Origin of the sequence: Streptomyces sp. CA-135486, assembly GCF_050936555.1 — a bacterium.
GTDB lineage: Bacteria > Actinomycetota > Actinomycetes > Streptomycetales > Streptomycetaceae > Streptomyces.
The window spans coordinates 918315-1027747 of the sequence record NZ_JBNJMM010000001.1 but is presented as its reverse complement, the minus strand read 5'-3'; the positions used below and the strand labels follow the sequence as shown (position 1 = coordinate 1027747).

Here is a 109433-nt window from a genome sequence, read left to right as displayed (position 1 = left end):
GCAGCCGCTCCCCGAGCAGTTTCGCCCCCTGCCTGCCCTCGTCCAGAAGAGGGATGTCCGTCCGGCCGGTGTGCCTTCCGAGCAGCGACCATTCGGTCTGGCCGTGCCGGGCGAGCAGGATGCGCGGTGCCATGTGGGGGCTCCCCTGAGGTTCACATTCGGTGTCGTTCCATCATCGCGCACCTGAACCCGGCGCAACCTGCTGGACGGTCCCGGCGTCCCTCTACAGGTCGGGTACAGGGCGGTTGCCGTCCGGGACCCGCTGGCGGAGCGCTTACTCGTACACCGTACGGTTGACCAGTGGCCAACGGTCGCCTGAACACACATGGGGGAGAACGTTCGGATGCCGTACACCGCGCCTCGCCATCGGCCCCGCTGGTGGACCGAACTGCCGCTGATAGCCGTGGTCTACGCGGCGTACTCGGCCGGCCGACTGCTCGCCCGCGGCGATGTGACGACCGCCGTCGACCACGGCATGGCGATACTCCGGGCCGAGAAGGCACTCTCCCTCAACGCCGAACACCCCCTGAACCGCCTCTTCACCAAGACCCCCGCCCTCGGCATCCCCGCCGACTTCGCGTACGCCTCGCTGCACTATCTCGTCACTCCGGCCATCCTGGTCTGGCTCTTCCGCCGCCGACCCGCCCGGTACCGGGCCGCGCGCACCTGGCTGATGCTCTCCACGCTTCTCGGTCTCGTCGGCTTCACGCTTCTGCCGACCTGCCCGCCACGGCTCCTCGACGCCGGTCAGGGCTTCGTCGACACGATGGCGCAGTTCAGCTCGTACGGCTGGTGGGGCGGCGAGGCGAGCGCGCCGCGCGGCATGGGCTCGATGACCAATCAGTACGCGGCGATGCCGAGTCTGCACGTCGGCTGGGCACTGTGGTGCGGTGTGATGCTGTGGCGGCACGGGCGTACGCCGCTGCTGAAGGTCCTCGGCGTCGCCTACCCGCTGCTCACCACACTCGTGGTGATGGGCACGGCCAACCACTACTTCCTGGACGCGGTCGCGGGCGCCGCGGTCATGTGCGTCGGCGCGCTGCTGACGCGCCCGGCGATGCGCCTCGCCGACCGCGTGCGCGCCCGCTTCGCCTCCGCCCCTTCCGGCTCTTATGGCTCGAAGTCCACGATTGTCAGTGGCGGATGCGAGACTTCCGCGGGTGAGCGAATCCCTGGACAGCGGACCACCTCCGCAGGCGCCGACGACAGCACTACGGCAGCGGCTCGCTGAGCTGCGCGGCCCCGCCGCCCAGCCGCATCCGCTCGACGCCCGCGCGCTCGCCGCCCTGGCCGCCAACCCCGGCTGCAAACGGCGCGCGCTGCTCGACGGCGCCGGGGTCGACAAGGCGGCGCTGGCCTCCGCGCTGGGGTCGCCGGCGGCGTTCGGGCAGTCGCAGTTCGCGTTCATGCGGGGCAATGCCTTCGAGGCGAAGGTCAAGTCCGACGGCGGCAAGGAGCTGCTGCGGCTGCTGGGCGTACCCGACGCCGGCAGCACGGCCGAGGTCCGGCTGCCCGATCTGTCGGCGGCGGGCCCCGAGGGCCGGGCCGCGCGTACGGCGCTGGCGCTGCGGGAGGCCACTGCCGCGGACGCGTGGACGCTGCTCGACCACCCCTTGCTGGCGCTGGAGGTGGCGGGATCGCCCGCCTATCTGGAGCCGGACGCGGTAGTTGTCGCGCCCGACGGACGATGGACGGTTGTCGAGATCAAGTCGTTCCCGATGATCGACGCGTCGGCGGACGCGGCGAAGGTGGGCGCGGCCGCGCGCCAGGCCGCGGTGTACGTACTGGCGCTGGAGCGGGTCGCCGCCCTCATGGAGGGCGCGCAGGTGGCCCACCGGATTCTGCTGGTCTGTCCCAAGGACTTCTCCAATCTGCCGACCGCGTCCGTCGTCGACGTGCGCAAGCAGTTGTCGGTCACCCGGCGGCAGTTGGCCCGGCTGACCCGGATCGAGGACATCGCCGCCGCGCTGCCCGAGGGCACGACCTTCGATCTGGAGCGCCCGGCACACGAACTGACGGCGGCCGTGGAGTCGGTGTCCGCCGCGTACGCACCCGAGTGCCTGGCCGCGTGCGAGCTTGCCTTCCACTGCCGGGACAAGGCCCGTGCGGCGGGCGCGGTGGAGGCGCTGGGCCGCGGGGTGCGCGGCGAGCTGGGCGGTCTGACGACGATCGGCGACGTCCTGGCGGCGGCGCGCGGCGCGGCAGGGGATCCGGACGACCCGGCGGTCGCGGCGCTGCGCCGGGCGGCGGCGCTGCGGGCCGAGGCGCTGGAGGGGGCAGGATGTCGCTGATCTCCACACTCGCCAGACTCGAGGCCGTGGAGTCGGGGCGGGCGACACCGCTCGCGACGGTGCGGCACCGGCATCTGTCCGAACGGCCGCTGGTCTTCGTGCCGCTCACCACGGCGGGCGAGGCGGGCGCGCCGCTGGGTGCCCTGGTCGGCACGGATGCGGACGAGCCCCGGCTGCTGGTGGTGGCCCAGCCACGCGACCGCGATCTGCGCTTTGCGTTCCTGGCCGAGCTGGCCGATGCGGTGCTGCCGCATCTGGAGACGTACGCCGATGATGTCGAGCCCGCGGAGCGCAGTGAGACCGACCCGGAGACCGGCAAGAGGATCAAGGTCGAAGTCGAACTGTGCGTGGACGCACCGCAGTTGATCGTGCCCGGTCGGGCCGGCATCGACTTCGTACGGCTGCTCGGCCGGTCGATGCGGTTTCGCCGTACGGCGGAGCAGGACCCCGATGCGCCCCACCCCGCACCGCCGCGTGTGCCACTGCTGGGCCGCTGGCTGACGCACTACGGCGAGCGGGCCCGGGTGCCCGGGTCATCACTGCTGCTCGCCGCGACCGATCTGCTGAACCGGCACTGGGCGAGTGGCCAGTCGTCGCTGGAGGACCAGCATCTGGGGGCGCTGCTCGCCTGGATCGACGTGCCCGAGGGCGAGTCGGGTGCGGAGGCCGCGCTGCGGGCCGAGCTCGCGCGGGATGCGCGGGGGCAGCTGCTCTGCCCGCCGGCCGGGCCCGCGACCGACCCGGCCTTCGACAACAGGCTGCTGGCCCCGGCGGTGGAGCGGTACGACCGGGCCCGCCAGGCGCTGGGCGCGGCGGAGGACGGGGCCGCGGCGGATGCGCGGCTGGGTGAACTGGCCGCCGCCGAACGGGAGATCCGCCGGCTGCTGCTGACCCAGCTGCGGCCCACCTGGGACGCGGTGTGGCGCAGCCTGGAGCTGGTGCGCGAGCTGCCGGAGGGCTCCCGCGCGGCGGACCGCTGGACGCGGGACCGCTGGTCGTTCACGGCGCACCGCGACCGCATCCTGGCCGGGGAGCCGCCGCAGCCGCGCCGCGACGACGCGGTGACCGCCGCGCAGAAGCTCGCCTCCCGCGAGAGCGCCCAGGCCCAACTGGACGCGCAGGAGGCCCTGGACGACCCGCTCGTCCTTGCCGGGCGCAGGCTCGCGGGCGAGGCGTTCCTGAGCGAGGTGACCGAGGTGGTGATGGCCTGGTCCGACTCGAAGCGCCCGAGCCCCCGCCCGCTGCTCACGGTCCGCACGGACGACCGACCGCATCTGGGCGAGCGGGCGAAGGTGTACCGCACGCTGGACGGCAAGCCGCAGACGGCGGAGTTCGTACGCCACGAATCGCAGGGCACGCTGGTGCTGCGGCTGACGGACCGCATGGGCCGCTCCAAGGATCCGGCGGAAGGCTCCGTGCCGGACAAGGGCGAACGGATCGCCTGGACCCTGTTCGAACACGACCAGCGCGGCGGCCCGAAACTCCCGTCCCCGGAGGAGACCCCGTGGACCCACGGCGGGCCTCCGGGCACCGCCGCGGAACACCCCGACCCCGTGACCCCGGAGGACGTGCTGTGAGCGGGCACGCATTCGACCCGGCCGGCTTCGACCCCGCCGGCTTCGACCCCGCCGGTGAGGCCGCTCGGGCCACCGAGGCGATCCTTGGCGACACATTTCACGGGGCTCACCGCGGCGTCGTCGTGGACTCGCCGCCCGGCGCGGGCAAGTCCACGCTCGTCGTGCACGCCGCACGTGAACTCGCCGCGGCCGGACGGCCGCTGATGGTCATCGCGCAGACCAACGCTCAGGTGGACGACCTCGTCGTGCGGCTCGCCGAGAAGGAGCCCGAACTGCCCGTCGGGCGGCTGCACAGCAATGACCCCGACCCGTACGACAAGGCCCTCGACGAGCTCGACAACGTACGCAAGTCCGCCAAGGCGGGCGACCTCGCGGGCCTGGAGATCGTCCTCTCGACCGCCGCGAAGTGGGCACATGTGCAGGGCGTCGAGCCCTGGCGGCACGCCATCGTCGACGAGGCCTACCAGATGCGCTCCGACGCGCTGCTCGCCGTCGCCGGGCTCTTCGAACGCGCGCTGTTCGTGGGGGACCCCGGGCAGCTCGACCCGTTCTCGATCGTCGGCGCGGACCAGTGGGCCGGGCTGTCGTACGACCCCTCCGCGAGCGCCGTCTCCACCCTGCTGGCCCACAATCCCGAGCTGCCGCAGCACCGGCTGCCCGTCTCCTGGCGGCTCCCGGCATCCGCCGCGCCGCTGGTCTCCGACGCGTTCTACCCGTACACCCGCTTCCGCAGCGGCACGGGCCCGGACGACCGGCGGCTCGCCTTCGGGGTGCCGTCGGACGGATCGGGGCCCGACCGGGTGCTCGACGAGGCGGCGGAGTCGGGCTGGGGCCTGCTGGAACTGCCCGCCCGGCACACGCCCCGTACCGACCCCGAGGCGGTACGGGCCGTGGCGCTGGTGGTACGCCGGCTCCTGGACCGCGGCGGCGCGGCCACCAGCGAGCGGTCCGCGCACCCGGTCCCGGTGACCGCCGACCGCATCGCGGTCGGCACCGCCCACCGCGACCAGGCGGCGGCGGTCCGCGCGGCGCTCGCGGAGCTGGGCGTCACGGATGTCACCGTGGACACGGCGAACCGTCTGCAGGGCCGGGAGTTCGACGTGACGGTCGTCCTCCACCCGCTGTCGGGCCGCCCGGACGCGACGGCGTTCCACCTGGAGACGGGCAGACTGTGCGTGCTGGCGTCCCGCCACCGCCACGCATGCATCGTGGTGTGCCGGGCCGGCGTCGGTGATCTGCTGGACGAACACCCGTCGACGGAGCCGGTCCAGCTGGGCGTCACGGTCAAGTTTCCGGATGGCTGGGAGGCCAATCACGCGGTCCTGGCGCACCTGGCGGAACACCGCGTGAGCTGGTCCCCGTAGGCCCACTTGCGGAGAGTTGGACAATAGAGGGTGGCCCGGAGGCAATGAGCAGGAGGAAGCGCATGTCAGAGCACGAGCGGACCGAGCGAAGGCTGCGGCCCGCACCGCTCCTCTTCGAGCCCTCGGAGGCCGCGGCGGACCCGGAGCACTTCTTCGATCTGGAGTCGATGGACGACCCGCGGGAGCTGCTGGCGCGCGCCACCGAGCTGACCCTCGCCTTCCGCGCGGCGGCCGACCGGGCGCTGGAGTACCAGGCCATCGCGGCGGCCCAGCTCGCCGATCCGCGCCACTTCGACCGGCTGACGCCCGGGGACATCGCCCAGCGGGCGGAGTGGACCGAGGACTATGCCAGAAAGATGATCGAGTTCGGCCGCGACCTGCTCCGGGGCGGATCTCAGCAGTAGCGCGATGCCGGAGCTCGATGCCGGGTTCATCAGTCGCCTGGCATATACCGGGGCGCAAGATACCCCTCCCGGGCACGCCCTGTCCCCGTTTTGGTCAACTCTCAGAAACGGATCTGTCACTCCCAGTAGATATTGCTGCATGAGTGCATGGCTGCGAGACGACTCCCTGCTGACTTCCGGCGCCGGTGACGACGAGCGCCGGGCCGACACCTCCGCCCTCCCGTGGGAGGACGGCCGCCACCAGGTCACCCAGGTCACCGCGCCCGGAGCGAGCTGGCTCGCCTCCGCCGGGGCGTATCCGCGCTCGGTGCTCTCCTTCTGGGAGAACAGCCCCACCGCTCCCGCCGTGCTCCCCTGCGGCTCCGTCTTCGACGTCGTGAACGTGCCCACGGTCTTCGGCCGGCGCATGCTCGACCGGCTCTGGGAGGAGGGGCCCGGCTCCGGCCCCGTCGCCATGCACCACGGCCGGATGCTGCTCTTCGCCGCGCCCGGCACCGCGCACCGTTTGCCGGCGCTGCTCGACTGGGAGGAGTGGGGCGAGGCCGTGCCGCCGCTGCTCTGCCACGGCATCGGGGACGCGATGACCGTACCGCCGCTGACCAGCGTGCCCGGCGCGTCGGGGCCGCGCTGGCTGGTGGCTCCGGACACCCGGCACCCGTGGCTGCCGGGGCCCGAGGTGGTGCTCTGGGCGTGCGTACGGGCGGCCCGCGCGGCGTCGTCACCGAGCGTCCGTATATCGATTTTTCCTCGCGGCGAGCAGGATGCTAAGGTCTACGACGTCAGCAGGCGCCGCTAGCTCAGTTGGTTAGAGCAGCTGACTCTTAATCAGCGGGTCCGGGGTTCGAGTCCCTGGCGGCGCACAGACGGAAAAAGCCCCTCGCGCAAGCGGGGGGCTTTTTCGTGCGCCGACGGGGAAGGCAAGCCGGGCCCGGATCGAAAGCCCGGCCCGCAGGCCGGGAGCCCCGGACCGGAACCCTGGCGCCGCCGAGCCCGGGAACAGCACCAGGAGCGCGCCCGCACCCGGGGGCCGGAGCGCCGCCTACGCCGTCGTGATCTTGACCCCCGCCTACGCCGTCGTGATCTTGACCGTCCACGCGCCCGTCCTCGTACGGTCCACCACCTCCACCCTCGTCCGCTCCCCCGGCGTCCCCGGCATCGTGAACGTCTCGCCGACACCCAGCGGCGCATCCGCCAGCGGCGGATACACCGACTGGTCCCAGCACGCCGCCGTGTCCGGGTGGGTGTCGACCACCTCGACGGGACCGCCGCCCGAGGCCGTCTCCGTCTGCACGCGGTACAGCAGCAGCCCCTCCGTACACGTCGTCTCGTCGTTACCGGTCGCCCCCCGAGCCTCGATCGCGAGCGCCGAGTCCTCGCCCGTCCTGACGACCGCGAGCCGCGTACCGAGGCTTCCGCCCGGGGCCGGCGCGGCCGCCAGCGGCTCCAGGGTGATCAGCTCGGACTTTGTCACGCACCGCACGGCCCGCCCGTCCAGCCAGCCCAGCTTCCACTTGTGCCAGCCGAAGAAGTCCGGGGACAGTCCGAACTGGCTGCCCATCACATCCCAGTCGCCGACATACGTGTCCCAGTCGCCCTTGCCGTCCGTCGGCCGGTGGTAGAGGTCCGGCAGGTCGAAGACATGCCCGGTCTCGTGCGCCAGCACATTGCGGTCCGGCGGATGCTGCTCGAAGACGGTGACGAGCCGTGTGATGTCGGTGCCGTCGGCGGACAGCGGCTCTTCCAGGTTGACGACCTTGGTCGCGTCGGAGTCGACGCCGGGCGCGTCCGGGTCGGCGACCAGGTAGACGATGTCGTAGCGGGAGAAGTCCACCGTCGGATCGGCGGCGGCGATCGCGTCGCTCAGATATGCGCTGCGCTGCCCGGAGTCCCAGTCCCGCCTTATCCCGTACGCCGTCGAGGCCTTCGGCATCGTCACCCACTGGTGCTGCGGATGCGGCCGCAGCGCGAACTTCCCGTAGGAGGCGCGCGCGTAGAAATCACTCGTGGCGGGGAAGTGGTCGGCCGCGATCTCGGCCGGCGCGTTGACCGGCGCATGGTCCGGGAACGAGAGGAAGACCATGACCGCGTCGAGGTCCGTGGACGGGCGCGGATACGCGGTGTCCCAGGTGTCGAGGCCGAGGGAGTGGTGCGCGGAGGTGCGGGACAGCGCGCACGAAGCAGCCGAGGTCTTGGCCACCGCGGGGCCCGCCACCAAGGACGTGGCGGCGAGCGCCATGAGGGAGGTGAGGGCGGCCGCGGCGCTGCGCAGGCGCGCGCGTTCCACTCCCCCGGGTGTTCCCTCGGACGAGTGCTGACCCTCCACGTGGACCTCCGCGACGGAATGGGGGACACCTCAACCACCCTGTTCCGGTTTCGGAGGGTATGCCCTGTTCCGCTGCCCCACCCGGGTGACCGACCCGACACCGACCCGCGACTCGCCGACACTCCGATGGCTCACGGAACGTCACATTCGGTCAGCATGGAATCCCGCCCGGCCCGACCTGTGCAGAAACGATCGACCGAAGGCCGCAAGGGGGCCGTCCCCAGGGCTCGTCGCTGGAACGGCCCACAGGCAGCCTCTATGATCGGCACACTTTCCCCGATTTCTACTTCCCGACCACATCGGTACGACCGTGTACGACACAACCCCACTGCGGGAGCGACGGTGAGCGGAACCTCCGAAGGAACAGGGCCCGCGGGAGTCGCAGTCCCCGGCCGCGCGCGGCCGCCGGTCACGGAGCGTCACACTGCGGGCCGGACCGCCGCCGAACTGCGCGACTACCGCGCCGCGTTCAATGCCGCCCAACTGGCGATGGCGGTCGTGGACCACGACGGCCTCGTCGTCAGCGCGAACGCGGCTCTCGCGGCGCTGCTGGGCACCGAGCCCGCGGAGGTGGCGCAGCAACACGCGGCGGATCTGGTCGACCTCGCGTCGGACCGCCGCACCTGGCACGCGTACCGCGAGGTGCTGCGCGGCCGCCGCTCCCGCTTCCGCTGTACGCGGCGGCTCAAGCACCCGGACGGGCGGACGCTGTGGGCGGAGGTCACCGTCGCGCCGGTGCCCGACAGCCGCAATGTGCTGCTCTCCATCGCGGACATCAGCGACCGGCGCGAGCTGCATGCACGGCTGCGGCACCTCCAGATGCACGACCCGGTGACACGGCTGCCCAACCGTGCGCTGTTCTTCGAGCGGCTGTCGACGGTGCTCGAGTCGTCGGCGTACGAGCGGGGCTCGACCGGGCGGATCGGGCTGTGCTACCTCGATCTCGACGGCTTCAAGGCGGTCAACGACACGCTCGGGCACCGGGTCGGCGACCGGCTGCTCGCGGCGGTGGCCTCGCGGCTCACCGCCTGTGCGGACGGGGACGGCTTCACCCACGGCGGCGGCCATCTGGTGGCGCGGCTCGGCGGTGACGAGTTCGCCATCCTCGTCGAGGACTCCAGCGGCACGGAGCAGCTGGCCGATCTGGCGCGGTCCGTACTGGCCGCACTGCAGCAGCCGTTCGACCTGGTGGGGCAGCGCCTTTCGGTGTCGGCGTCGATCGGCGTGGTGGAACGGGCGGTGGCGGGGACGACCGCCACCGGGCTGATGCAGGCCGCGGACACGACGCTGTACTGGGCGAAGGCGGACGGCAAGGCCCGCTGGACCCTCTTCGACCCCGAGCGCAACGCGCACCGGATGACACGGCAGGCGCTCTCCTCGATGCTGCGGCCGGCCGTGGAGCGCGGGGAGTTCGCGCTGGAGTACCAGCCGCTGGTGGGGATGGCGGACGGGGTGACGCGGGGCGTGGAGGCACTGGTGCGCTGGCACCACCCGCAGTTCGGCACACTGGCGCCGAATCGTTTTATCGGAATTGCCGAAGAGGACGGTTCGATCGTTCAGCTGGGCCAGTGGGTGCTGCGTACTGCGTGCCGCCAGGCCGCGCAGTGGCAGAAGGACCACCCGCAGGCCCTGCCGCTGTTCGTGAGCGTCAATGTGGCAGTACGCCAGGTCTGGGACTCGGACCTGGTGGCGGACGTGGCGGCGATTCTGGCGGAGACGGGACTCGCGCCGCATCTGCTGCAGCTCGAACTGACCGAGTCGGCGGTGATGGGCTCGGCGGGCCGTCCGCTGCAGGCGCTTCAGGCGCTCAGCGACATGGGCGTGCAGATCGCGATCGACGACTTCGGGACGGGTTACTCGAACCTGGCGTATCTGAGCCGGCTTCCGGTATCCGTACTGAAACTCGACGGATCGTTTGTCCGCGGCTTCCAGGACGAGGCGCACCCGAACCCGGCGGACGAGACGATCGTCGAGGCGATGGTCCAACTGGCCCACCGGCTGGGCCTGACGGTCACGGCGGAATGCGTCGAAACGGCGGGCCAGGCGTCGCGGCTGCGGCGGATCGGCTGCGATACGGGGCAGGGGTGGCTGTACTCGCGGGCGGTGGCGCCGGAGCGGATCGCGGAGCTGATCGGGGTCGGCGCGGCGGCGGTCTGAGGGCCCGGGAATTGGAACCGCCCCCGGCCGGAAGGGGCGGCTTCCGGGCGGGGGCGGGGTTAATGGGGGCGACGTGTGCGGGGGGCCGGGTGAGCTGGGGGCCGGGGCTCGGGCCGCCTGCGGCGGGCTTGTTCCCCTACCCGCCCCTTCCCGAACGGGGGCTTCGCCCCAGGACCCTGGACGCCCGCTGGGGGTCGCCCACGCCCGCAGGGCGTAGGGGGAGTGTCCTCAATCGCCGGACGGGCTGGATTTACCAGCCCCGCCGGCGATTGAGGCGCGGGTGTCCGGGGCGCGGGTCCGGGGCGCGGGTCCGGGGCGGAGCCCCGGTTACATCAGCACACGCCCTGGTCGCGCCAGACGCCCCATTCGCCCGTCGTGCCCGGCTCCTCGCCCTGCGTCCACCACTGGGCCTTCCAGGTGTGGCCCTTGTGGGAGGCCAGGCTGCCGCCCGTGTAGACCGCGGTGCTGGACCAGGCCGCCGCCGTGCATCCGGTCTGCGGAGTGCTCGCGGAGGGGGACGGCGTCGGGTTCGAGGGGGACGGCGTGGGGTTCGAGGGCGACGGGTCCGGCGTGGTCGGGGAGCTGCCGACCGCTGTCACGATGTCGTTGAACAGCGTCGTGTTCGCGTCCAGGCCGAGCAGCGAGTACATCATCGCGCCCGCCAGGCCCCTGTCGTGCGCGTAGTCCGCCCGGGCCTGGATCGCGCGCTTGTCGAGGCCGGTGAAGAACTCGCCGTCCTTGTAGAAGTACGAAGCCTTGGCCTCGTCGTCCCAGAACGTCGTCGCCGCGTTGTCGACGATCCCGCCGAGCTCCTTGTAGTTGGCAATGCCTGCCTGCTGGCTGACCGGACGGGCGGTCGACGGGCCGGTCGCGGACTGCGCGAGCCCGTTCTTGGCGCCCGCCGGGACACCCTTCCAGCCGCGGTAGTAGAACTCGTACCCGAGCGTCAGCTTGTTCGCCGGGAAGCCGCCCGCGATGCCGTACGCCGAATTCCCGTCGAGCCAGGAGTCGATCGCGTTGTCGAGCGAGTACTTCTGCGAGCCGGGGGCGATCACATCGGTCGGGTCGGACGCCGGCGAGTACAGCGGCGACTGGTGGTACGTCGGGCCGTCCGCGTCCCAGGCGCCGTGCATGTCGTACGTCATGATGTTCGCGTAGTCGAGATACGCGCCGATCTTGTCGGTCTCGATGTACTTGATCTTGTCCTGACCGGCCGGCAGCGCCGCCGTCAGCAGGTACTTCTTGCCGTCGTGCGCCGTGCTGTACTCGTCGAGCTGCTTGCGGAACTCCGCGAGCAGCAGTGTGAAGTTGGCCTTGTCCTCGGGTCCGTAGTGGTTGCCGAGGTGGCCGCCCTCCGAGCCCGGGTACTCCCAGTCGATGTCGATACCGTCGAAGATCCCGGCCGCGCTGCCCGCGCCGCCGAAGCCGCCCTCGACCGGCAGGTCACCGGCGATGTACTGCTTGATGCAGGAAGCCACGAACTTCTTGCGGCTCGCGTCCGTCAGCGCCGCGTCGTGGAAGTACTTGGAGTACGTCCAGCCGCCCACCGAGATATTGATCTTCAGCTTGGGGTACTTCGCCTTCAGCTCCTTGAACTGGTTGAAGACGCCCACGATCGGCTGGTTCCAGGTGTCGGCCACGCCGTCGACGCTGTCCTCCGCCGTGAAGGACTTCTGGTAGTCGGCGTACGAATCGCCAGCGCCGTCACCGGCGTTGGGGTTGGCGTCGTCGCCCGCCGCCTTGTTCGCCTCGAAACAGGTCAGATCCGTGGGGTGGATGTTCCCGAACGAGTAGTTGAGGACGTCAAGCTTGCCGGCGATGCCCCGGGTGTCCAGGTGCTTGGGGTAGAAGGCGTTGCCGTACACGCTCCACTGGTCGTAGTACGCGATCTTCACCCCGCCGGTGGACGCGGCGGCGTTCGTGACATTGTCGCGGGCGGCCGCGCCGGCGGTGCCGAGGCCGGTGAAACCGGCCAGAGCGCCTGCTGCGAGCGCGGCGGTCGCCAGGGCCGCGAGCAAGGGTCTGCGTGAGCGCACGGTCTTCCTCCGAGGGGCTGTGTAACGGAAGTTGAAGAAGAGAACGAAGCGGGTGGGAGAAAGAGATAGCGATTCGGCCAACGCCGCGTCAATGGTCTGGACAAAAGAAGGACTAGACCAATTTTGACGAGAAACCGCTTGTCAGAGACGCACACCCCCCACGCAAGACCGCTCGCCACCATCGGTGACGAGCGGTTTAAGCCGTGTTTAAGGAGCTGTGGCCGGCCGGTTCAGAAACGAACCGCTCCACCCGGCAAGTCGTATGCGTCCGCGATCAGTTCGTAGCTGCGCAGCCGCGCTTCGCCGCCGTGCGCATTGACCGTGAGCATCAACTCGTCCGCGCCGGTGCGCTTCTGGAGGTCGTCGAGCCCGGTGCGCACCGCGTCCGGCGTGCCGTGAATGACATTGCTCAGCCAGCCGTCCACGAACTCACGCTCGAGGGGGGTGAATTCGTACGCCGCGGCCTCATCGGGCGTGGGGATGAGCCCGGGGCGGCCGGTGCGCAGCCGCACCATCGAGAGCGCGCCCGTCAGCACTTGCCGGCGGGCATCGCGCTCCTCGTCGGCGGCCAGCGCCGAGACGCCTATCAGCGCGTACGGGGCGTCAAGGACCGCGGACGGGCGGAAGGACTCGCGGTAGAGGTCGAGCGCCGGGACGGTGTTGTGCGCCGAGAAGTGGTGGGCGAAGGCGAAGGGCAGCCCGAGCACTCCGGCCAGCCGGGCGCTGAAGCCGGAGGAGCCGAGAAGCCAGATGGGCGGGCGGGCCGAGGGGCCCTGAACCGGGCCGGGGACGGCGTGGATGCGGGCGTAGGGATGCCCGTCGGGGAAGTCGTCGTCCAGGAAGCGGGTCAGCTCGGCGAGCTGCTGCGGAAAGTCGTCCGCGCCCTCTTCCAGCCGCTCCGTCCGCCGCAGGGCCGCGGCGGTCGCGCCGTCCGTGCCCGGCGCGCGGCCGAGGCCCAGGTCGACCCGGCCCGGGGCAAGGGCCTCCAGGGTGCCGAACTGCTCGGCGATGACCAGCGGCGCGTGGTTGGGGAGCATCACACCGCCCGAGCCGAGGCGGATGCGTTCGGTGTGCGCGGCGAGATGGGCGAGGATCACGGCCGGGGACGAGGAGGCGACGCCCGGCATCGAGTGGTGCTCGGCGACCCAGTGGCGGTGGAAACCGCGGCTCTCGGCGAGCCTGGCGATGTCCACGCTGGTGCGCAGTGCGTCGGTGGCGGTGCGGCCGACGCCTACGGTGACCAGGTCCAGTACCGACAGTGGTACGGGTGCGGTTCCGATCGCCGTGCCTCGAATCTCGTCCACGGATGGGCCCTCCTGCGCATGAAGATACGTACAGCCGAAGCTAACAGGAGGGCATCTCCGTTTTATTCCCACGTCGTCGTTCCGGCTTCCGCCCGCCTCGTCACTCCGGCTTCCGGAAGAGCGTGCCGAGCTTCGGGCCGTACACCCACGCCTTGCGCTGCGCCAGCCGCAGCCCTTCCCACACCGTGACCTGGTTCGCCGTGAGGACCGGCTTGCCCACCGACTCCTCCAGCTCCGCCAGGTACGCCGCGGTGTGCAGCGCCGTGTCGGGCAGCAGCACCACCTCCGCGTCCGGATGGTCACCCGAGCGGGCCAGCTCAAGCACCTCGTCCCGGCCCCAGGTGCCGACCTCGGCCGCCGTGACGATTCCGCTCGCCCGGTCCGCGACCACCTCGGCCCCGGAAGCCTTGAGGAAGGCGGTGAACAGCGCCGTGACGTCCTCCGGATAGGTGGCTGCGACCGCCACGCGTCCCGCGCCCAGCGCCCGTACCGCATGGGCGAAGCCGAAGGACGTACTCGACGCGGGCATGCCCGCGGTCAGGGCCAGCGCGCGGATCTGCTCGTGCGCACCCTCCCAGCCGTACACGAAGCTGCCGCTGGTGCACGCCCACACCACCGACTCCGCGCCTTCCAGCCGGAGCTCGTCCACACCCGCGGCGAGCCGCTCGGCCGACCCCATCTCCAGCAGCGCGTCGACGCGGTGGGCGTCCTCGCCGATGTCGGTGTGGACGACGGGCAGTCTGATGTCGCTGTCGAGCAGCACCTCGAACCGGGGGTAGTCGTCCTCGGCGGAGTGCCCGGGGTAGAGAAGTCCGACCGTGGTCATGTCCAGCCTTCCTGTTCTTCGGGCTGAGAGGGATGCGACGGCGAGGCGGGCTCGACGGGAGGCGCTTGGGGCTCGGTGGCCTCCGGCTGCAGCAGCAGCCCCTGATAGGGACCTACCGCGTGCACTCCGATCCGGCGCAGCGCCGACCACATCGTCACCTGGTTCGCGGAGAGCACCGGCATCCTCAGTTCGGCCTCCAGCTGCGGGATCGCGTCGTACGTCGGCAGATTGGTGCAGCTGATGAAGAGCGCGTCCGCCGCGCCCACCACCGCCTGCCGCGCCATGTCCACGACCGACCGGTACGGCACCTTCCAGATGTGCCGGGTCAGCCCCAGAAAAGCGCGACCCGTGACCGTTACCCCAGCTTCCCCCAGATACTCCTCCAATGCCTGGGTGACCGACTCCGTATAGGGCGTGACCAGGGCGATACGCGCGGCGCCCAGCTCGTCGAGTGCTTCGAGCAGGGCGCCGGACGTGGTCAGCGACGGCACTTCACCGGCCGAGCTCATCGCCTCGCACATCGCCCGCTCCCCGGCGAGACCGCCGACGAAACTGCCCGAAGTGCAGGCGTATGCGAGGACCTCCGGCTCGGACACGCTGAGCGCCTGGACCGCCTCGCGCAGCGTCTCGTGCTCGCTCACCAGGCGGGCCAGGTCGAGCGAGACCTCGACGGGCACATAGGGCGTGCGCGTCAGGCGCAGGGAGACATCGTCGGGGACCCATCGCCACAGCTCACGGTCCAGCGCGAAGTCGAACGGGGCGACCACGCCGATACCGCGCTGTGGCTGTGGACCGCCGAGAAAGGAGACATCCATCGCAGGCCCCCTTGATGCGTTGTTGACGACGTTAGGTTCGGGTGCGAGCGTGGTCAATCCGTACATGTGCGACGTTACGAAACGGCTTCCGCTTGATGTCCGAACCCACCCTTCTCGTACTGGCCGCCGACCCTCCTCCCCGCCTCGGTCGGCTTGCCGGGCGGGTCCGCGTCCAGTACGCCGACGAGCGGACGCTCGCCGACCGACTCCCTTACGCAGACGCCCTGTTGGTGTGGGACTTCACCTCGGAAGCGGTACGGGCCGCGTGGCCCGGCGAGGGCCCGCGGCCCCGCTGGGTGCACACTCCGAGCGCCGGGGTCGACCGGCTGCTCTGCCCCGAGCTGATCGCCTCCGACACCGTGGTCACCAACGCCCGTGGAGTCTTCGAGGAGCCGATCGCCGAGTACGTCGCCGGTCTTGTGCTGGCGATGGCGAAGGACCTCCCCGGGACCCTCGAACTGCAGCGTCAGCGGCGCTGGCGGCACCGTGAGGGCCTGCGCGTCGCGGGCACCCGCGCGGCGGTGGTGGGCGCGGGCCCGATCGGCCGGGCGGTGGCCCACACGCTGGAGGCGCTGGGCGTCACCGTCGCCGTCGTGGGCCGCACCGAGCGCTCCGGGATCCATGGCGCGAAGGATCTCGAGCCGCTGCTCGCCCGCGCCGACTGGGTCGTGTGCGCGGCACCCCTCACCGACGACACGCGCGGCATGTTCGACGCCCGGCGCTTCGCGCTGATGCAGCCGTCGGCGTGGTTCATCAATGTGGGGCGTGGGCCGCTGGTGGTCGAGAAAGACCTGGTCTCCGCGCTGAACGGGCGGGTGATCACGGGTGCGGCGCTCGATGTCTTCAGCGCGGAACCGCTCACGCCCGACAGCCCGCTCTGGGACGTTCCGGGGCTGATCGTCTCGCCGCACATGAGCGGCGACACGGTCGGCTGGCGCGACCGGCTGGGCGAGCAGTTCGTCGAACTGTACGAGCTGTGGGAGGCCGGAAAGCCGTTCCCGAACGTGGTCGACAAGAAACGTGGGTACGTCCCCATGCATGACTGCTCCGCTGACTGACCTCACCGCCCTGACCGCACACCAACTGCTGGTCGGCTACGAGAGAGGCGACTTCTCCCCCGTCGAGGCGACCCGCGCGGCGCTGGAGCGGATCGAGATGGCGCAGCCCCTGGTCAACGCCTTCGTCCGGGTCGACGCCGACGCGGCGCTGGCCCAGGCGCGGGCATCCGCCGGGCGCTGGCACCGGGGGGAGCCGCAGGGGCTGCTCGACGGCGTGCCGGTCACCGTCAAGGACCTGCTGCTGCAACGGGGCGGGCCGACCCTGCGCGGCTCCAGGACCGTTCATGCGGAGGGGAGTTGGGACGAGGACGCGCCCTCCGTCGGCCGACTGCGGGCACATGGCGCGGTCTTCCTCGGCAAGACGACGACTCCCGAGTTCGGCTGGAAGGGCGTCACCGACTCCCCGCGGCACGGGGTGACGGGCAACCCGTACGACCCGGCGCGGACGGCCGGCGGCTCCAGCGGCGGCAGTGCAGCGGCGGTGGCGCTCGGCGCGGGCCCGCTCTCGCTCGGCACGGACGGCGGCGGCTCGGTCCGCATCCCCGCGTCCTTCTGCGGGATCTTCGCGCTGAAGCCGACGTACGGGCGCGTGCCGCTGTACCCGTCCAGCCCCTTCGGGACGCTCTCGCACGTGGGTCCGATGACGCGGGACGCCGCGGACGCCGCGCTGCTGCTCGATGTGATCAGCGGCGAGGACTGGCGGGACTGGTCGCATCTGGGCCCGGCGGACGGGGTGCGCGGCACGCTCACCGACGGCGTGAAGGGGCTGCGGATCGCCTACTCGCCGTCCTTCGGCGGGCAGGTGGCGGTGCGCCCGGCGGTCGCGTCGGCGGTACGGCGGGCGGTGGGGGCGCTCGCCGGACTCGGCGCGTACATCGAGGAGTCCGACCCCGATATCGCCGACCCGGTGGAGGCCTTCCACACCCTGTGGTTCAGCGGCGCGGCCCGGCTGCTGCAGCCGCTCGGCGCCCGGCAGCGCGAGGAACTGGACCCCGGGCTGCGCGAGATCGCCGGGCGCGGCGCGCGGTACAGCGCCCTGGAGTATCTGGCGGCCGTGGACGTCCGGATGGCACTGGGCCGGCGGATGGGCCGGTTCCACACCTCCTACGACCTGCTGGTCACACCCACCCTGCCGATCACCGCCTTCGAGGCGGGGGCGGAGGTCCCGGCGGGCTCGGGCCACCGCCGCTGGACCGGGTGGACGCCGTTCACCTACCCGTTCAACATGACGCAGCAGCCCGCCGCGACGGTGCCGTGCGGGGTCGACGAGGACGGGCTGCCGATCGGGGTCCAGCTGATCGGGGCGCGGCACGCGGACGCGCTGGTGCTGCGGGCGGCGCACGCACTGTACGAATCGGGCGCGACGACCATCCCGACGCCCCCGGTCGGGTGACAGCGGCGAGGGGTCCGGGGCGGAGCCCCGGCTCCTACGCCCTGCGGAACGACAGCGTCTCGCCCAACGCGCCCGCCCGCCACAAGTCCTGGCACGCCTCCGCCATCCCGTCCAGCCCATCCACCACCGTGCCCCACACAATCCCCGGCACCCACCCCGTGTCGCCGTTGAGCAGCAAGTTGTTGCGCTCGTAGAACAGGGCGAGGTCGACAACGGTACGGCGGCCGTGGTGCGCCGCCTGCTCCCCGTATCCGTACGACGCCGTGCCCAGCTGCACGTCGGAGAAGGTGAAGTAGCAGAGATCGCCCGGAATGGGGGTCACCGTCGGGTTCTCCAGGGGTGGTTCCTTCTCCGCGAAGGGCGGAAACAGGGCATAGATCTCATTTCGTGCGTACTTGGCGTGGTACACGTCCCCGGCCAGCGGCAACGCGTCCCAGACGGCTGCACAGGTCTGCGGTGCCTTGTCGTCGAGGAGCAGCGCGGTGCACCGCACGCCGCGCTTGTCGAGGGCTACGGTCACATATCGGTCGGCCATTTCGTACGCATACCCCGCTGAGACCCGGGTAGCCGCGCGCCCATGGCTCGTACTGAAGAGACACCATCGATTCGCAGACGCTCCCTGCTGCTCGGCGGCGCGGCGGCCGGGGCGCTCGGGGCCTCGGCCGCGGCGGGCTGCAGCCGCGTGCCGTCCGGCGATGCCCTGGCCCGGTTGAAATCCGCACGCACAGTGCGCCTCGGCATCGCGGGCGAGGTGCCCTACGGATATGTCGACGACCAGGGCGAGTTCACCGGCGAGGCCCCCGAACTGGCCCGAGTGATCTTCAAGCGGCTCGGCATCGACCAGGTCCAGCCGGTCGCCACCGACTTCGCCTCGCTCATACCGGGTCTGAACTCCCAGCAGTTCGACGTCGTCTCGGCCGGGATGTACATCAACAAGGAGCGCTGCGAGCAGGTCATCTTCGCCGACCCCGAGTACCAGATGCTCGACTCCTTCATCGTGCGCAAGGGCAATCCGAAGAATCTGCGCACCTACGAGGACGTGGTGAAGGCGAAGGCGAAGTTCGCCACCGGCACCGGCTATGCGGAGATCGACTACGCGGTCGCCGCCGGCTACCCGGAGAAGGACATCGTCATCCTCCAGGACCAGGTGGCGGGGCTGAACGCCGTCGAGTCGGGCCGCGTCGACGTCTTCGCGGGTACCGCGCTCACCAGCCGCGAGGTGGTCAGGAAGAGCCGGAAGGCCGAGGCGACCGAGCCGTTCGCGGCCGTCGTCGACGGCGAGAAGAAGATCGACGGCGGGGGCTTCGCCTTCCGCCCCACCGACACCGAGCTGCGCGACGCCTTCAACGTCGAGATACACAAGATGAAGAAGAGCGGCGAACTCTTCCGCATTCTGCGGAAGTTCGGCTTCACGGAGAACGAGATGACCACGCTCACAGCCAAGGAGCTGTGCCGATGACAGCCGGACTCTGGCAGAACTGGGTACTCCCGGGCATCTGGATCACCGTTCAACTGCTGCTCTACAGCGCGGCACTGGCCGGATTCGTCGCCTTCGCCGTCGGCATGGCCCGCACCCACCGCTCGCGCGTCGTCCGCTTCCTGGCGGGCGCCTACACCGAGATCTTCCGCGGCACGTCCGCGCTGATCCTGATGTTCTGGCTGTTCTTCGTGCTGCCGCCGCTGCTGGGCTGGCAGCTGGTCCCGATGTGGGCCGCGGTGCTCGCACTGGGCCTCTCCTACGGCGCGTACGGCGCGGAGATCGTGCGCGGCGCACTGGGCTCGGTGGCTCCCGCGCAGCGCGAGGCGGGGGTCGCCCTCAGCTTCACGCCCTGGCAGCGGATGCGGCTGATCCTGCTGCCGCAGGCCGTGCCGGAGATGATCCCGCCGTTCTGCAATCTGCTGGTCGAACTGCTCAAGGGCACGGCGCTGGTGTCGCTGCTCGGAGTGGGCGACGTCTCCTTCGCGGCGTACCTGGTGCGGCTCGCGACCCAGGAGAGCGCGCAGATCTACACCATCAGCCTGGTCATCTACTTCGTGATCGCGTTCGTCATCACGCGCTCCATGAAGGCACTTGAGAAGAAGACCAAGAGCAATATCGGCGTCGAGGCCCTGGGAGGTGGCGCGAAGTGAACTGGGACTGGTCCGCGGTCGCGGACTTCATGCCGCGCTTCTGGGACGGCGTGCTGGTCACGCTGCAGATCCTGGTGCTCGGCTCGCTGATCTCCTTCACGCTCGGCCTGGTCTGGGCGATCGGGTTCCGGGCGCCGACCCGTTTCGTACGGTGGCCGGTCAACGTCGTCACGGAGTTCATACGCACCACGCCCCTGCTGGTGCAGCTGTTCTTCCTGTACTTCGTACTGCCGGAGTGGGGCGTGCAGTTCTCGGCGCTGACCACCGGCACGATCGCGATCGGGCTGCACTACTCGACGTACACCGCCCAGGTCTACCGGGCCGGCATCGAAGCCGTGCCGGCCGGTCAGTGGGAGGCGGCGACGGCGCTGAGCCTGCCCGCCCACCGCACCTGGTTCGCGGTGATCCTGCCGCAGGCGGTCCGGCGCATTACACCGGCGCTCGGCAACTACGTCATCGCGATGCTGAAGGACACACCGCTGGTCGCCGCGATCGGCGTGCTGGAGATGCTGCAGCAGTCCCGGCTGGAGAGCGCCGCGACCTTCCAGTACACCGAGCCGCTGACCGTGATCGGTATCGCCTTCATCCTCATCGCCTATCCGGCTTCCCTTCTTGTACGAGCCCTGGAGCGCCGCCTTGTCCACTGACACCCAGATCCATGACAAGACCCACGAACTGATCCGCTTCGAGAACGTCACCAAGCGCTTCGGCGACAACACCGTCCTCGACGACCTCTGCTTCTCGGTACGCCCGGGCAAGCATGTGACGCTGATCGGCCCGTCCGGTTCCGGCAAGACCACGATCCTGCGGCTACTGATGACCCTGACGTCGCCCGACGAGGGCACGATCCAGGTGAACGGCAACCGGCTGTTTCCGGCCGCCGAGAAGGAGCGCCGCGAGGCGCGCAAGAAGATCGGCATGGTCTTCCAGCAGTTCAATCTGTTCCCCAACATGACCGCTCTGCGGAACATCACCGAGGCCCCGGTGCGGGTTCTCGGCATGTCCAAGGACGAGGCCGAGGAGCGCGCCAAGGAGCTCCTCGATCTGGTGGGGCTCGGCGACCGCTGCGATGCCAGGCCGACCCAGCTGTCGGGCGGCCAGCAGCAGCGGGTGGCGATCGCCCGCGCGCTGGCGATGCGGCCCCAGGTGCTGCTTCTTGACGAGGTCACGTCGGCACTGGACCCTGAACTGGTCGCCGGGGTGCTGGACGTGCTGCGGGACATCGCCCGCTCCACGGACATCACGATGCTGTGCGTCACGCACGAGATGAACTTCGCCCGGGACATCTCCGACGAGGTACTGATGTTCGACTCCGGCAAGGTCATCGAGTCCGGATCTCCGGAAAAAATCTTCTCCGAGCCGGAGCATGAACGTACTCGCGAGTTTCTCAGTGCGGTGCTCTGACCACTCACTCCAACGAATAAGTGTGACCCTGGCATATGCCAGGAGGATGAGCCCCAGCGTATGGCGCTGGGGCTCAGCATCATTCTCGCCAACAGCCACCCCCGAGACGGCTCTTGGCGGCTATCGTGGTACGGAAGCTTGCGGTCACAACCTGGTAGGGGGAAACCGTGGCGCTGAAGCCTGAGCCCACCGCGCCGTTCCATTCGGTGCAGTACGTCTTACGCGTTCTGGAGACGATCTCGAAGCACGCCGGCGGTGTCACCGACGTCCAGGTCGCACGCGAGACAGGGCTGCCGACCGGCCACCTGGCTCCCATGCTGGCGATGCTGCGCCGCGAGGGCTATGTGGAACAGGTCGCGGACGGCGCCTATGTGATCGGCGACTCCCTGATACTGCTCGGCTCGGGAGTCACCCGCCAGCAGGCGCTGGAGGCGAAACTCCAGGAGACGCTCACCGAGCTGCGCGACTCGGTCGGCGCTGCGGTCTATATCAGCCGTTATATCGACGGCGAGGTCAAGATCATGCAGTACGCCGACGGTCCGCGCGCCCCCAAGGTCAACGAGTGGGTGGACTTCCGCTCGGCGGCGCACGCGAGCGCGGTCGGCAAGTGCCTGCTGACGCAGCTCGACGTCAACGGCCGCCGCGACCACCTCTCGCGCCACAAGATAGCCCGCCTCACCTCGCGCACGATCACCAGCGAGAGGCTCCTCTTCTCCAAGCTGGACGCACAGCCGCCGACGGTTCCGGTGCTGGACCTCCAGGAGTACGCGGTGGGCACTGTCTGCGCGGCGGTCCCGCTGACGGCGGGCTCGGCGGTGGGGTGCCTCGCGCTCTCCATGCCGGTCGAGCACGCCCACCGGCTGCGCTCGGCCGCGGACACACTGAACCGCAGGGCCGCGCCCGTGGTGCTGTCGCTGGCGATCTAGCGCGACAGCCGACGAGCCGACGCGGCCCGCCGGCCAGAGCCACGCGAAACGCACGCGGCCGCACCCAGGCGCACGAAAAAGCCCCTCGCGAGAGCGAGGGGCTTTTTCCCGTCTGTGCGCCGCCAGGGACTCGAACCCCGGACCCGCTGATTAAGAGTCAGCTGCTCTAACCAACTGAGCTAGCGGCGCCTGCTGACGTCGTAAATAGTACCTGGTCCCCGGGGGTGCTGCGGCACCCCTCAGCCGCAGCAGCCGTCCCGGTGCATCAGCTCGCTCACCGCCGCCCAGTGCGGTTGGTCGACGACCGCCCGCGGGGCAGGGCGGCTGTACACCGCCTCCAGCGCAGCGCGGTCGTGGACCCGGCCAGCGATCAGGACACGGCTCGTCCTGGCCAGATCGTCGAAGTCCGTGAACGGGTCGCCGTCCACGATCGTCAGGTCCGCCAGCTTGCCCGGCTCCGCCGTGCCCAGGTCCTTCTCGGCGCCGAAGGCCCTCGCCGCGTTCGACGTCGCCGTCAGCAGCGCCTCGGACGGGGAGAAGCCGTACGCCACCAGGGCGCGCAGAGCCAGGTGGAGGTGGAGGCCGACCGGGGTGAGCGGGGTGTCCGTGCCGAGCGCGACGAGACCGCCCGCGGAGCTCACCCTGCGGAGGGTGTCGAACTCGCGGCGCAGCGCGAGGCGTTCGATGTCGGTGGCGGGCCTGCCCGCCCGGTCGCGGATCGCCAGGACGTCCCACGGCGGCATCATCGCCGTCACCCGCGGGTCCTCGACCAGTTCGGGGTTGTCCGCGAGCAGCGTGAACGCGGTGAACGGGGTCTCGATCAGACGGAAGCCGCCGCGCGCGTACGTCTCGATGGTGTCCTGGTGGGTGAGGCCCCCGGCGGTCGCGCCGTGGCCGTACTCCGCCCGTTCCGTCGCCACCAGGTGCGTGGTGAGGTCCTGGCCGGTCTGGATGCCCTGCGAGCACAGGTGCGAGCCGGAGCGTACGCCGAGCCGCTCATGGCCAAAACGCGCGGCCTCCGCCATGATCCAGGCAGGGGCCCGCACGTACGTCTTCACGAAGTCCCAGTCCAGCGCGGCCCCGCGGGCGAGGGAGCGCGCGAGCCCCCGAGGGGTGCGGTGCGCGCGGCCCATGCTGTACGCGACACGGGAACCGTCAAGAAGCTCGCCCGTGGTCAGCAGGCGCGGCCCGTGGAGGCGGCCGGCGGTGATGTCCTCCCGGAGCCTGGCCTGTTCGTGGGAGAAACCGGCCAGCGAGACGGTGGTGGTGATTCCGTACGCGAGGGACACGGCCGTCTGGCGGGCGCCGTAGGTGTACTGCCAGGGGTGGGTGTGCGTGTCCCACAGCCCCGGCAGGACCGTCTGCCCGGAGGCGTCGACGGTCCGTGCCGCGCGGCGGACGGCGTGGCGGGCAGCGCGATGCGGTTCGACGGATGCGATACGGCCGTCCCGGATCAGCACATCCACGTCCTCGCGGGGCGCGGAGCCGGTCCCGTCCCAGAAGCGGCCCGCGTGGACGACCGTGTCGACGGCGGCCGGGCGGCGGTAGCCGAGCGCGACCGGGACCGTGCGCGTCCCGCCGTCCAGGTCCCTGAGCCGCAGCCGGGCGCCCGACAGATACAGCAGCCTGCGCGAGTCTGCCGACCACGTCGGATGGTCGGCCGGTTCCTCACTGAGGAGGCGCGGCTCGCCGTCGGGGGTGCCGTCCGGGCGGACCGGGAGCAGCCAGAGCGCGGACTCGCTGACACAGGCCAGATGGCGGCCGTCCGGGGACCAGACGGGTCCGCTCGCATAGCGGTCGGAGAGCGAGACATGCGGCGCGAGCGCGTGCAGCACCGAGCTCCCGGTCGTGGTGTCGACGACGCGGATGAGGTTGTAGCCCTCGCGGAAGCGGAGGTTGAGCCGGTTGCGGTCGCAGTAGGCGAGGTAGCGGCCGTCCGGCGACCAGCTGGGCCGCCCCGGCAGCCCGCCCCCGCCCAGGGGCGCTGCGAGCGTCCTCTCCTCGCCGCTCGCGAGATCGCGTACGACGAGATTGCCGGCCATGTCGAGGCAGCCGAGGCGGCCGCCGTCCGGGGAGAGCGCGGCATGGACCCGGCCGCCGGGGGCGAGCACCGTTTCCTTGCCGGTCGCCAGGTCGTGGCGGCGGACGGTGTTGAGAGTGCCGTCGCGGTCGTCGACGTACAGCAGTGCCTGTCCGTCAGCCGTCCAGGAGGGCCCCTGGAGGTACGTCGTGGGGGCGGCCTGCACCACCTTGCGCGGCCGTGCGCCGCCCGAAGTGCGGCTGATCCAGAGGGCGTTGAGGGAGACGAAGGCGACGGAGCGGCCGTCCGGGGAGAGCGCGGGGAGGTGGATGCCGAGCACCGGCCGGGCCCCGCGCGGCTCGAAGTCGTACTCCTTGGTGCGGTAGCGCGGGCGGGCGACGGGGAGCGTGGCCGAGAAGCCGATCCGCTCGGCGGGCGTCCCCCGGTGCGGCCGCACGACGGTGAATTGGCCGTCGACCGTGAGCAGCAGCCGCTCGTCGTCGATCCAGCGCGGGGGCGCGCCCGCGATCTCGCCGTCCACGGCGAAGGGCTTCCCGTCCACGACGAGGACGACGTTCTCGTAGCGCGTGGTCGAGCCGACGGCACGCAGCCAGGCCCGCCGCCCGGCCGGGGAGATGGCCGGCGTGAGCAGATTGCCCGGCTCGGTCTCGGAGTGCTCGACGGTGACGGGGCCGCCCGCGGCGGGGACGGCGGCCAGGGTGCGGGCCCTGAGGGTCGTGCCGTCGAGCGCGGCCCGTACGAACAGGATGCGGGCGCCGTCCGGGGACCAGACGGGGTCGTAGTCCTCGAAGGGCGTGGCCGGGGCCTCCTGTCCGGGCAGCCCGGTCAGCCGGGTGAGCTCTTTGCTGCGGACGTCGACGGTCCAGATGCGGTACGGGCTGCCCTTGACGGGGTCGCCGCCGCGCTCGGAGGAGAACACGATGTGGGTGCCGTCCGGCGACCAGGCGGGGGCGCGGTCGTCCCAGGGGCCTTCGGTCAGCTGCCGCAGCCCGGAACCGTCCATGGCCATTGTCCAGATGTGGAACTGGCCGCCCTTGAAGGCGGTCATCGCGACCCGGCGTCCGTCGGGCGAGCAGACCGGGCGGCCGGGCTCCAGGTCGGGTGAGGTGAGCGCGGTGGCCGGTGAGCCGTCCGGCGGAAGTGACCAGAGGATGTTCTGCACCTCGGCGATGAAACGGCCGCCGGGGGCGGGGGTGGCGGCGCCGTTGGTGGCGGCGGTGAAGTGCAGACCCACTTCGGCTGTGGGTGCTGCCACGGCCTGCGCGGCGTCGAGCGTGCCCGCCGCTCCCACCGCTCCGGCCGCCAGCGCGGTCCCGGCGGCACTCTGCAGAAACTGGCGGCGCGGCATGGACGGCACGGCAGGCTCCCTCGTATCGGAAGCCTTGGACCTTCCCAGCGGCCCCTGTACCCACTCGGCCGTTACTCCAACTTGCCCTGAAACAGACGCGTCCCCGTACGAAATCAGTTCAGTAAAGGGGCGGGTGGGGAGTCCGTGTCGGTCACCAGTACCCGGATCCCCGGCAGGTCGAGCCCGTCGAGGAGGGGAAGTCGGGCGCGTTCGGTGACCAGCACCCGCCAGTCGGTATACACCATGTCGCGGGCCGGCTCCGCCCCGCGTCTGGTCGGGTTGATGCCTGCCACGGCGGCCCCGGCCAGGGCCGCCGCGCTGAGCCACAGGGGAAACTCCGGGGTGGGAGTCCCCCCACGCCCTCAGGGCGTAGGGGGAGTGTCGAGCGCACTCCGAGGTGTGGCTCCGCCCCGCGCGGCACGAGGTCCACGAGGAGCGCGGCCCGTGCGGCGGCGCCCGCGGCCACCTGGTGGTGGCTGAGGAGGAGTTCGGACTCCCTCAGCCCCACCCGGTGATCGCCCCACTGGCGCTGTACGAGCTCGGCGACAGTACTCGTCATGGCGCCGCACGGTAACTGACTACCTGTCAGAACTGAACATCCGAGCAGGCATAGAAGGCGTTGCCGGTGTCATGCACGGTCCACACCGCGAGGATGAGATGCCGGCCGGACTTCGACGGCAGCGTCCCGGAGTGGCTGAGCGTGGACGGCGGGCGCTGGCCGTTGTACGGGATGGTCAGGAACGGCTGCGAGTCGAGCGAGGCGCGGGTGAGCTTCTGGCTCGGGTTCCAGCCGTTCTTGGTGATGTAGTACTTGAAGTCGGTCGTCGCATGCATGGCGGTGAACTGCCACCGGAAGGTGTAGTTCTGCCCCGAGGAGACCTTGGTGGTGGGCCAGGTGCCGCCGCGCGGGTCGTCGAGCTGCGCGAAGCGGCTGTTGCCACCGGCGCAGATCGTTCCGTCGGCCGGACCCGCCGCCGGGAAGCCCTTGAGGCCCTCGACGCTCTGGGGTTCGTAGATGATCTCGCCACAGTTGGCGACCGTGCGGTTGGCGCAGAGCTTCTGGCGGCTGATGGGCGAGTCGGTGTAGCCGTGGCTGCTGGCGCTGCCGGTCGCGAGCACGGTGGTGCCCGCCACGACGAGGCCGACCACGGCCGCACTTATTTTCTTGCGCATGCTTCGCTCCAGGAGAACGTGGGGGAGTTCAGGTGAGCCGTGCTGCACGCGTGCGGGGTACACATTCAGGTCTAGACCAAGTCCCAGAGTATTAACGGAACTTGAACATGTCCAGACCAATCACGTACCTTCCACCGGCCCGGAGCGCCCGGTGTAGAAGGCGACCGTGAGGTCCTTCACCAGAGCCTTGCGCTCGTAGTCGTCGAGCTCCACGAGCCCGCACGCGGTCAGCCGCTGCACCGTGTCGCTCACCGCGTCCACCACCGAAGTCAGCACGCTGTCCCGGTGCTTGGCGTCGATCGCCGCGATCCGCCGGCGCTGCATCGCGGCCGCCACCTCCGGCGCGTACTCGATCCCCGTCGGCTGCGCCGAGAACACCTCGATCCCCACCGGCGCGCACTCCGCCGACAGCAGCCGGGTGAGCGCGCCGCCCACCGCCTCCGCGTTGCGCAGGGTGGGCGCGTCTTCGTGGAAGGCGTCGGCCGGCAGCTGCGAGAGCACCCGCGCCATGGAAGCCTCGACCTGCTCGCTCAGATAGTCCTCGTGGTCCTCGACGCCGAGCGCGGCCCGCGCGGTGTCCTTGACCCGCCACACCACGAGCACGACGACGCGCAGCGCCGTGCCGTCCGCGTCGACCGCGGGCATCGGCTCGCTGCGCCAGTGCCGCAGCCGCACGTCGACCCGACGGCGCAGCACCAGCGGACTGACCCAGATCAGTCCCGTACGCCGCACGCTCCCCCGGTAGTCGCCGAAGAGCGTGAGCACCCAGGCGTGTCCGGCCCGGCCGCGGCCGAGCCCCCCGAAGGCGAACAGCGCCAGGACGACGCCCAGCGTGAGCAGACACCACAGCCCGATCCCGATGCCGCCGTACGGATACGAGGTCAGCCCGAACAGCCGCGTCACCGGGCCGGGCACCGCCCCGGCCCCCCACAGCAGCGCGCCGATCCCGCCGAGCGCGCACGCCCCCGCGACCAGCCCGGTCCAGCCGGGCAGCGCGGCCGCGGCCCGCTCGACCAGGTCGGGGTCCACGGGTGGCGCCGGCCGCGACGGGGCGGCGGCCGGACGCAGCGGCGCGGGCCTGCGCCCGATCCTCGGCTGCTCGCCGGTGCCCTGCCGGCGCGCCACGATGGCGGTGGGCAGGGCGATCGGCGGGGAGTCGTCGTCACGGAAGAGGAGATGCACCGGGATCTCGGTGGTCACTTCCTGGGCGATGACCGGGTGGCGCCGCGGGCCGTCGACCGGGGCGCCGCCGTCCGTCTCCGACGGGGTGGGATTCATTTCGATTCACCTCGCGAGGGTGTTCGGGATCGAGCAGCGGGGACGGAGTGGAGGGAGCCGGCACGGAGCGGAGGAGCGGGATGGAGGAGAGGGACCGGACCGGGCAACGGACCCGGGACGCTCAGCCGAAGAGCCGGCGCCAGGTCTCGGGCCCGGGGATCCCGTTCGCCGCGCCGCCGCGCCAGCCCTGGGCCCGCTGGAAGGCCTCGACATTGCGCCGGTCCTTCTCGCCCCAGGCCGGCCCGGGAACCGATGTGTAGTGCTTGCCGTAGCCGCGCTCGACCAGCTGCCGGCCGAGCTGGGTGATGTACGCGTTGGAGCGGCCCGGTCTGAAGTACGCGCGCCCCGGGTAGGTCGGCACCGCCGCACTCGCACCGCCTTGCTCGCCCACGCCCGCCGCGGGGATGTCCTTGCCCTGCCCGGTCACGAGCAGCCGCCAGGTCTCCGGGCCCGGTCGCCCGTCCGCGTCCGTGCCGCGCCAGCCCTGGGCGAGCTGGAAGGCCTCGGTGGCCAGCCGCTCCGCCTCGCCCCACCGCGGCCCCGGCCCCTTGGGGTAGAAGCGCTCGGCGCCGCGCGCGACGAGCATCTCGCCGAGCCTGGTGACGTACGTACTCTCCGCGCCGGGTTCGAAGGCCGTCCGGCCCGGATACGCCTCGGCCGAGGCCGCCCCACCCGGATAACTCCCGACCGGATCACTCCCGACCGGACGGGTCCCGATCGAGGCCGCCCCGTCCGGCTGGGCCTCGGTCGATCCCGTTCCGTCCGGATCGCCCTCGGTCGAGGCCGTCCCGCTCGTGATGGCCGCCCCGGCGAGTCCCTTGTAGCGGTAGGGCAGATAGCGGTCTGCGTTGGTCCAGTAGCCCATGGGTGTGGCCTGCTTACGGGTGTGCGGCTTCACCTGCTCGTATGCGAGGTAGTAGGTGTGGGTGTAATCGGCCCAGCCGCCGAAGATCGTGACGTGCGAACCCTTGGTCGGGTTGTCCGGGTTGTGGAAGAGCAGGATGTCGCCCGGCTGCAGCTCCTCGCGGGTGATCCGGGTGGCGAAGTCCGCGAGGCTTCCGGTCCATTCGTTGCCGGCCAGGTTCCAGGCCATCGAGACATAGCCGGAGCAGTCCTGGCGGTAACCGTCGGACCAGTAGTCCTCCATGCTGTACGGGACCTTGGCACTCAGCCACCGCTTGGCGCGGTTGACGATCTGGGCCCGGGTCGTCGTGCGCAGCGTGGCCGCGGTGGCGGCCGACGCGCCCGACGGCCCGTGCAGCGGCCCGGCGCCGCCCTGCTCGGTGACGCCCTGTTCGGCGCTGGGCCCCGGATCGGCTGCCCCGCGGTCCACACGCACGGGCCCGGCCGCCGGGCCGGTCGTGTGGCCGACCGCGCTCGCCGCGCCCACTCCCCCGCCGCCACCCAGCACCACGCCCGCCGCGGTGAACAGGACAAGCGCCCGGCGGCAGCCGTGCGCGGCGGGGTGCTCTCCCGCGGCCAGGGCCCGGCGGTGCTGGACGCACCCGGCGCAGTCGCAGTCGGCGGCTGGTTCGAACTCCTCGAATACCGGCACGGTCATACGTGGCCCCTCGTCACTGTGCTGACTGTCACCTTCGATCGCATTTTGGCGTAATTACGGTAATAAGAGACGATTCGACAGGCCGGAACGGTCAGATAATGGTCAGGAGCACTCCGCGCGGTCCGGTAGAGTTCTCGAGGTCAGCAGGCGCCGCTAGCTCAGTTGGTTAGAGCAGCTGACTCTTAATCAGCGGGTCCGGGGTTCGAGTCCCTGGCGGCGCACGCAAAACGAAGGCCCCCTCGCCGGTGCGAGGGGGCCTTCGTCGTACATCCGGGCCGCATTCGGTCGTACATACGGTCATTTTCAGCCGCTCATGCACCCGCACGCCCCCTCACGCAAGGGTGCCTCAAATCGTGCATATGACCGGTTAACAGCCCGATCCACCCTTGCGATCACGGCTGGGGTCGTAGAACCTATCCTGAAGCCAATGCCCTCAATGGGGCATCCATTTCGCGTAGTTGGGGGTAGTACCAGGGCATTGTCCCGTTGCGGCACCGCGGGGACGGGGGCCCCTTCACGAACCGAACACGTGACGGGCATGATGCAACCGACGGGTGACTGTTTCGTGTCTGTACGGACGGTGGCCCGCCACTCATGTGTCCACGGCAGCAGGTCGAGGGGACCGCGGTCAGGACGATTAACGACCGACCACATCACACGCACACACCATGCGTGCGGGGGGATGACTCATGACGTCGACGCCAGACGGCGCCCGGCAGCCCAACGACCCTTCCCGGACGACCCAGCTCCGGATACCGGCGAACGTGCGCACGGCAGGCCACCGGCTCCGCCCCAAGAAGGCGCTGCCCCGGTACGACTACGAGCACTACAGCCGTCTCGCCGGCCCCCTCACCCAGCCCGACCCGAGCAAGCCGTACACCGTGCAGTACCGCTCCCTGCTCTCACAGGAGCCGCACCGCGTCCGGGCCGCCCTGCTGCTCGGGGCCGCGCCGCTGGTGTCCCTCGGCCTGTTCGCCTGGCTGATGCAGCCCGAACACTGGACCGAGCGCGACCCGAACCTCAAGAACGACACGCTGCTCATCCTCGACATCGTCATGCTCGTCTCGATCGGCCTGATCGAGCTCTTCCGCACGATGAACGTCCTGTCGAACGCGCACGCCACGCTCGTGGCGCGCGACCCCGTCCCCGTGGTGCCCGAGAGCGGCACCAAGGTCGCCTTCCTCACCTCCTTCGTCCCGGGCAAGGAGCCCCTGGAGATGGTGACGAAGACCCTGGAGGCGGCCGTCAGGATCCGCCACCGCGGGCTGATGCACGTCTGGCTGCTCGACGAGGGCGACGATCCCGCCGTGAAGGAGGTGTGCGAACGGCTCGGCGTCCACCACTTCTCCCGCAAGGGAGTCCCGCACTGGAACCAGGCCAAGGGCGCGCACCGGGCCAAGACGAAGCACGGCAACTACAACGCCTGGCTCCAGGCGCACGGCGGCAACTACGACTTCTTCGCCTCCGTCGACACCGACCATGTGCCGCTGCCCAACTATCTGGAGCGGATGCTCGGTTACTTCCGCGACCCGGACGTGGGCTTCGTCATAGGCCCGCAGGTGTACGGCAACTACGACACCTTCGTCACCAAGGCCGCCGAGTCCCAGCAGTTCCTCTTCCACGCGCTGATCCAGCGCGCGGGCAACCGCTACGGCGCGCCGATGTTCGTCGGCACCTCCAACGCCGTACGGATCAAGGCGATCCAGCAGATCGGCGGTCTCTACGACTCCATAACCGAGGACATGGCGACCGGCTTCGAGATGCACCGGGCCAAGAACCCCGGGACCGGCAACAAGTGGCGCTCGGTCTACACCCCGGACGTACTGGCCGTCGGCGAGGGCCCCTCGGCCTGGACCGACTTCTTCACCCAGCAGCTGCGCTGGTCCAGGGGCACGTACGAGACGATCCTCAAGCAGTACTGGAAGGGCTTCTCCTCACTGCCCCCGGGCAAGCTCTTCAACTACACGATGATGATCATCTTCTACCCGATGTCCGCCCTCAACTGGATTCTGGCGGCGCTGAGCTGTGCACTGTTCCTGGGCATGGGCGCTTCGGGTGTGCAGATCGACCCGGCGATCTGGATGATGCTGTACGGCAATGCCTCGGCCCTCCAGATCGGCCTCTACATCTGGAACCGCCGCCACAATGTGTCGCCGCACGAGCCCGAGGGCTCCGGCGGACTCGCGGGCATGGTGATGTCCGCGCTCTCCGCGCCGATCTACGCACGCTCCCTGATGGACGCCGTACTGCGCCGCAAGAGCAAGTTCGTCGTGACCCCCAAGGGCGACTCGTCCAGCCCGGACACCCTCTTCGGCACCTTCCGGATCCATCTCTTCTTCATCCTCGTCTTCGGCGGGTCGATGGCCGCCTCGTTCTTCAACGGGCACAGCCACCCGGCGATGGTCACCTGGGCCTCGCTGGCGCTGCTGATCACGGCGGCGCCGATCTTCGCCTGGCGGCACGGCATACGCACGGAGAAGAAGAAGCGCAGAAAGCGGTCCGGCGGCGAGCAGCCGCCGGCCGAGCAGGCGCCGGCGCCTGTGCCGCAGCAGCTGCCCAGCGCCACCGCAGAAGAGACCATGCAGATCGCCCTTGGGGGACGTAAGAAATGAGCACGCTGCCCGTCCGGCCGAACTACCGGAAGAACCGCGCCCGTCGGATAGCGATAGGCGCGGCGGTGGTCGTCGCCGTGGCCGGGTTCAACGGCCCCGCCATGTGGCACTTCGGCTCGGAGCAGTACCACGATTACAAGATCAACAAGCCGGAGTACAAGGCCGCGAACGGCCACTGGGACTATCTGACGGTCCCTGACGAGTACAAGATCAACAGCATCCATGCCGCGCTGCTGCACACCGGCAAGGTGCTGCTGGTCGCCGGCTCGGGCAACAACCAGAAGAACTTCGACGCGAAGAAGTTCGAGTCGGTGCTGTGGGATCCGAAGACCAATGAGTTCAAGAAGATCCCCACGCCCAAGGACATGTTCTGCGCCGGGCACACCCAACTGCCCGACGGGAAGCTGCTGATCGCGGGCGGCACCAAGCGGTACGAGAAGCTCCAGGGCGACATCACCAAGGCCGGCGGCCTGATGGTCGTGCACAACGAGGACCCGGACGAGCCCAAGACCCTGCCCGCGGGCACCAAGTTCACCGGCAAGGAGAACGGCAAGACCTTCGTCTCCAAGGACCCGGTCCTGGTGGAGAAGGCGACCAAGGTCTTCGACAAGAAGACCGGCAAGTTCCTGCGCAACGACCCCGGCCTCGGCCGGATCTATGTCGAGGCCGAGGAGTCCGGCAAGGAGTACGAGACCGGCACCGAGGACAACTACCGGGTGCAGGGCCTCACGGGCTCCGACGCCCGCAACGTCTACGGCATCGCGCAGAAGCTCGCGCTCGACAAGAAGGACTTCCAGGGCATCAAGGAGGCCTACGAGTTCGACCCGGTGGCGGAGAAGTACATCACCGTCGACCCGATGAACGAGGCCCGCTGGTACCCGACGCTGACCACCCTCAAGAACGGCAAGGTCCTCGCGCTCTCCGGCCTGGACGAGATCGGCCAGATCGTCCCCGGCAAGGACGAGATCTACGACCCGAAGACCAAGACCTGGAAGTACACCGGGATCATCAGGAAGTTCCCCACCTACCCGGCGATCTTCCTGATGGACAACGGCAAGCTCTTCTACTCCGGCTCCAACGCCGGGTACGGACCCGCCACCGTCGGCCGTGACCCGGGCGTCTGGGATCTGGGGACGAACAAGTTCGACAAGATCCCCGGCCTGAGCGACCCCGACAGGCTGGAGACGTCCGCGACCGTGATGCTGCCGCCCGCCCAGGACCAGCGGTTCATGGTGATCGGCGGCGGCGGGGTCGGCGAGTCCGAGAAGGCCAGCGAGAAGTCCCGTCTGGTGGACCTCAAGCAGGACAACCCCCGCTTCAAGGACGGCGCCTCCCTGGAGAAGGGCACGCGCTACCCGAGCGCGTCGCTGCTGCCGGACGACTCCGTCCTGGTCACCGGCGGCTCCTCGGACTACCGCGGGCGCGGCGGCTCCAATGTCCTCCAGGCGCGTACGTACGACCCGAAGTCGGGCACGTACAAGCGGGTCGCCGACCCGCAGGTGGGGCGCAACTACCACTCGGGTTCGGTACTGCTCCCCGACGGCCGGGTCATGATCTTCGGCTCGGACTCACTCTTCGCGGACGACGCCAACACCAAGCCGGGCGTCTTCGAGCAGCGCATCGAGATCTACACCCCGCCGTATCTCTACCGGGACTCCAAGCCGGTCGTGAGCGGCGGTCCGAAGGCCATCGAGCGCGGGGAATCGGGGTCGTTCAAGGTCAAGACCGAGGGCACGGTGAAGACGGCGAAGCTGATGCGGCCCAGCGCCGTCACCCATGTGACGGACACGGATCAGCGCTCCATCGCGCTGGACATGAAGAAGACGGCGGACGGCATCGAGGTCACGGTGCCGAAGAACCGGGCGCTGGTGCCGTCCGGTTGGTACATGCTGTTCGTGACGGACGACAAGGGCACGCCGTCCGAGGGCGTGTGGGTCGAGGTCCCCTGACCGTTCCCCACCCCGCCCTCCCGCCAGAGCTTCGCCCGGGTGGGGGTGCCCCCGGCGCAGCCAGGGGGAGTACCCCCATCCCGTAACCGGGGCTCCTCCCCCGGCGCCCTGCGGGCGTGGGGAGACCCCTACCCCTCAAACGCCGACGGGGCTTGATGTGCCGGGCCGAACTTGACGTTCGGGCCGGACAGTCAAGCCCGTCCGGCGATTGAGGACAGGCGGCCGAAGGTCGCGTTCGGGGGTCCGGGGCGGAGCCCCGGACCCCCTCACCCCGTGCCTACTTCGACCCGCGCGCCAGGCCGAGCGCGTACTCCGGCCACCACTTTCCCGCCCGCGGCCCCCCACGGCACTCCCCGTCCGACTCGCCCGGCCGCTTGACCCACAGATACGCGTCGACCACCGGGTCACCCGTCTCGGAGGTCGGTGCCTCGCCGAGCGCGCGGCCCGGCGGGTTGCACCAGTTCTCCTTCGGATCGCCACCGGTGTAGGGGCCGTTGCCGTTGCGGCTGGTGTCGACGACGAAGTGCTTGCCGCCGACCTTCGCGGAGAGCTTCTTGCCGAAGTCCTTGCTCGCGGCCGTCGCGAAGAAGTTGGAGACATTGACGGAGAAGCCGTCCGCCTTGTCGACGCCCGCCCGCCGGAGCGGTTCGAAGAGCGCGTCGGGGTGCGACCAGCCGGCATTGCCCGCGTCCACGTACACCTTGGTGTTCGGCTGCTGCTTCAGCCGCTCGACGGCGCCCTTGAGCAGGTCGTACCGCTCCTCGTGGAACTCCTGGGGCGTGCAGGTGTCCACCAGGTGCAGTAGCGCGTCCGGCTCCAGGATCACCGTGGCCCGCCGGTCGCCGATGCCCTTGGCCACCTTGTCGACCCAGGCACGGTAGGAATCGCCGTCGGCGGCACCGCCCTTGGAGAACTGTCCGCAGTCGCGGTGCGGGATGTTGTAGAGCACCAGCAGCGCGTCCCGGTCCGCCTTCGCGGCCGCCTCGGTGAAACCCTTGGCCTCTTCCTGCGGGTTGTCCGGGCCGATCCACTCGCCGACCGGCTGCTCGGCAATCTTCTTGACCAGCTCGGCCTTCTTGTCGTCGCCGTCCTTCAGATAGGCGGCGACCTGCTTGGCGGCGCTCCCGTCGGGGTTGACCCAGTACGGGTCGGACTCCTTGGGCTGCTGACTGACCGCCGGTTTCCCGTCGTTGCCGTCGTCGGAGGAACAGCCTGCCAGCAGCAGCAGCACCGCCGCCCCCGTCACGGCTATGCACAGCCGGGCACGCCCGGTGCGGCTCCCGTACATCCACTCCCCCTTGGGCGCACTGAGTCCGAGCCGCACCCAGAGGGCCGGTCCCGGACAAGACCGGTCGAATCCATCCTGGCACACCCGTCCTGACTCACTCGACCGGATGCCACTCTCTGTTCGGGAACTGAGGGCGACGACTGCGCGACGTCGCGTCATCCTCCCTCTAGGCCGGGCTCGTTGACCGCTCTACAGTGGCGGCATCAGCTTCGATCCCCGGCGCCGCAGCGACCACATCGACCTCCCGTGTCGGCGCCGGACTTCTCCCGCAGCCCGAGGGCGGCCCGCGGTGGAGGACCAGTTCGGCCGGCGGCTTCAGGGGGAGCGGGTCGTCGGCCGGGCCAGGTCGCCGGGCAGGCGATGTCGTTGCACACTCAGTTCCGCACAGCGGTCAGATACGCCGACACGACCACATTCGCGGTGTACGTGCGCGTCGCGCGGTCGAAGGAACCGCCGCAGGTGATCAGCCGCAGCTCCGCCCGGCCGTCCTTGCGCGGGCCGTAGACCTTCTGCGGATCGAAGCGCTCCCGGTCGAAGACCTGGACGTCGTCGATGGTGAACTCGGCGACCGAGCCGTCGGCCCTGGTCACCTTGACCTTCTCGCCGGGACGGGCGGAGCTCAGTCCGAAGAAGACGGCCGGTTTGGTCTCGGTGTCGGCGTGGCCGACCAGCAGTGCCGTGCCCGTCGCCCCCGGCTGCGTACCGCTGCCGAACCAGCCGACCGTGTGCGGCGTCGAGTACGGGGGCGGGTCGACCGCGCCGCTTGCGTCCAGGCCGCGGGGCACGACCGGGGCGGTGATCCCTATCGACGGGATGTCCACCCGCTGCGGCGGTGCGGGCCGCAGCGGATCGTGCGCGGGTGGCAGCGGGACCCCCAGCGGCCGCCCGACCGCCGCCACGTCGCCGGTGGTGGGCGCGGAGGTGCCGCCGGGGCCGTCGGTGATCTCCCGGCCCCAGAACCACAGCCCGAGCAGGAGTACCGCCCAGGCCACTCCCGCGAGCAGCCGGCCGGTCCCCGCCGGGCGATCGGCGGCGGACATGTCAGTCCGTGTCCGTCCGCCGGAGCCGTGAGCTGCGGAAGCCCACGGCGAGTGCTGCCACGCCCGCGAGGACGAGGCCCATCACGGCATGCCCGGTGCCCGGTCCCGCTTCGGCCGGGTCCGCCGCGCCACGGGCGCCATGAGCATCGTGCGCGGCGAGAGCGGCCGCGCCGCCGCCGCCCGCGCGGACCGGCGCGACGGGGGTGCGCAGGTCCGTCGGCTCGTGCGCGGGCGCCTTGGTCGGCAGATTGCGTACGACCTGGGCGCGGCCCGATGCGGCGTGGTCCCGGCCGTCGCAGGTGACGCTGACGTCGTAGGTACCGGGGCCCGCGTTGGACTTCACGGTCGTCTCGGCGAAGAGCTCGGAGCCCTGCCGGCCGGAGAGCTCGGCGTCCGCCACGAAGGCCTGGGACATGACGGCCCCGGTCGTGCCCCTGCAGCCCTGGACGTGGATCTCCACTTCGCCCCCGGGGACCGCCGGGGCGACCGTGGCCCGCACGGATTCGTCGGCGTACGCACCGGTGGCGGTGGGCGCCAGGACGAGTACGGCGGCCGCCCCTGCGGCACGGAGAGCAATCAAAACTGCACGCATCGTAAACCTCCTGATATCCAAAAGATTCACGCTTGCGGGCCGTTTTCGCATCCGCAGAGGCGGCCCGGTCGTCCGTACGGGCCCCTGACATGCCCAAATACGGTGAGCCGAATGAGGTCGGCCGGACGCGGCCGGTCGGACGCGGGTCGATCCGACCCGGCCCGTCGGACCAAGCGGCTCGGACCCGGTCGGTCAGACGCGGTCGACGAGGTCGGCGATCGAGTCGACGACCTTGGACGGGCGGAACGGGTACTTGTCGACGTCCGCGGGCGTCGTCAGCCCCGTGAGCACCAGGAACGTCTCCATTCCCGCCTCGAGCCCCGCCAGCACGTCCGTGTCCATCCGGTCCCCGATCATCGCGCTGGTCTCGGAGTGCGCCCCGATGGCGTTCAGCCCGGTCCGCATCATCAGCGGGTTCGGCTTGCCCGCGAAGTACGGGTCCTTGCCGGTCGCCTTGGTGATCAGTGCCGCCACCGAGCCGGTGGCGGGCAGCGGGCCCTCCGGGCTCGGACCGGTCTCGTCCGGGTTGGTGCCGATGAACCGGGCTCCCGCGTTGATCAGCCGGATGGCCTTGGTGAGTGCCTCGAAGCTGTACGTCCGGGTCTCGCCCAGGACGACATAGTCCGGCTCGTGGTCGGTGAGGACATAGCCGATGTCGTGCAGGGCGGTGGTGAGCCCGGCCTCGCCGATGACGTACGCCGTGCCGCCCGGGCGCTGGTCGTCCAGGAACTGGGCGGTGGCGAGCGCCGAGGTCCAGATGTTCTCCACGGGGACGTCGAGCCCCATCCGGGCCAGCCGGGCGTGCAGGTCGCGTGCGGTGTAGATGGAGTTGTTGGTCAGCACCAGAAAGGGCCTCTCGGCCTCCCGGAGCCTCTTGATGAAGGCGTCGGCGCCCGGGATCGGTACGCCCTCGTGGATGAGGACACCGTCCATGTCGGTGAGCCAGGATTCGATCGGCTTGCGCTCTGCCATGAGGGCGGACTCCTGCCGTACGCGGTGTGCTGGGCGCGCCGCGACAACGCTGTGGCGACGACGACCTCAGCCTAGTCAGGAAGCCGTGACCCTGACCCCGCCGATCACTGTTGACCCTGCGACCGTCCCTGCCTCGGTGACCCCACCGGCTGCGGGTGGGGCGTGAACGATCAGCGGCGCCCCGTGCGCAGCCGCCGGGACGCGAGCAGGAGGGCTGCGCCGCCCAGCAGGACCGCGCCGAAGGCGACGCCGAGGCGGAGGAGGGAGCCGGTGCCGGTGGTGGCGAGCTCTTCGAGGGTGACGGTGGCGCCGGGCCCCTCGTCGTCGAGCACGGCGAAGCGGTAGTCGCCGGACTCCCCGATCCAGTCGCCGTCGTCGCCGTGCCGCTGGACGATCGCGGCGTTCACGGTGACCTGGTTGGGCGGGGTGTCGGCGGCGAGCGCGAGCCGGACGGTGACGGTGACGGACGCGCGGGCGGGGACGACGAAGCCGGGGAAGCGGCCGATACCGCCACTGCGGCCGTCACGGCCGTGGCCGCCGCTGTCGTCGAGTACGCCGACGACCTCGTCCTCCGCGGTGGTCTCCACGGTGGCAGGACGCCAGCGGTCCGCCTGGGTGTCGTAGAACTCCAGGGTGATCCTGGGCTGCGTGAGACCGGGGTCGCGGCCGGTCAAGACGATCACCGGGTAGATGTTGCGGCAGATCTCGCCGGTGGTGTTGGCGAGATCGACGGACCACTCCTCGTAGCCGCCGCCGGGCCGGTGGACGGTGGGGCCGCCGTGAATACGGGTGTCGATCGGGAAGTCGGAGCTGGCGGCCCGGCCGCAGACGGGCTGCCGGTTCCCGGGCGGCGGGGGCAGTGGCGTCGGGGCGGTCGAGCCGGATGCGGCCGCGTCGGGGGCCGGCGCGGCGGTCGCCGGTCCGGCCGCGGGGGCCGTCTTCGCGTTCGCCGGTGCGGCCGCGGGCCTGGCGATGGTGTCCGCGGCGGCACGGGCGGTCACGGTGGCCGCCGTCGCCGCCGGTCCGGTGAGCGCAGCGGGCGCGATCGTGGCTGCGGTGACTCCGACTGCCAGGGCATTGCGGGCGAGGGCATTGCGGCGTCGCATGGGGGACCTTTGCTGCTCGGACGGCTCGGCTGCGTTCTCGAGAAGCTGCCACGCGCGCGCGGCCGTACGCGGCGCCACGCCCGTCCTACTCCCGATCAGCCACGGAACTCCGCCCTATCAGCGTATTTTCAGTGCGCCCGAACAGGGGCGCGAGGACAAGTTGCGCCGCGCCCTCGGCGACGAGGTTCGCCGCGCCGTCGGCGAGATCGACGGGGATGCGGACCCGCTCGCCGACTCCGCGTACGAAGGGTTCGGCGTCCGCGGCGACGACCCGTCCGCCGAGCAGCACCCGGTCGATGTCGAGCAACTCGACGAGATTCGCGGCGCCGATGCCGAGTACGCGGGCGGCACGGTCCATCTCGCCACGGCCGACTGCCGCGAGACAGATCGCCTCGATACAGCCCCGCCTGCCGCAGCTGCACTCGGGCCCGTCGAGCTGAATAACCTGGTGCCCGAACTCACCGGCGCCGGTGCGGGCGCCTCGGTAGAGCACCCCACCGAGCACAAGCCCGGCGCCGAGCCCCGTCCCGAGATGGAGATACGCGAACGAGTCCCCGCTGCCGCGCAGGGCGAGCCCGAGGGCGGCGGCATTGGTGTCCTTGTCGAGCGCGACGGGCAGCCCGAGCCGCGCGGCGAGCGCGTCCCGGAGGGGATATCCGTCCCACTCGGGAAACCCGGTGACGCGATGCGTGACGCCGGAGGAGTGATCGAGGGGCCCGGGCATGGCGACACCGACACCGAGTACGCGCAGGTCACCTGCCGGGAGCGCCTCCAGTTCGGCGGCGACCATCGCGACCACCGCTGCCGCCCCCGCCCCGAGGTCCAGCGGAGCAACCCGGATGCCCACCACCGCCCCCGCCAGGTCCACCAGCATCACCGTCAGCTCGTCCCGGTCCAGGTGCAGCCCCACCGCATGCCCCGCCGACGGCACCAGTCGCAGCGCCGTGCCCGGACGGCCGCCGGTCGAGGCGCGGCGGCCCGCGTCCGCCACCAGGCCCTCCTCCCGCAGCCGCGCCGTGATCTTGCTGACCGCCTGTGGAGTCAGCCCGGTGCGCCCGGCCAGCTCGAGCCGGCTGATGCCGTCCTCCCCCGCCGTACGCAGCAGATCCAGCACCAGCGCAGCGTTGTGGCTGCGCAGAGCCGCGGGATTCGCCCCGGTCACCCTCGTCGCCCTGGTCACCCGGCTCCTCCCCTTCGCCCCGCCATTGCTTCCCTTCACACGCCCATTCTCCCCTTCGCTTGCACTTTGGCAACACCGTTGCTTAAGTGGAGAGCATGACTGGCACCGGCATCCCCCTCCGCGTCGGACTCGTCGGCTACGGCCTCGCGGGCTCCGTCTTCCACGCCCCGCTGATCGCCGCCACCCAGGGCCTCGTCCTCGACACGGTCGTCACCTCGAACCCGGAGCGGCAGGAGCAGGCCCGCGCCGAGTTCCCCGACGTACGCATCGCGGCCACGCCCGACGAGCTCTGGCCCCGCGCCGACGAGCTCGATCTCATCGTGATCGCCTCCCCCAACAAGACTCATGTCCCGATCGCCACCGCCGCACTCAAGGCAGGCCTCCCGGTCGTCGTGGACAAGCCGATCGCGGGCACGGCGGCCGAGGCGCGCGAGCTCGCGGCCCTCGCCGAGGAGCGCGGACTGCTCCTCTCGGTCTTCCAGAACCGCCGCTGGGACAACGACTTCCTCACCGTCCGCCGGCTCATCGCGGACGGCGAGCTCGGCGACGTACTGCGCTTCGAGTCCCGCTTCGAGCGGTGGCGGCCGCAGCTCAAGGGCGGCTGGCGCGAGTCGGGCGACCCGCAGGAGATCGGGGGTCTGCTGTTCGACCTGGGCAGCCATGTCGTCGACCAGGCGCTGGCCCTGTTCGGCCCGGCCGTGCAGGTCTACGCCGAGTCGGACGTACGCCGCCCGGGCGCCGAGGCCGACGACGACACCTTCTTCGCGCTCACCCACGCGAACGGCGTCCGCTCGCACCTGTACGTCAGCGCCGTCACCGCACAACTCGGCCCGCGCTTCCGGGTACTGGGCACCAGCGCCGGATATGTGAAGCACGGACTCGACCCGCAGGAAGCCGCCCTGCGCGACGGCAAGCGCCCGTCCCCCGACAGGACCGACCGGACCGGCGAGAGGTGGGGCACCGAGCCCGAGTCGCTGTGGGGCCGGATCGGCGCCGGGGAGTCCCCGCCGACCGGCGGCGGCCGCCCGGTCGAGACGGTGCCGGGCGACTACCCGGCGTACTACGAGGCGATCGCCGCGGCCCTGCGCGGCAACGGCGAGAACCCGGTCACCGCCCACGAGGCCGCGGCCACGCTCGAAGTCCTGGAGGCGGCCCGCCGGTCCGCCCGCGAGGGAATCACGGTGACGCTGTGAGCGCCCCGGCCGGCCCCGAGATCGCCGAACTCGAAGCGCAGGAAGCCCGTCTGACGCTGCGCCGGTTCACGCACGACGACGCGTGGGCGCTGGGCAGCCTGCTCGTCGAGATGGCCCGCCTGCGCGAGGCTCCCGTCGCGATCGGCATCCACCGCGGGCCGCAGCAGCTCTTCCACTGCGCGCTGCCGGGTTCGAGCGCGGACAACGACGCCTGGATCGACCTCAAGCGCCGGGTCGTCGAGCGCTACGGCGAGAGCTCGCTCCTTGTCGGCAGCCGCTTCCGGGCCAAGGGCAGGACGTTCGAGACGGACTCCCGTCTCGACCCGGACACCTACGCGGCCCACGGCGGCTCGTTCCCGATCAGGATCAAGGCGGTGGGCGTCGTCGGCACCATCACGGTCTCGGGCCTCCCTCAGCTCGACGACCACGCGATGGTGGTCGAGGCGCTGGAAAGGTTCACTGCAGATCGCTGAGCAGGTCCGTCACCCGCCGTAGGGTTCCGACGGGAAGCCATTGGAATCCCAATGTGTGACCCCAAGAGATGAAGGGTGCGTCCCACTGGTCAGGGGGCGGGCCGCACCACTTCACCTACGCACGGCGTACAACGCGCGTCACCGTGGCGCTACGCGTCCTTGAGCTCCTGGCGCTGTCGGCCGAGCCCGTCGACCTCCAGCTCCACCACATCCCCGGCCCGCAGGAACGGCTTCGGCTCGGGCCGGCCCAGCGCCACCCCCGCCGGCGTCCCCGTGTTGATCACATCACCGGGGTACAGCGTCATGAACTGGCTGACGTACCGCACGACTTCGGCCACCGGGAAGATCTGGTCCGCCGTCGTGCCGTTCTGCTTGAGCTCGCCGTTCACCCACAGCTTCAGGCTCAGCGCCTGCGGGTCCGGCACCTCGTCCGCCGTCACCAGCCACGGGCCCAGCGGGTTGAAGGTCTCGCAGTTCTTGCCCTTGTCCCAGGTGCCGCCGCGCTCGATCTGGAACTCCCGCTCCGAGACGTCGTGCGAGACCGCGTACCCCGCGACATACGTCAGCGGATCCTCGTCGTCCGCCACATAGCGGGCCGTACGCCCGATGACCACCGCGAGCTCGACCTCCCAGTCGGTCTTGCGGCTGCGGCGCGGCACCAGCACGGTGTCGTACGGCCCGACCACCGTGTCGGCCGCCTTGAAAAAGACGACCGGCTCGGCCGGCGTATCCGCGCCGGTCTCGGCCGCGTGGTCGTGGTAGTTCAGCCCGATGCACACGACCTTGCCGATACGGGCGAGCGGCGGCCCGGTCCGCAGACCGTCGGCCTCCAGCACGGGCAGCTCGCCGGCGTCCGCCGCGGCCCGTATCCGGGCCAGGGCGGCGGCGTCGGCGAGCAGCTCCCCGTCGATGTCCGCGACAAGGCCGGACAGGTCGCGCAGCGTCGTCCCGTCCTGGTCGAGCAGGGCGGGTCGCTCGGCGCCCGCCGTGCCGACACGCAGCAGCTTCATGGTCTGTCTCCCCTGGTCGAGTGCGAGCCCGGTCGATGGGTAGCGGCCATCGGGAGGTTCGGAGGATTGGCTGATCCTCCAAGACATGGGACCACTCTGCAAGACCCCGTTCACAACCTGGACCGTTACGCGGCAGTAGTGAGCGCTCCCGCGGTCGGCATGTCCCGATACAGGAACGCGCGCTCGACGGCCGTCCAGGTGGTGCTGGTGACGACGTAGAGCGCGGCGGCGAGCGGCACCACGGCCACGGTGAAGAGCGTGGCGAAGGAGAGCAGCGGCATGATCTTCGTCATCGCTCCCATCCCGGGCGTGCCCGCCTGGGGCAGCGGCGCGGCCGCCATCTGCCGCTTCGTACGCCGGTAGTTGAACGTAGCCACGGCCACGACAACCGCGAAGAGCACCGCGTACACCGTCCCCGCCCCGCCGAAGACCCCGCCGTGCGCGAGGGCGTCGGTCCAGCGGTCGCCGAGCGGCGCGGCGAAGAGGGTGTGCGTGAGCAGACCGTTCGGCTCGCCACCGATCCGCGAGCTGGAGAAGAGGTGGTACATCAGAAAGAACGCCGGCAGCTGCAGCAGACTCGGCAGGCAGCCGGACAGCGGCGAGACCTGCTCCTTCGCATGCAGCTCCAGAAGCGCCTTCTGCATGCGCTCGGGGTTCTTGGCGTGCTTCGTGCGCAGCTCGGCGATCTGCGGCGAGAGCCTGGCCTTGGCCTTCTGGCCGCGGGCGGCGGCCCGTGAGAGGGGGTGGACGGCGAGCCGTACGAGTGCGGTGAAGACGACGATCGCGGCGGCGGTGGCTGACGTGTGGAACAGCGGCTGAAGGAGGTCGGCGAGATGCGCGACCAGGCTGGCGAAGATCGACATGGGTGAGCCCTCCGGGGGTCTCGTCGTGCCGGAATGAGGACATGGCGGCATGACGACCCGCGAGGGGTGTGTACGAGAAGTGCGGTTTCCCCTACGCGGCCGTCAGGAGGGCACGGCCGGGCGCTCGGGGCCTGGTCCGCCCCTTCGCATCGGGATCGCGCTGCGGCAGGAACGCGGTGCGCTGCTCACGGTCGCGGATGGCGGTGCGGACCCGGGTGCGCGGCACGGCGGGCGCGCAACGCGCGCTGATGACGGCGCAGAAGACGAGCGCCGACCCGGCCGCGGCGGTGGCTGTCGCGGCGAGCGCGAGGGCGGCGGAGAGGCTGCCGCCGTCGATGATCAGGACTTCGACGAGAAGAAGGAACAGAAGCGCGGCGGGACGCAGCAGCTGCATCGGCCTCAGCCTGTCCATGCCCGCCTCCTCTCCTCACGTCGCCGTTCGACTCAGCAGAGCTTAGCGCGGCCGCATGGAGCTGAGCTTGCCCCATACGACAAGGCGGTACTTCGAGCTGAACTCGGGCGTGCAGGTCGTGAGGGTGAGGTAGTGGCCGGGCTCGCTGTACCCGGCGGAGGGCTTGACGAGGCTGCGCGGTACGGGCGCGATCACCCCCGTATCACGGGGAGAGGTCTGCGCCGGCGAGGCGTCGATCACGTACAGGTACACCCCCTCCCTCGTCTCCACCCGCACCTCGTCCCCGCCCCGCAGCCGGTTGATGTGGCGGAAGGGCTCGCCGTGGGTGTTGCGATGCCCGGCGACGGCGAAGTTCCCGGCCTCGCCGGGCTGCGCGGTCCCGGGGTAGTGGCCGACGTAGCCCTTGTCGAGGACCCCCCTCTTCCCGATCCCCTGCGCGACGGGTGCGACGACGCCGAGGCGGGGGACCCGGAGGATGGCGTAGGCCTGGTCCCAGCGGGGAGCGGAGTTCTGCGCGGCGGACCGGTCGCGGCTCTCGCCAGTCGCGGTGCCGCCCACAGTCGGCTCGGTCTCGGCCGGCTCGGTCTCGGCCCCGGACTCCACCGGGCCGGGCAACCTGGCAGCAGGCACTCCCCACTCCCGCTCCATGGCCTGCACCTTGTGCTCGGCCCCCTCCCGGGCCTGCCGGTTGGTCCACCACAGCTGGTGTACGACGAGGAGCAGCACTACGACGCCGAGGGTGACGGCGATCTCGGCCGCGGCCCACAGCCCATGAGCGAGCCCGGCCCGCCTCCGCGAGCTGCGCCCCTGCACCACGACCCGTATCCCCTGCCGCACGGACGCAAGATAGGGGCTGACCGCCCAACTCACCAGGCACAGGCAACGTACTCAAGAGATCAGGCTCACCCCGCCGAACCGCCGTACAGCAGTACGGTGTCCCCCATGCGCCCCGACACGCCTGCCGATCACCACGCCGAAGCCGAGCGCCTGCTGCGTACCGCTGCGCAGTACCCCGAGGACCACGAGCCGCTGCTCCTCCAAGCCGCGGCCCACCTGGAACTGGCGGGCGACCGCGAACGCGCCTCCACCCTCTACGACCGCCTCCTCTCGGCCGCCCCCGATCACCCCCTGTTGATCAAGGCCCTCCAGGCGGCGAACCTCTGGGAGTACGGCCACGAGGCAGAGGCCCGCGCCCTGATCAACGGCATCCGCACGGCGGCCCCGGCGGACCCCCTGCCGTGGGAGATCATCGCCGAGACGCTGGAGTCCCACGACGAGCTCGAGGCGTCCCACGACTGCTTCACCACGGCCCTGACCCTGCTCCTCCCGGGGGACGAGGACGAGGTCCCGTACGCCACCCGGTCCCTCCTCACGGGCCGCCACCGCGTCCGCCGCCTCCTGGGCCTGCCCCACGACGACCGGGACGCCCTGGCCGACATGGTCCACGCCTCCCACACGACGGACGTCACCCTGGACGAACTCCACGACCCGAAGCGCCTGTGGGCCCTCGGCTCGGACAACCCGGCAGAACTCCAGGCCGAAATCGCCCGCCTGCGCTCCGAACTGGGCTCGTTCCGCTCGGCGTTGTCGCGCCCGTTCCCGGTGGCGGTCCTCCACTGGCCGGAGCCCGAACTGAACGAACTCCTGGCGGCCTACCCGGAGTTGGAATCGGAATACCCGACCCACAGGGCCCACCTGACGGACCTCGAGGCATCGCTGCGGGACCTGTCCTCCACGGGCACGGAGAATCTGGGCATCGTGACGGGGACGGTTCCGTCGTACGAGGCCTTCGCAGCCTCCGAGCAGTCATCGCCGGCGAACGCGGACCTGCTGCCGCAGTACGCAACGACGCTGGCGGCGAGGGGGCGGGCGGTGGCATGGCCGCCGGCGAAGGGGGCGCCTTGCTGGTGCGGGTCGGGGGCGGCGTACAGGGATTGTCACGGCGGGTCGGAGCACGCCTGAGCCCCCGACTGAGGTGACGCTGGCCACGCCGTGCCGTGGCCACGCATGACCACGGCTAACCTCGAATGCATGCCAGAGAACGCCGAGTGGACGGCTCCAGACGGGTCTTGGGCGTCGTCTGCCGCGCGCCGTCGCAATATGCAGGCAATCCGGAGCCGAGACACAAAGCCCGAGCAAGTTATCCGCAGCCTGGTCCATGCGCAGGGACTGCGCTATCGCGTCTGCACGAGGCCACTCCCCGAGCTCCGGCGGACAGCAGATCTAGTATTTCGCCCCACGAAAGTGGCGGTATTTATTGATGGGTGCTACTGGCACGGATGCCCGGAGCACTATGTATCCCCGAAAACTAACCCTGGATATTGGTCCGACAAAGTCCTGCGCAATACAAAGCGAGACCGCGACACCGATAAGAAACTTACGGACGCCGGTTGGCTTGTGCTCCGCTTTTGGGAGCACGAGCCATCAACCTCCTGCGCGGACAAGATCGCCGCTACGGTTATCTCCCGAAGAGCTGCCCTCAAGAATCTCCGACTCGAAGATCACTAGCTCGGAGGGGCCTTCCACGGATCCAGCAACATACCCCTCTTCCAGCACATATTCGTTCAGGAGGTCGGCCCGCCTTTCCGGCCTTAGCACGGCAGCAATGGCTCGCCCAACAGCTTCAGCAACAGGCGGAGGGAACGCGTTGCCGACCTGGCGGTACTGTGCCGTCTTGCCGCCTCTGAACTTCCATTTCCGATCGAATCCCTGAACGATGGCGGCCTGCTCTACGGTGAGCATGGGACCCGCCGGGCGGAACAGATCCCGTTCCGGGTCGCACTGGTCCTCATCATTGGCCACACCGTTTGCGTCGACGCCCATCAAGGCCCAGGCACGCTTCGCGCGACTCGGCCCAAGATCAGCACCCCCATGCTTCCTGGAGCCGCCCACCAGCGTTGGCGCCACGCCCTCGGCGGCCCCACCCTTTGCAGTCAAGGCTTTCTCATGCCACGTATCGAATACGTCTTTTCCGGTCCGCTCTCCATCACGAGCCGGCTTACCATTCTTATTCAGCAACCAATATTTCTTGCAGCGATTGCGCATGGATGATTCAAGTTCATCAACCACAGCTGCAACACCACCTTGCCCCGCAGTCGGCCATGCGAATTCGGAAGCATTGGTCACGTCTTCATGAATTGCAACGAGAATTGCCCGGGGGCGCAGCTGCGGGACACCGAACTGCTTTGCATCCACACGACGCCACACACGCCTCATCTCTGAATTCTTCCTCTCCGTCGACCAGTCAACCTCGATCGACGGAACCCGATAACCCAGGCGGCGAAGTTCATTCACAATATGCCGCCGATACTCGATAAAGACTTGCGGAGGCTCAAGAATACCCCGCACATTCTCGATCATTATGGCCCTAGGCCTGAGCTCTTCAACGATTCTCAGCATGTCCGGGAAGAGGTCACGCTCATCATCGGGGCCGAGCTGCTTCCCCGCCAGCGAAAACGGCGGGCACGGTACACCACCGGCCAGCAGGTCGATTCGCCGACCGCTAGCCTGAATTTCTTTGCATTCCGGAGAGTCGAGGAAATCCCTTACGTCGCCTGGCTTGAGCGCCTCAACCTTCTCCTCGCTCCACCCCGGCCAAGACCTAACGTTCTCCTTGAGGGTCTCGACAGCGTGCCGGTCCCACTCCACAAGGGCCAGATGATCAAACCCGGCATTGTGAAGTCCAAGAGCCTGCCCACCTGCCCCAGCACAGATCTCCACCGAGATGAGCGGCTCGTCGAACTGCGGTCGCTTCCGCCGGGCGGCCATCTGAGACTCCTCGTGGTGTGGCACAAAATAGCTGCACAAGTCTCGCAGAGAGCGCAGCCGATCACACACGAGTCTCGCAGCATGCCGGCGAGCCGTCCGCTGCGGGGTACGCGCGGACGGCAGTGCCACAAGTTTTCTACTGGCTTCGCCCCATGTGCCGCAGCAGGGCCTCTATGTCACCGGGAGCTAGACCGGCAGCAACGGACGGCTCTTCCTCTAGGCCTGACAGCTGCTGCACAGAGGGGTCATCAAGGATCTTGCCCATGAACTCCAGTTTCTGATCCAGCCGCGCCTCAACCACCTCGTCGATCGTGTCGCGGACAGCGAGCACGGTGACGCGAGTCTCGGTGTCCGGGTCAAGTCCTAGCCGGTGGATACGGTCAAGGCTCTGGAGAAAGCGCCCAGCGACGAAGTCGCGGTCGACATACACAGCGTCGTGACAGACCTGGTGCAGGCTGATCCCCTCACCGAGAGTCGCAGGGTTGGAGAGCAGCACCATGCATGCCGGATCCTCCCGAAAACGCCGAAGCTGCTCATCTCTGTCTCCAGTCCCGCCGTACACAACTGCCGGGGCGTACTTCTCCAGGAGTTGCTCAAGAGTCGTCAGGCTGCGGACAAACGTCGTCCACACAAGGGTCTTCCGACCCAGCCGGGCGTTCTCAGCGACGATGGCGGCAGCCTCCTTGTACTTCGGTGACAGTTCATAGTCAGGGAGGTTCTGCATGAGCGCGTAGAGCGAGTGTCCTTCCGGAATCTCAAGCGGCGGCAGCTGGTACGCCAAGGGCTCGTACCGGCTCCCCCCCTGCATCAGCAGCGCCGGGCTGGTAGCGGCCATGAGAAGGCGCAGCGCCGTCTTGCCCAGTGAGCTGAGGTCATCTCGCGTAGCGCGTGTGTCAGGGTCACCCACTAGAGACCCATAGATGTCGGCATGCAGAGGTGGCATATCCACATACCGCATCCGGAGTTCCATCGGAGGAAGACCCAGTTCCAGCTTGGTCGTCCGAGTAAAAAGCGGTTTGAGAGCGACGCTGGCGTAGGCCAAGTCCCCGCCGGCCACTGCGCGAGTGACCGACCGCTGGCCATGGCCTGGCCAGACGAAGCCCAAGAGATTCTCAAGGTCCTTCGAACCATTGGGGGCAGGGGTACCAGTGAGGATCAGCCGCCGCTGAGCCAATGGGCCAAGGGCCATACAGGCGGCACCATAAGTGCCCCGGGCCCCGAGCTTCATCCGATGCGCCTCATCGAGAATGATCATCGACGGCTCGGTCTTGAGCCATGCCGCAAGTGTGGAGAGAGAGCGGTCCAGCCGTTCGTAGTTGACAATGAGGACCTCCGCCCATTCGTCCAGCGATCCATCGAGCACATGCGGACGCAGCCTGTGGCGGAAACAGACGGCCGTCTCGTACTGCCACGACTCGTAGGCCGACTTCGGGCACACAACAAGCAGTCGCTTGACGTGTCCCATCGTCTTCTGTGCCGCGTATACACCAAGAGCCGAGCGGGTCTTGCCAGCTCCAGGAACGCTGAAGTTCGCACCATGCTGGAGTGAGAGCAGCTTGGCTATGTCTCGCCGCTGGAACTCACCAAGGTCCGCGATCCACTCGTCTCCGAGCAAGTGAGGCACATCGTCCGCCAGGACCTCGCTCGTGTGGTCCGGAGTGCTAAGCCTCTTCTCGACAGTCGCGGCGTCGTGGAGGTTGCCTAGGATCAGGCTCCTCAGGTCAGAGGCCCACTCCACGCCCGCGGGATCAGACCAGCCCGCGACCTCGCCCACGCTGGCCAGCAGGTCATCGAGATCAACGGAGGCGGTCAAGGGGCCGAGCTGGCCCCCCGTGCGGAAGCGGCCGACCAGCTGAACGAGCTCCCCCCGGTAGCTCTCAGTGGTCCTGAGGATGACTTTCGTGCGCGTCTCATCAAACCCGAGGGTCAGCGAGACATCGGCTGTTGTACCGATGGTCACGACCTGCCCTCCGCGACGGCCTCAACAAGCCAGGACACACCGTCGCCGGGCTCCCCCGGGATCCGCTTCGCCTGTTGAGCCAGCTTGCTCAAGCTCTCCCGCAGCTGCAGCACAGCGTCGTCAAAGGCCTCTTCGTCCAGACTCCGTGCCGTCCGCGCCTGGACGAGCTCGACTACGCACTGGTCGATGTCGGCGCAGGCATCCGCGAGCCGAGCAGGAGCGAGCTGCTTGCGCTTGCGTACCCGTGCGTCCCGGCCGGCGTCATCAATCGCTTTGTCGAACGCTTCCTTTGCGTCCTCGAACAGCGATCGAGCCGCTGCTTTCTGACCATCAGGTACATCGGTCGCAGAAGAGCCAGCAACGGCCTTCGCCCGCAGAATCTGGTCATTGAGTGCCCGGGCCGCGGCGACACGGGAGGTGGTTCCCGGCACTGCGATGCCGAGACCAGGCACCATAACGGCTTCCGGCGCAGGGTCGTCGTTGCGCCCCGCCTCGCTGAGACTCGCCGGAAGGCTCCTGGCCAGGTAGTCCGCTTTCGCGAAGTGCTCGTCAATATGCCGAACATCCGTCTTCGCGAAATCGAGCAACATGGCGGCGAGCCGCCATTCCTTGATGACCTCGGCCTCATCGGGCTCGACCGTGGACAGCTTCTTGTAGAGTCGCTCAAGCTCCTTGAGCTTCTCCTGATCGTCCTCAAAGTCGACCAACCGCAAGGCGGCAGAGCCGCTCCTGCTCCGCTCGATCAGCTCCCGGATCGTACTGAGGATCCACCGCTCCTGATGGTAGGTCTTCGTCTGGACCCTGAACTCCTTGGCGATCAGTTCAGGAGTCCGGCCCAACGCTGCCTGCTCCTCCATGGCAAGCAAGCGGTTGATGTATGAGTAGTCGCGGCGGTGGTCCTTGCGCAGCTGGAGCGAAAGCTCGACGGCGTTGATGTCCGCCCAAGTGAAGGACGCCGGCAGCACGCCCACCCGCATCGACTGAACACCGCTCTCCCGGAGTGCAGCAGCCCTGGTGTTGCCATTGACGAGCACGCCGTGATGCGTAACCAACCCCGGATCGTTCTGGCCGAACTGCTCCAGACTCTCCTTGAGCTTGTCAAAAGCGGTGTCACGCAGGTTCGGGTTGGCCGGCTCAGCCTGAAGCAAGTACCCGAGATAATCCTGGCTCTCTGCGCTCCACGGATCGCGGTCCAGTACCTGATCCTTCTGCGGATCGTGGCTGCGCTGGGCCCGGATGCGATGGGTGCCGGGGTTGAAGTAGAGGCTTTCGAGCGGGAGATCGATGACCTCCACGTGGATGGCCTGACCGTTCCAGTCAACGGTGACGGTCTCCCTAGTACCGCCCGAGTTCTTCACCTCCTCCAACCTCTTCCTGATGAGCTCACTGAACTGGTCTGCACGCGGCGGCGGCTGAAATTCTCGAAACACGTTGTCCCCGATCCCCTTCACTCTGCTTACTTGTCCTCTCCAGCCACTGCCTGCCGGACAGCCGTCCGGGACGTGACCGGCAGCGTCCGGTAGACGCCCCACAGCTTCTCCAGCGTCCCCCGCGTGCGCTGGTCTGCGTCGATCCAGGTCGCCAAAACCTCCTTCTCCAGGGCAGAGAGACCCGCCACCTTGCCGAGTAGTTCGCCCAGGTCGACCTCGCGCTCTCCAACCGCCCCGCACCGCTTGCATTCAGTGACCATTTGGTGGTCGACGGTGCCGTCGGCGAGTACGATCTTGCGGCGAGCGACATTTAGCTGCGACAGGACGTTACTGTCGTCTTCGTACGGCTCACCCGCTCCGATGCCGCAAGTGCGACAGAGGTAGCTGTCGTTCTGCCAGACCTTGGCGCGCTGGGCAGGGCTCAGGCTGTTCTTATGTCTGGCTACCTTCGCCTGGCCGGGGATCCAGACCTCGGCACCCTTGGTCACATACCGCTGCTCTTCCTGTTTAAGAGCAGGGTCATCGCGGCTCGTGTCGATCCGCCAGCCGTGATCCCTAAGATCCCGCAGTCGCCGGTCGATCTGTGCGACCTCGGGGAATGCCTTGCGCAACTCGGCCTTGGTGAAGGTGTTGCCCTCCCCCACCTCGGACTCCAGCCACAGGGCTGCGCGGATCTTGGTACCGAACTTTCCGTTCTGCCAATGGGGCAGGGTCATGCTTGTTCTCCGATCCTTCAGCCAGCCATGACAACGCGAACATCCACCCGAGCTGCGTCGTGAGTGAGGCAGGATGTGCCGTATGCCGTTTCCCAGTTGTGCGTACTCAGAGTCGCCCTAAGTGAGTCAATTGATGACGCACGACCGAACTGAAGTCCAGCGGAACCGCATGTTGCGCTCAAAGACGTCGACACCTAGGTGCCGCTCCGATTCTGGAAGCGCCTGGCTGCTCCACAACTACTTAGCTGACGAAGGAAGAGGGAACGGAATGGACGCTGGGCAAGTCGGTACCAAGATCAGCCCCGACCTCCCCCCTGGGAGGGATCAGCTCGCCCGTACCCTCAAAGCGCTGTACAAGCGAATCGGTCCACCTTCGCTGGCCGCGGCTGCTCGCCTGTTCCACCAGCAGGGTTACAAGACAAGCCGTGACGCCATATCGCGTTACGTGAACGGCAGGAGAGTCCCGCCCCTCAGCTTCGTGACGCTCATGCATGAGATGGCGGTGACAAGCGCGGGTTCTGAAGCGGCCGTTGGCATAACGAAGGATGAGGTGGTCAGGGCGCACGAGGCTGCCGAGCCGACACTGTGCAGGAGGTGTCCAAGGCTGCGAGGCGACAACAACGCGCTCCGCGAGGAGAACCGTCAGCTGAAGAAGAGCGAAGCCGGCCTTTCAGAAGCGTTGGCCAAGGCTCGGCGGCGAGCAGCATCGCTGCCGGTCCCCCATCACAACAGGGACCGGCAGCGACAGACGAGCGATGTTGCGGGCGCGACGAGAATCGCTCACGTGGCCGCGAAGCTCCGAGACGAGGGAAGAGCTGCCGCAGCTGTGGCCGTGCTGGTCGACACCGTAGGCACCTTGACACCCTTGGAAGGAGCCGCGTCCTTGGCAGTCCTGCGGGCTCAGCAGCAGGCTCAACTCGCAGACACCTTGGTGCACATGTACGGACGTGAGCACTCGGAGAAAGATGTCATCCAAGTCGCGCTTGAGCTCTACGAGCACGGGATGGCGGACGACGCTGTCGCGGTTCTACGCTCGGCCGCCCGGTGATCAGAATCCGAAACCGGGGATAGAGCGTGGACTGAGCCTGAGCCCTGCGTTGCGCGCACCACGAGGCATCCATGCCGGCAAGCATTCGACCACCCGTATGCCCCATTGCCTCACATCAGGCAGCATCTGCCTCATCTGCCTCGAAGTGCATCTGAGCTCGGTCCAAGATCGCGTCTGGGTCGCCTCCCTGGTCAACCAGACAGTGGAGTAGGTCGGTAATAAGGTCAATCACCGACTCCTGAAGGACTGGAAGTCGACTGAGGCTCGCCAGGTCGGGGCCACCGGTCATCTGCCGGTAGCCATCCAGCACAGCTGACGCACGCCGAATACGGTGGCATTGCCCGCCAGGTCCGACGGCAAGTTCACACCAGACCGCCTTACCCGTGGCCGTAAGGATGGTGCCCCAGTCTGCAGCAAGTGCTGCCAGCAGGCGGAGTCCGCGGCCAGACTCATCGCCGCACTCCGGCGCCATCACCGTCGGCACGGCTTCGCTCTTGTCATGGAGTTCCAGGCGGAGGCTGACATCGCCGGGTTCCATGACGAGGGTCGCCGCCGCTCCTGCACCCACATGCTTGATCACGTTGGTCGCGAGCTCCGTAACGGCGAGTTGCACCTCGTCGGCAAGGGCTTTGAATCCCCAGTGAGTGAGCTGCTCTCGCACCGCTCTTCTGAGTACGTGGAGCTCAGCCGGCTCCGCCTCGAAGGGCAGAACGCAGCGGAGCCGGGATCGGTTGGTGGTGACTTCGTTGCCGCACATGGCCGCACTCCCTCCTGCGCCACATCAGCGCTGCGCCTGCCGTGTCCGTACGGCTGCGCTGCGTAGCGATAGGAGTGGAGTATGACACTGAGAAGTCTCGCCATGTAACTTCTCGCGAGAACCGATCGAGTGAATCTGGTGGTTCATCAACTGCACGACTGCATAGCCTTGTTGGTGTTTCGCCAGAGCGCTGGCGCCTACGTAACGGGAAGGTCTCTACCATGTCCGCGAGGGCCACAACCCGGCGCCGCCAGCTCGGTGTGACGATGCGCAAGCTGCGTGCCCGAAAGGGCATGACCTTGGAGGAGGCCGGCCGACTCGTCGGGGTCTCCAAGGCGACGGTGAGCCGGTACGAGACACAGGAAGGGCCCGTGAAGTGGCCGATCGTGGACGCTCTCTGCCGTGAATACGGAGCGAGTGAGGCTGAGCGGAAGGCCGTTGTCGCGCTCGCCAAGGACGCGAAACAGCAGGGGTGGTGGAGCTCCTTCGCCGACTCGATCCCCGAGACTATGAACCTTCTGCTCACCCTCGAAGACGAGGCCGTGCGTGAGGATCACTTCAACTGTCTCTACGTTCCGGGACTACTGCAGACCCGCCGCTACACAGAAGCAGTCCAGCATGCCTCCGAGATGCGGCTGCCTCCCGACGCGATCGAGCGCCTCGTCGACATCCGGATGAAGCGCCAGCAGATCCTCACCCGCCCCAAGCCTCTGCACCTCTGGGCGATCCTCGACGAGTCGGTGATCCGGCGCATGGTCGGCTCGCGCTCTGTGATGAAGGAGCAGCTCAGCCACCTGCTTGAGGCCAACGAGGCCCCGGACATCACGCTTCAGGTGCTGCCCTTCGCCAAAGGTGCACACTCGGCAGCGATGGGCAGCTTCGTGATCCTCGGGGGTGCTGAGCCCAGTCTGGATGTCGTCTACGTTGACATCCACCTCGGTTCGCTCTTCATGGAGAAGGAGGAGGAACTGGACCGATACCGACTTGCGTTCGACTACCTCCGCGCACAAGCGTTGGACATGGCTGGCTCATCAGCCATGATCGAGCGTGTCCGTGAGGAGATGTAATGCAGCGCTGCACCCCTGAGATACCGGCCGAGGCATGGTTCAAGTCCTCGTACAGCGGGGCCAACACCAGCGAGTGCCTCGAGGCAGCCGCCTTGGTCGGCGGTACGGCCGTACGGGACAGCAAGAATCCCCTTGGAGCCCAGATCGCATTCCCCGCCCATGCCTGGACCAATTTTGTTGCGGCGCTGCAGGAGGACCGTGTCAGCTGACCAACCGGTCGCGCATCCCGTACGGGAGTACATATGGAGGTGACGTGCACCAGCCTGAGTGGATCAAGTCCTCGTACAGCGGAGGAAGCGGTACCGAGTGCGTCGAGGTCGCCGCGTCCGACCAGGACGTGGCCGTGCGGGACTCCAAAGTGCCGTCAGGGCCGCAGCTTGCCCTGGGACAGTCCGCCTGGGTGGATTTCGTCGGAGCCCTTCGCGTTGGGCGGCTCGGCTAAGGGCGCCCGTGCGGGTCGTCGGGCGGGCTCTCGTGCTCGTCGTACGCAGCCTGGATCTCCGCAAGGTGGCCGGCTCCCAGCTGCGGTGTGAAGCCCTCCGGGAACAGCAGCATCGTGGGCTGAGGCCACATGTTCTCCAGCCCGTGGATGGCGCACTCCAACGCGACGAGATGCGGGCCGTCGCCGCATGCGCCGCGCAGGTAGTGCCGCCCGTGGGACATGCATGTGTACGAGAACGCCAAGCAGTCGTCAGCGGGACCGGGGGCGTAGAACGACGGGTCGCACACCATGACCGTGACAGGGTCTTGCGGGTGGAGGCGCGGGATGGGACGCGGGTCTTGCCATTGCAGTCGGGGAGGCAGCACACGCACATGCTGCCTGATCTTCACGTACAGGGTCCGGTACTCCTGGTACACCATTCGCCGAAGGCGGCTGCGGGAGAAGGACCACCGCACCTGGACTCCGGGCCGACGCTGCGCCGCCTCTCGCCTCGGCCGCGCGCGGCCGCAGTCACCTCAACCCCGTCATAGCGTGGCCCGACGCGCCTCAGCCCGAGACCGTGGCCGTGCGGCCCGTCCGGTTGCGGGCCCTGTTCCGCCGGATCGCGGAACTTGAGGGGCGCGTCAGCGAACTCGACGACCGCGTCGAGGTGATCACCAACTGTCACTCCCCGATGCCAAGCCGAAAACCTCGGTAGGAATCCTGCGGGCCTGTCACCGGGTGGGTTCAGCGCGGCAGCTTCGCCGTGCGCTCCGGGTAAGCGGCGGCGATGTAGTGCATGGCGGTCTTCTCCGTGATGCCGAACACCCGCATCAGCTTGAGGGGATCAGCGGTCTCGAACGCCTCGTTGAGGTCGGCTTCCTGCACGCTGGACATGGGGAAGTGGGGCGTGGCCACTTACTTGATTTCGTACTGGTCGTGCGGGATGGCGCGGTGCCAGATCTTCTCGAAAGCGGCGGAGTACATGTCCACCACTCCGGGGTCGTCCCGCAGCTCATCGTCCGACCAGTCTCCATCGCCGGAGAAATGGTGTACCCGGATCAGGCGATCGTCGAAGATCCAGAAATCATTTCCCGGCAGTAGCAGTTCCGTCGCTTCCCGGCGGGGCAGCCATTTCACCCGCTCGCCCGCGGTCACGTTGGAGTGGGTGACGTAGTGCTCCCAGCGGATGTATTCGGTCACCGGCTCGGAGACGACCCTCGCGCGGCGGACGCTCACCCCGCGTGTGACGGCGTCGGCGATCTGCTGGTGGAAGGGATGCCACCACGAGGCGCGGTCGTCCCAGTCGACACGGTGTCCCTGTCGCCATGCCTCGAAGCGAGGATTGCTGTAGTAGGTGTCGCGCATCTCCAGATGAACGGCCGACCTCTTGGCTCCAGCCAGTAGGTCAGCGAACGTTGGGACGTTCGACGGCATCATTGCCTCCCTCGGATGTCTTGGGGTGGTGCCATCCCACCGTGTGTACCAGCTCGACCGCCGTGAGACCGGCCTCCTCTCAGAGGTCGCGTATTTGCCACGCCACGTTCTTGCGGGCAGCCTCCGAGGACGACGAGGAGCTTGGCATGAGCTGGCATGTTCGTGCTTCCTGTCAGCGAATCTCGTACTGGTCGTGTGGTACGGCTCGGTCCCATACCGCCTCGAAGGAATCCAGGCACTGCTTGACGATGCCGGGCTCGGTGCACAGTTCGAGCGGCGGTGATGCCCAATCCCCTGCCCGGTGAAGTGGTTGAACAGCACCTTCGCTTCATCGAAGATCCACAGGTCGCAGCCGGGAAGCATCGGATCAACTGCCCGTCGGCGCGGCAGCCAGCGCACCTGCTCGCCGGCGTGCACGTTGACGTGAGTCCCCGCGTGCTCGTATCGGATGTAGTCAGTGACCGGCTCGGACACGATGCGCGCCCGTCGCACCGCGACACCGCGGCCCTGGCCCGGGAGATCAGGTCGACCCAGGGTGCCCAGTAGGCGGATCCGGGGTCTCCGTCTCGCCACCCGGTCTCTTGCTACCGGGTGAAGTCGTCGGCCTCGTCGCCGACTCCGTACACGTCGCGCATTTCCAAGTGGACAGCGGAGTGCTGCACGGCCTCCAGCAGGTCGTTAAAGCGCAGCTCGTTGTGCGCCATCACAGGCCTCCCTCGGCATGGGCACCAGGCGGCGGGGATACGGATCACCGACTCGTGGGCGGGAATCCTTTGTCGTGTCCCAGCGTCGTGTTCTTGACGCACCGGTCTTGTGTCGCGACTCGACCACCGACCGGCCGTCTGGGGGAATTCGTGGACGCCCCGCGCGAGGGACGCCTCGCTTAGGCGAGTCCAGGGTCAGTTCAGAGCGTCGATGGCCTTCACGATCAGCGCCCGTGCCGCCTTCCCGTACACGGCCATGCTCCGCAGCTCCTCGAACGCTTTCAGGTACAGGGCGATCTCACTCGGCTGTGTGATGTTCACCTGCGCCGAAAGCAGCTCCACCGACACGAGGGTGTCGTCGTATATGTGGAACGTCTCCTGTGGCCAGATCCTGCGCTGCCGGGTGACCATCGGGATCACGCCGAGGGACACAGACGGCAGAGCGCCCGCTGTGAGGAGGTAGCCCAGCTGCGCGGCCATCGCGTCCGCGGCGCCGAGTTGGTAGTGCAGAGCGGCTTCCTCAACCAGGAGAACGAAGCGGTGTCCCTGCTCATGAATGACGCGGGAGCGCTCGACTCTGGCAGCCGCCGCCTCGGCCCCGTCGTTGGGAATCTCGCGGAAGTCGGCGATTGTTCTCAGCAACGCGGCTGCGTAGCCCTCGGTCTGCAGGAGGCCGGGGACCAGCGTCGACGAGTAGACGCGGAACAGCTGGGTGTCGTGAAAGAACTCCACCCAGCTGTCCTGGAGTTGCTTTAGCCCGCTGCGCACCTGGTGGCGCCACTCGCTGTACATCGACTCTGCGTTGAGGGACTGGGCGATGAGGTCGTCCGCCTGCTCGGCGTCACCGCACGCACGGCACCACAGGTGTATGTCCTTGGCTGAGGGCGCGGTGCGGGCGTTCTCGATGCGGGACGTCTTCGCGTGGTGCCAGCCACATCGGTCGGCCAGCTCGGAAACCGTCAGCCCAGACGCCTTGCGCAAGTCACGCAACCGCCGCGCAACCGATTCGCGGGCAGCCTGCGCAGACGACGACGGGGAGACGGGCATGAGCTGGCCTATCCGGTTCTTCCTGCTAGTGGATCTCGTACTGGTCGTGTGGGATCGCGCGCGTCCACACGGCCTCGAAGGCCTCGGCACACAGCTTCGCGGCCGCCGGGTCGTCGCCGATCTCTCCGCCCATGGACGAGCCGTCGCCGGCGAAGTGGTTCCAGTGGATCCAGCGTTCGTCGAAGAGCCAGAAGTCATTGCCCGGGAGGGCAATGTCCGAGGCCTGGCGGCGTGGCAGCCACCTCACCTGTTCCCCGGCTGCGACGTTGGTGAAGGTGCCTGAGTGTTCGTAGCGGATGTACTCGCTCACCGGCTCGGACACGATGCGGGCACGACGCACGACGACACCACGGGACACCGTCTCGGACATGAGGTCGAGCCATGGCCGCCACCAGGACGCTCGGTCGGCCGGATCATGGCGAAACCCGTTCTTCCAGGCCGCGAACGGGCCCGCCTCGTAATCGACGGCGTAGGAGTCGCGCATCTCCAGGTGCACGGCGGAGCGCGTGCAGCCGTGGATCAGCTCATCGAATGTCGGAACGCTCGACGGCATCGCACGCCTCCCTGATCATGTGCACCATCCTGGCGGGGATCCGGATCACTGCCTCGTGGTCGGGGATACCTTTCGCATGCCTGGGGATTTCCGTGGCGGCGCACTCCGCCTCGAGCTCGAGGCTCGGCTTCCAGCCCTGGAAGATGAGTTCCTGCTTCTCCTCGTCGACCCACACGGTGGGACTTTGCTTGTCACCGGTGTTGGGGTCGATCCCGATGAACACTAACGCCACGTCAGCCTCCGTCTCTCAGATGTGCAGTTGTGTGCACCACCTTCGTCCGGTCGGGGCATCGGGTCAAAGGCGCGAAGTAGCTACTGTACGGCTCGGATGAGCGTGCATGCACACTTCTGCACACCACTGGAAGGTGGGTGTACGGGATCCCTACGGTCGGGACATCGCCGCTCAATGACTCGACGGGGGACGACCCGTGATGACGATCAAGGTGTACCGCGCGGAATCCCGCACAGGCAGACGGTTCCGCGCTCGCGCAACGGTGACAGTGCCCTCGGGCGACCCCGAGCGGCTCCCGGGTTCCCTCGTCTTCCCGCCGTGCGCCTGCCCCCGTTGCACGGCCGTCCGGTGACCGCGCCCACGGCAGACGCACGTGTGCTGCCCGCGGCCGGAGATCTGAGCTGGGAGCAGTACGCAGGACGCGCCTGCGTCTGGTGCGACCAGCCCCTCACGACCGGCGCACGCAGCGTCGGCACAGCGCGCGGCCGGATCGGCGTCCACGTCCTCGACATCGAGGTGTACGCGGGCCCGTGCTGCCCGTAGCCCCCCGCCTGATGAGCCCCGCCTCGGTCGACGACTTCGGGCTGGGAGCTCCGACCGAGGCGATAACGGGCCCTTGAGGGCCCCGACGTGCACGACGGCGTGAGGGAAGGCCTCGCGCCGAGGACACATCAAGGAGCGTTGCATGACTGCTCTCGCGACAGAACAGGTCATCGGCCGACAGCTCGTCGACGCCGAACTCTTCGAACGGCTCGTCACCTTCCTCGAATTCGAGGAGAACATGGACCGTTCTCAGGCCGAACGCGTGATGGACCAGGCCCTCGCCTTCATCGACATGGCCGGGCACCGCTCCGACGTACCGCTGCCGCCGTCACGAAAGGTCGACCCGGGCTGGCACGCCTTCATCCTGCACAGCCGGGAGTACGCGGAGTTCTGCCACCGCCGGTTCGGAACGTTCCTGCACCACAACCCGCTCAAGGGCCGACGTCCGCGCGACGGCATCGCCATCAAGCGCACGGTCCAGGCCATCGAGGTGATGGGCTACACCGTCGGCCACGACCTGTGGGGCACCGCGGCGGAGTGCAACCCGCCAGCCTGTTGCGGCGACGGCGACGGCTGCTGACCCAGTTCTCTCCGCGCGGCCGTCGGGAGGCGGCCGCGCACCTCCCCCGGAACGGAACTGCCGCTGTGGCCACGCTCCATGTCTCTGCTTGCAGTCGCGTCACGGTCTTCCCCCTCGAAGGGCTGACCGTCGCGTACACGACGCAGTCGAGCGACTCCCGGGGCCTGGGGGATGTCGCGGTGGTCGGAGTCGTCGCACCGGACAGCGCGACCGGCGATCACCTGTGGTGGCTGGCTGCGAGCATGTACAACAACCAGCCCACCGGCCAGGCACAGGCCCGGTGGATCCTCACGCAATGCACCCGAGCCCGTGTCGCCAAGGCCCCCAGCCATCGCGATCTGCCCGACGCCAAGTGGACTGCTGCCCTGACCCGTGAGTTTCGTCTCGACAGCCTCTTCGCCAATCACGACATCCTGCGCACCGGTCGTCTCGCCATCGAGTGACGGCTCGCCCCCCGGCTGTAGCCGACGAGGCCGAGGGTTGATGTTCCCGCTGCTTCGGGGAACGCTGGCCGCTTGCGATCCGAGGAGTGACAGCGTTGGCCGAGAGTCCGGGTACCGATCCGGCATGCATGGCTTGTGGGCTCATCGCCGGTACTGAGTTCTTGCCCGGTGGGGCGATCCTGCGGACCGGCACGTGGGTTGTTGAGCACTGCGTGGGGCCGCTGGGCCTTGGGACGCTGGTGGTCAAGCCGATCAGGCACGTGATCCATGTGGCCGACCTGACGGCAGAGGAATCCAGCGAGCTCGGCCCGCTGCTGCGGAAGGTCAGTTCTGCGGTCACTGCGACGATGGAGCCGGAGCAGGTCTACGTCTGTCTCTGGTCCCATGCGGGCGCGGTGCCGGGGCACATTCACTTCGTGGTGCAACCCGCGTGCAAGGACGATCTTGCGCGGTACGACGCTTACGGGCCTGCGCTGCAGATGGCCATGTTTGATGCCGGGCAGCTGCCGGATGGGGCGGCCGTGGCCGAGGTGTGTGCTCGCCTGCGGACGGTTCTTGCTGAGGGGTGAGGGCTGAGGCGTTCCGGACGAGTGGGCGGGCGCCGATACAGGTACGGCCCCGCGGAACGGCTGCCGTGCCCCGTGGGTCGTGACTCTCCGCCGGTCGCCCGAATGGCCGACCCCGAGCGCGTAGTCCGCCCGGGCCGCCTAGCGTCGCCGTAAGGAGCCCGCCGGCTACCCGCGCCGGCGACGAGACGGTTGAGAGGCGTTCCCATGGCGGTTGTCGAGTCGTTGCAGTGGGCCGGTGTCACCCCTGAGCAGTACGACGCTGTGCGCACCCGGGTTCGCTGGGAGGAGGAGGCTCCCGACGGGGCGGCCATGCATGCGGCCTGGTTCGAAAGCGATGGCCTTCATGTGATCGACATCTGGGATACCGACGAACAATTCCAGCGCTTCATCGCCGACAAGATCATGCCCGCGGTCCAGGCAGTCGGCATCGCGGGGCAGCCGCAGGTCAAGACCACCCCACTGCACCGGCGCTTCGTGGCCCCCGGCGTCACTGGCGCTGCCTGACGCTTCGCCTCCCGCCCCCTACCGCACCGCGATGGTGCTCGGGGCGCCGCGCTTCGAGGCCCGGCGGGGGTCGGAACCTGTCCTGAGGTCGAAGCCCTCGCCGACCCGATCTCACGCTCCGCACGCAGCCCGCCACGCTTTCATCACAACTAGGCATCGGTCCATCACAATTGACACCCGATCACCTAAGCGGAATGTCATGCTCCACTTATCGGATCGGACACATCAGCCTTGGGGGGCACATGTCAGTGAGAGATACGGAAAGGCGCTTTGCCTGGGCTGCCGGTGCCGTGGCGATGGCCCTGGGGGTCGTGGGATGTGGGGGCGGCAGCGAGAGCGCGAAGCCCGCCGCCACGACGTCCAGCCCCGCCGCGACGACGGCCGCACCCACACCTTCTGTCGAGCCGGCACTCGATCTCGTCGACGACCAGGAGAGCGCCGACGCCGGGAAGGCGATCGAGGTGAAGGTGCTGGGCAACGACAGCGTCACACTCAAGGACGGTACGAAGAGGAACGTCGAAGTCACCCTGGCCGCAGGTGAGTTCACCGTCGCCGTGGACAGCCCGCCGGTGCACGGCGCCGCGAAGGTCGACGGCGCCACCATCGTGTACACCTCCAGCCCGGGGTACGGGGGCGACGACGAGTTCACCTACCGCGTGGACGTGGCCGGGCAGCAGCTGACCGGGACCGCCGTCGTGCGGATCACCGTGGCCGAGCCGACGCCCACTCCCACGCCGAAGCCCACCAAGCCGAAGGTTTCGTACGCCAACTGCGATGCCGTACGGGCCGCCGGAGCCGCGCCCCTCAACGCGGGCGATCCCGGCTACGGGCCGCATCTCGACCGGGACGGAGACGGTGTCGGCTGCGAGACCTCGTCCGGTGGGGGCAGTGGGTCGACCGGCGGCGGGAGCGGTTCCGGCGGCGGCGGGTCGACCGGCGGCGGGGGCGGCGGGAGTACGTACTACGCCAACTGTGCTGCCGTACGCGCCGCCGGAGCCGCGCCCATTCACGCCGGGGAACCCGGCTACGGGCGGCACCTCGACCGCGACGGAGACGGCGTCGGCTGCGAGTGAGTGAACGAGTGACGGCCGAGCGGGCCAGTGATGAGTGAGTGAACCGCCGCATTCCCGGTAGCCGACGCCTCGGGGGGGGTTGAGGACGAGCGGCTACCGGGAATGGGCATCGCCGCGACGGCCGGGATGGGCCGGTGCCGTCGCAGGTCTATTGGAGAGTCCTGAATCAACGATGGAATGATGAATTCAGGATTGGTTGCCTGAGAAAGATGAAGAGACGGTTAAATTCTCGGATCAGACCGTCTTCTTGATGAGCTTTCCGTCCGCCGCGATCACGAACCACTCGCCGTCCAGGCCCTGCCCGTTCACGTCCCCCGGCGTCGCGTCGCCCACGTAGTAGTACAGCGGCCAGTCCCCGTACGTCGCCTGTTCCGCGCCCTCGCCGAGCTTCGTCTCCTTCAGCAGCGCGGCCTTCGCGCCCGTGCCCGCCTTCACGTCCTCCGCCGAGGTGAGCGCCGGCCACACCGCGATGCAGTCGGCGTCGCACTTGCTCGCACCGGGCTTGTCCTTGGTGAATCCGTACAGCGTACGGCCGGAATCGTCGACCAGGATGCGGCCGAGTGCCGAGTCGGCGACCTTGACGGAGGCGGACGCGGCGGGCTTCTGTGCGGGCTCGGCCGCGTCGTCCGAGTCGCCGTCCGACGAGCCCCCGCAGGCGGTCAGCGTGAGCAGTGCCAGCGCTGCGGTCGCAGCCGCGGCGAGCATGGTGGATCGGTTCCTGCGCATGGTGGTCCCCCGGTTTGTTTGTTTCTGGGTACACCCGGTTGTACGGCGGCAACTGACCGGCGGTTCAAACGAATTCCAGAATCTTTCGTTGAACGTGGCGAGCTGACGGGCCGTACTCCATCGCGACCGGCCTATTGAAGGAGCCGGTTCCAACGGGAGGACGAAACTAATGCAGAAGCGTTATCTTGCTGTTACCGCAGCCGCAATTGTGCTTGGTGTTGCGGGTGTTACTCCGGCAGTCGCGCACGGTGGACACAGCGAGCACGGCGGGCAGGGCTCGGGCAGCGGCGCGAGTACCTTCACCAAGCCCTCCAGCGGGCACGCCCTCGCCTTCGCCGCGCATCTCTCCGGCGCCAACGAGGTGCCCGTCGCCGGCGGACCCGCCGTCAACGACCCCGACGGCAAGGCCCTCGCCCTCGTCAAGGTGAAGGGCGACCGCGTCACCTTCGCCCTTCAGTGGAAGGGCTTCACGCCGAGCCTCGGGCACATCCACGAGGGCGTCACCGGGAAGAACGGCGCGGTCAAGGTCCCGCTGTTCGGCACCGCGATGCCCGACTCCGTGAGCGCGGCGGCCGGGCAGGTGGCCATCACCGACGCCAAGCTGGCCGAGAGCATCCGTAACAACCCCTCCGGCTTCTACGTCAATCTGCACAGCGCCGAGTTCCCGGGCGGAGCCGTACGGGGGCAGCTCAAGCCGCTCCACCAGAACGTCAACCCGCTCGACATCATCAAGGGCGGCAAACTGAGGGCGCTGTCCAACGGCGACCAGGAGGTCCCGAAGAACGACACCTCCAAGGTGGGCGACCCGGACGGGCACGCGATCACGTTTCTGCAGCCGAAGGGCACGAGCGTCGGCTACTCGCTCGCCTGGATCAACATCAAGGCCCCCACCAACGGTCATATCCACAAGGGCCGGTTCGGCAAGAACGGCGACATCGTCTTCAACTTCTTCAACCGGCCCGTGCCGGACGGGATCTTCGCCGTCTCCGGGAAGATCAACGGTCAGAACCCGGACGTCGTCAAGCGCGTCCGCGCCAACCCGGGCAACTACTACTCCAACATCCACACCTCCGAGTTCCCCGACGGCGCGGTGCGGGGGCAGCTCTTTCACTGAGACGCCTGAGACGTCATAGGCTCGGACCTGTCCGAGTCAATGGCAGTGGGAGGCGGCGGCGATGGCCAGGGTTCCGGCGGCAGCGGTGGCGGCGAGTGGGCTCGTCGGTGGGTACGGGATCGCCCGGTGGACCAAGAAGCGTCCGCTCGGTGGTGTGGCCCTCGCGGCGGCCGGAGCCGTCGCCGCGCGTCAGTGGCACCAGGCCGCGGGCGGCAGGGCCGCGGCCGGCCTGAGCGCCGCCTACGTCGCGGCCTTCGCCGGGTCGCACCCGCTGGCCAGGAAAGTAGGCGCCTGGCCCGCGGTGTTCGCCGTGGCGGGAGGGGTGGCCATAGCCTCGTGGGCCGTCACCCGCCGGGCTGCGATATAGCTGCGGGCCAGGGCCCGTCCTTCGGATCAGCCAAACACGATCCGGAAGACGGGTCCTTGGCGCATGAACACTTCGGTCCCGCCGTACGTACTCCTACACACCTCCCCCAGGTGGCTGGGCGTGTGACCGTACGGCAGGGTCCGGTCACGCGCCCAGTCCGTGTGCCACGGTGTAGATCAGCAGACCGGCCATTGCGCCGACCACCGTGCCGTTGATCCGGATGAACTGCAGGTCCCGGCCGATGTGCGCCTCGATCTTGCGTGAGGTGTGCTCGGCGTCCCAGCTCGCGACGGTCTCCGAGATCAGCGAGGTGATCTCGGTGCGGTAGGTCGTCACCACGTAGACCGCGGCGTCCTCGACCCAGCCCTCCAGCTTCGACTGGAGCCGGCCGTCCGTCGCCAGCCGCGCGCCGAGCGAGAGCAGGGATGCGCGGGCGCGCAGCCGGAGTTCACTGCGGTCGTCCTCGGCGGCGGAGATGATCATGGATCGTACGGAGGACCAGGCGCTGGCGATCACATCCTGGACCTCGCCGCGGGACAGCAGGTCCGACTTCATACGCTCCACCCGGGCGCGGGTGTCCGTGTCCGACTGAAGGTCCGCGGCGAAATCGGCCAGGAATCGGTCGATCGCGCCGCGCGCGGGGTGGCCGGGCATGTCGCGCATCTCTTTAACGAAGCGGAGCAGTTCCCTGTAAACGCGCTCGCCTACCTTGCGGTCGACGAAGCGTGGGGTCCAGCCCGGTGCGCCGCCCTCGACGGCGTCCATCACCGAGTCGGAGTGGAGGACGAGCCAGTCGTGTGCGCGGGCACAGATGAGGTCGACGGCGCGGTGGTGGGCGCCGTCGGCGACGACTTTCTCCAGCGTCTTGCCGATGCCGGGGGCGATCTCCGCGTTGTCGGCACGACGGGTGATGGCCTCGCCGACAACTGCCTGGACGTCGGAGTCACGGAGCACAGTGAGCGCGCCGCGCAGGGCTGTGGAGAGCTCGGCGGTGACACGGTCGGCGTGGGCGGGCTCGGCGAGCCAGGCGCCGAGACGGCTGCCGATGCCGAGGGCGTGCAGACGGGCGCGTACAACGTCCTCGGAGAGGAAGTTCTCCCCTACGAAGGAGCCCAGCGAGGCGCCGAGCTGGTCCTTCTTGTTCGGGATGATCGCGGTGTGCGGGATGGGGATGCCGAGGGGGTACCGGAAGAGGGCGGTGACGGCGAACCAGTCGGCCAGGGCGCCGACCATGCCGGCCTCGGCGGCGGCGGCGACGTAGCCGGTCCAGGGGCCGGCGCCGGAGTTCCTCGCCCACGTGGCGAGGACGAAGATGAGCGCCACGAGGAGGAGCAGGCCGGTGGCGGTGAGCTTCATCTGGCGTACGCCGCGCTGCTTTTCGGCGTCCGCGTCGGTGTAGGCGAAGGAGGGAAGGGGCGCGATACGGCGCGGCTCGGCCTGCTGCCCACGGCCGCCCCGCGCCCGGTCGGCGTCACCTCCGGGCCGGTCGGCCCCGGCGGCGTCATCTCCGGCCGAGCCTCGCCGGCCGGCCCCGGCCGCGGCACTTTCCGGCAGGGCGGGCCGGCCGACCCGGCCCCCGTCGGCTCGTGGCAGCCCTGGCCGACTGGCCGGACCCGCATCGCCTTTCGCCAAGCCTGGCTGCCTGGCTCGACCGGCCCCGGCCGGCCGTCGCTGCTTGTCCGGCCGGCGGCGTCGTTCTGTCTGGCTCGGCTGGTCTGGGTGGCCCGCCTCGGGCGGCTGGCCCCGCTCGCCCTGCTGATCTGCCGGGCCGGGCTGGCCAGAGCGACCGGGCTCGTCCGCCTGGCTTCGCCGGTCTGCCTGGTCAAGCTGGTCCGGGTGGCCCGCCTCGGGCGGCTGGCTCCGCTGGTTCTGCTGGTCCGGCTCACCGTGCTGGTCGGGCCGGTCCGGCCGGCCCGACTTGCCGGCCCGGGGGTGGACCGGCTGCGTCCCGGCCGACTTCCCCGGCCGCTCCTGCCGACGGTGCTCCGCCAGAGCCGGATCGCCCAGCTCTCCCGGCCGGTCCCGCTGGTCCGGCTCGTCCGCCTGGCCCCGCCCATCCCGCTGCTCCGGTTGCTCCGGCTCGCCCCGCCGGTCTATCTGGCCCGACTGCTCCGGCTCGCCCGCCTGGCCTCCGCCCGGCCGGTGCGCCTGCCCCGGCCGCGTCGGCCCGCCCGCCCCGACCGGCGGGTCTGACTCGCGGGCCCGGCCGGGACGACTCGGCCCGCCCGCCCGGCCCCGGCCCCGGTCGTCCGGTCGGCTCGGCTCGGCCGGCTGTTCCGTTCCTGAACCTTCCATACCGCTCCACCCGTCAGCGCGCGCCCCGTACGCATTGTCCTTACCTCAGGTACTCCTGGGGCGCTCATCGAGTTCCCCGCGACATGTCCCATCATGTGCTCATGAACATGCGCCGCGGCTACGCGAGCACCATGCGCCGCGGGTATGCGACCCTCGCCGCCCTCATCAGTCTGGTCGTGCTCCTCTGCGGCGCGATATACCTCGGCGTCGGGGCCGCCCACGGCCGAACCGCCGCGCGGACGGCGCCCAAGGCGGTCGTCGGCTGGGTCGGAACCTGGGCCGCCGCGCCCGTCGAGGCCAGGGCGGAGGGAGGCCGCTCCGACCGGTCCGTACGCAATGTCGTGCACACCAGCATCGGCGGGAGTGCCGCCCGGGTCACGCTCTCCAATCTCCTCGGTCGGCACCCCCTCACCGTCGCCCATGTCTCGCTCGCCCTCCGCGCGGGCAACGGCCCCGCCGCTGTGCCGGGGACCCTGCGCGTGGTGACGTTCCAGGGCGCCGACGCGGTCACCATCGCGGCCGGGGCGCAGTCCGTGAGCGACCCGGTCGCCATGGACGTCCCGTACGACCGCGATCTCCTCGTCACCGTCCACACGCCCGCCGGCCGCGGGCTCGTCACCGTCCACCCCCGGGCGCGGCAGACCTCGTACGTCGCGGACGGCGACCGTACGCGGGACCTCAGCGGCGACGCGTACACCTCCAGGACCCGCGTCTGGCAGTACCTCACCGCCGTCGATGTGCTGACCGGCGACGCCCGGGGCGCGGTCGTCGCCGTCGGGGACTCGATCACCGACGGGGTCACCTCCACGGCCGACGCCAACCGCCGCTGGCCGGACGTCCTCGCCGACCGGCTCAACCGTCGCGGCGCGGCCCACTACGGCGTGCTCAACGAGGGCATCAGCGGCAACCGTCTCCTCCACGACGGCCGCGGCCCCAGCACGATCGCCCGCTTCGACCGCGATGTGCTCGCGCGGCCCGGGGCGAGGACGGTGATCCTCGCGATCGGCATCAACGACCTGCTGCACGGCCCCGGGACCCCGTCCGCCTCCCACGTCACGACAGGGCTCGCCCAGCTCGCCCGCCGGGCACACGCACACGGCCTGCGGATCATCGGCGCCACACTGCTGCCGTGCGGCGGGCACCACCGCTGTACGCCCGCGGTCGACGCCGTACGCGGCCAGGTCAACGCCGCCATCCGTACGAGCCGGGTCTTCGACGCGGTCGTCGACTTCGACCGCGCGCTGCGCGATCCGTACGCACCCGCCCGGCTGCGCCCGGCGTACGACAGCGGGGACCATCTCCACCCCAGCGACGCCGGATACGCGCGCATGGGCCGGGCGGTGGACCCGGCGCGGCTGTGACGGCGGGCGCTCGCCCCGCCAACCTCCTCGCGGCGCCGGGACAGTCGGCGGCCGAAGGGGCGATCGCTGGGGCAGCCGTCCCCGGGCAGTGGCTCAGCCGAGCTCCTTGCGGTCGCCCTTCTCCAGCTTGGACCGCTGCTCCGCCTTGAGCCGCTGCTTCTCGGCCCGGGTGCGCTTGCGCTCCACGCCCACCCCGCCCATCAGCGCAAAGCCCGTGATCTTCACGCGCGGCGCTGTCGGGTCGGGGGCGGAGTCGACGCTGCCGTGTTCGCCGAAGCCGCCCATGAAACCGATGCCGCTGACCTCGACGTTCAGGCCGGGCGGTACAACGATCTGGACCCCGCCCATGAGGGCGAAGCAGCGGATCACCGTCTCGCGGTCCTCGAACCGGGCCTCACGCAGATCGAGTTCACCGCCGCCCATCAGCGTGAAGGAGGTGAACCTCCGGGCCACCGTCCAGGTGCCCTTGCGGCCGAAGCCGCCCCAGAAGGCGAACGCGCCCCTGGAGGTGGCCGGTCCGCCCACGCGCTGCGCCCAGGCGCCGGAGCCGGTGGCGAGGGCCGGAGCCGCCGCTGCCGTGCCCGCCGGGAGATCGCTGACCAGCGGCTCCAACTCGCCGTGCGTACGCGCCGTGTAGGCCGCTTCCAGACGCTGCCCGAACTCCTCCATGTCGAGCCGCCCCTCCGCCACCGCGTCTCGCAGCCGCTCGGCAACCCGCTCGCGCTCGGCGTCGGAAGCACGCATCTCAGGGAGTTCGCTCGTCATGAGCGGCAGCCTAGTCAAGGGTGCGCCGCGCTCACAGACCCGATCCGGCACGCGATCACAGCCCCGAGCGTTCGGCGTACATCTTCGCGATCACGGCCTCGATGTCCGGCTCCCGCACCGACAGATCCACCAGCGGGTACTTGTCGGCGACCGCGGCCACCACCGGGGCCGCCGACTGGGCCGCCGGGAACGCCAGCCACTGGCGTGGACCTTCGGTCTTCACCGTACGGGCCAGATCCAGCACGATCGGCGGCATCTCCCGCTCCAGGTCCACCACCAGGGTCCGCTCGCTCTCCCCCACCTCGTGGAGTCCGGCGAGCGCCCCGTCGTACATCAGCCGCCCGTGGTCGATGACCATCACACGCTTGCACAGCTGCTCGATGTCGGTGAGATCGTGCGTGGTGAGCAGCACGGTCGTGCCCCGCTCGGCGTTCAGGTCGCGCAGGAACTCCCGGACCTTCGCCTTGGAGATCACATCGAGGCCGATCGTCGGCTCGTCGAGATAGAGCACCTCGGGGTCGTGCAGCAGGGCTGCGGCGATGTCCCCGCGCATCCGCTGCCCGAGCGAGAGCTGACGCACCGGTACGTCCAACAGCTCGGCCAGGTCGAGGAGTTCGACACAGCGGTCGAGATTTTCGCGGAATCGCCGGTCCGGGATCCGGTACATGCGATGCACCAGCCGGTACGAGTCCTTCAGCGGCAGGTCCCACCACAGGGTCGTACGCTGCCCGAAGACCACGCCGATCCGCTGCGCAAGACGCGTGCGCTCCCGGGACGGGTCGATGCCCGCGACCCGCAGCCGTCCGCCGCTCGGGGTGAGGATGCCGGTGAGCATCTTGATGGTGGTGGACTTCCCGGCGCCGTTGGGGCCGATGTAGCCGACCATCTCGCCGCGCGGGACGCGGAAGCTGATCCCGTCGACGGCCCGCACCTGGTGCTTCTCGCGGCGCAGCCGGCCCGCCTTGCGCCGTACCTCGAAGACCTTCTCCACTCCGTCGAGCTCAATGAAGTCCGTCATGCTCAGCTCCCTGTGCTCCGGTACGAACGAAGGGCCACCCGCCAGGCCAGTGCGGCCGACGCGCAGCACAGCCCGGCGACGAGAGGCGCCAGAAACCCCAGCCAGTCGGGCAGGCCGGCGGGGGCGGGGCGCCCGAGGACGTACAGCGCGGGCAGCCAGTTGACGAAAGCCAGCGGTACGACATAGACGACCCCGCGCACCAGGTCCTGGGCGAAAATCGTCGGCGGGTACTGCAGCAGCGTATTGCCGCCGTAGGTAAAGGAGTTGGTGACCTCCGACGCGTCCTGCGCCCAGAACTGGAAGGACGCGCCCGCCACCATCACCGCCGAGAAGATCAGCGCGCCGCAGACCACCATCAGCGGCATCATCGCCACCTTCACGGCCGTCCACTCCACCTCGAGGATCACCAGCGACCAGATCAGCACCAGCAGCCCCTGGCTGATCCGTCCGAGGCGGCGCAGCGCGAACCGGTCCGCCGCCACCTGCGCCAGCACCGGCACCGGCCGTACGAGCAGCGTGTCGAGCGTCCCGTCCCGCACCCGCCTCCCCAGCCTGTTGACCTGTCCCATCGCCAGGTCCGCGAGCCCGAAGGCGGTGCTGGTGGTGCCGTAGAGGAAGGCCACCTCGGCGAAGGAGAAGCCGCCCAGGCCGTCCACCTGGCTGAACATCAGGACGATGACCACAAAGTCGAAGATCGTCGCGGTGAAGTTGGAGAAGAGGGTCATCGCGAAGGAGAAGCGGTACGTCATCGTGGAGCGCACCCACATCGCCGCGATCATCCGGTACGTACGCCAGGACTCACCCACCCTGCACCACCACCCTCCGGGTGGCCACGGACTGCACCAGCCGCCCCGCGCTCAGCAGGACGACCGCCCAGGCGAGCTGGAACGCGTACGCCTGCACCAGCCCCCAGCCCGTGCGCTTCTCCAGGAAGACATCCGCCGGGACCTGGAGCATCGACGCCCAGGGCAGCGCCCGCGCGACCTCGCCCAGCGCCCCCGGGAAGACGGTCAGCGGCAGCAGCATCCCGGAGAAGAACAAGCCCGCGAGCCACGCGATCTGGGCCGTGCCTGCGCCGTCCATCAGCCAGAACGCGCTCAGCGCCACCAGGTACCAGACCGCGAAGCTGACGGCCACGCCCAGGGCCACCGACAGGAGGAAGGCCGGCCAGGTGAGCGGCCTGGACGGCAGCGCGAGGTCGAAGGAGAGCGCGCCGACGACCATCGGCAGCGCGCCGCGCCCGAGCAGATGAAAAGCCGCCCGCCCCAAGTTGGCGGAGAACCACCACAGTTGGAGGTCGACCGGCCGGTAGAGATCGATGGCGATGTCGCCCGTCTTGATCCGCTCGATCAGCTCTTCCTCGAAGCCGCCGCCCATCAGTCCGGCGGTGGCCAGCAGCGCCTGGCCGATCCACACATAGGCGAGCGCCTCGGGCATGTCGTACCCACCCAGGTGGGGCCGCTCGTCCCAGAGGGCTATATAGGTGTACGCCAGGATGAAGCCGAAGACGGTGTTGGTGAACACCCCCGCCGCCGTGGCCATCCGGTACGTCGCATGGCGCCGGAAGCCACCCGCCGCAACGGCCGCGTACAGCCGCACCTCGACCCCCTCCGCCTGCAGGCACCAAAGCGCACGACCCTAGCCCACGGCCACGCGCCGCCGCGACAGCTTTTACCGGCCGGGGCCCGGGGGTGGCCGCCGGAAAGACGCAGCACGGCCGGGGTCCGGCTCCGAGGGATATCCCGACGAAAAGGGCAGTATGGGCGTATGAGCGACGAGCCACAGCAGCAGGGCTGGACACCCAGGGACGCGACCGTCGCAGATCCCGTCGGACGGGAGCCGGCACCGGGTACCAAGGGCGGGCAGCCCGGCCCCGGGCGCACCGGCTGGCGTCGCTTCGTCCCCACCTGGCGCATGGTGCTCAGCGCGGTCCTGCTCGTCGCACTGCTGCTGATCGGCCTCTTCCTGGCGGGCTACATGCTCGTCGACATCCCGCCCGCCAACGCCGCGGCCACCGCCCAGTCCAATGTCTATCTCTACAAGGACGGCACCCAGATCGCCCGCGACGGCGAGGTCAACCGCGAGAGTGTGACGCTCGCGCAAGTCCCCCTGACGGTGCAGCGGACCGTACTGGCCGCCGAGGACCGGGACTTCTACTCCGAACGGGCCGTCGACCCCAAGGCGATGATCCGCGCCGCCTGGAACACCCTGACCGGCAAGGGCAAACAGTCCGGCTCCACCATCACCCAGCAGTACGTCAAGAACTACTACCTGGGCCAGGAGCAGACGATCTCGCGGAAGTGGAAGGAGTTCTTCATCGCGATCAAGCTGGGCCGCGAGGAGAGCAAGAGCGGCATCCTGGAGGGCTACCTCAACACCAGCTACTTCGGGCGCAACGCGTACGGCATCCAGGCCGCCGCCCAGGCGTACTACGGCATGGACATCGAGGACATCGACACCGCGAAGGGCGCCTATCTCGCCTCGCTGGTCAACGCCCCGAGCGCGTACGACGTCGCGACGCACCCGGAGAACCGGGCAGCCGCCCTCGGCCGCTGGAACTACACGCTCGACGGCATGGTCAAGAAGCACTGGCTCAGCCCCGCCGACCGCGCGGCCATGAAGTTCCCCGTGCCGGGGACCGCGAAGCCCGCGACCGGGCTTTCCGGCCAGCGCGGCTATATCGTCCAGGCCGTCGAGGACTACCTCACCAACAACAAGATCATCGACGAGAACACACTGGCCACCGGCGGCTACCGGATCACCACCACGCTGGAGCGCAAGAAGCAGGACGCCTTCACCAACGCGGTGAAGGACCAGGTGATGTCCAAGCTGGACAAGGACCGCAAGGCGGACCGCAATGTCCGCGTCGGCGGCGCGTCCATCGACCCGGCCACCGGCAAGGTCGTCGCCATGTACGGCGGGGTCGACTACACCAAGCAGTACGTCAACAACGCCACCCGCCACGACTACCAAGTCGGCTCCACCTTCAAGCCGTTCGTCTTCACCGCCGCCGTCGAGAACGCTTCGACCACTCAGGACGGCCGGCCCATCACCCCCAACACGGTCTACGACGGCACCAACAGGCGTACGGTCGAAGGCTGGAGCGGCAAGCCGTACGCCCCCGCGAACGAGGACGACATCTCGTACGGCCCGATCACCGTCCGCACCGCCACCGACAAGTCCGTCAACGCGGTGTACGCGCAGATGGCCATGGACGTCGGCCCGGCCAAGGTCAAGCAGACCGCGATCGACCTCGGGATCCCGGCGAACACGCCGGATCTCACCGCCTCCCCCTCCATTGCCCTGGGTCCCGCCACGGCGAGCGTCCTCGACCTGACGGAGGCGTACGCGACCCTCGCCAACCACGGCGCGCACGGCACGTACACCCTCGTCGAGAAGGTCACCAAGAACGGCACGGACATCCGGCTGCCCACGGAGGACGGCACACAGGCCGTCACCCGGGAGGCCGCCGACACGACGACGTCGATCCTGCAGAGCGTGGTCGACGGCGGCACGGGCACCGCCGCCCAGTCGGCGGGCCGCCCGGCCGCCGGCAAGACGGGCACGGCGGAGGAGGACAAGGCCGCCTGGTTCGCGGGCTATACGCCGAATCTGGCGACGGTGGTCGCGGTGATGGGCCAGGACCCGGACACGGGCGTGCAGAAGCCGCTGTACGGGGCGATGGGACTGCCGCGGATCAACGGCGGCGGGGCGCCGGCGATGATCTGGGGCCAGTTCACGGGCGCCGCGCTGGAGGGCACCCCGATCAAGGAGTTCGACCTGCTACTGCAGCCGGGCGCGGAGGAGGAGCAGCCGCCGGTGGAGCCGGAGCCGCCGACCGAGTCCGCGCAGGAGCCGAGCACCCCGGGCCCGACCGAGGGCGCGGACCAGGGGCAGGACCAGGGCCAGACGCAGGGCCAGGACCAGGGGCAGGACCAAGGACAGACGCAGGGCCAGGACCAGGGGCAGGACCAAGGACAGATCACCGGCGGGACGACGGGCGGCGCGGACGACGACGGCAGGACGACGGGCGGCACCACCGACGGAGGAGACGCGACGGGCGGTACGAGCGACGGAGGGCCGACGACCGGCGGCGGCACGGGTGACGGCGCCACGGGCAGCAAGCCCACGCCCAGCCGCTCGGTCCGACATCAGTGACCGTCGGCGGCCGTCGGCGATCGGCGGCTGTGGGCGACCGTCAGTGCCCCGAGGTCGCCTTCAGCCCGACCACCGCCACCAGCAGCAGACAGACGAAGAAGATCCGAGCGGCAGTCGCGGGCTCGTTCAGCGCGACCATGCCGACGACCGCGGCACCGGCCGCACCGACGCCGACCCACACGCCGTACGCGGTGCCGATCGGCAGAGTCTTGGCGGCGTACGACAGCAGCATCATGCTGGCGACGATCCCGAGGCCGGTGAACATGCTCGGCCACAGCCTGGTGAACCCGTCGGTGAACTTCATCCCGATCGACCAGCCCACCTCGAGCAGACCGGCGACAAGAAGCAGAACCCAGGCCATGACGGCACCTCCGAGCGAGAACGCGGAATCAACAGGTGCGTCGTCTTTGCGGGCAACCCGGTACGGCGCGTCTCGTCGGGATCGCTCAAAGATAGCAAAGGGCATGTAAAGGGGCGTTCAAGGGGCATACGAAAAGGCTGGTGACATCCGCCACCAGCCCTCTCACCCGCGGTTCCTACAGATACAGCCCGGTGGAGTCCTCGGAGCCCTGGAAACGGTCGGCGGCGACCGCGTGCAGATCGCGCTCCCTCATCAGTACGTACGCCACACCCCGCACCTCGACCTCGGCGCGGTCCTCGGGGTCGTACAGCACCCGGTCCCCCGGCTCCACGGTCCGCACGTTCTGCCCGACCGCGACCACCTCGGCCCAGGCCAGCCGCCGGCCGACCGCCGCGGTCGCCGGAATGACGATCCCGCCGCTGGAACGCCGCTCGCCCTCCGGGATGTCGGTCCTCACCAGCACGCGGTCGTGCAGCATCCGGATGGGGAGCTTGTCGTGGGTGGGGCTGTGCTCATTGCTGTTGGGGCTCACGTGTCGAACCTACCTGCCCCGGAGCGTTTCGTACGCCCGAGGGTCACGCCCGGCGCCGCTTCATGGAGAACGCGAGCAGCCCGACCAGACCCACGGCCACCACCGCCACCGGCAGCACCCGCTCCAGCCGCGGGGCGCCGTCCTCCTTGACGAACTGCGCCCTGACGTCGGAAACCGTGCGGTTCACCGCGACGTACGCGCGGCCCGCCGTCTGGTCCACGGTCGAGGCGATCCTGGCCTTGGCATCGCCGATGACGGTCTTCGGGTGCATGCGCACCCCGATCTCGTCGAGCATCTCGGCAAGCTGCTCGCGCCTGCGGACGATGTCCGCCTCGATCTGCGCAGGGGTCCTGGCATCCGACACCGCGCTGCCTCCGTGGTCGTGTGGGGTCATCCTTCCTCGACAGTCTGTCAGCTCGGCCGCCCCCGCACCCCACGGCACCCCTATTACGCTCGACGGCGTACACCCGCACGTCCCCCCGAGCACGTTCTTCGAGGAGAACCATGAGCGAGCGACTCCAGCCCGGCGACACCGCCCCTGCCTTCACCCTGCCCGACGCGGACGGCAAGGAGGTCTCGCTCGCGGACCACAAGGGCCGGAAGGTCATCATCTACTTCTACCCGGCGGCACTGACCCCCGGCTGCACCAAGCAGGCCTGCGACTTCACGGACAACCTGGAGCTGCTGGCGGGCGCGGGCTACGACGTCATCGGCGTCTCCCCGGACAAGCCGGAGAAGCTGGCGAAGTTCCGCGACAAGGAGAGCCTGAAGGTCACGCTGGTCGGCGACCCGTCCAAGGAGACGCTGGAGGCGTACGGCGCCTTCGGCGAGAAGAAGCTGTACGGGAAGACGGTGACGGGTGTGATCCGCTCGACGGTCGTGGTCGACGAGGAGGGAAAGGTGGAGCGGGCGCTGTACAACGTGAAGGCGACGGGGCATGTCGCCAAGATCATCAAGGACCTGGGCATCTGAGCACGGCGACCTCCGGAATGGCCCGTACTGCGCGAGCGGTACGGGCCATTCCGCATTTCGGGCGTGACCATCCGATAACCGGTTCGTTACTCAGTGCGAGGCTGCGAACACGGCTGCGAACACGCAGCCGGATGCGGAGGGGAACCATGCGGGTGAGTCCGTACACACTCGAGCGCCTGACTGAGGCGGCCAGTTCGTCGCGGACGCTGTCCGAGGCGCTGACGAAGCTGGGGGTGGATCCTAACAGCTCCACCAGGCGCTATGTCCGTGACCGCATGAGCAAGGCAGGGGTGGATACCTCGCACTTCGAGCGCGAAGGCGCGCGGTGGACGAGGGACGTCCTGGAGCCGGTGGTCGCGGCCTCGACGAGCATGTGCGAGGTGCTGCGGCGGCTCGGGCTCGAGGTAGTGGGCGGGTACCACACCCACATCAGCCGCCGGGTCAAGACGCTGGGCATCGACACGTCGCATTTCACCCCACCGAGTCGGGCCGGGGAATCGAGGTCGCGCCGGACCCCTCGGGCACTGCTCGTGGAACAGGTCCCCGGAAGCGCCCGCCGCATTCCGAGCGAGCGGCTGAGACCGGCCATGACGGCACTCGGGGTTGCGGAACGCTGCGCGCTCTGCGGCACGGAGCCGCTCTGGCGTGGTCGCCCTCTGCCGCTGGAGGTAGATCATGTCGACGGCGACTGGCGGAACAACCGTCCGGAGAACCTGCGCTTTCTCTGCCCCAATTGCCACTCGGCAACGGACACTTATCGCGGCAGGGGCAAGGCGCGTCGGGCCACGGCTTCACACAGCACGAAGAGCTGACGATGAGCCAGACGCGTCGGTACACAAGGGACCTTCTGACCGAGGCGGCCGAGCAGTGCGCCGACATCGAAGAAGTGATCGCCTTTCTGGGCACACAGCCGTACGGAAACCTACGACGACACCTGCGCAAGCGCTTCGAACACTTCGGCATCGACATCTCACACTTTTCACCACCCCGGCGCGGTCACCACGGTGTCAAGGCACTGCCGAGCGCCGGCGAACTGAAGCAGGCAGTCGCCCAGTCGACTTCCATAGCGGGTGCCCTGCGCGTCCTGGAGCGCCCAGACAACACCAGAGTCCGCAGGCTCTTCCATCAGTTGATCGCGGAGTCCGGAATCGACACATCGCACTTCCTCGGACAGGCCCACCAGCGGGGCAAGCCCAGCCCGGCGGCCAAGCCGCCGGGAGAAGTGCTGGTGAAGCACCAGCACGGCCGTCGCACGAAGACCGCACTGCTGCGTCGGGCTCTGCGCGAGATCGGCGTTCCGGAAAGATGCGACGAATGCGGGACAGGCCCTGAGTGGTTCGGGAAGCCCATGACGCTCGAGGTCGACCACCTCAATGGCGACTGGAGCGACGACCGGCGCCAGAATCTTCGGCTGCTGTGCCCCAATTGCCACGCAATCACCGATACCTGGTGCCGGGGAGGGAAACGTCGCGGCAGTCAGTGAGAACAGCAGAACGCACGCGCCACAGCTACCGGCATCCCGCTACGATGGCTCGCGACCGGCGGCCGTTGCTGAATTGGCATAAGCGCGACACTTAGGATGTCGTGGGAGAAATCCCATGTGGGTTCGAGTCCCACCGGCCGCACCCCCGCGGGAGGGCCGCTCACAAAGATGAGCGGCCCTCCCGCATGCTCACGCTCTGGCGTCAGCCCAAGAGCTCCCGCACCACCGGGACCAGCGCCCGGAACGCCTTGCCCCGGTGGCTGATCGCGTTCTTCTCCGCCGGGGTCAGCTGCGCGCACGTCACGTCGTACCCCTCCGGCTGCAGGATCGGGTCGTAGCCGAAGCCGTTCGTGCCCACCGGCTCATGGCGAAGAGTGCCGAGCAGGCGGCCCTCGACGACTCGCTCCGTACCGTCCGGGAGGGCGAGGGCGGCAGCGCAGGCGAAGTGGGCGCCCCGGTGGGCGTCGTCGATGTCGGAGAGCTGGGCAAGCAGCAGATTCAGGTTGGCGGTGTCGTCTCCGTGGCCGCCCGCCCAGCGGGCGGAGAAGATGCCGGGCGCGCCGCCGAGGACGTCGACGCAGAGGCCGGAGTCGTCGGCGACGGCCGGCAGGCCGGTGGCCCGAGCCAGGGCGTGCGCCTTCAGCAGGGCGTTCTCGGCGAAGGTGACGCCGGTTTCCCTGACGTCGGGGATGTCGGGGTAGGCATCCGCGCCGACGAGGTCGTGGCTGAGGCCGGCGTCGGCGAGGATGGCCCTGAGTTCGGTGATTTTCCCGGCGTTGCGGGTGGCGAGGATCAGACGGGTCATGCCCCCGATTATCGGGGGGCTAGCCGGGCGTGCAGACCTTGCCGATCTCGGCCGCCGCATCGGTGACGGGCTTGATGTCCGGGGTGTTGTCGCCGTTTTCGATCGACTTGCGGACATTGTCGACGCCGGTGTTGAGGTCGTCGACGGCCTTGCTCAGGTCGGCGTTGTCGGTCTTGTCGCTGAGGTTCTTCAGTTCCGTGTCGATGTCGTTGAGCGCTTCGCGGGCCTGCGTCGGGTCGTCGGCGGCGCTGGAGACCGCCTGCTGGAGCTTGTCGACGCTGGTGGCGATCGCGTCGGCGGTCTCGACGCAGTCGAGAGCCTTGTCGATGGCGCTGCAGCCGGCCGCGACGGGTACGAGCAGTGCGGCGGTGGCGAGCGTGAGTGCTATGCGGCGGCGCGCAGGCATGGAACGGTCCTCCCCGGATACGGACGGGCGCACGGTTCGGCCCGTGCGCCCGTGAATCCTACGACGCCCGATGGGGCGTTCTTGGTTGCTTCTTTACCCTTCGAGTGTGCGATCAAGGGCATCGCGCTGGAGCGTGGCGAGGTCGGCGCAGCCGCCGGTCGCCAGGTCGAGCAGCGCGTTGAGCTCCTTGCGGTCGAAGGGCTCGGCCTCGGCGGTGCCCTGGACCTCGACGAAGCGGCCGTCGCCGGTGCAGACGACGTTCATGTCGGTCTCGGCCCGCACGTCCTCCTCGTAACAGAGGTCGAGCAGCGGGGTGCCGTCGACGATGCCGACGGAGACGGCGGCGACGGTCCCGGTGAGCGGCTTGCGGCCGGCCCTGACGAGCTTCTTGGTCTGGGCCCAGGCAACGGCGTCGGCGAGGGCGACATACGCGCCGGTGATCGCCGCGGTACGGGTGCCGCCGTCGGCCTGGAGGACGTCGCAGTCCAGGACGATGGTGTTCTCGCCGAGAGCCTTGTAGTCGATGACGGCGCGCAGCGAGCGGCCGATGAGGCGTGAGATCTCGTGCGTACGTCCGCCGATCTTGCCGCGTACGGACTCGCGGTCGCCGCGGGTGTTGGTGGAGCGCGGAAGCATCGAGTACTCCGCGGTGACCCAGCCTTCGCCGCTGCCCTTGCGCCAGCGCGGGACGCCTTCGGTGACGGAGGCGGTGCAGAAGACCTTGGTGTCGCCGAAGGCGATGAGGACGGAGCCCTCGGCGTGCTTGCTCCATCCGCGTTCGATGGTGATGGGGCGGAGCTGTTCGGGGGTGCGGCCGTCGATTCGAGACATGGCGTCGAGCCTAGCGGCTGTGCGAGAGGGCCCCGCTCCGGGCGGAGCGGGGCCCTCTTGGCGCGGGCTCAGCGTCCAGAGACCGGGACCCGGACCGAGACCGGGGCTTGGGCCGGGGGCGGAGCCGGGGCTTGGACTCGGGCCGATTCCGAGGCCGGGGTCGGGACCGGGTTCGGGGCCGAATCCGGGGCCCGACCCGGGGCTTGGGCTGACGCCGAGTCCTGCGCCGAGGTCACATCATGTCTTCGATGTCCGCCGCGATCGGGTCGGCGTCCGTGCCGATGACAACCTGGATCGCGTTGCCCATCTTCACCACGCCATGCGCGCCCGCGGCCTTCAGCGCGGCCTCGTCGACCTTGCTCGCGTCCACGACTTCGGTGCGGAGGCGGGTGATGCAGCCCTCGATCTCCTCGATGTTGTCGATCCCGCCGAGCCCGGCGACGATCTTCTCAGCCTTGCTGGCCATGTCTGTCTCCCTGCGTTCCAAGAGCGGCCCCGCAGGGCGCTCAGCGCTGCCTCGGCCCACCAGTCGGCCTGTTTTGTCACGGTAACGCACGGTTGGACCATCTTCACGAGCGAGTAACCATCTCATCCCGAATGATGACGATCACCGGTGCCCTGTCCTGCGACCGGGCCCACGGGCCTTACCGCGACTGGTCTACACCAGTCTGCAGCACCTGCCAAACGAGGCACGTCCCGGGAGGACGGATGAGCTCCGACAGCGCTGCCGCACCCCCGCAGAAGCGGTGGACATCAGTCGCCTTCCAAGGCCTGCAGAAAATGGGCCGCAGCCTGCAGCTGCCGATCGCCGTCCTCCCCGCGGCCGGCATTCTCAACCGGCTCGGCCAGCCCGATGTCTTCGGCGCGGACGGCCTCGGCTGGGACGATGTCGCCAAGGTGATGGCCGGCGCGGGCGGCGCGCTGCTGGACGGCAACCTCGGCCTGCCGCTGCTGTTCTGCGTGGGCGTCGCGATCGGCATGGCCAAGAAGTCCGACGGCTCGACGGCGCTCGCGGCCGTGGTGGGGTTTCTCGTCTACTACAACGTCCTGCGCCAGTTTCCCGAGGACTGCGTGGGCGGGGCGAAGGCGGCAGCGCTGGGCTGCCAGGCACCCGACGGATCGGTCGCGGCGTTCACGTACCAGAATCCGGGCGTCTTCGGCGGCATCGTCATCGGCCTGCTGACCGCCTACTTCTGGCAGCGTTTCCACCGCACCAAGCTGGTGGACTGGCTGGGGTTCTTCAACGGCCGCCGGCTCGTCCCGATCATCATGTCCTTCGTCGCGATCGCGGTCGCGGTCCTCTCCCTGTGGGTCTGGCCGCCCCTTGGCAACGCTCTGGAGAATTTCAGCGACTGGCTGGTGGGTCTGGGCGCCTGGGGTTCGGGCCTCTTCGGCCTCACGAACCGGGCGCTGCTGGTGATCGGCCTGCATCAGTTCCTGAACGTGCCGATCTTCTTCCAGTTCGGCAGCTACACCAAGCCGGACGGCACGGTCGTGCACGGCGACATCACCATGTTCCTGGCGGGCGACCCGAACGCGGGCCAGTTCACCACGGGCTTCTTCCCGATCATGATGTTCGCGCTGCCGGCCGCGGCGCTGGCCATCACCCACTGCGCCAAGCCGCACCGCCGTAAGGAGATCGGGGGCCTGATGCTCTCGGTCGCGCTGACGTCGTTCGTCACCGGTATCACCGAGCCGATCGAGTACTCGTTCCTGTTCGTGGCGCCGCTGCTGTATGCGATCCATGCCGTGCTGACCGGTGTCTCGATGGCGGTGAGCTGGGGTCTCGGCGTCCATGACGGCTTCAGCTTCTCGGCCGGCCTGATCGACTACGTCATCAACTGGGGCCTGGCGACGAAGCCTTGGCTGATCATTCCGATCGGGCTCGGCTTTGCGGTGATGTACTACGCGATCTTCCGGTTCGCGATCACGAAGTTCAACATCCCGACGCCGGGGCGCGAACCGGAGGAGGTCGAGGAGGAAGTACAGCGGGACGTCACCAAGTAATCCTGCACGGAATCCCGCCGCTGGATCCCCCGAAAATCCCAAGCGGAATCTCAAGCGGAATCCCGCGCAGGTGGGCCCCGCAGCCCTCCCGTAATGCCTCATAAGGCCCTTGGACCTGTCGTCCGAGGGCCTTATGTCGTGTATTTCGCACTATGACCCAGGCCACAGAAATCGCCGGTTCCTTATCCCGCCCTCACGTGCTAAAACAGGTCTACACCACTCAGTGGTGTAGACCACGCGGTCGTCGCCGCGTTCCCCTTTGAGACGCCGCCCTCCCCGTGATATGGCCCCTTGGCGGCGCCTTGCCCATTGGAGGAAGTTGATGTCCACGGCTAGCGCCGCCCCCGAGGCGGACAAGAAGAAGATGGGCGCCGGCGTGATGGCTGTCATGCAGCGCATCGGCCGCAGCCTCATGCTGCCGGTCGCGGTGCTGCCCGCCGCCGCGCTCCTGGTGCGTTTCGGCCAGCCCGACATGCTTGCCAGGGACTCGTTCCCGACGTTCATCACCAAGATCGCCGGGTACATGGCGGCCGGCGGCGACGCGATCCTCGCCAACATGGCGCTGCTGTTCGCCGTCGGTATCGCGATCGGTTTCGCCAAGAAGTCGGACGGCTCGACCGCACTCGCGGCCGTCACCGGCTATCTGGTCTTCAAGAACGTGCTGGCCACGTTCACCGACCCGAACCTGGACAAGGTCGCCAAGGTCGTCGACGGCAAGATCGTCATGACCGAGGCCCCCGTGGACGCCAAGGTCCTCGGCGGCGTGGTGATGGGCATAGTCGTCGCCCTGCTGTACCAGAAGTTCTACCGGACCAAGCTGCCGGCCTGGGCGGGCTTCTTCGGCGGCCGCCGTCTCGTCCCGATCCTCTCCGCCTTCGCGGGCCTGCTCATCGGCATCATCTTCGGCCTGATCTGGCCGGTCCTCGGCACGGGTCTGCACAACTTCGGTGAGTGGCTGGTCGGCTCCGGCGCGGCGGGCGCGGGCATCTTCGGTATCGCCAACCGTGCGCTGATCCCGATCGGCATGCACCACCTGCTGAACTCGTTCCCGTGGTTCCAGGCCGGTACGTACGAGGGCAAGAACGGCGACATCGGCCGCTTCCTCGCCGGTGACCCGACCGCCGGACAGTTCATGACCGGCTTCTTCCCGATCATGATGTTCGCGCTCCCGGCGGCCTGTCTCGCGATCGTCCACTGTGCCCGCCCGGAGCGCCGCAAGGTCATCGGCGGCATGATGTTCTCGCTCGCGCTCACCTCGTTCGTCACCGGCGTGACCGAGCCGATCGAGTTCACCTTCATGTTCATCGCGCCGGTGCTGTACGCGATCCACGCGGTGCTGACCGGTGTCTCCATGGCGCTGACCTGGGCGCTGGGCATGAAGGACGGCTTCGGCTTCTCGGCCGGTGCGGTGGACTTCTTCCTCAACCTGGGCATCGCGTCCAACCCGTGGGGCCTGGCGCTGGTCGGGCTCTGTTTCGCGGCGGTCTACTACGTGGTCTTCCGCTTCGCGATCGTCAAGTTCAACATTCCGACGCCGGGCCGCGAGACCGACGAGGAGCTTGCGGAGCTGCAGAAGGCGGAGGCCAAGTAGGCCTCGCGCATCCCCTCCGAAGCCCTGCCTCTCGTACGAGAGGCAGGGCTTCGGCTGTTGAGACCTTGGAACAGACCTAGACCTCGTAGACCGCGCCCGCGAGCGCGATCTGGGTCGGACCGTCGTAGACCAGGCGGGCGTCCGCCAGGTTCTGCTCGGGGTCCGTCCACGGCGGGATGTGGGTCAGTACGAGCCGGCCGACGTTCGCGCGCTGCGCGTGGGCGCCGGCCTCGCGGCCGTTGAGGTGGAGGCCGGGGACGTCCTCCTTGCCGTACGTGAAGGACGCCTCGCACAGGAAGAGATCGGCGCCGTCGGCGAGTTCGTGCAGCGGCTCGCAGACGCCGGTGTCGCCGGAGTACGTCAGGGTCTTGCCGCCGTGCTCCACGCGGATGCCGTACGCCTCGACGGGGTGGCTCACCTTCTCCGTACGGACGGCGAACGGGCCGATCTCGAAGCTGCCGGACTTCAGCGTGTGGAAATCGAAGACCTCGCTCATGGAGGAGGCGGAAGGGGTGTCCGCGTAGGCGGTGGTCAGGCGCTGCTCGGTGCCTTCCGGGCCGTAGACCGGGAGGGCTCCGCAGCGGCCGCCCTCGTGGCGGTAGTAGCGGGCCACGAAGTACGCGCACATGTCAATGCAGTGGTCCGCGTGGAGATGACTGAGAAAGATGGCATCGAGGTCGTAGAGACCGACGTGGCGCTGCAGCTCGCCGAGGGCGCCATTGCCCATGTCGAGAAGCAGCCGGAAGCCGTCGGCCTCTACGAGGTAGCTCGAGCAGGCCGATTCCGCGGACGGAAACGACCCCGAGCAGCCGACGACGGTGAGCTTCATGGAGCCTGAACCTCCGTTGACGGGGAGGGCTGGGGGAGGGTCGTGCGGTTTGTCGAGCGTAAGGCGCAAAAGGTCGGGTCGCTTCCCCGGGGCGGGCCGTTGTGGGGGAACTCACCTGCTCTGTCACCGGTTCGGGCGTTCGTGGTGAGGGGGCCGGGGGCGGGGGCGCGCCGGTACGGTCTGGGGTATGGACACGTCATGGTGGCTCGCTGTGTGCGCGGTGGTGGTGATCGCGCTTGTCGCCGCGGTGGTGGACGGCCGCGGCCGCGGCACGCGCCGCCCACGCGGCCGGACGCGCCCCCCGGGCCGCCCCACGGGCCCCGGGCGGGCCCCTAAGCGGCGGCCGCGGCCGGGCGAGATCTGGTGGGCGGACGTGCCCTATGAGGACGGTCCGGGCTCGAAGGACAGGCCGTGCCTGGTGCTTACGGTACGCGGCCGGACGGCGCAGGTCGCGAAGATCACGAGCAGATACCACGAGGAACGGCCGGGCGTGATCTCACTGCCACCGGGGACGGTGGGGGATGCGCGGGGCAGGCCGAGCTTTCTGGAGACGGATGAGCTGCGGGACGTGGCGGTGTGGGAGTTCCGGCGGCGGGTGGGGAGGGTGGACCCGACGGTCTGGGACCAGGTCCGCCACCTGTCCCCCTGAGCGCAGGCTTTCCCCCCTCGCCCCGCGCTTCCCGCTGACGGGGGCAGGCCCCGGGCCCCTGGATGGCGCCCGCTTCGCCGCGCACGGGAGCGGCTTACGGGAGCGGCCTACGGACAGGAGCCCGAGGGCCGCAGGAGGGCCGGGCGGGAAAGCCCCACCCGGCTACGCCCAGAGCTGGCCCTGCAGCGTTTCGATCGCCGCCTCCGTCGTCGGTGCCGTGTAGACCCCCGTCGACAGGTACTTCCATCCGCCGTCCGCGACCACGAACACGATGTCCGCCGGCTCGCCCGCCGCCACCGCCTTCTTGCCGACGCCGATCGCCGCGTGGAGCGCCGCTCCCGTCGAGACGCCCGCGAAGATGCCCTCCTGCTGGAGGAGTTCGCGGGTGCGGGTCACCGCGTCCGCCGAGCCGACCGAGAAGCGGGTGGTGAGGACCGAGGCGTCGTACAGCTCGGGGACGAAGCCCTCGTCCAGGTTCCGCAGGCCGTAGACCAGGTCGTCGTAGCGCGGCTCCGCCGCCACGATGCGGATGCCGGGGACGTGCTCACGCAGGAAGCGGCCGACGCCCATCAGCGTGCCCGTCGTGCCGAGGCCCGCCACGAAGTGGGTGATCGACGGGAGGTCCGCGAGGATCTCGGGGCCGGTCGTGGCGTAGTGCGCGCCCGCGTTGTCCGGGTTGCCGTACTGGTAGAGCATCACCCACGACGGGTTCTCGGCCGCCAGTTCCTTCGCGACGCGGACCGCCGTGTTGGAACCGCCCGCCGCCGGGCTGGAAATGATCTCCGCGCCCCACATCGCCAGAAGCTGGCGGCGCTCCTCGCTCGTGTTCTCCGGCATCACGCACACAATGCGGTAGCCCTTGAGCTTCGCCGCCATGGCAAGGGAGATTCCGGTGTTGCCCGACGTCGGCTCGAGGATCGTGCAGCCCGGCGTCAGACGGCCGTCCTTCTCCGCCTGCTCGATCATGTGGAGCGCCGGGCGGTCCTTGATCGAGCCCGTCGGGTTGCGGTCCTCGAGCTTGGCCCAGATGCGGACCTCCTCCGAGGGCGACAGCCGCGGCAGTCGGACCAGCGGAGTGTTGCCGACCGCCGCGAGCGGGGAGTCGTAACGCATCAGCGCATGCCACCGGCGACCGCAGGAAGGATGGTCACGCTGTCGCCGTCGGCGAGCTTGGTGGAGATGCCGTCGAGGAAGCGGACGTCCTCGTCGTTCAGGTAGACGTTGACGAAGCGGCGCAGCTGGTCGCCGTCGACGATGCGCTCCCGGATGCCGTTGTGCCGGGTCTCGAGGTCGGCGAAGAGCTCGGCGAGAGTGTCCCCGCTCCCCTCGACAGCCTTCGAGCCGTCGGTGTAGGTGCGGAGGATGGTCGGGATGCGGACCTCGATGGCCATGACATGGGCTCCTGTCGGGAGTGTGGCGGGGGTTGCGTAGGTGCGCGCGGCTCAGGCCCCCCGCGCAGGGGGTGGTGCGGTCGATGCGCTCAGAGCGCAGCGCGGGCCGTACACATCGCGCTGGCGAGACGGCACAGGTCGACGTGCAGCCGCGCCACGAGCAGCACGGTGCTCGGCGTCCTGTCGCTCACGTCATGGGGAACCATGCGGTCATCGTAACGATTCCCCGTCCGGGTTCCGGAATGTGATCTCGCATGATGGACATAACCGGCCCAGCATGTGGGCAGTCAGTACGCCGTGACGACCTTGACCTCCTCCTCGGTGACCTCGCCCTCCACAATGCGGAACGAGCGGAACTGGAAGGGGCCCGCCTCGTCGGCGTCGGCGGTGGAGACCAGGACGTAGTGCGCGCCGGGCTCATTGGCGTAGGAGATGTCCGTACGGGAGGGGTACGCCTCGGTCGCGGTGTGCGAGTGGTAGATGATCACCGGCTCTTCGTCGCGGTCGTCCAGCTCCCGGTAGAGCTTCAGCAGATCCGCCGAGTCGAACTCGTAGAACGTGGGCGAACGGGCGGCGTTCAGCATGGGGATGAAGCGTTCGGGGCGGCCGCTGCCCTCGGGGCCCGCGACCATGCCGCAGGCCTCGTCGGGGTGGTCGGCGCGGGCGTGCGCGACGATCTGGTCGTACAGGGCCTCGGTGATGGTCAGCATGAGCGACAGGATAGACAGGAGGGCAGGCCCGTACCGAAGAGCGGTACGGGCCTGCCCGGATGCTGGACCGGGGGTCCTGCGTCAGCGCTTGTTGAAGGCCGCACCCTCGGGGTTGCGGGACTTCAGCACCAGGTAGGTGACGCCGAGGATCAGGGCCCACAGCGGCGCACAGTACAGCGAGATCCGTGCGTCCTTGTCGACGCCCATCATCACGATGACCATGCCGATGAAGAGCAGGGCGAACCAGCTGGACCACGGCGCGCCGGGCGCCTTGAACGTGGACTGCGGCAGCCCACCGCGGTCCGCCTTGGCGCGGTAGCGGATCTGGCAGACCAGGATCATGATCCAGGCCCACATGCCGGAGATGGTGGCGAAGGAGACGACATAGTCGAAGGCCTTGCCCGGGGCGACGTAGTTGATCCACACGCCGACCAGCATCAGCGCGGCGGAGACCGTGGTGCCGATGAGCGGGGTGCCGCTCTTCGTCAGCTTGGTGAAGAACTTCGGGCCCTGCCCGTTGAGCGCCAGGTCGCGCAGCATGCGGCCGGTGGAGTACATACCGGAGTTGCAGGACGACAGGGCGGCGGTCAGAACGACGAAGTTCACGATCGCGGCGCCGACGCCGAGGCCCATCTTCTCGAAGGCCGCGACGAACGGGCTGACGCCCGGCTGGAACTCGGCCCACGGGACGACCGAGAGGATCATGATCAGCGCGCCGATGTAGAAGACGGCGATGCGCCACGGCACGGTGTTGATGGCCTTGGGCAGCGTCTTCTCCGGGTCCTTGGACTCGCCGGCGGTGACGCCGACCAGCTCGACCGCGAGGAAGGCGAACATCACGATCTGCAGCGTCATCAGCGTGCCGCCGATGCCCTCGGGGAAGAAGCCGCGGTCGTTCCAGAGGTTGGACACGGTCGCGGTGTCGGCGGCGTCGGAGAAGCCGATGGTGAGGATGCCGGCGCAGATCAGGATCATGCCGACGATGGCCGTCACCTTGACCATCGAGAACCAGAACTCCAGCTCGCCGAAGAGCTTCACGGAGATCAGGTTCGCGGCGTACAGAATGACCGTGAAGATCAGCGCGTACGCCCATTGCGGGAAGCCGTCATGGGTCCAGAAGGACATGTACTGCGCGGCCGCGGTGACCTCGGTGATGCCGGTGACGACCCAGAAGAGCCAGTACGTCCAGCCGGTGACGAAGCCCGCGAAGGGGCCGACGAACTCGCGCGCGTACTCGGAGAAGGACCCCGAGACCGGGCGGTACATCAGCAGCTCGCCCAGCGCCCGCATGATGAAGAAGATGACCAGGCCCGCGATGGCGTAGGCCAGGATGAGGCTGGGTCCGGCCTTGGAGATGGCCTTGCCCGCGCCGAGGAACAGGCCGGTGCCGATGGCACCGCCGATCGCGATCATCTGGATCTGACGGGCACCCAGTCCCCGCTGGTAGCCCTCGTCCGCGCCTGCTGCGGACCCCTGGGCCTCATTGCCGTCGTATTGCTTGTCGACCTGCAGTGAGGTCATGGTGATGCGCCCTTTCTCCATGCTGATCCGCGTCCGCTGCGAGTGCCGCGCGACTGCGGATCAGGTCCTGATCCCCCCGGATGTGGATGGAGTGCCACCGGCGGTCAGCCGGTCCAAGCGCCCCCGGCGACATGGGTGGCGTCCCCGGGCGGTCGTGAAGATTTATCACGGTTGCAGCAGCGATGAGCCCAGGCGCTGTGGCGCACACCACAGAAAGAACCGGACAAAATTCCATCGGCATGGCAAAGCATGCCGATGCGGTGACGCGATCGTTATCCGGATTTGAGTGTCCGTTGAGCGAACAACAGAAGGACGACTCGGGGCATCCAGCGGGACGACTCAGGACATCAGGGTCTCGACGAGCGTCTCCTGGAGCGCGCCGAGCCAGAGATACGCCATCACCATCGGCTTGCGCGGATCGGAGTCCGGCAGCCGGTACAGATCGTCGTTCTCGTCCTCGTCGGTGACCTCGAGCCGGGTGCCGATGGTCAGCCTCAGGTCATTGAGCGCGCCGAGCCAGTGCAGACAGTCGTCGGCGGTCAGCTTGAGCACGGCGCCCCCCTCGCCGACCGCGGTGAGGGAGTCGAGGGTGCGTACGAGACACAGCGCGTCGTCGCGCTTGCGGGAACGCAGGTCCTTCTCGGTGAACCGCCTGAACTCCGCGGAGGCGGCACGCAGTTCCTCGTCCGCCTCGTCGGCGTCGGGACCTGCGTACGCCTCCGGGAAGAGCCGGGCCAGCGCCGGGTCGGCGGGCGGCTCGCTCGGGCCCTCGGCGAAGAGCGCGTTCAGCGGATCCTCCCCCTCGACCGGCTCGTCGCCCGGCCCGATCAGCTCAAGCAGCTGCACGGCCAGCGAGCGCAGGATGGAGATCTCGACCTCGTCGAGCGCGACAGCGGCGCCGCCGCCGGGGATCGGCTCGAAGTGCCCCGACATCAGCCGCGGTCCTGGGAGAGGGTCGCCCACAGGCCGTAACCGTGCATGGCCTGCACGTCACGCTCCATCTCCTCGCGGGTGCCGCTGGAGACGACGGCGCGTCCCTTGTGATGAACGTCGAGCATCAGCTTGTGCGCCTTGTCCTTGGGGTAGCCGAAATAGGCCTGGAAGACATAGGTGACGTAGCTCATCAGGTTGACGGGGTCGTTATGGACGAGCGTCACCCACGGCACGTCGGGCTCGGGTACGGCGAAGGTTTCCTCGGCCGACTCAGTGCGTTCGATCTCTGTGGGAGCAACACTCACCTGGTCCATGCTGCCACCCGACAGGGCTCATCGCACAAACGACCCGCACATCTCGTCAGTTTGACGAAATGTGCGCTAGCATCGTTGCCATGAACACAGCGGACCTTGGCCTGCCGGTGGATGTCCCCTCGACAGCGCTCTTCACGGACCAGTACGAGCTCACGATGCTCCAGGCGGCACTGCGGGCCGGGACGGCACACCGCCGATCCGTCTTCGAGGTCTTCACCCGCCGGCTGCCCGAGGGGCGGCGGTACGGCGTCGTGGCGGGCACGGGCCGGGTCCTGGACGCCGTCGAGAACTTCCGCTTCGACGCGGGTGTGCTGGGCTTTCTGCGCGCGCAGAAGATCGTCGACGAACCGACGCTGGAGTGGCTCGCGTCGTACCGCTTCAGCGGCGACATCTGGGGCTACCCGGAGGGCGAGGTGTACTTCCCGGGCTCGCCGGTCCTGCGGGTCGAGGGGACCTTCGCCGAGTGCGTGCTGCTGGAGACCGTGGCCCTCTCGATCCTGAACCACGACTCGGCGATCGCGGCGGCGGCATCCCGGATGCACACGGCCGCGGCCGGGCGCCGGCTGATCGAGATGGGCGCACGGCGTACGCACGAGCTCGCCGCGGTCGCCTCGGCCCGTGCGGCGTACGTCGGCGGCTTCGACTCCACCTCCGACCTGGCGGCCGGCTTCCGTTACGCCATCCCGACGGTGGGCACCAGCGCACACGCGTTCACGCTGCTGCACGACAGCGAGCGCGACGCCTTCCAGGCGCAGGTGGACTCGCTCGGGCGGGGGACGACCCTGCTGGTCGACACGTACGACGTGGCCGAGGCGGTGCGCGCGGCGGTGGAGATCGCGGGTCCCGAGCTCGGCGCGGTACGGATCGACTCCGGGGATCTGCTGCTGGTCGCGCACAGGGTGCGGCAGCAGCTGGACGCGCTGGGCGCGCGCAACACCAAGATCGTCGTCACCTCGGACCTGGACGAGTACGCGATCGCCTCGCTGGCCGCGGCGCCGGTCGACGCGTACGGCGTGGGCACGCAGTTGGTCACCGGCAGCGGGCACCCCACCTGCTCGATGGTCTACAAGCTCGTGGCCCGCGCCGAGTCCGCCGACCCCAGGGCGCCGCTGCACGCCGTGGCGAAGAAGTCGCTGGGCGGGAAGAGCTCGGTGGGCGGCCGCAAGTGGGCCGCGCGCCGGCTGGACGCGGACGGCGTCGCCGAGGCGGAGGTGATCGGTGCCGACGCGGTGCCGGCCGAGCTCGCGGACCGGCAGCTGCTGGTGGAGCTGATCAAGGGCGGCCAGATCGTCGCGCGCGAGCCGCTGGACGCGGCGCGCGAGCGGCACATCGCCGCGCGGGCGGGGCTGCCGCTGTCGGCGATGCAGCTCTCCAAAGGAGAACCCGTGCTGCCCACGGAGTACGTGTGAGCGCCGCGGGAAGCCCTCTCCCGTAGGGCGGGCCGAGTCTCTAGGCTCAATACGTTCGCTCGCCGGTCTCCCCCACCGATCCCCACCGAAGGACACCTGTCATGCACCGCGCATTGATCGTCGTGGACGTTCAGAACGACTTCTGCGAGGGCGGCAGCCTCGCGGTGACGGGGGCGGCCGATGTCGCCGCCGCCATCACGGACCTGATCGGCCAGGCCGCGCCGGCGGGTTACCGCCATGTGGTGGCCACCCGCGACCACCACATCGAGCCCGGCGACCACTTCTCGGACCACCCGGACTATGTGAACAGCTGGCCGCCGCACTGTGTGGCGGGCACGGAGGGCGTCGGCTTCCATCCGAACTTCGCCCCGGCGGTGGCGTCGGGGGCGATCGACACGGTCTTCGACAAGGGCGCGTACGCGGCGGCGTACAGCGGCTTCGAGGGCACCGACGAGAACGGCACGACGCTGGCGCAGTGGCTGCGGGCGCGCCAGGTCACGGAGGTCGACGTGGTCGGCATAGCGACGGACCACTGCGTACGGGCGACGGCGCTGGACGCGGCGCGGGAGGGCTTTCGCACGCAGGTGCTGCTGGACCTCACCGCGGGCGTGGCGGAGGCGACGACGGAGCGGGCACTGGAGGAGCTGCGGGGAGCGGGCGTGGAACTGTCCGGCAAGCCGGTGGTGTGACCCGCGGGGCCCCCGGAACCCCCGCACACGACCTCCGGCCGCGTGTCCTCAGTCCCCGGACGGGCTGAAATTCAGCCCGTTGGGGTTCCCCCGGACGAAGTCTGGGGATGGAAGCGCCGGGTCCGGGGCGGAGCACCAGTTCGGGAAGGGTCGTGGTGGGGAGCAGACCCGCGCACCCCGCCCCCGCGCAGCCTGAGTGCCCCGCGCCGGGCTCATCAGCGTCCGTATCGGGTGCCACAGCTCGTCGTGGTCCTCCGGCGACGTACGCCACAGCAGGCCGTCCGGATGGTGCAGTACCGCCGTGATCTCGTCCGGCGTCGGCGGCTCCGCGTTGCCCCGCAGATACACCGCCCGCAGGCCCAGGTTCCGCAGCCGCGTCAGCGCCCTCGCGCGGTTCACCGCGTGCACCAGGAAGCGCACCGTGCTGCCGTCACCCACCGGGCTGGGCAGGCTCAGAGCGACTACCACGCTGCCGTTCGGCAGCTTGCAAAAACCTCCGCCGGGCATGCTGAACCACTCCCCCGTGAGATGGCGTGTCAATAAGGGTCTGCAAGACGCACCTAAACACGATCGGCCGCCGCCCGCTAGAGGGCGACGGCCGACAATGCTCTGACCTGCGGTTATACGAATTACTTGGTCGATGGACCGACCTTGACCGTGATCGTCTGGCCGCTCAGCGGCTCCCGCACGACCGTGATCTTGGTGTTGGTGTCAGTAACCTTCACACCCGCGGTCGGGTTCTCGGCGAACCAGTAGACGCCCTTGCGGTCGTCGAAGACCGGGTTCCCCGCCTGCGGCTTGATCCGCAGCGCCACGTCCGCCTTGTGCAGCGTGATGCCGTCCGTCGGCCGGAGGCTGAACGGCGAGTCGAAGCTCTGGATCTTGTTCCGCAGCACCGTGCCGTCCGCCCACTTCAGGGCCTTCGGGTGGGCGTCCACCGGGAGCACCAGGCCCTGGCCCGGGTGCTGGCTGGTGTTGTTGTCCTTCTGGGAGGTGTCCCAGTACCAGATCATCAGGCCGTTCTGGTACGGGTAGTGCTCGACCCAGGCGTCCTTGGGCGCCTTGAAGCCGAAGTTGTACGGACCGACCTTGAGGGTCGTGTCGTACGACACGTACTGACGGTTCTCGGCCAGGTAGTACTGCTCGTACTCCTTGGTGAAGGACTCACCGATGCGCGAGAAGCCCTTCGCGGTCCAGCCCGCGTCGTCGCCCTCGGCGTTGTCGGTGAACAGCGGCTTGCCGTCCGCCACCACGCTCAGCGCGTCGGCCGCGAAGCCCTTGCCGCCCGCGCCGCCGTCCGTCTGGTAGCGGAAGCGGACGTCGACCTTCTTGCCCGCGTAGGCGTCCAGCGAGTACGCCAGCTTCTTGTACGCGCCCGAAGCACCGGTCAGCGCCGGCTTGTCGGACGAGTCGCGGGTGATCGGCTTGCCGTCGGCCGTGCCGTCCACCGGCGTCCAGTTGGCGCCGCCGTCCGTCGACACCTCGGCGTAGAGGTAGTCGTAGTCGGCCTCGATGTCCCACCAGCCCGAAAGCTCGAGGGACGCCTTGGACTTGCCGGTGAGGTCGACCGAGCGGGTGAGGGTGTTCTTGAGGTTGTCACCCATGTCGCTCCACCACTGCTTGGAGCCCTCGGCGGGCTTCACGACAGTCGTGGTGACGGCCTTCTTCGGCAGCTCGACAACAAGCGCCTGCGGCTTCTTGGTGTTGTACTCCGCCACACCCAGCGTGTGGGTGGACTTCGTCGCCGCCTTGGCCTTGGTGTAGTTGAGCCAGCCCAGCTGCAGCTTGTCCCAGGCGTTCATGTCGCCCGGCAGGTCGCCGATGGAGTCCTTGCCGGTGCCGAGCCAGGAGCCGGCCGACATCAGGGTCCAGAAGCCGGTGGAGTTCTCGCCGCCGCCCGAGGTGTCGTAGTGGTCGGGCAGACCGAGGTCGTGACCGTACTCGTGGGCGAAGACACCGAGGCCGCCGTTCTCGGGCTGCATGGTGTAGTCGCCGACCCAGATGCCGGTGGTGCCGATCTGGGTACCGCCGGCCTTGTTGTTCGCCGGGCCGGTCTTGCCGGCGTCGGTGCCGTACGCGTACCAGCGGTGCGCCCACAGGGCGTTGGTGCCCTCGACGCCGCCGCCCGCCGACTCGTCCTCGCCCGCGTGGACGATCTGGAAGTGGTCGATGTAGCCGTCGGGCTCGTTGAAGTTGCCGTCGCCGTCGAAGTCGTAGCGGTCCCAGAGGTCGTACTTGGACAGGTCCGCCTTGATCTGCGCGTCCGTACGGCCCTTGGCCTTCTGGTCCGCGGCCCAGGCGGTGACGCCGTCCTTGACCGTGTCCCAGACGTTGGCGCAGTTGGTGTCGCCGCAGTAGTTGGAGCCGTAACGGCCCTCGTTGTAGTCGACCTTGACCCAGTCTGCGACCTCGCCGTCGACCGAGTAACGGCCCGAGGAGGTCTTCTCGTAGAAGGTCTTCAGGGAGTGCTTCGGCTGCCCCTTCTTGTCCTTGCCGGTACCGAAGTAGAGGTCCTGGAAGTGCTGCCGGTTGTAGTCCGCCTGCCAGGCCGTGGAGTTGTCGACCTTGCGGTCCGGCTGGGCGATCTTGTTGTGCAGCGGGCCCGGAGTGCCGCCGTACTTCTTGACGGGGGGCTTCGGCCCGTCCGGGCCGTCCGGGTCGAACATCGTGGTGTCGTCGACCTTGTCGCCGAACTCCACCAGGATCGTGAAGATCTTGTCCGTCTTCTCCCGGCCGAGCTCGACGTATTTCTTGTCGCCGAGCTTCACGACCTTGGACGCGCCGCGCTGCTGCACGGTCGCGTCGCCGGCTATGACCTGCTCCAGCGCGGCTTCGCGCTGCTGGTCCTGCTGCTTGCTGAACGGGCCGTCGAGGTCGTGCTCGACCTGGCCCTTGTGCGGCGCCGGGTCATGGCGCTCGATCCCCGCCGGGCTCGACGACCTCTGGTTGTCGGCCTGGGCGCTACTGAACGCCGAGGCCGACGCGGTGGTCGCGGCCAGGGCCACGAGCACCGCGGACGCTCTGATCGTCCGTCGCTTGGTGGTCACTTGATGTTGTCCTCCCCCGCGGCCCGTCGCAGCGGACCGGATGTGGGGTCGTCCGCGCGCGGTGTCGCGTCACAAGTGACGACATTCGACCGGAGTCACGGGAGAAAAGACAGACCTTGACTTGCGCAAGCCAACTGCACTATGCGTAAGCACAGTTCCGCTATCCGGACGTCGGACGAATCGGGCAACGGGCGCACCCAATGAGACACTTGCCCGAACGAATGACTCAATGCGCCCCCCATGCACCGGCACCGTGGGTTAGGTCACGCTTACTGCTGGTTCCTCCCGGGCATCCACCGTCGTAGAGTCATTTGTCAGTGCGACCGAGTTGAGAGACACCCCCCGACAATGTCCCGAGGACGGATACCGTCATGCCGCGTCCCACTGCCGCACAGCTCGCCTACGGTTCGGCGACCGTCGTCTTCTCGACACTCGCCCTGCTGCTGCTCACCCGTACCAGCCACGTCCTGGGAGTCGCCGCCATAGGAGCTGCCTCAATGGCGATCGGACTGGTGGTCGCCGCCGCGCTGCCGATGGGCAGGACGCGGGGACCACGGAAGGCGAAGGCGACGCGAACGGTCCGTACGAACCATTCGGCCGCCTCCGCCATGTCGACCACGGCCGCCTCCGCAGACGGTCTCACCACCCGGGTGACCGCCGCCGCCGCCCGTGCGCGCACCGGGGCCGAGGCCCTGGCCGCCCAGCACTCGCTACGCCGCTGACACCACCACCGTCTTGCCCGCCTTGTCGTGCAGACCCTGCTTGTACGGCTTGTCGCTCAGGATCGTCAGGATGATGACGAGCCACCAGAGACAGAAGCAGCACACCCACGCCGGCACCCAGAGCACCACGGCGCGCATCAGCGCGGAGGGCGTGTCGGGCACGCTGCCGTCATTGAGCATCGCGACCCGGATCTTCATCAGGTGCTTGCCGACGGTCTGCCCGTTCCTCTTGGTCATGACGGTGTCGTAGCCGACATACACGGCCAGGGAGATCAGCGACCAGAGCCACTGCCTGCCGGTGTTCACCTGCTTGGTGATCTCGTCCCAGGTGTCGCCGTTGTCCGTCATGTCCCAGCCGCCGACGAGCAGCGAGATCACGAACAGCGGCACGAAGATGATGAGCGCGTCGACGACGCGGGCGGTGAAGCGCCTGCCGAAGTCCGCGAGCGGCGGCATACCGGCGAGCGGGTCCACGTTGCCGTACCCGCCGCCGAAGCCGCCCGGTTCGTACGGAGGGGGCTGGCCGCGACCACCGTCGTAGGGGCCTGAGCCGCCGTAGGGGGAGCCGGGCGGCGGGCCCTGGCCGGGTGGCGGGCCCTGTGGCGGCGGGGGCTCCTGGGGACCGCCCGCCGGCGGCGTCGGTTCCTGCGGCTTCTTGAGGAAAGGGTCGTCCTCGGGCGGCTCGCCGGGCGGCGGCTGGTGGTTGCTCATGGGGGCAGTGCATCCCGCCCAGGGGCCCCCCGCAACGGCTCGCGCGCCGTTCGGGGGAACCTTGCCGGACTTCCTCGCCCGGCTCCTTGCCCGACTTCCCTGCGGACCTCCGTGGGGTCAGCTCGTCACGAAGGTGTGGGCCGTCTTGTCGTGCCAGCACTGCCGCCACGGGCGGTCGAACAGGCACCACAGCACATTGAGCACACCGACCACGAGCGCGCCGAGCACTCCGTAGACCAGCCAGCGGCGCAGCGCCGCCCCGAACGACGGCGGCTCGTGGGACTCGATGTCCCAGACCCTGATGCCGCAGAGCTTCTTGCCGAGGGTGCGGCCCCACTTCGCGGTCGGCAACGCCTCGTACAGCACGCCGAGGACCAGCAGGGCGCCCAGGACGATGCCGAGCTGACCGGCGGTGGTGGAGTCGACGAGCCAGACGGTGACCGTCTCGCCCGACTGCTTCGCCGCCTCGATCTTGTCGTCGATATGGGCGCGCGCCTGCGATACCACCGGTACGGCGACGGCGCCGACGAGCGCACCGAGCAGCAAGGTGTCGATCAGCCGGGCGGCGAGGCGCTTGCCGAGGGACGCGGGGCGGGCCGCCGCCTGGGCCTGGGCGGCCTGCAGGAAGGGGTCGTTGACCGGCGGCTTCCAGGGCGCGACCGGCTGCTCGCCCTCGGGGCCGGTCCTGGCGAGCTGGTGGACCTGCTGCGCCCAGGAGGCCGAGCCGCCGCCGGGGCCGTTGGTGACGGGTGCCTGGGACTGCGCGGGCGCCTCGGGCTGCGGCTGGGCGGGTGCCTGGGGCTGCGGGCCGCGCTGGGCCGGAGTCTGCGGCGGGGTGGGCGCGGTCGGTGCGGCTGGTGCGCCCGGCGTCATGGAGCGGACCGACAGCAGGCCTTCGGCCTGCCCGGCGGCGCCGGTGGGCAGACCACGGCGCATGGCGCGGATCGCGACGGTGCTGTCGACGGGCGGCTGCGGCTGGGGCCGGCGGGCGGACGGCTCGCCCGTTGGCGCTGCCGCCGAGGGGTCCGCGGCGCCCGAACCGGGGGCGGAGGTCGCGCCCTTGCCGGGGCGCAGCGGACGGATGCCGACCGTGCCGTCGACCGGCGGCTCGCCCCCGGCGGACGGAGCGAGGGAGCGGACGCCGGGCAGGGCGCCGCCGGTCGGGTCGGCGGGCGCACCAGAAGCACCAGGGGTGCCCAAGTCGCCCTGGGTGCGCGGGTCCGGGCCGCTGCCCGTGCCTCCCGTACCGCTCGCGCCGCCCCAGGAGACGCGGCTGTCGCGCTCGCCGCCGAAGCCGGTCTGCCGCGAGGTGTCGGCCTGCCAGGCGGTGGCGGGCTCCGGTCGGGACGGCTCGTCGGTCGGCTCCTCGTCGAGGAAGACCGGACCGGTCTCCTCCACGGGAGACGGAGCCGGGGCGGGTACCGGGCCCTGGCTCGCGCCCGACGCGGATGCCGCCGATCCGGGTGCCGCGGGCATCGCCTCGCCCGTCTTCGGCGCGGGGCGGCTCGTTCCGGGCACCCACGCGGCACCGTTCCAGTACCGGACATATCCAGGAATGGAAGGGTCCGGGTAGTAGCCGGGCGTAGGACTGCCGTCGCCTGTGGCCGGGGTTGGGGCGCTCATCACCGTGGTCCCGTATCTCCTCGAGAGCCGCAATTCAAGGCACCACATCTATCAGACGCTCGCGCACCCCCGGGCCGGTCCTGCCGTAACGACCACTTTCCGGTATCGGGCGACACGACGGAAAGTTGCTCGCGAAAGTCGCGTCATAGCGGCCGGGCAACGCGCTCTCTCCTGGTACGGCCCGCTCACAAGGCCTCGTACCGGAAGGAAGGAGCACTGTCATGCACACCGTCGTGGAGCGCGAGCTGGAGCTCAAACTGGTGCTGTCGCCCGAGCTCAGCATCCCTGTCCCCGCTCGACTGGCCTACCGCACGGACGACCCGTATGCCGTGCACATCACCTTTCACATCGGCTCCGACCACCCCGTCTCATGGACCTTCGCCCGCGAGCTGCTGGTCGAAGGGGTGTTCAGGCCCGGCGGCCACGGAGACGTCCGGATCTGGCCGACCAAGATCGACGGCCGCAGCGTGCTGCTGATGGCCCTCTGCTCCCCCGACGGCGAGGCGCTGCTCGAGGCGCCGGCGGAATTGGTGTCCGCCTGGCTGGAGCGGACTCTGCGGGTGGTGCCCCCGGGCTCCGAGTCCGAGCAGCTCGGCATCGACAACGGCCTCGCCGAGTTGCTCGCGCCCACTCCGGCCGACGATCTGCGGCTGCGGGACCCGTGCCTCCCGGACGAGTCCAAGGACGGCGATGCCTGAGCGGTGACGGATGCCTGGTCGGTGACCGATCCAGTCGATGACGGATCCAGTGGATGACGGATCTAATCGGTCACGTACGTATGGGTGATGAACTCCAGGGAGTGGCCGTCGGGGTCGTCTATGTACACCCCGCGGCCCCCGTAGTGGTGATTGATCTGCTGTGACTCGGCATGCATCGGATCGGCCCAGTACGGGAGTTCGCGGTCGGTGATCCGGCCGAAGATCTCGTCGAACTCCTCCTCGGAGACGAGGAAGGCCAGGTGCTGCGGGGTGATGGCGCCCCCGGCGTCGAGGTAGTCGAGGGTGACGCCGCCTGCCAGCGGCAGGCTGGCGAACGGGCCGAATGGCCTGGGCTCCGGCTCCCCGATCAGCTCGGCGAGAAAGCGTGCGCCGGCGAACCGGTCGCGGCTGTGGACGATGGTGTGATCAAGCTGTGCTGGCACGGCTCCTCCTTCATCTGCACCTTCACGGTATTGCGGGGAGTCCTGCCCGGACCATCGGGAATTCGCCTTAGGCCTGCGGCCCCAGAAGAGGCCACGACCTCAGAAGAGTTTGCCGGGGTTGAGCAGGCCCAACGGATCGAAGGCGTGCTTGATGGCCCGTTGCATCTCCACGCCCACCGGGCCGAGTTCGCGCGCCAGCCACTCCTTCTTCAGTACGCCGACGCCGTGTTCGCCGGTGATGGTGCCGCCGAGTTCGAGGCCGAGCGCCATGATCTCGTCGAAGGACTCGCGGGCGCGGCGGGACTCGTCCTCATCGGCCTGGTCGAAGCAGACGACGGGGTGGGTGTTGCCGTCGCCCGCATGGGCACAGACGCCGATCGTGAGGTCGTACTTGCCGGCGATGGCGGCCGTGCCCTCGATCATCGCGCCGAGTCGGGAGCGCGGCACACAGACGTCGTCGATCATCGTGGCCGTCTTCACGGTCTCCAGGGCGGTGAGCGACAACCGCCGTGCCTGGAGGAGGAGTTCGGACTCGGCGACGGTGTCGGCGGGGACGACTTGGGTGGCGCCCGCCGCGCTGCACAGCTCGCCGACGGCGGCCAGGTCGGCGGCCGGGTCCGGGGTGTCGAATGCGGCGAGCAGCAGCGCCTCGGTGCTGTCGGGCAGGCCCATGTTCGCCATGGCGTTGACGGCCCGTACCGTCGTACGGTCCATGAGCTCCAGGAGCGAAGGCGTATGGCCGCGTTCCATGATCGCGCAGACCGCCTCGCAGGCGGCGGCCGCGGAGTCGAACTCGGCCGCGAGCACGAGCTGCGCGGGTGGCCGCGGCCGGAGCGCGAGGACGGCCTTGACAACGATGCCGAGGCTGCCTTCGGAGCCGACGAAGAGCCTCGTCAGGTCGTATCCGGCGACGCCCTTGGCGGTGCGGCGGCCCGTGCTGAGCAGCCGGCCGTCGGCGAGGACGACCTCCAGGCCCAGCACATACTCGGCGGTCACCCCGTACTTGACGCAGCACAGCCCGCCGGAGGCGGTGCCGATGTTGCCGCCGATGGTGCACATCTCCCAGCTGGAGGGGTCCGGCGGGTAGTACAGACCGTGTTCGCCCACCGCCCGGGACAGCACGGCGTTGACGACGCCCGGCTCCACGACGGCGATCCGGTCGACCGGGCTGATCTCCAGGATCCTGTCCATCTTCGTCAGGGACAGCACGATGCAGCCGTCGGAGGCGTTGGCCGCCCCGGACAGGCCGGTACGGGCGCCCTGCGGGACGACGGGAACGCGCAGCTCGGTCGCGGTGCGCATGACGTGCTGGACCTGCTCGACGGTGCGTGGCAGCACGACGACCGCGGGGGTGCCCGCGGCGCAGAAGCTCGCCATGTCGTTGGCGTACGAGGCCGTGATGTCCGGGTCGGTGATCAGGGCCTCGGCGGGCAGCCCGGCACGCAGCCGGTCCAGAAGATCGTCCATGACACCAGCCTCGCACCGGGGGCCATCGGTGTGAACCCGTCTGCCTTCCGCTGCGCAGGGCCGAGTGCTTTCTTCGTACTGGCTGCTTACTGACGCACAGTGAGCGCCATGAACAGCGAACAGGTGAAGAACGTCACGATCGGCACGCTGGTCGGCGCGACGCTGGTCGTCGGGGTGATCACACTCGCCCCGGGTTGGGGTGATGACGGACCGCCGCCCGCGCCGGGAGCGCTGGGGCGGGCGGCGGAGGCGGTGGCCGGCGGGGCGCCGGCCTCGCTCGCCGATCTGACCGCCCTCATCTACGACCGCGAGCGGTGGGTGAGGGCGCACCCGAAGGACGACGAGTCGTGGGCGGTGCTCGGCTCCGCGTATGTGGAGCAGGGTTCCCGGCTGGTGGACGCGGACTACTACCCGAAGGCGGAGAGCGCGCTGCTGCGCTCGCTGACGGTGCTGCCGGGCGGGAAGGGCAACGTCGGGGCGCTGGTGGGGCTCGCGTCGCTGGCCAACGCCCGGCACGACTACGCCCGGGCCCGTGCCCTGGGCGAGAGCGCGAGGAAGCAGCAGCCGCAGCGGTGGAGCGCGTATCCGGCGCTGATCGACGCGTACAACGGGCTCGGTGACTACAAGGCCGCCGGCAAGGCGCTGGACAAGCTCATGGAGCTGCACCCGGGCGGACAGACGCTGGGCCGGGCGGCCGAGATCTACCGCGACCGCGGCTGGCGCGAGGACGCCGCGGCGCTGGCGTACGACGCGGTGGGCGGCGCGCAGGCGCCCGAGGAGAAGGCGACCGCGCGCCACCGGCTCGGCGATCTGGCGTGGGAGCGGGGCGAACCGATGGAGGCGCTGGAGCAGTACGACCTGGCGCTGAAGCTGGTGCCGGACCACCATCCTTCACTGGTGTCGCGGGGTCGGGCGCTGGCCGCGCTGGGGCGTACGGACGAGGCCTTCCGCGACTACGAGTCGGCGCTGGGGATGGTGAAGTTGCCCGAATACGCCCTGGCGGCGGGCGAGTTGTACGAGTCGCTGGGGCTGGACGGGGATGCGGAGACGCTGTACGACCATGTGCGCGACCGGGCCGAGAGGTCCGACAGGTCCGACGGGACGGACACGGACGGGGTCGATGACGACATCGTGCTCGGCCGTTTCGAGGCGGACCACGGCGATCCGGCCGCGGCCGTGCATCGGCTGCAGGCCGAGTGGGACCGGGGGCACCGGAGCATGTCAGCGGCGGACGCCCTGGGGTGGGCGCTGTACCGGGCGGACAGGCCGAAGGAGGCGTTGCCGTATGCGAAGAAGGCGACGGAGCAGGGGCTGCGCAGCGCGCTGTTCACGTACCACCGCGCCGAGATCGAACGCGCGCTCAAAATGACCGGCCCGGCCCGCAGGCACTTGGAGGAGGCGCTGCGGATCAACCCGTACTTCTCGCCACTGCTGGCACCGGAGGCACGGGACGCGCTGGACGTGCTGGGGGAACCGCCTCCGGGCGGCCCCAAGGATGTGACGGGGACGGAAGGGGACGAGGATGCGGCGGACGAGGTCCCGCCGGAGGCCCAGCAGTCACCGCCGGTCACGACGGAGGCGCCGGAGGCCTCACCGTCCACCACGGCCGAGGAGAGCCCGCCGCAGGCCACACCGTCCACCACGGCCGGGAAGAGCCCGCCGCAGGCCACACCGTCCAGCACCGCCGGGGAGAGCCCGTCGCAGGCCACACCGTCCACCACGGCCGGGAAGAGCCCGCCGCGGGCCTCTCGGTCCGCCACGGCCGAGGTGAAGCCGACACCGTGAAGGGGGCCCGGGTGACGGAACCCGGTGCCCGGCCGACTGCGGCGCTCAGACCGCCGCCGTGCCGATCAGCCCGTTCCGTGTCACTCGTGCCGCCAGTTCCGTCTCCGTCAGCGACTCCGAGCCCTCGGGGCGGCGCGGCAGCACCATGTAGCGGGTCTCCGAGGTGGAGTCCCACACCGTGATCTCCACATCGGGCGGCAGCCGCAGCCCGAACTCCTCCAGTACCGCCCGCGGTTCGCGGACCACACGCGAGCGGTACGCCTCGCTCTTGTACCAGCTCGGGGACGGGCCGAGCAGCCGGAGCGGGTAGCACGAGCAGAGCGTGCACACGATGACGTTGTGCGTGTGCCCGGTGTTCTCGACGACGCGCAGGCGCTGCGTGCGGACTCCGCCCGCCTTGAAGCCGAGTTCGCCGACGGCCGCCGTGCCGTCCGCCAGCAGCCGGGCGCGGAAGGCCGGATCGGTCCAGGCCCGGGCGATCACCCGGGCCCCGTTCGCCGGGGACGCACCGCTCAGGAACGCGTCGATCGCCTCGTCGAGCGCCGCGCCCGCGACGACACCGCGCTCCTCCAGGAGGGTCTCCAGACGGCGTACGCGGCGGGAGATCAAGGCGTCCGAGTGGGTTCCGGTCACGGCTGGTCGTCCTCCAGGTAGCTCTCGAACAGATCCAGTACGACGTGGTGGTCACCGTCGCCCCACAGCTCCCGGGCCGCGAACCGTACGGCGTAGACCTGCTCGACGGGGGCGTCGTCGCGCCCCTGCGAGCGGACGTCGGCGAGCGGCACCCGGCCCTCGGGCTCGACGACGGTGCCGTGCTTGCCGCGGGCGTACCGCGGCAGCCGGGTGTGGTGCGGTGGATCGTGATGCACGGTCCGCACCCCGGCGCCGGGAGCGAAACGGTCAGTCATCGAGCTCGCCCGCCTCGATGACGCCCTTGCTCTCCAGGAGAGTGACGATGGCGTGGAACCAGCGCTCGTAGTACGAGGCCGCCAAGTACTCGGCGGGCGCCATCGATTCGATGGCGTCGCGGAACTCGTCGAGGTTGAAGACCTTCCCGACGATGAGCGCGCGGTTGAGGGCGAACACCCGGGCTTCCCAGTCCGCGTGGAAGGGCTCGGTGTCGTCGGTGGTGTCGATGGGCCCGAAGCCCTGCATCCCGCCTACGTCGTTGATCCTGGCCATGCGTCCAGCCTAGGCGGTGCGGGGGCCTGTTCCTTCAGAAACCGGGGCAGGCCCCAACCCCGTATGCGGCCTTCGGCCGCATGACCTCAACGCCGGAAGGGCTGCAGTTCAGCCCCGCCGGCGTGTGAGGCGCTCGGGGCCCCCACGCCCGCAGGGCGTAGGGGGCGGGTCCGGGGGCCGAGCCCCCGTTTACAGATTGCCGCTTTACAGATTGCCGCGCTTCTCCTGCTCGCGCTCGATCGCCTCGAAGAGCGCCTTGAAGTTGCCCTTTCCGAAGCCCATCGAGCCGTGCCGCTCGATCATCTCGAAGAAGACCGTCGGCCTGTCCTGCACCGGCTTGGTGAAGATCTGCAGCAGATAGCCGTCCTCGTCGCGGTCGACCAGGATCTTCAGCTCGCGCAGCGTCTCGACCGGCACCCGCGTCTCGCCCGCCCACTCGCCGAGCGTGTCGTAGTACGAGTCGGGCGTGTCCAGGAACTTGACTCCCGCCGCCCGCATGCTTCGTACGGTCGCGACGATGTCGTTGGTGGCGAGCGCGATGTGCTGGACACCGGCCCCGCCGTAGAACTCCAGATACTCGTCGATCTGCGACTTCTTCTTCGCGATCGCCGGCTCGTTGATCGGGAACTTCACCTTCAGCGTGCCGTCGGCGACGACCTTCGACATCAGGGCGGAGTACTCGGTGGCGATGTCGTCGCCCACGAACTCCTTCATGTTGGTGAAGCCCATGACCTTGTTGTAGAAGGCCACCCACTCGTTCATCCTGCCGAGCTCGACATTGCCCACGCAGTGGTCGATGGCCTGGAAGGTGCGCTTGGCCGGCGGCTCGACGATCGGGTCGGCGGCGACGAAGCCCGGCAGATACGGGCCGTCGTAGCCGGAGCGGTCGACCAGCGTGTGCCGGGTCTTGCCGTACGTCGCGATCGCGGCCAGTACGACCGTGCCGTGCTCGTCCTTGATCTCGTACGGCTCGGTGAGGCCGGTGGCGCCGTGCTCGGTGGCGTACGCGTACGCCGCCCGCGCGTCCGGCACCTCGATGGCCAGGTCGACGACGCCGTCCCCGTGCTCGGCGACATGGTCGGCGAGGAAGCGGCCCCGGTCGGTGGACTGCTTGATGACGGAGGTGAAGACGAAGCGCGCGGCGCCGTTGGTCAGCACGTAACTCGCGGTCTCCCGGCTGCCGTTCTCCGGTCCGGAGTACGCGACGAGCTTCATGCCGAAGGCCGTGGAGTAGTAGTGCGCGGCCTGCTTGGCGTTGCCCACGGCGAAGACGACCGCGTCCATTCCCTTCACCGGGAAGGGGTCTGCCTTGCGCGCGGTGGCGGGGGTGTGATCGATGGTCTCAGTCATAACGGCAGGCTCCCCCCGATCCACAAGGTGCGCAATACTTTCTGTTTCCTCTGGTCAATCTGCACAGCCAAGGAGCACGATGGTGGGGCTATCTGTACATGATGACCACCAGGATGACCTTCAGGGAGACCGTCATGGCGATCGATCATCTGGACGGCCGGCTCATCGTCCTGCTGGCCCGCGAGCCCCGCATCGGGGTGCTGGAGGCCTCCCGCCGGCTCGGCGTGGCCCGCGGCACCGCGCAGGCCCGGCTGGAACGGCTTCAGTCCAATGGAGTGATCCGCGGGTTCGGCCCCGACGTGGACCCGGCCGCGCTGGGCTATCCCGTCACGGCCTTCGCCACGCTGGAGATCAAGCAGGGACAAGGCTCGGATGTACGGGCCCATTTGGCGACCGTCCCCGAGGTGCTTGAGCTGCACACCACCACGGGCCACGGCGACATGCTCTGCCGGCTGGTCGCCCGTTCCAACGCGGATCTCCAGCGGGTGATCGACCGTGTTGTCGGTTTTGATGGCATCGTCCGCGCCTCCACGGCGATCGTCATGGAGAATCCGGTGCCCTTGCGGATCATTCCACTGGTGGAGCAGGCTGCGGAGGACCACGGCGTCTGAGGTGACTCGGTGTGAGCTTCTGGGACTTTCTCGGCAATCAGCACCAGCAATTACTCACCGACGCCTTCCAGCACGCCAGCGCCGTCTTCCAGTGCATGGTCATCGCGACGCTGCTGGGCATCCTGATCGGCGTGGTCAGCTACCGCAGCGACTGGGCCGGGAATCTGGCCATCACCAGCACCGCCACGATCCTCACCGTCCCCTCCCTCGCCCTGATCGGTCTGCTGATCCCGATGGTGGGCCTGGGGGTCCCGCCCACGGTGATCTCCCTGACGCTGTACGGGCTGCTGCCCATCGTCCGTAACTCCATCGTGGGACTGCGCGGAGTGGACCCCTCCCTCGTGGACGCGGCCAAGGGCATCGGGATGTCCCGGTCGGCCCGCCTCTTCCGGGTCGAACTGCCGCTCGCCTGGCCGCCGATCCTGACCGGGATCCGGGTCTCCACCCAGATGCTGATGGGCATCGCCGCGATCGCCGCGTACGCCTCCGGGCCCGGGCTCGGCAATGAGATCTTCCGCGGTATCGCATCGCTGGGCAGCGCCAACGCGATCAACCAGGTCCTGGCCGGCACGGTCGGGATCGTCATCCTCGCCCTGCTCTTCGACGCCGTGTATGTACTGATCGGACGGCTGACCATCTCGAGGGGAATCCGTGTCTGAGACAGCCGCGTCGGGGACCTCCGCTTTTGGGACCTCCCCTTCTGGGACAGCCGCCTCGGGCGCGCCCCCTTCGGGGGCCTCCGCTTCGGGCGCCTCCATCAAGCTGGAGGACCTCACCAAGCGCTATCCCGGCAGTCCGAGCCCCGCCGTGGACAACGTCTCGATGGAGATCATGCCGGGCGAGACGGTGATCCTCGTGGGCCCTTCCGGCTGCGGGAAGTCGACCACACTGAAGATGATCAACCGGCTGATCGAGCCGACGTCCGGGCGCATCCGGATCAACGACGAGGACGTCACCGACATGGACCCGGTGAAGCTGCGCCGGAAGATCGGTTACGCGATCCAGTCGTCCGGGCTCTTCCCGCACATGACGGTCGCGGAGAACATCGCCCTCGTACCGAAAATGGTCGGCTGGCCGAAGTCGAAGGTGAGGGACCGGGTCGAGGAGATGCTCGATCTGGTGGGGCTCGACCCGCGGGAGTTCCACGGGCGCTATCCGCGGCAGCTGTCGGGCGGTCAGCAGCAACGGGTGGGCGTCGCACGGGCGCTGGCCGCGGATCCCCCCGTACTGCTGATGGACGAGCCGTTCGGGGCGGTCGATCCGATCACGCGTGACCATCTGCAGGACGAACTGATCAGACTTCAGCGCGAGTTGCACAAGACGATCGTCTTCGTCACTCATGACTTCGACGAAGCGATCAAGCTCGGGGACCGGATCGCGGTACTGCGGGAGCGCTCGCACATCGCGCAGTTCGACACCCCGGAGGCGATCCTCGCCAATCCGGCGGACGACTTCGTCTCCGGTTTCGTGGGCGCGGGCGCGGCGCTGAAGCGGCTCAATCTCACGCGGGTACGGGAGGTCGAGATCATGGACTTCCCGACGGTGACCGTGGACGACCCGCTCGAGTCGGTCCTCAACAAGCTGGGCGAGGGCCGGCACAACGAGATCCTGATGCTGGACCGGCGGGGGCGCCCGTACAAATGGCTGCGGCGCGTGGATCTGCTGCGTGCCAAGGGGTCGCCGGCCAGGGCCGGGCAGCTGGTGCAGGCCACGGTCACCAGGGACGCGACGCTGCACGACGCACTGGAGGCGGTGCTCACCGACGCCAGCGGGCGGGTCGCGGTGACCGGCCGGCGCGGCGAGTACATCGGCGTCGTCGACATGGAGACGCTGATGAACTCCGTACAGGAGATGCTGGAGGCCGACCGGCTCGCCGCCGCCGAGCATCAGCACGATCTGGAGGAACTGCGCCACCACCGGACAGAGGTGGAGCTGGAGGGTGGTGCGGACGGATGAGCGACGCCGCACAGCAGGCCGCCAAGGAGTCCGCGCAGGAGGCCGCGCAGGACGAGCTCGGCCCGCCGGGAGAGACCGCGGAGGAACCACCTCCACCGCCACCCGCGCCGCCCCGGTTCACCTGGCAGAAGCTGGTCGTCATGCCGGCCGTGCTCACCGTCGTACTGCTCGTGACCTGGCTGTGGATCTCCCACGCCGACCTCGACGCGATCGCCGAGAACTCCCTGTCGGGCGGCAATGTCCAGCTGCGGGTGCGGCAGCACATCCAACTCACCGCCATCTCCACCTTCTGGGTGCTGATCATCGCGATCCCGCTGGGCATCGCGCTCACCCGGCGCCGCCTGCGCCGGGCGGCTCCCGTGGTCACCGGCGTCGCCAACATCGGCCAGGCGACCCCGGCGATCGGCCTGCTGGCGCTGCTGGTGATCTGGCTGGGCATCGGCCCGTCCACCGCGATCACCGGCATGGTGATCTACGCGGTGCTGCCGGTGCTCTCCAACACGGTGGCGGGCCTGAAGGCGATCGATCCGGAGCTGGTGGAGGCCTCGCGCGGCATCGGCATGTCGGCGACGGGGACGCTGCGGAAGGTCGAACTGCCCCTCGCCGTACCGCTGATCCTGGCGGGCGTGCGCACGGCCCTGGTCCTCAATGTCGGCACGGCGACGCTGGCCACGTTCGGCGGCGGCGGGGGCCTTGGCGACCTGATCACCTCGGGCATCCAGACCCAGCGGATGCCGGTACTGATCCTGGGCTCGGTGCTCACGGTGGTGCTGGCGCTGCTGGTGGACTGGCTGGCCTCGCTGGCCGAGCTGGCGCTGACGCCGCGCGGACTGGAGGCGTGATGCGCTGCGTACGTACGGGTGCGAGGCGTACAGGTGCGAGCCGTACGGCTGCCAGGCGTACGGCTGTGAGCGGGGCCTCGGTCCTGGCACTGACGCTGACGCTGCTGACCGGCTGCGGCCTCAAGAGCGGTTCACCGATGGTGGACGACGTGGCACCGGGCTCGGTCGGCAAGGGCCGGCCGCTCAAGGGGGCGTCGCTGACGGTCGCTTCGAAGAACTTCAGCGAGAACATCATCCTGGGCCAGATGATCGGCCTGCTCTTCAAGGCGGCGGGCGCGGAGGTGCTCGACCGTACGAATCTGCCCGGCTCGATCAGCGCGCGCCAGGCGATCGTGGGCGGCGACGCGGACGCGATGTACGACTACACCGGAACCGGCTGGATCACCTATCTGGGCAACCAGAAGCCGATCGTGAACCCGCAGGCACAGTGGCGGGCGGTGCACGACGCGGATCTGAAGAACGGCGTCACCTGGCTGCCGCAGTCCACGCTCAACAACACCTACACGCTGGTCATCAGCAAGCAGAACAACGCGAAGTACCACCTCAAGACGTTGTCGGACGTCGCGGCACTGGCGAAGAAGGAGCCGTCGGCGGTGACGCTCTGTCTGGAGAACGAGTTCGCGTCGCGCGAGGACGGGCTGCCGGGCATGGCGGAGGCGTACGGCATGAGGATTCCGGCCGGGAACATCAAGAAGATGGACGCCGGGATCATCTACACGCAGGTGTTGAAGTCCAACTCGTGTCTGCTGGGCGAGGCGTACACCACCGACGGCCGGATCAGGGCGATGGATCTGGACACGATGGCGGA

The 109433-nt window shown here is 69.2% G+C and carries 113 protein-coding genes, 4 tRNA genes, 3 pseudogenes and 1 riboswitch (2 of these 121 cut by a window edge); of the genes and pseudogenes, 54 read left to right on the top strand and 66 right to left on the bottom strand.

Features of this window, described 5'->3' with window-relative positions; translation table 11 throughout:
- Positions 1-133: the beginning of a histidine phosphatase family protein gene (locus tag ACQEVG_RS04745; RefSeq protein ID WP_432977448.1), read on the bottom strand. The gene continues 464 nt to the left of window position 1, outside the view; the window shows 133 of its 597 coding nt (coding positions 1-133); it begins with the start codon at positions 131-133; its stop codon lies off the left edge, out of view.
- A 192-nt stretch (positions 134-325) separates the two neighbouring features.
- Here ACQEVG_RS04745 and ACQEVG_RS04740 point away from each other — a divergent pair, with 192 nt between their 5' ends.
- The 7 genes from ACQEVG_RS04740 (at position 326) to ACQEVG_RS04710 (ending at position 6496) form a co-directional block, all read left to right on the top strand.
- The gene (locus tag ACQEVG_RS04740; protein ID WP_432977445.1) at positions 326-1231 is read left to right on the top strand and encodes a phosphatase PAP2 family protein; all 906 of its coding nucleotides are present in this window, start codon (positions 326-328) and stop codon (positions 1229-1231) included.
- The gene (locus ACQEVG_RS04735) at positions 1161-2291 is read left to right on the top strand and encodes a hypothetical protein (protein ID WP_432977442.1); all 1131 of its coding nucleotides are present in this window, start codon (positions 1161-1163) and stop codon (positions 2289-2291) included. Before ACQEVG_RS04740 ends, ACQEVG_RS04735 begins: the two co-directional genes overlap by 71 nt.
- Positions 2282-3868, top strand: coding sequence for a hypothetical protein (locus ACQEVG_RS04730; RefSeq protein ID WP_432977439.1), 1587 nt, complete (start codon positions 2282-2284; stop codon positions 3866-3868). The genes ACQEVG_RS04735 and ACQEVG_RS04730 overlap by 10 nt, the downstream gene beginning before the upstream one ends.
- Positions 3865-5232 carry an AAA domain-containing protein gene (locus ACQEVG_RS04725; RefSeq protein WP_432977436.1) on the top strand — a complete coding sequence of 456 codons (1368 nt, stop codon included), beginning with the start codon at positions 3865-3867 and terminating at the stop codon, positions 5230-5232. Before ACQEVG_RS04730 ends, ACQEVG_RS04725 begins: the two co-directional genes overlap by 4 nt.
- Positions 5233-5294: 62 nt before the next feature.
- Entirely contained in the window at positions 5295-5636 is a 342-nt protein-coding gene (locus ACQEVG_RS04720; protein ID WP_432977433.1) for a hypothetical protein, read from the top strand.
- Between the two features lie 139 nt (positions 5637-5775).
- Entirely contained in the window at positions 5776-6432 is a 657-nt protein-coding gene (locus ACQEVG_RS04715) for a bifunctional DNA primase/polymerase (RefSeq protein ID WP_432977430.1), read from the top strand.
- A tRNA-Lys gene (locus ACQEVG_RS04710) sits at positions 6423-6496 on the top strand. The genes ACQEVG_RS04715 and ACQEVG_RS04710 overlap by 10 nt, the downstream gene beginning before the upstream one ends.
- Before the next feature lie 206 nt (positions 6497-6702).
- On the opposite strand, the gene ACQEVG_RS04705 is transcribed toward ACQEVG_RS04710, so the two are convergent.
- Positions 6703-7872, bottom strand: a complete 1170-nt coding sequence (locus ACQEVG_RS04705; RefSeq protein ID WP_432985067.1) for a M6 family metalloprotease domain-containing protein — start codon at positions 7870-7872, stop codon at positions 6703-6705.
- A gap of 429 nt (positions 7873-8301) precedes the next feature.
- Here ACQEVG_RS04705 and ACQEVG_RS04700 point away from each other — a divergent pair, with 429 nt between their 5' ends.
- Complete coding sequence (locus ACQEVG_RS04700; protein WP_432977427.1) at positions 8302-10116, top strand: putative bifunctional diguanylate cyclase/phosphodiesterase; 1815 nt, start codon at positions 8302-8304, stop codon at positions 10114-10116.
- Between the two features lie 332 nt (positions 10117-10448).
- Here the strand turns inward: ACQEVG_RS04700 and ACQEVG_RS04695 are convergent, their stop codons facing one another.
- The 4 genes from ACQEVG_RS04695 to ACQEVG_RS04680 form a co-directional block, all read right to left on the bottom strand.
- A complete protein-coding gene (locus tag ACQEVG_RS04695) occupies positions 10449-12152 on the bottom strand; it encodes a glycosyl hydrolase family 18 protein (RefSeq protein ID WP_432977424.1) in 1704 nt (567 codons plus the stop codon).
- Between the two features lie 230 nt (positions 12153-12382).
- A complete protein-coding gene (locus ACQEVG_RS04690) occupies positions 12383-13456 on the bottom strand; it encodes an LLM class flavin-dependent oxidoreductase (protein ID WP_432977421.1) in 1074 nt (357 codons plus the stop codon).
- Positions 13457-13556: 100 nt separating this feature from the next.
- A complete protein-coding gene (locus ACQEVG_RS04685) occupies positions 13557-14282 on the bottom strand; it encodes a maleate cis-trans isomerase family protein (protein WP_432977418.1) in 726 nt (241 codons plus the stop codon).
- Positions 14279-15097 carry a maleate cis-trans isomerase family protein gene (locus ACQEVG_RS04680; protein WP_432977415.1) on the bottom strand — a complete coding sequence of 273 codons (819 nt, stop codon included), beginning with the start codon at positions 15095-15097 and terminating at the stop codon, positions 14279-14281. The genes ACQEVG_RS04685 and ACQEVG_RS04680 overlap by 4 nt, the downstream gene beginning before the upstream one ends.
- 95 nt (positions 15098-15192) lie before the next feature.
- Here ACQEVG_RS04680 and ACQEVG_RS04675 point away from each other — a divergent pair, with 95 nt between their 5' ends.
- Entirely contained in the window at positions 15193-16155 is a 963-nt protein-coding gene (locus tag ACQEVG_RS04675; protein WP_432977412.1) for a D-2-hydroxyacid dehydrogenase, read from the top strand.
- Positions 16136-17548, top strand: a complete 1413-nt coding sequence (locus tag ACQEVG_RS04670; protein WP_432977409.1) for an amidase — start codon at positions 16136-16138, stop codon at positions 17546-17548. Before ACQEVG_RS04675 ends, ACQEVG_RS04670 begins: the two co-directional genes overlap by 20 nt.
- A gap of 34 nt (positions 17549-17582) precedes the next feature.
- Here the strand turns inward: ACQEVG_RS04670 and ACQEVG_RS04665 are convergent, their stop codons facing one another.
- Positions 17583-18083: a DUF3830 family protein gene (locus tag ACQEVG_RS04665; RefSeq protein ID WP_432977406.1), complete on the bottom strand. Its 501-nt coding sequence runs from the start codon at positions 18081-18083 to the stop codon at positions 17583-17585.
- Positions 18084-18125: 42 nt separating this feature from the next.
- Here ACQEVG_RS04665 and ehuB point away from each other — a divergent pair, with 42 nt between their 5' ends.
- From ehuB to ACQEVG_RS04640, 5 genes are all read left to right on the top strand, one after another.
- Positions 18126-19007 carry an ectoine/hydroxyectoine ABC transporter substrate-binding protein EhuB gene (gene ehuB, locus ACQEVG_RS04660; protein WP_432977403.1) on the top strand — a complete coding sequence of 294 codons (882 nt, stop codon included), beginning with the start codon at positions 18126-18128 and terminating at the stop codon, positions 19005-19007.
- On the top strand, positions 19004-19678 hold the full coding sequence (gene ehuC / locus ACQEVG_RS04655; RefSeq protein ID WP_432977400.1) for an ectoine/hydroxyectoine ABC transporter permease subunit EhuC: 675 nt from the start codon (positions 19004-19006) through the stop codon (positions 19676-19678). Before ehuB ends, ehuC begins: the two co-directional genes overlap by 4 nt.
- Positions 19675-20325 carry an ectoine/hydroxyectoine ABC transporter permease subunit EhuD gene (gene ehuD / locus ACQEVG_RS04650; RefSeq protein WP_432977397.1) on the top strand — a complete coding sequence of 217 codons (651 nt, stop codon included), beginning with the start codon at positions 19675-19677 and terminating at the stop codon, positions 20323-20325. The genes ehuC and ehuD overlap by 4 nt, the downstream gene beginning before the upstream one ends.
- Entirely contained in the window at positions 20315-21082 is a 768-nt protein-coding gene (gene ehuA, locus ACQEVG_RS04645) for an ectoine/hydroxyectoine ABC transporter ATP-binding protein EhuA (protein WP_432977394.1), read from the top strand. The genes ehuD and ehuA overlap by 11 nt, the downstream gene beginning before the upstream one ends.
- Positions 21083-21249: 167 nt before the next feature.
- Complete coding sequence (locus tag ACQEVG_RS04640) at positions 21250-22008, top strand: IclR family transcriptional regulator (protein WP_432977391.1); 759 nt, start codon at positions 21250-21252, stop codon at positions 22006-22008.
- A 115-nt stretch (positions 22009-22123) separates the two neighbouring features.
- On the opposite strand, the gene ACQEVG_RS04635 is transcribed toward ACQEVG_RS04640, so the two are convergent.
- The 6 genes and pseudogenes from ACQEVG_RS04635 to ACQEVG_RS04610 form a co-directional block, all read right to left on the bottom strand.
- Positions 22124-22197, bottom strand: a tRNA-Lys gene (locus tag ACQEVG_RS04635).
- 50 nt (positions 22198-22247) lie between these two features.
- Entirely contained in the window at positions 22248-25397 is a 3150-nt protein-coding gene (locus tag ACQEVG_RS04630) for an amidohydrolase family protein (protein WP_432985064.1), read from the bottom strand.
- 137 nt (positions 25398-25534) lie between these two features.
- Positions 25535-25956: pseudogene (locus ACQEVG_RS04625) on the bottom strand (acyl-CoA synthetase); the annotation flags it as partial.
- Between the two features lie 26 nt (positions 25957-25982).
- Positions 25983-26570 carry a lytic polysaccharide monooxygenase auxiliary activity family 9 protein gene (locus ACQEVG_RS04620; protein WP_432977388.1) on the bottom strand — a complete coding sequence of 196 codons (588 nt, stop codon included), beginning with the start codon at positions 26568-26570 and terminating at the stop codon, positions 25983-25985.
- Positions 26571-26690: 120 nt separating this feature from the next.
- Positions 26691-27848, bottom strand: a complete 1158-nt coding sequence (locus ACQEVG_RS04615; RefSeq protein WP_432977385.1) for an SPFH domain-containing protein — start codon at positions 27846-27848, stop codon at positions 26691-26693.
- Between the two features lie 121 nt (positions 27849-27969).
- On the bottom strand, positions 27970-29409 hold the full coding sequence (locus ACQEVG_RS04610; RefSeq protein WP_432977382.1) for a peptidoglycan-binding protein: 1440 nt from the start codon (positions 29407-29409) through the stop codon (positions 27970-27972).
- 147 nt (positions 29410-29556) lie between these two features.
- Here ACQEVG_RS04610 and ACQEVG_RS04605 point away from each other — a divergent pair.
- The 3 genes from ACQEVG_RS04605 to ACQEVG_RS04595 all read left to right on the top strand — a co-directional run bounded on the left by ACQEVG_RS04605 (position 29557) and on the right by ACQEVG_RS04595 (position 33970).
- Positions 29557-29630 (top strand) — tRNA-Lys (locus ACQEVG_RS04605).
- A 468-nt stretch (positions 29631-30098) separates the two neighbouring features.
- On the top strand, positions 30099-32021 hold the full coding sequence (locus tag ACQEVG_RS04600) for a glycosyltransferase family 2 protein (protein WP_432977379.1): 1923 nt from the start codon (positions 30099-30101) through the stop codon (positions 32019-32021).
- On the top strand, positions 32018-33970 hold the full coding sequence (locus ACQEVG_RS04595; protein ID WP_432977376.1) for a galactose oxidase-like domain-containing protein: 1953 nt from the start codon (positions 32018-32020) through the stop codon (positions 33968-33970). Before ACQEVG_RS04600 ends, ACQEVG_RS04595 begins: the two co-directional genes overlap by 4 nt.
- A gap of 277 nt (positions 33971-34247) precedes the next feature.
- Here ACQEVG_RS04595 and ACQEVG_RS04590 read toward each other — a convergent pair whose 3' ends face one another.
- The 6 genes from ACQEVG_RS04590 to ACQEVG_RS04565 form a co-directional block, all read right to left on the bottom strand.
- A complete protein-coding gene (locus tag ACQEVG_RS04590; RefSeq protein ID WP_432977373.1) occupies positions 34248-35258 on the bottom strand; it encodes a glycoside hydrolase family 6 protein in 1011 nt (336 codons plus the stop codon).
- A gap of 374 nt (positions 35259-35632) precedes the next feature.
- Positions 35633-36298 (bottom strand): class F sortase, encoded by a 666-nt coding sequence (locus ACQEVG_RS04585; RefSeq protein WP_432977370.1) that lies wholly within the window; start codon positions 36296-36298, stop codon positions 35633-35635.
- Position 36299: 1 nt separating this feature from the next.
- Complete coding sequence (locus ACQEVG_RS04580) at positions 36300-36890, bottom strand: hypothetical protein (RefSeq protein WP_432977367.1); 591 nt, start codon at positions 36888-36890, stop codon at positions 36300-36302.
- A 192-nt stretch (positions 36891-37082) separates the two neighbouring features.
- A complete protein-coding gene (locus ACQEVG_RS04575; RefSeq protein WP_432977364.1) occupies positions 37083-37862 on the bottom strand; it encodes an HAD-IIA family hydrolase in 780 nt (259 codons plus the stop codon).
- A gap of 170 nt (positions 37863-38032) precedes the next feature.
- A complete protein-coding gene (locus ACQEVG_RS04570; RefSeq protein WP_432977361.1) occupies positions 38033-38968 on the bottom strand; it encodes a hypothetical protein in 936 nt (311 codons plus the stop codon).
- Between the two features lie 85 nt (positions 38969-39053).
- Complete coding sequence (locus tag ACQEVG_RS04565) at positions 39054-40148, bottom strand: ROK family transcriptional regulator (protein ID WP_432977358.1); 1095 nt, start codon at positions 40146-40148, stop codon at positions 39054-39056.
- Positions 40149-40243: 95 nt separating this feature from the next.
- On the opposite strand from ACQEVG_RS04565, the gene ACQEVG_RS04560 reads away from it, so the two are divergent.
- Complete coding sequence (locus ACQEVG_RS04560) at positions 40244-41341, top strand: Gfo/Idh/MocA family oxidoreductase (RefSeq protein ID WP_432985061.1); 1098 nt, start codon at positions 40244-40246, stop codon at positions 41339-41341.
- Positions 41338-41814, top strand: coding sequence for a heme-degrading domain-containing protein (locus ACQEVG_RS04555; RefSeq protein ID WP_432977355.1), 477 nt, complete (start codon positions 41338-41340; stop codon positions 41812-41814). Before ACQEVG_RS04560 ends, ACQEVG_RS04555 begins: the two co-directional genes overlap by 4 nt.
- A 149-nt stretch (positions 41815-41963) precedes the next feature.
- Here the strand turns inward: ACQEVG_RS04555 and ACQEVG_RS04550 are convergent, their stop codons facing one another.
- The 4 genes from ACQEVG_RS04550 to ACQEVG_RS04535 form a co-directional block, all read right to left on the bottom strand.
- Positions 41964-42824, bottom strand: a complete 861-nt coding sequence (locus ACQEVG_RS04550; protein ID WP_432977352.1) for a fumarylacetoacetate hydrolase family protein — start codon at positions 42822-42824, stop codon at positions 41964-41966.
- Positions 42825-42949: 125 nt separating this feature from the next.
- On the bottom strand, positions 42950-43687 hold the full coding sequence (locus ACQEVG_RS04545; RefSeq protein ID WP_432977349.1) for a YidC/Oxa1 family membrane protein insertase: 738 nt from the start codon (positions 43685-43687) through the stop codon (positions 42950-42952).
- Positions 43688-43778: 91 nt separating this feature from the next.
- Entirely contained in the window at positions 43779-44099 is a 321-nt protein-coding gene (locus tag ACQEVG_RS04540) for a DUF6412 domain-containing protein (protein WP_360872601.1), read from the bottom strand.
- Between the two features lie 42 nt (positions 44100-44141).
- Complete coding sequence (locus ACQEVG_RS04535) at positions 44142-44936, bottom strand: class E sortase (protein ID WP_432977345.1); 795 nt, start codon at positions 44934-44936, stop codon at positions 44142-44144.
- A gap of 105 nt (positions 44937-45041) precedes the next feature.
- Here ACQEVG_RS04535 and ACQEVG_RS04530 point away from each other — a divergent pair, with 105 nt between their 5' ends.
- Both ACQEVG_RS04530 and ACQEVG_RS04525 read left to right on the top strand, forming a co-directional pair.
- Positions 45042-46061 carry an SEC-C metal-binding domain-containing protein gene (locus tag ACQEVG_RS04530; RefSeq protein WP_432977342.1) on the top strand — a complete coding sequence of 340 codons (1020 nt, stop codon included), beginning with the start codon at positions 45042-45044 and terminating at the stop codon, positions 46059-46061.
- A gap of 69 nt (positions 46062-46130) precedes the next feature.
- Entirely contained in the window at positions 46131-46607 is a 477-nt protein-coding gene (locus ACQEVG_RS04525) for a very short patch repair endonuclease (protein WP_432977339.1), read from the top strand.
- On the opposite strand, the gene ACQEVG_RS04520 is transcribed toward ACQEVG_RS04525, so the two are convergent.
- The 4 genes from ACQEVG_RS04520 to ACQEVG_RS04505 form a co-directional block, all read right to left on the bottom strand.
- The gene (locus tag ACQEVG_RS04520; RefSeq protein ID WP_432977336.1) at positions 46524-47867 is read right to left on the bottom strand and encodes a DNA cytosine methyltransferase; all 1344 of its coding nucleotides are present in this window, start codon (positions 47865-47867) and stop codon (positions 46524-46526) included. The two genes, ACQEVG_RS04525 and ACQEVG_RS04520, sit on opposite strands and share 84 nt — an antisense overlap.
- Positions 47868-48003: 136 nt before the next feature.
- On the bottom strand, positions 48004-49821 hold the full coding sequence (locus ACQEVG_RS04515) for a DEAD/DEAH box helicase (RefSeq protein ID WP_432985058.1): 1818 nt from the start codon (positions 49819-49821) through the stop codon (positions 48004-48006).
- A gap of 2 nt (positions 49822-49823) precedes the next feature.
- A complete protein-coding gene (locus tag ACQEVG_RS04510; protein WP_432977333.1) occupies positions 49824-51278 on the bottom strand; it encodes a ParB N-terminal domain-containing protein in 1455 nt (484 codons plus the stop codon).
- Positions 51279-51283: 5 nt separating this feature from the next.
- Entirely contained in the window at positions 51284-51973 is a 690-nt protein-coding gene (locus tag ACQEVG_RS04505; protein WP_432977330.1) for a hypothetical protein, read from the bottom strand.
- 268 nt (positions 51974-52241) lie between these two features.
- On the opposite strand from ACQEVG_RS04505, the gene ACQEVG_RS04500 reads away from it, so the two are divergent.
- Entirely contained in the window at positions 52242-53021 is a 780-nt protein-coding gene (locus ACQEVG_RS04500; protein WP_432977323.1) for a hypothetical protein, read from the top strand.
- 115 nt (positions 53022-53136) lie between these two features.
- On the opposite strand, the gene ACQEVG_RS04495 is transcribed toward ACQEVG_RS04500, so the two are convergent.
- Positions 53137-53778, bottom strand: coding sequence for an ATP-binding protein (locus ACQEVG_RS04495; protein ID WP_432977320.1), 642 nt, complete (start codon positions 53776-53778; stop codon positions 53137-53139).
- 221 nt (positions 53779-53999) lie between these two features.
- Here ACQEVG_RS04495 and ACQEVG_RS04490 point away from each other — a divergent pair, with 221 nt between their 5' ends.
- From ACQEVG_RS04490 to ACQEVG_RS04480, 3 genes are read left to right on the top strand one after another with little or no spacing between them, the layout of a single operon-like run.
- Positions 54000-54845, top strand: coding sequence for a helix-turn-helix domain-containing protein (locus tag ACQEVG_RS04490; protein WP_432977317.1), 846 nt, complete (start codon positions 54000-54002; stop codon positions 54843-54845).
- Positions 54845-55054 carry a DUF397 domain-containing protein gene (locus ACQEVG_RS04485; protein WP_432977314.1) on the top strand — a complete coding sequence of 70 codons (210 nt, stop codon included), beginning with the start codon at positions 54845-54847 and terminating at the stop codon, positions 55052-55054. The genes ACQEVG_RS04490 and ACQEVG_RS04485 overlap by 1 nt, the downstream gene beginning before the upstream one ends.
- Before the next feature lie 44 nt (positions 55055-55098).
- Complete coding sequence (locus tag ACQEVG_RS04480; protein WP_432977311.1) at positions 55099-55287, top strand: DUF397 domain-containing protein; 189 nt, start codon at positions 55099-55101, stop codon at positions 55285-55287.
- On the opposite strand, the gene ACQEVG_RS04475 is transcribed toward ACQEVG_RS04480, so the two are convergent.
- The 7 genes and pseudogenes from ACQEVG_RS04475 to ACQEVG_RS04445 all read right to left on the bottom strand — a co-directional run bounded on the left by ACQEVG_RS04475 (position 55284) and on the right by ACQEVG_RS04445 (position 59239).
- The gene (locus tag ACQEVG_RS04475) at positions 55284-55508 is read right to left on the bottom strand and encodes a hypothetical protein (protein ID WP_432977308.1); all 225 of its coding nucleotides are present in this window, start codon (positions 55506-55508) and stop codon (positions 55284-55286) included. The genes ACQEVG_RS04480 and ACQEVG_RS04475 overlap by 4 nt on opposite strands.
- Positions 55509-56013: 505 nt before the next feature.
- Positions 56014-56184 carry a hypothetical protein gene (locus ACQEVG_RS04470; RefSeq protein WP_432977305.1) on the bottom strand — a complete coding sequence of 57 codons (171 nt, stop codon included), beginning with the start codon at positions 56182-56184 and terminating at the stop codon, positions 56014-56016.
- Entirely contained in the window at positions 56185-56703 is a 519-nt protein-coding gene (locus ACQEVG_RS04465) for a DUF6879 family protein (protein WP_432977302.1), read from the bottom strand.
- Between the two features lie 172 nt (positions 56704-56875).
- A pseudogene (locus ACQEVG_RS04460) lies at positions 56876-57407 on the bottom strand (DUF6879 family protein).
- Between the two features lie 195 nt (positions 57408-57602).
- The gene (locus ACQEVG_RS04455; protein WP_432977299.1) at positions 57603-58454 is read right to left on the bottom strand and encodes a helix-turn-helix domain-containing protein; all 852 of its coding nucleotides are present in this window, start codon (positions 58452-58454) and stop codon (positions 57603-57605) included.
- Positions 58455-58479: 25 nt separating this feature from the next.
- A complete protein-coding gene (locus tag ACQEVG_RS04450) occupies positions 58480-59007 on the bottom strand; it encodes a DUF6879 family protein (RefSeq protein WP_432977296.1) in 528 nt (175 codons plus the stop codon).
- A complete protein-coding gene (locus ACQEVG_RS04445; protein ID WP_432977293.1) occupies positions 58979-59239 on the bottom strand; it encodes a hypothetical protein in 261 nt (86 codons plus the stop codon). Before ACQEVG_RS04445 ends, ACQEVG_RS04450 begins: the two co-directional genes overlap by 29 nt.
- A 318-nt stretch (positions 59240-59557) precedes the next feature.
- Here ACQEVG_RS04445 and ACQEVG_RS04440 point away from each other — a divergent pair, with 318 nt between their 5' ends.
- The 6 genes from ACQEVG_RS04440 (at position 59558) to ACQEVG_RS04415 (ending at position 62951) form a co-directional block, all read left to right on the top strand.
- The gene (locus ACQEVG_RS04440) at positions 59558-59782 is read left to right on the top strand and encodes a hypothetical protein (protein WP_432977290.1); all 225 of its coding nucleotides are present in this window, start codon (positions 59558-59560) and stop codon (positions 59780-59782) included.
- A 142-nt stretch (positions 59783-59924) separates the two neighbouring features.
- The gene (locus tag ACQEVG_RS04435; protein WP_432977287.1) at positions 59925-60362 is read left to right on the top strand and encodes a glycine-rich domain-containing protein; all 438 of its coding nucleotides are present in this window, start codon (positions 59925-59927) and stop codon (positions 60360-60362) included.
- Positions 60363-60427: 65 nt separating this feature from the next.
- Positions 60428-60805, top strand: a complete 378-nt coding sequence (locus ACQEVG_RS04430) for a hypothetical protein (protein WP_432977284.1) — start codon at positions 60428-60430, stop codon at positions 60803-60805.
- Positions 60806-60900: 95 nt separating this feature from the next.
- Positions 60901-61374 carry an HIT family protein gene (locus ACQEVG_RS04425; RefSeq protein WP_432977281.1) on the top strand — a complete coding sequence of 158 codons (474 nt, stop codon included), beginning with the start codon at positions 60901-60903 and terminating at the stop codon, positions 61372-61374.
- Between the two features lie 204 nt (positions 61375-61578).
- On the top strand, positions 61579-61878 hold the full coding sequence (locus tag ACQEVG_RS04420; protein ID WP_432977278.1) for a hypothetical protein: 300 nt from the start codon (positions 61579-61581) through the stop codon (positions 61876-61878).
- A 296-nt stretch (positions 61879-62174) separates the two neighbouring features.
- A complete protein-coding gene (locus ACQEVG_RS04415) occupies positions 62175-62951 on the top strand; it encodes an excalibur calcium-binding domain-containing protein (RefSeq protein WP_432977275.1) in 777 nt (258 codons plus the stop codon).
- 234 nt (positions 62952-63185) lie between these two features.
- Here the strand turns inward: ACQEVG_RS04415 and ACQEVG_RS04410 are convergent, their stop codons facing one another.
- A complete protein-coding gene (locus ACQEVG_RS04410; protein ID WP_432977272.1) occupies positions 63186-63677 on the bottom strand; it encodes a COG4315 family predicted lipoprotein in 492 nt (163 codons plus the stop codon).
- A 208-nt stretch (positions 63678-63885) separates the two neighbouring features.
- Here ACQEVG_RS04410 and ACQEVG_RS04405 point away from each other — a divergent pair, with 208 nt between their 5' ends.
- Together ACQEVG_RS04405 and ACQEVG_RS04400 are read left to right on the top strand one after the other, a co-directional pair.
- Positions 63886-64791, top strand: coding sequence for a CHRD domain-containing protein (locus tag ACQEVG_RS04405; protein WP_432977269.1), 906 nt, complete (start codon positions 63886-63888; stop codon positions 64789-64791).
- A gap of 61 nt (positions 64792-64852) precedes the next feature.
- Positions 64853-65158, top strand: a complete 306-nt coding sequence (locus ACQEVG_RS04400) for a hypothetical protein (RefSeq protein ID WP_360872707.1) — start codon at positions 64853-64855, stop codon at positions 65156-65158.
- A gap of 144 nt (positions 65159-65302) precedes the next feature.
- Here ACQEVG_RS04400 and ACQEVG_RS04395 read toward each other — a convergent pair whose 3' ends face one another.
- Entirely contained in the window at positions 65303-66580 is a 1278-nt protein-coding gene (locus ACQEVG_RS04395) for a DUF445 domain-containing protein (RefSeq protein ID WP_432985055.1), read from the bottom strand.
- 297 nt (positions 66581-66877) lie between these two features.
- On the opposite strand from ACQEVG_RS04395, the gene ACQEVG_RS04390 reads away from it, so the two are divergent.
- Together ACQEVG_RS04390 and ACQEVG_RS04385 are read left to right on the top strand one after the other, a co-directional pair.
- Positions 66878-67351: a hypothetical protein gene (locus tag ACQEVG_RS04390; protein WP_432977266.1), complete on the top strand. Its 474-nt coding sequence runs from the start codon at positions 66878-66880 to the stop codon at positions 67349-67351.
- 203 nt (positions 67352-67554) lie between these two features.
- Entirely contained in the window at positions 67555-68814 is a 1260-nt protein-coding gene (locus ACQEVG_RS04385) for an SGNH/GDSL hydrolase family protein (RefSeq protein WP_432977263.1), read from the top strand.
- 93 nt (positions 68815-68907) lie between these two features.
- Here the strand turns inward: ACQEVG_RS04385 and ACQEVG_RS04380 are convergent, their stop codons facing one another.
- Genes ACQEVG_RS04380 through ACQEVG_RS04365 form a run of 4 tightly spaced genes read right to left on the bottom strand, consistent with a single transcriptional unit; the run spans position 68908 to position 72196 of the window.
- The gene (locus ACQEVG_RS04380; RefSeq protein ID WP_432977260.1) at positions 68908-69579 is read right to left on the bottom strand and encodes a DUF1707 SHOCT-like domain-containing protein; all 672 of its coding nucleotides are present in this window, start codon (positions 69577-69579) and stop codon (positions 68908-68910) included.
- A gap of 55 nt (positions 69580-69634) precedes the next feature.
- Positions 69635-70597, bottom strand: coding sequence for an ABC transporter ATP-binding protein (locus ACQEVG_RS04375; RefSeq protein WP_432977257.1), 963 nt, complete (start codon positions 70595-70597; stop codon positions 69635-69637).
- Between the two features lie 2 nt (positions 70598-70599).
- Positions 70600-71376, bottom strand: coding sequence for an ABC transporter permease (locus tag ACQEVG_RS04370; protein WP_432985052.1), 777 nt, complete (start codon positions 71374-71376; stop codon positions 70600-70602).
- A 19-nt stretch (positions 71377-71395) separates the two neighbouring features.
- Positions 71396-72196, bottom strand: coding sequence for an ABC transporter permease (locus ACQEVG_RS04365; RefSeq protein WP_432977254.1), 801 nt, complete (start codon positions 72194-72196; stop codon positions 71396-71398).
- A 168-nt stretch (positions 72197-72364) separates the two neighbouring features.
- On the opposite strand from ACQEVG_RS04365, the gene ACQEVG_RS04360 reads away from it, so the two are divergent.
- Positions 72365-74755, top strand: coding sequence for a transglycosylase domain-containing protein (locus ACQEVG_RS04360; protein ID WP_432977251.1), 2391 nt, complete (start codon positions 72365-72367; stop codon positions 74753-74755).
- Between the two features lie 40 nt (positions 74756-74795).
- On the opposite strand, the gene ACQEVG_RS04355 is transcribed toward ACQEVG_RS04360, so the two are convergent.
- The 3 genes from ACQEVG_RS04355 to ACQEVG_RS04345 all read right to left on the bottom strand — a co-directional run bounded on the left by ACQEVG_RS04355 (position 74796) and on the right by ACQEVG_RS04345 (position 76012).
- Positions 74796-75116: a DMT family transporter gene (locus tag ACQEVG_RS04355; RefSeq protein WP_432977248.1), complete on the bottom strand. Its 321-nt coding sequence runs from the start codon at positions 75114-75116 to the stop codon at positions 74796-74798.
- Between the two features lie 34 nt (positions 75117-75150).
- Positions 75151-75218, bottom strand: a riboswitch (guanidine-III (ykkC-III) riboswitch).
- Between the two features lie 73 nt (positions 75219-75291).
- Positions 75292-75648 (bottom strand): GroES family chaperonin, encoded by a 357-nt coding sequence (locus tag ACQEVG_RS04350; RefSeq protein ID WP_404723631.1) that lies wholly within the window; start codon positions 75646-75648, stop codon positions 75292-75294.
- A 43-nt stretch (positions 75649-75691) separates the two neighbouring features.
- Complete coding sequence (locus tag ACQEVG_RS04345) at positions 75692-76012, bottom strand: DUF3618 domain-containing protein (protein ID WP_432985049.1); 321 nt, start codon at positions 76010-76012, stop codon at positions 75692-75694.
- Positions 76013-76152: 140 nt separating this feature from the next.
- Here ACQEVG_RS04345 and bcp point away from each other — a divergent pair, with 140 nt between their 5' ends.
- From bcp to ACQEVG_RS04325, 4 genes are all read left to right on the top strand, one after another.
- Complete coding sequence (gene bcp / locus ACQEVG_RS04340; protein ID WP_432977244.1) at positions 76153-76620, top strand: thioredoxin-dependent thiol peroxidase; 468 nt, start codon at positions 76153-76155, stop codon at positions 76618-76620.
- A 146-nt stretch (positions 76621-76766) separates the two neighbouring features.
- Positions 76767-77432 (top strand): HNH endonuclease signature motif containing protein, encoded by a 666-nt coding sequence (locus tag ACQEVG_RS04335; RefSeq protein WP_432977241.1) that lies wholly within the window; start codon positions 76767-76769, stop codon positions 77430-77432.
- A gap of 2 nt (positions 77433-77434) precedes the next feature.
- On the top strand, positions 77435-78103 hold the full coding sequence (locus tag ACQEVG_RS04330; protein ID WP_432977238.1) for an HNH endonuclease: 669 nt from the start codon (positions 77435-77437) through the stop codon (positions 78101-78103).
- A gap of 58 nt (positions 78104-78161) precedes the next feature.
- A tRNA-Leu gene (locus ACQEVG_RS04325) sits at positions 78162-78245 on the top strand.
- Positions 78246-78305: 60 nt separating this feature from the next.
- On the opposite strand, the gene rdgB is transcribed toward ACQEVG_RS04325, so the two are convergent.
- The 4 genes from rdgB to ACQEVG_RS04305 form a co-directional block, all read right to left on the bottom strand.
- Complete coding sequence (rdgB, locus tag ACQEVG_RS04320) at positions 78306-78908, bottom strand: RdgB/HAM1 family non-canonical purine NTP pyrophosphatase (RefSeq protein WP_432977235.1); 603 nt, start codon at positions 78906-78908, stop codon at positions 78306-78308.
- 19 nt (positions 78909-78927) lie between these two features.
- The gene (locus ACQEVG_RS04315) at positions 78928-79314 is read right to left on the bottom strand and encodes a hypothetical protein (protein WP_432977232.1); all 387 of its coding nucleotides are present in this window, start codon (positions 79312-79314) and stop codon (positions 78928-78930) included.
- 93 nt (positions 79315-79407) lie between these two features.
- Positions 79408-80145, bottom strand: a complete 738-nt coding sequence (gene rph / locus ACQEVG_RS04310; protein WP_432977229.1) for a ribonuclease PH — start codon at positions 80143-80145, stop codon at positions 79408-79410.
- Between the two features lie 232 nt (positions 80146-80377).
- On the bottom strand, positions 80378-80611 hold the full coding sequence (locus ACQEVG_RS04305) for a glucose PTS transporter subunit EIIB (protein WP_432977226.1): 234 nt from the start codon (positions 80609-80611) through the stop codon (positions 80378-80380).
- A 242-nt stretch (positions 80612-80853) separates the two neighbouring features.
- Here ACQEVG_RS04305 and ACQEVG_RS04300 point away from each other — a divergent pair, with 242 nt between their 5' ends.
- Positions 80854-82152, top strand: a complete 1299-nt coding sequence (locus tag ACQEVG_RS04300) for a PTS transporter subunit EIIC (RefSeq protein WP_432977223.1) — start codon at positions 80854-80856, stop codon at positions 82150-82152.
- A gap of 322 nt (positions 82153-82474) precedes the next feature.
- Positions 82475-83743, top strand: a complete 1269-nt coding sequence (locus tag ACQEVG_RS04295) for a PTS transporter subunit EIIC (protein ID WP_432977220.1) — start codon at positions 82475-82477, stop codon at positions 83741-83743.
- Positions 83744-83819: 76 nt separating this feature from the next.
- On the opposite strand, the gene ACQEVG_RS04290 is transcribed toward ACQEVG_RS04295, so the two are convergent.
- Entirely contained in the window at positions 83820-84572 is a 753-nt protein-coding gene (locus ACQEVG_RS04290) for an MBL fold metallo-hydrolase (protein WP_432977217.1), read from the bottom strand.
- Positions 84573-84759: 187 nt separating this feature from the next.
- On the opposite strand from ACQEVG_RS04290, the gene ACQEVG_RS04285 reads away from it, so the two are divergent.
- Positions 84760-85221 carry a type II toxin-antitoxin system PemK/MazF family toxin gene (locus ACQEVG_RS04285; protein ID WP_432977214.1) on the top strand — a complete coding sequence of 154 codons (462 nt, stop codon included), beginning with the start codon at positions 84760-84762 and terminating at the stop codon, positions 85219-85221.
- Between the two features lie 162 nt (positions 85222-85383).
- Here ACQEVG_RS04285 and ACQEVG_RS04280 read toward each other — a convergent pair whose 3' ends face one another.
- The 7 genes from ACQEVG_RS04280 to clpS form a co-directional block, all read right to left on the bottom strand.
- Positions 85384-86334, bottom strand: coding sequence for a PLP-dependent cysteine synthase family protein (locus tag ACQEVG_RS04280; protein WP_404723642.1), 951 nt, complete (start codon positions 86332-86334; stop codon positions 85384-85386).
- Positions 86334-86612 carry a MoaD/ThiS family protein gene (locus ACQEVG_RS04275; RefSeq protein ID WP_432977210.1) on the bottom strand — a complete coding sequence of 93 codons (279 nt, stop codon included), beginning with the start codon at positions 86610-86612 and terminating at the stop codon, positions 86334-86336. Before ACQEVG_RS04275 ends, ACQEVG_RS04280 begins: the two co-directional genes overlap by 1 nt.
- Before the next feature lie 89 nt (positions 86613-86701).
- Positions 86702-86818, bottom strand: coding sequence for a putative leader peptide (locus ACQEVG_RS04270; protein ID WP_360872777.1), 117 nt, complete (start codon positions 86816-86818; stop codon positions 86702-86704).
- A gap of 81 nt (positions 86819-86899) precedes the next feature.
- Complete coding sequence (locus ACQEVG_RS04265) at positions 86900-87322, bottom strand: Mov34/MPN/PAD-1 family protein (protein WP_432977206.1); 423 nt, start codon at positions 87320-87322, stop codon at positions 86900-86902.
- Between the two features lie 81 nt (positions 87323-87403).
- Complete coding sequence (locus ACQEVG_RS04260) at positions 87404-88843, bottom strand: amino acid permease (RefSeq protein WP_432977203.1); 1440 nt, start codon at positions 88841-88843, stop codon at positions 87404-87406.
- Positions 88844-89182: 339 nt separating this feature from the next.
- Positions 89183-89776: a DUF2017 domain-containing protein gene (locus tag ACQEVG_RS04255; protein WP_432977200.1), complete on the bottom strand. Its 594-nt coding sequence runs from the start codon at positions 89774-89776 to the stop codon at positions 89183-89185.
- Entirely contained in the window at positions 89776-90090 is a 315-nt protein-coding gene (gene clpS, locus ACQEVG_RS04250; protein WP_432977197.1) for an ATP-dependent Clp protease adapter ClpS, read from the bottom strand. Before clpS ends, ACQEVG_RS04255 begins: the two co-directional genes overlap by 1 nt.
- An 80-nt stretch (positions 90091-90170) precedes the next feature.
- On the opposite strand from clpS, the gene ACQEVG_RS04245 reads away from it, so the two are divergent.
- Together ACQEVG_RS04245 and ACQEVG_RS04240 are read left to right on the top strand one after the other, a co-directional pair.
- Positions 90171-91499, top strand: a complete 1329-nt coding sequence (locus ACQEVG_RS04245) for a nicotinate phosphoribosyltransferase (RefSeq protein ID WP_432977194.1) — start codon at positions 90171-90173, stop codon at positions 91497-91499.
- Positions 91500-91600: 101 nt separating this feature from the next.
- On the top strand, positions 91601-92188 hold the full coding sequence (locus ACQEVG_RS04240) for a nicotinamidase (protein WP_432977191.1): 588 nt from the start codon (positions 91601-91603) through the stop codon (positions 92186-92188).
- Positions 92189-92401: 213 nt separating this feature from the next.
- On the opposite strand, the pseudogene ACQEVG_RS04235 reads toward ACQEVG_RS04240, so the two are convergent.
- Positions 92402-92695 (bottom strand): annotated as a pseudogene (locus ACQEVG_RS04235) (hypothetical protein); the annotation flags it as partial.
- A gap of 122 nt (positions 92696-92817) precedes the next feature.
- A complete protein-coding gene (locus tag ACQEVG_RS04230; RefSeq protein WP_432977188.1) occupies positions 92818-95235 on the bottom strand; it encodes an immune inhibitor A domain-containing protein in 2418 nt (805 codons plus the stop codon).
- Positions 95236-95606: 371 nt separating this feature from the next.
- On the opposite strand from ACQEVG_RS04230, the gene ACQEVG_RS04225 reads away from it, so the two are divergent.
- The gene (locus ACQEVG_RS04225; RefSeq protein ID WP_432977185.1) at positions 95607-95957 is read left to right on the top strand and encodes a hypothetical protein; all 351 of its coding nucleotides are present in this window, start codon (positions 95607-95609) and stop codon (positions 95955-95957) included.
- Here ACQEVG_RS04225 and ACQEVG_RS04220 read toward each other — a convergent pair.
- Entirely contained in the window at positions 95946-96668 is a 723-nt protein-coding gene (locus ACQEVG_RS04220) for an RDD family protein (protein ID WP_432977182.1), read from the bottom strand. The two genes, ACQEVG_RS04225 and ACQEVG_RS04220, sit on opposite strands and share 12 nt — an antisense overlap.
- A 117-nt stretch (positions 96669-96785) precedes the next feature.
- Positions 96786-98291 (bottom strand): RDD family protein, encoded by a 1506-nt coding sequence (locus ACQEVG_RS04215; RefSeq protein WP_432977179.1) that lies wholly within the window; start codon positions 98289-98291, stop codon positions 96786-96788.
- 221 nt (positions 98292-98512) lie between these two features.
- Between ACQEVG_RS04215 and ACQEVG_RS04210 the strand changes: the two genes are divergently transcribed.
- Positions 98513-98989 carry an SsgA family sporulation/cell division regulator gene (locus tag ACQEVG_RS04210; RefSeq protein ID WP_432977176.1) on the top strand — a complete coding sequence of 159 codons (477 nt, stop codon included), beginning with the start codon at positions 98513-98515 and terminating at the stop codon, positions 98987-98989.
- A gap of 62 nt (positions 98990-99051) precedes the next feature.
- Here the strand turns inward: ACQEVG_RS04210 and ACQEVG_RS04205 are convergent, their stop codons facing one another.
- The gene (locus tag ACQEVG_RS04205) at positions 99052-99432 is read right to left on the bottom strand and encodes a VOC family protein (RefSeq protein ID WP_432977173.1); all 381 of its coding nucleotides are present in this window, start codon (positions 99430-99432) and stop codon (positions 99052-99054) included.
- Positions 99433-99531: 99 nt separating this feature from the next.
- Positions 99532-100899, bottom strand: a complete 1368-nt coding sequence (locus ACQEVG_RS04200) for an FAD-binding oxidoreductase (RefSeq protein WP_432977170.1) — start codon at positions 100897-100899, stop codon at positions 99532-99534.
- A gap of 108 nt (positions 100900-101007) precedes the next feature.
- Here ACQEVG_RS04200 and ACQEVG_RS04195 point away from each other — a divergent pair, with 108 nt between their 5' ends.
- Positions 101008-102684, top strand: a complete 1677-nt coding sequence (locus ACQEVG_RS04195; protein ID WP_432977167.1) for a tetratricopeptide repeat protein — start codon at positions 101008-101010, stop codon at positions 102682-102684.
- Positions 102685-102729: 45 nt separating this feature from the next.
- Here the strand turns inward: ACQEVG_RS04195 and nthA are convergent, their stop codons facing one another.
- The 4 genes from nthA to hppD form a co-directional block, all read right to left on the bottom strand.
- Positions 102730-103317, bottom strand: a complete 588-nt coding sequence (gene nthA / locus ACQEVG_RS04190) for a nitrile hydratase subunit alpha (RefSeq protein WP_432977164.1) — start codon at positions 103315-103317, stop codon at positions 102730-102732.
- The gene (locus tag ACQEVG_RS04185; RefSeq protein WP_432977161.1) at positions 103314-103592 is read right to left on the bottom strand and encodes an SH3-like domain-containing protein; all 279 of its coding nucleotides are present in this window, start codon (positions 103590-103592) and stop codon (positions 103314-103316) included. Before ACQEVG_RS04185 ends, nthA begins: the two co-directional genes overlap by 4 nt.
- On the bottom strand, positions 103585-103866 hold the full coding sequence (locus ACQEVG_RS04180) for a hypothetical protein (RefSeq protein WP_432977158.1): 282 nt from the start codon (positions 103864-103866) through the stop codon (positions 103585-103587). Before ACQEVG_RS04180 ends, ACQEVG_RS04185 begins: the two co-directional genes overlap by 8 nt.
- Before the next feature lie 204 nt (positions 103867-104070).
- Positions 104071-105216: a 4-hydroxyphenylpyruvate dioxygenase gene (gene hppD, locus ACQEVG_RS04175; RefSeq protein ID WP_432977155.1), complete on the bottom strand. Its 1146-nt coding sequence runs from the start codon at positions 105214-105216 to the stop codon at positions 104071-104073.
- A gap of 134 nt (positions 105217-105350) precedes the next feature.
- On the opposite strand from hppD, the gene ACQEVG_RS04170 reads away from it, so the two are divergent.
- From ACQEVG_RS04170 to ACQEVG_RS04150, 5 genes are all read left to right on the top strand, one after another.
- Positions 105351-105827, top strand: coding sequence for an Lrp/AsnC family transcriptional regulator (locus ACQEVG_RS04170; RefSeq protein WP_432977152.1), 477 nt, complete (start codon positions 105351-105353; stop codon positions 105825-105827).
- Positions 105828-105838: 11 nt separating this feature from the next.
- Positions 105839-106486 (top strand): ABC transporter permease, encoded by a 648-nt coding sequence (locus ACQEVG_RS04165; RefSeq protein WP_432977149.1) that lies wholly within the window; start codon positions 105839-105841, stop codon positions 106484-106486.
- 97 nt (positions 106487-106583) lie between these two features.
- Positions 106584-107783 carry a betaine/proline/choline family ABC transporter ATP-binding protein gene (locus tag ACQEVG_RS04160; protein WP_432985046.1) on the top strand — a complete coding sequence of 400 codons (1200 nt, stop codon included), beginning with the start codon at positions 106584-106586 and terminating at the stop codon, positions 107781-107783.
- Positions 107780-108625 (top strand): ABC transporter permease, encoded by an 846-nt coding sequence (locus ACQEVG_RS04155; RefSeq protein WP_432977146.1) that lies wholly within the window; start codon positions 107780-107782, stop codon positions 108623-108625. Before ACQEVG_RS04160 ends, ACQEVG_RS04155 begins: the two co-directional genes overlap by 4 nt.
- Positions 108625-109433, top strand: partial view of a glycine betaine ABC transporter substrate-binding protein gene (locus tag ACQEVG_RS04150; protein ID WP_432977143.1) — the 5' portion only. It continues 220 nt past the right edge of the window; the window shows 809 of its 1029 coding nt (coding positions 1-809); its start codon is at positions 108625-108627; its stop codon lies beyond the right edge, outside the window. The genes ACQEVG_RS04155 and ACQEVG_RS04150 overlap by 1 nt, the downstream gene beginning before the upstream one ends.

Coding starts and splice junctions, on each gene's coding strand:
- ACQEVG_RS04665 (WP_432977406.1), bottom strand. CDS start 18,083: ATGGCCGACCGATATGTGACCGTAGCCCTCGACAAGCGCGGCGTGCGG.
- ACQEVG_RS04410 (WP_432977272.1), bottom strand. CDS start 63,677: ATGCGCAGGAACCGATCCACCATGCTCGCCGCGGCTGCGACCGCAGCG.
- ACQEVG_RS04560 (WP_432985061.1), top strand. CDS start 40,244: ATGACTGGCACCGGCATCCCCCTCCGCGTCGGACTCGTCGGCTACGGC.
- ACQEVG_RS04300 (WP_432977223.1), top strand. CDS start 80,854: ATGAGCTCCGACAGCGCTGCCGCACCCCCGCAGAAGCGGTGGACATCA.
- ACQEVG_RS04675 (WP_432977412.1), top strand. CDS start 15,193: ATGTCCGAACCCACCCTTCTCGTACTGGCCGCCGACCCTCCTCCCCGC.
- ACQEVG_RS04465 (WP_432977302.1), bottom strand. CDS start 56,703: ATGCCGTCGAACGTCCCAACGTTCGCTGACCTACTGGCTGGAGCCAAG.
- ACQEVG_RS04505 (WP_432977330.1), bottom strand. CDS start 51,973: ATGACCCTGCCCCATTGGCAGAACGGAAAGTTCGGTACCAAGATCCGC.
- ACQEVG_RS04285 (WP_432977214.1), top strand. CDS start 84,760: ATGGACACGTCATGGTGGCTCGCTGTGTGCGCGGTGGTGGTGATCGCG.
- ACQEVG_RS04585 (WP_432977370.1), bottom strand. CDS start 36,298: ATGTCCGCCGCCGATCGCCCGGCGGGGACCGGCCGGCTGCTCGCGGGA.
- ACQEVG_RS04400 (WP_360872707.1), top strand. CDS start 64,853: ATGGCCAGGGTTCCGGCGGCAGCGGTGGCGGCGAGTGGGCTCGTCGGT.
- bcp (WP_432977244.1), top strand. CDS start 76,153: ATGAGCGAGCGACTCCAGCCCGGCGACACCGCCCCTGCCTTCACCCTG.
- ACQEVG_RS04740 (WP_432977445.1), top strand. CDS start 326: ATGGGGGAGAACGTTCGGATGCCGTACACCGCGCCTCGCCATCGGCCC.
- ACQEVG_RS04485 (WP_432977314.1), top strand. CDS start 54,845: ATGCAGCGCTGCACCCCTGAGATACCGGCCGAGGCATGGTTCAAGTCC.
- ACQEVG_RS04720 (WP_432977433.1), top strand. CDS start 5,295: ATGTCAGAGCACGAGCGGACCGAGCGAAGGCTGCGGCCCGCACCGCTC.
- ehuB (WP_432977403.1), top strand. CDS start 18,126: ATGGCTCGTACTGAAGAGACACCATCGATTCGCAGACGCTCCCTGCTG.
- ACQEVG_RS04315 (WP_432977232.1), bottom strand. CDS start 79,314: ATGCCTGCGCGCCGCCGCATAGCACTCACGCTCGCCACCGCCGCACTG.
- ACQEVG_RS04570 (WP_432977361.1), bottom strand. CDS start 38,968: ATGCGACGCCGCAATGCCCTCGCCCGCAATGCCCTGGCAGTCGGAGTC.
- ACQEVG_RS04355 (WP_432977248.1), bottom strand. CDS start 75,116: ATGGCCTGGGTTCTGCTTCTTGTCGCCGGTCTGCTCGAGGTGGGCTGG.
- ACQEVG_RS04420 (WP_432977278.1), top strand. CDS start 61,579: ATGGCGGTTGTCGAGTCGTTGCAGTGGGCCGGTGTCACCCCTGAGCAG.
- ACQEVG_RS04270 (WP_360872777.1), bottom strand. CDS start 86,818: ATGGTTCCCCATGACGTGAGCGACAGGACGCCGAGCACCGTGCTGCTC.
- ACQEVG_RS04500 (WP_432977323.1), top strand. CDS start 52,242: ATGGACGCTGGGCAAGTCGGTACCAAGATCAGCCCCGACCTCCCCCCT.
- ACQEVG_RS04520 (WP_432977336.1), bottom strand. CDS start 47,867: ATGGCCGCCCGGCGGAAGCGACCGCAGTTCGACGAGCCGCTCATCTCG.
- ACQEVG_RS04590 (WP_432977373.1), bottom strand. CDS start 35,258: ATGTACGGGAGCCGCACCGGGCGTGCCCGGCTGTGCATAGCCGTGACG.
- hppD (WP_432977155.1), bottom strand. CDS start 105,216: ATGACTGAGACCATCGATCACACCCCCGCCACCGCGCGCAAGGCAGAC.
- ACQEVG_RS04705 (WP_432985067.1), bottom strand. CDS start 7,872: ATGGCGCTCGCCGCCACGTCCTTGGTGGCGGGCCCCGCGGTGGCCAAG.
- ehuC (WP_432977400.1), top strand. CDS start 19,004: ATGACAGCCGGACTCTGGCAGAACTGGGTACTCCCGGGCATCTGGATC.
- ACQEVG_RS04305 (WP_432977226.1), bottom strand. CDS start 80,611: ATGGCCAGCAAGGCTGAGAAGATCGTCGCCGGGCTCGGCGGGATCGAC.
- ACQEVG_RS04195 (WP_432977167.1), top strand. CDS start 101,008: ATGAACAGCGAACAGGTGAAGAACGTCACGATCGGCACGCTGGTCGGC.
- ACQEVG_RS04200 (WP_432977170.1), bottom strand. CDS start 100,899: ATGGACGATCTTCTGGACCGGCTGCGTGCCGGGCTGCCCGCCGAGGCC.
- ACQEVG_RS04215 (WP_432977179.1), bottom strand. CDS start 98,291: ATGAGCGCCCCAACCCCGGCCACAGGCGACGGCAGTCCTACGCCCGGC.
- ACQEVG_RS04210 (WP_432977176.1), top strand. CDS start 98,513: ATGCACACCGTCGTGGAGCGCGAGCTGGAGCTCAAACTGGTGCTGTCG.
- ACQEVG_RS04415 (WP_432977275.1), top strand. CDS start 62,175: ATGGCCCTGGGGGTCGTGGGATGTGGGGGCGGCAGCGAGAGCGCGAAG.
- ACQEVG_RS04475 (WP_432977308.1), bottom strand. CDS start 55,508: ATGTCCCACGGGCGGCACTACCTGCGCGGCGCATGCGGCGACGGCCCG.
- ACQEVG_RS04275 (WP_432977210.1), bottom strand. CDS start 86,612: ATGGCCATCGAGGTCCGCATCCCGACCATCCTCCGCACCTACACCGAC.
- ACQEVG_RS04545 (WP_432977349.1), bottom strand. CDS start 43,687: ATGTCGATCTTCGCCAGCCTGGTCGCGCATCTCGCCGACCTCCTTCAG.
- rdgB (WP_432977235.1), bottom strand. CDS start 78,908: ATGACCCGTCTGATCCTCGCCACCCGCAACGCCGGGAAAATCACCGAA.
- ACQEVG_RS04580 (WP_432977367.1), bottom strand. CDS start 36,890: ATGCGTGCAGTTTTGATTGCTCTCCGTGCCGCAGGGGCGGCCGCCGTA.
- ACQEVG_RS04290 (WP_432977217.1), bottom strand. CDS start 84,572: ATGAAGCTCACCGTCGTCGGCTGCTCGGGGTCGTTTCCGTCCGCGGAA.
- ACQEVG_RS04495 (WP_432977320.1), bottom strand. CDS start 53,778: ATGTGCGGCAACGAAGTCACCACCAACCGATCCCGGCTCCGCTGCGTT.
- ACQEVG_RS04685 (WP_432977418.1), bottom strand. CDS start 14,282: ATGACCACGGTCGGACTTCTCTACCCCGGGCACTCCGCCGAGGACGAC.
- ACQEVG_RS04225 (WP_432977185.1), top strand. CDS start 95,607: ATGCCGCGTCCCACTGCCGCACAGCTCGCCTACGGTTCGGCGACCGTC.
- ACQEVG_RS04255 (WP_432977200.1), bottom strand. CDS start 89,776: ATGTCGGGGCACTTCGAGCCGATCCCCGGCGGCGGCGCCGCTGTCGCG.
- ACQEVG_RS04575 (WP_432977364.1), bottom strand. CDS start 37,862: ATGGCAGAGCGCAAGCCGATCGAATCCTGGCTCACCGACATGGACGGT.
- ACQEVG_RS04450 (WP_432977296.1), bottom strand. CDS start 59,007: ATGCCGTCGAGCGTTCCGACATTCGATGAGCTGATCCACGGCTGCACG.
- ACQEVG_RS04280 (WP_404723642.1), bottom strand. CDS start 86,334: ATGCGTTACGACTCCCCGCTCGCGGCGGTCGGCAACACTCCGCTGGTC.
- ACQEVG_RS04530 (WP_432977342.1), top strand. CDS start 45,042: ATGCGCCCCGACACGCCTGCCGATCACCACGCCGAAGCCGAGCGCCTG.
- ACQEVG_RS04385 (WP_432977263.1), top strand. CDS start 67,555: ATGAACATGCGCCGCGGCTACGCGAGCACCATGCGCCGCGGGTATGCG.
- ACQEVG_RS04540 (WP_360872601.1), bottom strand. CDS start 44,099: ATGGACAGGCTGAGGCCGATGCAGCTGCTGCGTCCCGCCGCGCTTCTG.
- ACQEVG_RS04670 (WP_432977409.1), top strand. CDS start 16,136: ATGACTGCTCCGCTGACTGACCTCACCGCCCTGACCGCACACCAACTG.
- ACQEVG_RS04620 (WP_432977388.1), bottom strand. CDS start 26,570: ATGCGCAAGAAAATAAGTGCGGCCGTGGTCGGCCTCGTCGTGGCGGGC.
- ACQEVG_RS04550 (WP_432977352.1), bottom strand. CDS start 42,824: ATGAAGCTGCTGCGTGTCGGCACGGCGGGCGCCGAGCGACCCGCCCTG.
- clpS (WP_432977197.1), bottom strand. CDS start 90,090: ATGGACCAGGTGAGTGTTGCTCCCACAGAGATCGAACGCACTGAGTCG.
- ACQEVG_RS04715 (WP_432977430.1), top strand. CDS start 5,776: ATGAGTGCATGGCTGCGAGACGACTCCCTGCTGACTTCCGGCGCCGGT.
- ACQEVG_RS04435 (WP_432977287.1), top strand. CDS start 59,925: ATGACTGCTCTCGCGACAGAACAGGTCATCGGCCGACAGCTCGTCGAC.
- ACQEVG_RS04370 (WP_432985052.1), bottom strand. CDS start 71,376: ATGATCGCGGCGATGTGGGTGCGCTCCACGATGACGTACCGCTTCTCC.
- ACQEVG_RS04295 (WP_432977220.1), top strand. CDS start 82,475: ATGTCCACGGCTAGCGCCGCCCCCGAGGCGGACAAGAAGAAGATGGGC.
- ACQEVG_RS04680 (WP_432977415.1), bottom strand. CDS start 15,097: ATGGATGTCTCCTTTCTCGGCGGTCCACAGCCACAGCGCGGTATCGGC.
- ACQEVG_RS04245 (WP_432977194.1), top strand. CDS start 90,171: ATGAACACAGCGGACCTTGGCCTGCCGGTGGATGTCCCCTCGACAGCG.
- ACQEVG_RS04380 (WP_432977260.1), bottom strand. CDS start 69,579: ATGACGAGCGAACTCCCTGAGATGCGTGCTTCCGACGCCGAGCGCGAG.
- ACQEVG_RS04600 (WP_432977379.1), top strand. CDS start 30,099: ATGACGTCGACGCCAGACGGCGCCCGGCAGCCCAACGACCCTTCCCGG.
- ACQEVG_RS04180 (WP_432977158.1), bottom strand. CDS start 103,866: ATGGCCAGGATCAACGACGTAGGCGGGATGCAGGGCTTCGGGCCCATC.
- ACQEVG_RS04155 (WP_432977146.1), top strand. CDS start 107,780: ATGAGCGACGCCGCACAGCAGGCCGCCAAGGAGTCCGCGCAGGAGGCC.
- ACQEVG_RS04525 (WP_432977339.1), top strand. CDS start 46,131: ATGCCAGAGAACGCCGAGTGGACGGCTCCAGACGGGTCTTGGGCGTCG.
- ACQEVG_RS04240 (WP_432977191.1), top strand. CDS start 91,601: ATGCACCGCGCATTGATCGTCGTGGACGTTCAGAACGACTTCTGCGAG.
- ACQEVG_RS04730 (WP_432977439.1), top strand. CDS start 2,282: ATGTCGCTGATCTCCACACTCGCCAGACTCGAGGCCGTGGAGTCGGGG.
- ACQEVG_RS04170 (WP_432977152.1), top strand. CDS start 105,351: ATGGCGATCGATCATCTGGACGGCCGGCTCATCGTCCTGCTGGCCCGC.
- ACQEVG_RS04610 (WP_432977382.1), bottom strand. CDS start 29,409: ATGACCGTGCCGGTATTCGAGGAGTTCGAACCAGCCGCCGACTGCGAC.
- ACQEVG_RS04360 (WP_432977251.1), top strand. CDS start 72,365: ATGAGCGACGAGCCACAGCAGCAGGGCTGGACACCCAGGGACGCGACC.
- ACQEVG_RS04265 (WP_432977206.1), bottom strand. CDS start 87,322: ATGCTGACCATCACCGAGGCCCTGTACGACCAGATCGTCGCGCACGCC.
- ACQEVG_RS04375 (WP_432977257.1), bottom strand. CDS start 70,597: ATGACGGACTTCATTGAGCTCGACGGAGTGGAGAAGGTCTTCGAGGTA.
- ACQEVG_RS04615 (WP_432977385.1), bottom strand. CDS start 27,848: ATGAATCCCACCCCGTCGGAGACGGACGGCGGCGCCCCGGTCGACGGC.
- ACQEVG_RS04330 (WP_432977238.1), top strand. CDS start 77,435: ATGAGCCAGACGCGTCGGTACACAAGGGACCTTCTGACCGAGGCGGCC.
- ACQEVG_RS04260 (WP_432977203.1), bottom strand. CDS start 88,843: ATGACCTCACTGCAGGTCGACAAGCAATACGACGGCAATGAGGCCCAG.
- ACQEVG_RS04595 (WP_432977376.1), top strand. CDS start 32,018: ATGAGCACGCTGCCCGTCCGGCCGAACTACCGGAAGAACCGCGCCCGT.
- ACQEVG_RS04335 (WP_432977241.1), top strand. CDS start 76,767: ATGCGGGTGAGTCCGTACACACTCGAGCGCCTGACTGAGGCGGCCAGT.
- ACQEVG_RS04455 (WP_432977299.1), bottom strand. CDS start 58,454: ATGCCCGTCTCCCCGTCGTCGTCTGCGCAGGCTGCCCGCGAATCGGTT.
- ACQEVG_RS04490 (WP_432977317.1), top strand. CDS start 54,000: ATGTCCGCGAGGGCCACAACCCGGCGCCGCCAGCTCGGTGTGACGATG.
- ACQEVG_RS04630 (WP_432985064.1), bottom strand. CDS start 25,397: ATGCCGCGCCGCCAGTTTCTGCAGAGTGCCGCCGGGACCGCGCTGGCG.
- ACQEVG_RS04220 (WP_432977182.1), bottom strand. CDS start 96,668: ATGAGCAACCACCAGCCGCCGCCCGGCGAGCCGCCCGAGGACGACCCT.
- ACQEVG_RS04185 (WP_432977161.1), bottom strand. CDS start 103,592: ATGACTGACCGTTTCGCTCCCGGCGCCGGGGTGCGGACCGTGCATCAC.
- rph (WP_432977229.1), bottom strand. CDS start 80,145: ATGTCTCGAATCGACGGCCGCACCCCCGAACAGCTCCGCCCCATCACC.